This is a genomic window from Microbulbifer sp. ABF4_148 (genome assembly GCF_056158985.1).
Genome location: NZ_JBSWUI010000001.1, coordinates 7,501 through 122,843, shown reverse-complemented (window position 1 = coordinate 122,843; position 115,343 = coordinate 7,501). Strand labels below are relative to the sequence as shown.

General features: G+C 57.5%; 97 protein-coding genes and 1 tRNA gene (1 of these 98 running past the window's edge). 44 read left to right on the top strand and 54 right to left on the bottom strand.

Annotated elements, in window-relative coordinates:
* Positions 1–50: 50 nt before the first annotated feature.
* Positions 51–713 carry a DsbA family oxidoreductase gene (locus ACXAD0_RS00515; protein ID WP_475086385.1) on the top strand — a complete coding sequence of 221 codons (663 nt, stop codon included), beginning with the start codon at positions 51–53 and terminating at the stop codon, positions 711–713.
* Positions 714–801: 88 nt separating this feature from the next.
* Here ACXAD0_RS00515 and ACXAD0_RS00510 read toward each other — a convergent pair whose 3' ends face one another.
* The 7 genes from ACXAD0_RS00510 to ACXAD0_RS00480 all read right to left on the bottom strand — a co-directional run bounded on the left by ACXAD0_RS00510 (position 802) and on the right by ACXAD0_RS00480 (position 7,506).
* On the bottom strand, positions 802–1,662 hold the full coding sequence (locus ACXAD0_RS00510) for an acyl-CoA thioesterase domain-containing protein (protein WP_475086384.1): 861 nt from the start codon (positions 1,660–1,662) through the stop codon (positions 802–804).
* Complete coding sequence (locus ACXAD0_RS00505) at positions 1,659–2,000, bottom strand: helix-turn-helix domain-containing protein (protein WP_475086383.1); 342 nt, start codon at positions 1,998–2,000, stop codon at positions 1,659–1,661. The genes ACXAD0_RS00510 and ACXAD0_RS00505 overlap by 4 nt, the downstream gene beginning before the upstream one ends.
* Positions 1,997–2,974, bottom strand: a complete 978-nt coding sequence (locus ACXAD0_RS00500) for an alpha/beta hydrolase (protein ID WP_475086382.1) — start codon at positions 2,972–2,974, stop codon at positions 1,997–1,999. The genes ACXAD0_RS00505 and ACXAD0_RS00500 overlap by 4 nt, the downstream gene beginning before the upstream one ends.
* Before the next feature lie 26 nt (positions 2,975–3,000).
* Positions 3,001–4,182 (bottom strand): acetyl-CoA C-acyltransferase, encoded by a 1,182-nt coding sequence (locus ACXAD0_RS00495; protein WP_475086381.1) that lies wholly within the window; start codon positions 4,180–4,182, stop codon positions 3,001–3,003.
* A 74-nt stretch (positions 4,183–4,256) separates the two neighbouring features.
* Complete coding sequence (locus ACXAD0_RS00490) at positions 4,257–5,174, bottom strand: SDR family NAD(P)-dependent oxidoreductase (protein ID WP_475086380.1); 918 nt, start codon at positions 5,172–5,174, stop codon at positions 4,257–4,259.
* 26 nt (positions 5,175–5,200) lie between these two features.
* Positions 5,201–5,659 (bottom strand): MaoC family dehydratase, encoded by a 459-nt coding sequence (locus ACXAD0_RS00485; protein ID WP_475086378.1) that lies wholly within the window; start codon positions 5,657–5,659, stop codon positions 5,201–5,203.
* Between the two features lie 41 nt (positions 5,660–5,700).
* Complete coding sequence (locus tag ACXAD0_RS00480; RefSeq protein ID WP_475086377.1) at positions 5,701–7,506, bottom strand: acyl-CoA dehydrogenase; 1,806 nt, start codon at positions 7,504–7,506, stop codon at positions 5,701–5,703.
* 436 nt (positions 7,507–7,942) lie between these two features.
* Here ACXAD0_RS00480 and ACXAD0_RS00475 point away from each other — a divergent pair, with 436 nt between their 5' ends.
* Together ACXAD0_RS00475 and ACXAD0_RS00470 are read left to right on the top strand one after the other, a co-directional pair.
* Positions 7,943–9,574: a carboxylesterase/lipase family protein gene (locus ACXAD0_RS00475; protein WP_475086376.1), complete on the top strand. Its 1,632-nt coding sequence runs from the start codon at positions 7,943–7,945 to the stop codon at positions 9,572–9,574.
* A gap of 200 nt (positions 9,575–9,774) precedes the next feature.
* On the top strand, positions 9,775–10,629 hold the full coding sequence (locus tag ACXAD0_RS00470) for a helix-turn-helix domain-containing protein (RefSeq protein ID WP_475086375.1): 855 nt from the start codon (positions 9,775–9,777) through the stop codon (positions 10,627–10,629).
* Between the two features lie 91 nt (positions 10,630–10,720).
* Here ACXAD0_RS00470 and ACXAD0_RS00465 read toward each other — a convergent pair whose 3' ends face one another.
* The gene (locus ACXAD0_RS00465; protein ID WP_475086374.1) at positions 10,721–13,087 is read right to left on the bottom strand and encodes a TonB-dependent receptor; all 2,367 of its coding nucleotides are present in this window, start codon (positions 13,085–13,087) and stop codon (positions 10,721–10,723) included.
* 527 nt (positions 13,088–13,614) lie between these two features.
* The gene (locus ACXAD0_RS00460; protein WP_475086373.1) at positions 13,615–14,523 is read right to left on the bottom strand and encodes a LysR family transcriptional regulator; all 909 of its coding nucleotides are present in this window, start codon (positions 14,521–14,523) and stop codon (positions 13,615–13,617) included.
* Between the two features lie 98 nt (positions 14,524–14,621).
* Here ACXAD0_RS00460 and ACXAD0_RS00455 point away from each other — a divergent pair, with 98 nt between their 5' ends.
* The 13 genes from ACXAD0_RS00455 to ACXAD0_RS00395 all read left to right on the top strand — a co-directional run bounded on the left by ACXAD0_RS00455 (position 14,622) and on the right by ACXAD0_RS00395 (position 31,221).
* A complete protein-coding gene (locus tag ACXAD0_RS00455) occupies positions 14,622–15,800 on the top strand; it encodes a thiolase family protein (RefSeq protein WP_475086372.1) in 1,179 nt (392 codons plus the stop codon).
* A gap of 3 nt (positions 15,801–15,803) precedes the next feature.
* Complete coding sequence (locus ACXAD0_RS00450; protein ID WP_475086371.1) at positions 15,804–17,618, top strand: acyclic terpene utilization AtuA family protein; 1,815 nt, start codon at positions 15,804–15,806, stop codon at positions 17,616–17,618.
* The gene (locus ACXAD0_RS00445; RefSeq protein WP_475086370.1) at positions 17,615–19,237 is read left to right on the top strand and encodes an acyl-CoA carboxylase subunit beta; all 1,623 of its coding nucleotides are present in this window, start codon (positions 17,615–17,617) and stop codon (positions 19,235–19,237) included. Before ACXAD0_RS00450 ends, ACXAD0_RS00445 begins: the two co-directional genes overlap by 4 nt.
* Positions 19,238–19,250: 13 nt before the next feature.
* Positions 19,251–20,423: an acyl-CoA dehydrogenase family protein gene (locus ACXAD0_RS00440; RefSeq protein ID WP_475086369.1), complete on the top strand. Its 1,173-nt coding sequence runs from the start codon at positions 19,251–19,253 to the stop codon at positions 20,421–20,423.
* 5 nt (positions 20,424–20,428) lie between these two features.
* Positions 20,429–21,070 (top strand): glutathione S-transferase family protein, encoded by a 642-nt coding sequence (locus ACXAD0_RS00435; RefSeq protein ID WP_475086368.1) that lies wholly within the window; start codon positions 20,429–20,431, stop codon positions 21,068–21,070.
* Between the two features lie 50 nt (positions 21,071–21,120).
* Positions 21,121–21,939 (top strand): enoyl-CoA hydratase/isomerase family protein, encoded by an 819-nt coding sequence (locus tag ACXAD0_RS00430; protein ID WP_475086367.1) that lies wholly within the window; start codon positions 21,121–21,123, stop codon positions 21,937–21,939.
* A gap of 16 nt (positions 21,940–21,955) precedes the next feature.
* A complete protein-coding gene (locus ACXAD0_RS00425; protein ID WP_475086366.1) occupies positions 21,956–23,947 on the top strand; it encodes an acetyl/propionyl/methylcrotonyl-CoA carboxylase subunit alpha in 1,992 nt (663 codons plus the stop codon).
* Positions 23,948–23,990: 43 nt separating this feature from the next.
* Positions 23,991–25,958 carry an acyl-CoA synthetase gene (locus tag ACXAD0_RS00420; RefSeq protein ID WP_475086365.1) on the top strand — a complete coding sequence of 656 codons (1,968 nt, stop codon included), beginning with the start codon at positions 23,991–23,993 and terminating at the stop codon, positions 25,956–25,958.
* A gap of 80 nt (positions 25,959–26,038) precedes the next feature.
* Positions 26,039–27,493: an MFS transporter gene (locus ACXAD0_RS00415; protein ID WP_475086364.1), complete on the top strand. Its 1,455-nt coding sequence runs from the start codon at positions 26,039–26,041 to the stop codon at positions 27,491–27,493.
* Between the two features lie 2 nt (positions 27,494–27,495).
* Positions 27,496–28,260, top strand: a complete 765-nt coding sequence (locus ACXAD0_RS00410) for an SDR family oxidoreductase (RefSeq protein WP_475086363.1) — start codon at positions 27,496–27,498, stop codon at positions 28,258–28,260.
* A gap of 384 nt (positions 28,261–28,644) precedes the next feature.
* Positions 28,645–29,424, top strand: coding sequence for an SDR family NAD(P)-dependent oxidoreductase (locus tag ACXAD0_RS00405; RefSeq protein ID WP_475086362.1), 780 nt, complete (start codon positions 28,645–28,647; stop codon positions 29,422–29,424).
* A gap of 9 nt (positions 29,425–29,433) precedes the next feature.
* Positions 29,434–30,234, top strand: coding sequence for an alpha/beta fold hydrolase (locus ACXAD0_RS00400; RefSeq protein WP_475086361.1), 801 nt, complete (start codon positions 29,434–29,436; stop codon positions 30,232–30,234).
* Between the two features lie 354 nt (positions 30,235–30,588).
* The gene (locus ACXAD0_RS00395; protein ID WP_475086360.1) at positions 30,589–31,221 is read left to right on the top strand and encodes a hypothetical protein; all 633 of its coding nucleotides are present in this window, start codon (positions 30,589–30,591) and stop codon (positions 31,219–31,221) included.
* 12 nt (positions 31,222–31,233) lie between these two features.
* Here ACXAD0_RS00395 and ACXAD0_RS00390 read toward each other — a convergent pair whose 3' ends face one another.
* The 5 genes from ACXAD0_RS00390 to ACXAD0_RS00370 all read right to left on the bottom strand — a co-directional run bounded on the left by ACXAD0_RS00390 (position 31,234) and on the right by ACXAD0_RS00370 (position 38,424).
* A complete protein-coding gene (locus tag ACXAD0_RS00390) occupies positions 31,234–31,914 on the bottom strand; it encodes a Fe2+-dependent dioxygenase (protein WP_475086359.1) in 681 nt (226 codons plus the stop codon).
* Between the two features lie 15 nt (positions 31,915–31,929).
* A complete protein-coding gene (locus tag ACXAD0_RS00385) occupies positions 31,930–34,254 on the bottom strand; it encodes a TonB-dependent receptor (protein ID WP_475086358.1) in 2,325 nt (774 codons plus the stop codon).
* A 445-nt stretch (positions 34,255–34,699) separates the two neighbouring features.
* The gene (locus tag ACXAD0_RS00380; RefSeq protein ID WP_475086357.1) at positions 34,700–36,739 is read right to left on the bottom strand and encodes a TonB-dependent receptor; all 2,040 of its coding nucleotides are present in this window, start codon (positions 36,737–36,739) and stop codon (positions 34,700–34,702) included.
* A gap of 483 nt (positions 36,740–37,222) precedes the next feature.
* Positions 37,223–37,299: transfer RNA gene (locus tag ACXAD0_RS00375), tRNA-Ile, on the bottom strand.
* An 84-nt stretch (positions 37,300–37,383) separates the two neighbouring features.
* Entirely contained in the window at positions 37,384–38,424 is a 1,041-nt protein-coding gene (locus ACXAD0_RS00370) for an autotransporter outer membrane beta-barrel domain-containing protein (RefSeq protein ID WP_475086356.1), read from the bottom strand.
* A gap of 250 nt (positions 38,425–38,674) precedes the next feature.
* Here ACXAD0_RS00370 and ACXAD0_RS00365 point away from each other — a divergent pair, with 250 nt between their 5' ends.
* Positions 38,675–39,190: a DUF4136 domain-containing protein gene (locus ACXAD0_RS00365; protein ID WP_475086355.1), complete on the top strand. Its 516-nt coding sequence runs from the start codon at positions 38,675–38,677 to the stop codon at positions 39,188–39,190.
* On the opposite strand, the gene ACXAD0_RS00360 is transcribed toward ACXAD0_RS00365, so the two are convergent.
* From ACXAD0_RS00360 to rpsU, 5 genes are all read right to left on the bottom strand, one after another.
* Positions 39,187–39,576: a diacylglycerol kinase gene (locus tag ACXAD0_RS00360; protein ID WP_475090272.1), complete on the bottom strand. Its 390-nt coding sequence runs from the start codon at positions 39,574–39,576 to the stop codon at positions 39,187–39,189. The genes ACXAD0_RS00365 and ACXAD0_RS00360 overlap by 4 nt on opposite strands.
* A 145-nt stretch (positions 39,577–39,721) precedes the next feature.
* On the bottom strand, positions 39,722–41,560 hold the full coding sequence (gene rpoD / locus ACXAD0_RS00355; protein WP_475086354.1) for an RNA polymerase sigma factor RpoD: 1,839 nt from the start codon (positions 41,558–41,560) through the stop codon (positions 39,722–39,724).
* A 261-nt stretch (positions 41,561–41,821) separates the two neighbouring features.
* Positions 41,822–43,873, bottom strand: a complete 2,052-nt coding sequence (gene dnaG, locus ACXAD0_RS00350) for a DNA primase (RefSeq protein ID WP_475086353.1) — start codon at positions 43,871–43,873, stop codon at positions 41,822–41,824.
* Between the two features lie 17 nt (positions 43,874–43,890).
* Positions 43,891–44,337, bottom strand: coding sequence for a GatB/YqeY domain-containing protein (locus ACXAD0_RS00345; protein WP_475086352.1), 447 nt, complete (start codon positions 44,335–44,337; stop codon positions 43,891–43,893).
* Between the two features lie 211 nt (positions 44,338–44,548).
* Positions 44,549–44,764, bottom strand: coding sequence for a 30S ribosomal protein S21 (rpsU, locus tag ACXAD0_RS00340; RefSeq protein ID WP_475086351.1), 216 nt, complete (start codon positions 44,762–44,764; stop codon positions 44,549–44,551).
* A 281-nt stretch (positions 44,765–45,045) separates the two neighbouring features.
* Here rpsU and tsaD point away from each other — a divergent pair, with 281 nt between their 5' ends.
* The 3 genes from tsaD to folK are packed head-to-tail and all read left to right on the top strand — an operon-like array spanning position 45,046 to position 46,970.
* Positions 45,046–46,083 (top strand): tRNA (adenosine(37)-N6)-threonylcarbamoyltransferase complex transferase subunit TsaD, encoded by a 1,038-nt coding sequence (tsaD, locus tag ACXAD0_RS00335; RefSeq protein WP_475086350.1) that lies wholly within the window; start codon positions 45,046–45,048, stop codon positions 46,081–46,083.
* Complete coding sequence (gene folB / locus ACXAD0_RS00330; RefSeq protein WP_475086349.1) at positions 46,083–46,463, top strand: dihydroneopterin aldolase; 381 nt, start codon at positions 46,083–46,085, stop codon at positions 46,461–46,463. The genes tsaD and folB overlap by 1 nt, the downstream gene beginning before the upstream one ends.
* 3 nt (positions 46,464–46,466) lie before the next feature.
* The gene (folK, locus tag ACXAD0_RS00325; RefSeq protein ID WP_475086348.1) at positions 46,467–46,970 is read left to right on the top strand and encodes a 2-amino-4-hydroxy-6-hydroxymethyldihydropteridine diphosphokinase; all 504 of its coding nucleotides are present in this window, start codon (positions 46,467–46,469) and stop codon (positions 46,968–46,970) included.
* Here folK and ACXAD0_RS00320 read toward each other — a convergent pair.
* The 5 genes from ACXAD0_RS00320 to ACXAD0_RS00300 form a co-directional block, all read right to left on the bottom strand.
* The gene (locus ACXAD0_RS00320; RefSeq protein ID WP_475086347.1) at positions 46,963–48,120 is read right to left on the bottom strand and encodes a type 1 glutamine amidotransferase domain-containing protein; all 1,158 of its coding nucleotides are present in this window, start codon (positions 48,118–48,120) and stop codon (positions 46,963–46,965) included. The two genes, folK and ACXAD0_RS00320, sit on opposite strands and share 8 nt — an antisense overlap.
* A 94-nt stretch (positions 48,121–48,214) precedes the next feature.
* Entirely contained in the window at positions 48,215–49,462 is a 1,248-nt protein-coding gene (locus tag ACXAD0_RS00315; RefSeq protein WP_475086346.1) for a sensor histidine kinase, read from the bottom strand.
* Positions 49,446–50,132: a response regulator transcription factor gene (locus tag ACXAD0_RS00310; RefSeq protein WP_475086345.1), complete on the bottom strand. Its 687-nt coding sequence runs from the start codon at positions 50,130–50,132 to the stop codon at positions 49,446–49,448. The genes ACXAD0_RS00315 and ACXAD0_RS00310 overlap by 17 nt, the downstream gene beginning before the upstream one ends.
* Positions 50,133–50,295: 163 nt before the next feature.
* Positions 50,296–51,024: a pteridine reductase gene (locus tag ACXAD0_RS00305; protein WP_475086344.1), complete on the bottom strand. Its 729-nt coding sequence runs from the start codon at positions 51,022–51,024 to the stop codon at positions 50,296–50,298.
* Positions 51,017–52,252, bottom strand: coding sequence for a multifunctional CCA addition/repair protein (locus ACXAD0_RS00300; protein WP_475086343.1), 1,236 nt, complete (start codon positions 52,250–52,252; stop codon positions 51,017–51,019). The genes ACXAD0_RS00305 and ACXAD0_RS00300 overlap by 8 nt, the downstream gene beginning before the upstream one ends.
* Positions 52,253–52,768: 516 nt before the next feature.
* Between ACXAD0_RS00300 and ACXAD0_RS00295 the strand changes: the two genes are divergently transcribed.
* Entirely contained in the window at positions 52,769–53,335 is a 567-nt protein-coding gene (locus ACXAD0_RS00295; protein WP_475086342.1) for a helix-turn-helix domain-containing protein, read from the top strand.
* A 103-nt stretch (positions 53,336–53,438) separates the two neighbouring features.
* On the opposite strand, the gene ACXAD0_RS00290 is transcribed toward ACXAD0_RS00295, so the two are convergent.
* Genes ACXAD0_RS00290 through ACXAD0_RS00280 form a run of 3 tightly spaced genes read right to left on the bottom strand, consistent with a single transcriptional unit; the run spans position 53,439 to position 58,240 of the window.
* Entirely contained in the window at positions 53,439–55,019 is a 1,581-nt protein-coding gene (locus ACXAD0_RS00290; RefSeq protein ID WP_475086341.1) for a SpoVR family protein, read from the bottom strand.
* Positions 55,019–56,299, bottom strand: coding sequence for a YeaH/YhbH family protein (locus ACXAD0_RS00285; RefSeq protein WP_475086340.1), 1,281 nt, complete (start codon positions 56,297–56,299; stop codon positions 55,019–55,021). The genes ACXAD0_RS00290 and ACXAD0_RS00285 overlap by 1 nt, the downstream gene beginning before the upstream one ends.
* An 18-nt stretch (positions 56,300–56,317) precedes the next feature.
* Entirely contained in the window at positions 56,318–58,240 is a 1,923-nt protein-coding gene (locus ACXAD0_RS00280) for a PrkA family serine protein kinase (RefSeq protein WP_475086339.1), read from the bottom strand.
* 416 nt (positions 58,241–58,656) lie between these two features.
* On the opposite strand from ACXAD0_RS00280, the gene galE reads away from it, so the two are divergent.
* Together galE and ACXAD0_RS00270 are read left to right on the top strand one after the other, a co-directional pair.
* Entirely contained in the window at positions 58,657–59,697 is a 1,041-nt protein-coding gene (gene galE / locus ACXAD0_RS00275) for a UDP-glucose 4-epimerase GalE (RefSeq protein ID WP_475086338.1), read from the top strand.
* A gap of 70 nt (positions 59,698–59,767) precedes the next feature.
* Positions 59,768–60,754: a TauD/TfdA family dioxygenase gene (locus tag ACXAD0_RS00270; RefSeq protein WP_475086337.1), complete on the top strand. Its 987-nt coding sequence runs from the start codon at positions 59,768–59,770 to the stop codon at positions 60,752–60,754.
* Here the strand turns inward: ACXAD0_RS00270 and ACXAD0_RS00265 are convergent.
* The 6 genes from ACXAD0_RS00265 to ACXAD0_RS00240 all read right to left on the bottom strand — a co-directional run bounded on the left by ACXAD0_RS00265 (position 60,751) and on the right by ACXAD0_RS00240 (position 70,967).
* Entirely contained in the window at positions 60,751–63,972 is a 3,222-nt protein-coding gene (locus ACXAD0_RS00265) for a phosphopantetheine-binding protein (RefSeq protein WP_475086336.1), read from the bottom strand. The two genes, ACXAD0_RS00270 and ACXAD0_RS00265, sit on opposite strands and share 4 nt — an antisense overlap.
* A 338-nt stretch (positions 63,973–64,310) precedes the next feature.
* Positions 64,311–65,123 carry a symmetrical bis(5'-nucleosyl)-tetraphosphatase gene (locus ACXAD0_RS00260; protein WP_475086335.1) on the bottom strand — a complete coding sequence of 271 codons (813 nt, stop codon included), beginning with the start codon at positions 65,121–65,123 and terminating at the stop codon, positions 64,311–64,313.
* 15 nt (positions 65,124–65,138) lie between these two features.
* Positions 65,139–65,939: a 16S rRNA (adenine(1518)-N(6)/adenine(1519)-N(6))-dimethyltransferase RsmA gene (gene rsmA / locus ACXAD0_RS00255; protein ID WP_475086334.1), complete on the bottom strand. Its 801-nt coding sequence runs from the start codon at positions 65,937–65,939 to the stop codon at positions 65,139–65,141.
* Between the two features lie 62 nt (positions 65,940–66,001).
* Positions 66,002–67,018, bottom strand: coding sequence for a 4-hydroxythreonine-4-phosphate dehydrogenase PdxA (gene pdxA / locus ACXAD0_RS00250; protein WP_475086333.1), 1,017 nt, complete (start codon positions 67,016–67,018; stop codon positions 66,002–66,004).
* Positions 67,015–68,376 (bottom strand): peptidylprolyl isomerase, encoded by a 1,362-nt coding sequence (locus ACXAD0_RS00245; RefSeq protein WP_475086332.1) that lies wholly within the window; start codon positions 68,374–68,376, stop codon positions 67,015–67,017. The genes pdxA and ACXAD0_RS00245 overlap by 4 nt, the downstream gene beginning before the upstream one ends.
* A gap of 8 nt (positions 68,377–68,384) precedes the next feature.
* Positions 68,385–70,967 (bottom strand): LPS-assembly protein LptD, encoded by a 2,583-nt coding sequence (locus ACXAD0_RS00240; protein ID WP_475086331.1) that lies wholly within the window; start codon positions 70,965–70,967, stop codon positions 68,385–68,387.
* A gap of 291 nt (positions 70,968–71,258) precedes the next feature.
* Here ACXAD0_RS00240 and ACXAD0_RS00235 point away from each other — a divergent pair, with 291 nt between their 5' ends.
* The 8 genes from ACXAD0_RS00235 (at position 71,259) to trpC (ending at position 79,027) form a co-directional block, all read left to right on the top strand.
* Positions 71,259–72,317: an aminoglycoside phosphotransferase family protein gene (locus ACXAD0_RS00235; protein ID WP_475086330.1), complete on the top strand. Its 1,059-nt coding sequence runs from the start codon at positions 71,259–71,261 to the stop codon at positions 72,315–72,317.
* Positions 72,318–72,348: 31 nt separating this feature from the next.
* Positions 72,349–73,050, top strand: a complete 702-nt coding sequence (murU, locus tag ACXAD0_RS00230; RefSeq protein WP_475086329.1) for an N-acetylmuramate alpha-1-phosphate uridylyltransferase MurU — start codon at positions 72,349–72,351, stop codon at positions 73,048–73,050.
* A gap of 77 nt (positions 73,051–73,127) precedes the next feature.
* Entirely contained in the window at positions 73,128–73,802 is a 675-nt protein-coding gene (rpe, locus tag ACXAD0_RS00225; RefSeq protein WP_475086328.1) for a ribulose-phosphate 3-epimerase, read from the top strand.
* A 243-nt stretch (positions 73,803–74,045) separates the two neighbouring features.
* Complete coding sequence (trpE, locus tag ACXAD0_RS00220) at positions 74,046–75,569, top strand: anthranilate synthase component I (RefSeq protein ID WP_475086327.1); 1,524 nt, start codon at positions 74,046–74,048, stop codon at positions 75,567–75,569.
* Entirely contained in the window at positions 75,556–76,416 is an 861-nt protein-coding gene (locus tag ACXAD0_RS00215; RefSeq protein WP_475086326.1) for an ion transporter, read from the top strand. Before trpE ends, ACXAD0_RS00215 begins: the two co-directional genes overlap by 14 nt.
* Before the next feature lie 92 nt (positions 76,417–76,508).
* Positions 76,509–77,087, top strand: a complete 579-nt coding sequence (locus ACXAD0_RS00210; protein ID WP_475086325.1) for an aminodeoxychorismate/anthranilate synthase component II — start codon at positions 76,509–76,511, stop codon at positions 77,085–77,087.
* Between the two features lie 90 nt (positions 77,088–77,177).
* Complete coding sequence (trpD, locus tag ACXAD0_RS00205) at positions 77,178–78,227, top strand: anthranilate phosphoribosyltransferase (protein WP_475086324.1); 1,050 nt, start codon at positions 77,178–77,180, stop codon at positions 78,225–78,227.
* A complete protein-coding gene (gene trpC, locus ACXAD0_RS00200) occupies positions 78,224–79,027 on the top strand; it encodes an indole-3-glycerol phosphate synthase TrpC (RefSeq protein ID WP_475086323.1) in 804 nt (267 codons plus the stop codon). Before trpD ends, trpC begins: the two co-directional genes overlap by 4 nt.
* A 97-nt stretch (positions 79,028–79,124) precedes the next feature.
* Here trpC and crp read toward each other — a convergent pair whose 3' ends face one another.
* Positions 79,125–79,760, bottom strand: a complete 636-nt coding sequence (crp, locus tag ACXAD0_RS00195; protein WP_475086322.1) for a cAMP-activated global transcriptional regulator CRP — start codon at positions 79,758–79,760, stop codon at positions 79,125–79,127.
* A gap of 263 nt (positions 79,761–80,023) precedes the next feature.
* On the opposite strand from crp, the gene ACXAD0_RS00190 reads away from it, so the two are divergent.
* A complete protein-coding gene (locus ACXAD0_RS00190; RefSeq protein WP_475086321.1) occupies positions 80,024–80,431 on the top strand; it encodes an OsmC family protein in 408 nt (135 codons plus the stop codon).
* Between the two features lie 33 nt (positions 80,432–80,464).
* On the opposite strand, the gene coq7 is transcribed toward ACXAD0_RS00190, so the two are convergent.
* The 11 genes from coq7 to ACXAD0_RS00135 all read right to left on the bottom strand — a co-directional run bounded on the left by coq7 (position 80,465) and on the right by ACXAD0_RS00135 (position 92,635).
* Entirely contained in the window at positions 80,465–81,112 is a 648-nt protein-coding gene (gene coq7, locus ACXAD0_RS00185) for a 2-polyprenyl-3-methyl-6-methoxy-1,4-benzoquinone monooxygenase (RefSeq protein WP_475086320.1), read from the bottom strand.
* A gap of 24 nt (positions 81,113–81,136) precedes the next feature.
* Positions 81,137–82,432, bottom strand: coding sequence for a phosphoribosylamine--glycine ligase (purD, locus tag ACXAD0_RS00180; protein ID WP_475086319.1), 1,296 nt, complete (start codon positions 82,430–82,432; stop codon positions 81,137–81,139).
* A gap of 152 nt (positions 82,433–82,584) precedes the next feature.
* Positions 82,585–84,156, bottom strand: coding sequence for a bifunctional phosphoribosylaminoimidazolecarboxamide formyltransferase/IMP cyclohydrolase (gene purH / locus ACXAD0_RS00175; RefSeq protein ID WP_475086318.1), 1,572 nt, complete (start codon positions 84,154–84,156; stop codon positions 82,585–82,587).
* Between the two features lie 185 nt (positions 84,157–84,341).
* A complete protein-coding gene (gene fis / locus ACXAD0_RS00170; RefSeq protein WP_475086317.1) occupies positions 84,342–84,632 on the bottom strand; it encodes a DNA-binding transcriptional regulator Fis in 291 nt (96 codons plus the stop codon).
* Positions 84,633–84,646: 14 nt separating this feature from the next.
* Positions 84,647–85,645, bottom strand: coding sequence for a tRNA dihydrouridine synthase DusB (gene dusB / locus ACXAD0_RS00165; RefSeq protein WP_475086316.1), 999 nt, complete (start codon positions 85,643–85,645; stop codon positions 84,647–84,649).
* Positions 85,646–85,817: 172 nt separating this feature from the next.
* Entirely contained in the window at positions 85,818–87,119 is a 1,302-nt protein-coding gene (locus tag ACXAD0_RS00160) for a DUF3426 domain-containing protein (RefSeq protein WP_475086315.1), read from the bottom strand.
* A gap of 120 nt (positions 87,120–87,239) precedes the next feature.
* Complete coding sequence (gene prmA, locus ACXAD0_RS00155) at positions 87,240–88,121, bottom strand: 50S ribosomal protein L11 methyltransferase (protein WP_475086314.1); 882 nt, start codon at positions 88,119–88,121, stop codon at positions 87,240–87,242.
* 144 nt (positions 88,122–88,265) lie between these two features.
* Positions 88,266–89,606, bottom strand: coding sequence for an acetyl-CoA carboxylase biotin carboxylase subunit (gene accC, locus ACXAD0_RS00150; protein ID WP_475086313.1), 1,341 nt, complete (start codon positions 89,604–89,606; stop codon positions 88,266–88,268).
* Positions 89,607–89,622: 16 nt separating this feature from the next.
* Positions 89,623–90,096: an acetyl-CoA carboxylase biotin carboxyl carrier protein gene (accB, locus tag ACXAD0_RS00145; protein ID WP_475086312.1), complete on the bottom strand. Its 474-nt coding sequence runs from the start codon at positions 90,094–90,096 to the stop codon at positions 89,623–89,625.
* 47 nt (positions 90,097–90,143) lie between these two features.
* Positions 90,144–90,578: a type II 3-dehydroquinate dehydratase gene (aroQ, locus tag ACXAD0_RS00140; protein WP_475086311.1), complete on the bottom strand. Its 435-nt coding sequence runs from the start codon at positions 90,576–90,578 to the stop codon at positions 90,144–90,146.
* A 287-nt stretch (positions 90,579–90,865) separates the two neighbouring features.
* Positions 90,866–92,635, bottom strand: a complete 1,770-nt coding sequence (locus ACXAD0_RS00135; RefSeq protein ID WP_475086310.1) for a protein-disulfide reductase DsbD family protein — start codon at positions 92,633–92,635, stop codon at positions 90,866–90,868.
* A gap of 166 nt (positions 92,636–92,801) precedes the next feature.
* Here ACXAD0_RS00135 and ACXAD0_RS00130 point away from each other — a divergent pair, with 166 nt between their 5' ends.
* From ACXAD0_RS00130 to ACXAD0_RS00115, 4 genes are read left to right on the top strand one after another with little or no spacing between them, the layout of a single operon-like run.
* Positions 92,802–93,524, top strand: a complete 723-nt coding sequence (locus ACXAD0_RS00130; protein ID WP_475086309.1) for an N-acetylglucosaminyltransferase — start codon at positions 92,802–92,804, stop codon at positions 93,522–93,524.
* The gene (locus ACXAD0_RS00125) at positions 93,524–94,048 is read left to right on the top strand and encodes a copper chaperone PCu(A)C (protein ID WP_475086308.1); all 525 of its coding nucleotides are present in this window, start codon (positions 93,524–93,526) and stop codon (positions 94,046–94,048) included. The genes ACXAD0_RS00130 and ACXAD0_RS00125 overlap by 1 nt, the downstream gene beginning before the upstream one ends.
* A 60-nt stretch (positions 94,049–94,108) precedes the next feature.
* On the top strand, positions 94,109–94,678 hold the full coding sequence (locus tag ACXAD0_RS00120) for a YajG family lipoprotein (RefSeq protein ID WP_475086307.1): 570 nt from the start codon (positions 94,109–94,111) through the stop codon (positions 94,676–94,678).
* A 54-nt stretch (positions 94,679–94,732) separates the two neighbouring features.
* Entirely contained in the window at positions 94,733–96,535 is a 1,803-nt protein-coding gene (locus ACXAD0_RS00115; protein WP_475086306.1) for an EAL domain-containing protein, read from the top strand.
* A gap of 61 nt (positions 96,536–96,596) precedes the next feature.
* On the opposite strand, the gene ACXAD0_RS00110 is transcribed toward ACXAD0_RS00115, so the two are convergent.
* Positions 96,597–97,586, bottom strand: a complete 990-nt coding sequence (locus ACXAD0_RS00110; RefSeq protein ID WP_475086305.1) for an adenosine kinase — start codon at positions 97,584–97,586, stop codon at positions 96,597–96,599.
* Positions 97,587–97,887: 301 nt separating this feature from the next.
* Between ACXAD0_RS00110 and mrcB the strand changes: the two genes are divergently transcribed.
* The 3 genes from mrcB to ACXAD0_RS00095 all read left to right on the top strand — a co-directional run bounded on the left by mrcB (position 97,888) and on the right by ACXAD0_RS00095 (position 102,139).
* Positions 97,888–100,431, top strand: coding sequence for a penicillin-binding protein 1B (gene mrcB, locus ACXAD0_RS00105; protein WP_475086304.1), 2,544 nt, complete (start codon positions 97,888–97,890; stop codon positions 100,429–100,431).
* Between the two features lie 141 nt (positions 100,432–100,572).
* Positions 100,573–101,166: a rhomboid family intramembrane serine protease gene (locus ACXAD0_RS00100; RefSeq protein ID WP_475086303.1), complete on the top strand. Its 594-nt coding sequence runs from the start codon at positions 100,573–100,575 to the stop codon at positions 101,164–101,166.
* Between the two features lie 46 nt (positions 101,167–101,212).
* Positions 101,213–102,139 carry a DUF2167 domain-containing protein gene (locus tag ACXAD0_RS00095; RefSeq protein WP_475086302.1) on the top strand — a complete coding sequence of 309 codons (927 nt, stop codon included), beginning with the start codon at positions 101,213–101,215 and terminating at the stop codon, positions 102,137–102,139.
* Positions 102,140–102,206: 67 nt separating this feature from the next.
* Here the strand turns inward: ACXAD0_RS00095 and hemB are convergent, their stop codons facing one another.
* From hemB to ACXAD0_RS00065, 6 genes are all read right to left on the bottom strand, one after another.
* Positions 102,207–103,217: a porphobilinogen synthase gene (gene hemB / locus ACXAD0_RS00090; protein ID WP_475086301.1), complete on the bottom strand. Its 1,011-nt coding sequence runs from the start codon at positions 103,215–103,217 to the stop codon at positions 102,207–102,209.
* A 96-nt stretch (positions 103,218–103,313) separates the two neighbouring features.
* Positions 103,314–104,660 carry a serine hydrolase domain-containing protein gene (locus tag ACXAD0_RS00085; RefSeq protein WP_475086300.1) on the bottom strand — a complete coding sequence of 449 codons (1,347 nt, stop codon included), beginning with the start codon at positions 104,658–104,660 and terminating at the stop codon, positions 103,314–103,316.
* A 167-nt stretch (positions 104,661–104,827) separates the two neighbouring features.
* On the bottom strand, positions 104,828–106,111 hold the full coding sequence (gene hemL, locus ACXAD0_RS00080; RefSeq protein WP_475086299.1) for a glutamate-1-semialdehyde 2,1-aminomutase: 1,284 nt from the start codon (positions 106,109–106,111) through the stop codon (positions 104,828–104,830).
* An 84-nt stretch (positions 106,112–106,195) separates the two neighbouring features.
* A complete protein-coding gene (gene thiD / locus ACXAD0_RS00075) occupies positions 106,196–106,984 on the bottom strand; it encodes a bifunctional hydroxymethylpyrimidine kinase/phosphomethylpyrimidine kinase (RefSeq protein WP_475086298.1) in 789 nt (262 codons plus the stop codon).
* A gap of 78 nt (positions 106,985–107,062) precedes the next feature.
* Entirely contained in the window at positions 107,063–107,485 is a 423-nt protein-coding gene (gene hemJ, locus ACXAD0_RS00070; protein ID WP_475086297.1) for a protoporphyrinogen oxidase HemJ, read from the bottom strand.
* A gap of 60 nt (positions 107,486–107,545) precedes the next feature.
* On the bottom strand, positions 107,546–109,348 hold the full coding sequence (locus ACXAD0_RS00065) for a chloride channel protein (RefSeq protein WP_475086296.1): 1,803 nt from the start codon (positions 109,346–109,348) through the stop codon (positions 107,546–107,548).
* Positions 109,349–109,472: 124 nt separating this feature from the next.
* Between ACXAD0_RS00065 and argC the strand changes: the two genes are divergently transcribed.
* The 4 genes from argC (at position 109,473) to erpA (ending at position 112,376) form a co-directional block, all read left to right on the top strand.
* Positions 109,473–110,519 carry an N-acetyl-gamma-glutamyl-phosphate reductase gene (gene argC, locus ACXAD0_RS00060; protein ID WP_475086295.1) on the top strand — a complete coding sequence of 349 codons (1,047 nt, stop codon included), beginning with the start codon at positions 109,473–109,475 and terminating at the stop codon, positions 110,517–110,519.
* 55 nt (positions 110,520–110,574) lie between these two features.
* Positions 110,575–111,321 (top strand): DUF6776 family protein, encoded by a 747-nt coding sequence (locus tag ACXAD0_RS00055; protein WP_475086294.1) that lies wholly within the window; start codon positions 110,575–110,577, stop codon positions 111,319–111,321.
* 35 nt (positions 111,322–111,356) lie between these two features.
* Positions 111,357–111,800: a bactofilin family protein gene (locus tag ACXAD0_RS00050; protein ID WP_475086293.1), complete on the top strand. Its 444-nt coding sequence runs from the start codon at positions 111,357–111,359 to the stop codon at positions 111,798–111,800.
* A 222-nt stretch (positions 111,801–112,022) separates the two neighbouring features.
* Complete coding sequence (erpA, locus tag ACXAD0_RS00045; RefSeq protein WP_475086292.1) at positions 112,023–112,376, top strand: iron-sulfur cluster insertion protein ErpA; 354 nt, start codon at positions 112,023–112,025, stop codon at positions 112,374–112,376.
* 28 nt (positions 112,377–112,404) lie between these two features.
* Here erpA and ACXAD0_RS00040 read toward each other — a convergent pair whose 3' ends face one another.
* Together ACXAD0_RS00040 and ACXAD0_RS00035 are read right to left on the bottom strand one after the other, a co-directional pair.
* Positions 112,405–113,514, bottom strand: a complete 1,110-nt coding sequence (locus tag ACXAD0_RS00040; RefSeq protein ID WP_475086291.1) for an anhydro-N-acetylmuramic acid kinase — start codon at positions 113,512–113,514, stop codon at positions 112,405–112,407.
* A 23-nt stretch (positions 113,515–113,537) separates the two neighbouring features.
* Positions 113,538–114,818: a peptidoglycan DD-metalloendopeptidase family protein gene (locus tag ACXAD0_RS00035; protein ID WP_475086290.1), complete on the bottom strand. Its 1,281-nt coding sequence runs from the start codon at positions 114,816–114,818 to the stop codon at positions 113,538–113,540.
* 411 nt (positions 114,819–115,229) lie between these two features.
* On the opposite strand from ACXAD0_RS00035, the gene tyrS reads away from it, so the two are divergent.
* Positions 115,230–115,343, top strand: partial view of a tyrosine--tRNA ligase gene (tyrS, locus tag ACXAD0_RS00030; protein WP_475090270.1) — the start only. The gene runs 1,191 nt beyond the window's last position; only the first 114 of its 1,305 coding nucleotides appear in the window; the start codon lies at positions 115,230–115,232; the stop codon falls past the right edge of the window.

The window sequence follows — 115,343 nt, the reverse complement described above, 5'->3', positions numbered from 1 at the left end:
CTCCCGACACCTACCGGCACTCGGCCACACAACGAACGAAATGAGTTCAAATGAAAAAGCTGCCTATTCGCATCGACATTGTTTCTGATGTCGTCTGTCCCTGGTGTGTGATTGGTTATTATCGCTTACAGCAGGCACTGCAGCGCTTTGCCGACGCGATAGAACCGACGATCTACTGGATGCCTTTCGAGCTCAACGTGGATATGCCTGCGGAAGGGCAAAATTTGCGCGAGCATGTCGCAGAAAAGTACGGTACCCGACCGGGAGAAAGTGAGGCGGCACGCCGCAAGCTGACGGCGCTGGGCGCGGATATCGGCTTTACCTTCGATTATTTTGATGACATGCGTATGGTCAACACCTTTAACGCCCACCAGCTGCTGCACTGGGCCGCGGAAAACGACCAGCAGCATCCCCTGAGCTTGCGCCTGTTTGAGGACTTTTTCGCCAGTCGCAAGGATGTGAGTGATACCGAGGTGCTGGCGGCAGCCGCAGAAGCAGTCGGCCTGGATGGCCAGGAAGCGCGCAGGGTCCTCGCGGAGCAAACCTATGCACAAGCTGTGCGACAGCTGGAAAAGCTGGTGCTTGGTCAGGGGGTAAGAGGGGTGCCACTGTTTGTGTTCGATGGCGAGTCCGCCTTGAGTGGTGCACAGGAAGTCGCAACTTTCGAGCGGCAGCTGGCGCAAATCGTCGACAAAAATTCGGCGCCGGGATAACGCGACCCCAGCTGATGCATCGTCGAAACCTGGGAGGCAGCCCTTCCTGCGCTGGCGTGGATACAGCGCTACGCGCCCATGTCTCGCGCTAGCTGGCTAGTTGCCGGATGACGCCTTCTTGCACCATCGTCGCAATCAGAGTGCCTTCTTGATCATAAAGGTGACCTTTCACCAGACCACGGCCATTGCTGGCAGAGGGGCTTGAGATATCAAACAGTAACCAGCTGTCGAATTTGATGGGTCGGTGTAGCCATACAGAATGATCAATGGTGGCGATCTGCAATTTCCCTTTGAGGAAACTTGCACCGTGGGGCATAAGCGAGGTGGCTAGAAAGTTGTAGTCTGATGCGTAGGCGAGCAGACTGTTATGCAACTGGGGTATGTCGGGCAAGTCACCTTTGGCTTTGATCCACGCTGCAAAATTTCCCTCCCTGGGCGTGGGGTTGCCCCAGTCATAGATTGCCAGGGGCCTGAATTCGAAGCCATTCGGCGCGATGCCTTTTGCGGACGCTGCTTCTTGCCTACTATTGGCGCGACGCAAGTGTTCAGTCGGAAAGTTGTTCTCTCCCGGTTTGGGTACCTTCGGCGCTTGTGTCTGATGATCAAAGCCAGACTCTGGATACTGAAATGACGCAATTAAAATAAAGATTTCGCGTCCACCCTGTATCGCCTTCACCCTGCGCGTACTGAAGCTTTTACCGTCGCGCACATTATCGATCTGATAAATAACGGGTTTGTGTGAATCGCCGGGTAGCAAAAAGTACGAATGGAGAGAGTGGATGCGCTGTTCAGTCTTCACTGTCTTCTGAGCGGCGGCAACGGCCTGGCCGAGCACGTGGCCACCATATAGCGCTGGGAAGCCGAGATCCTGGCTTCTTCCCTTGTATAAACCTGAATCAATTTCATCGACATTGAGAATCTCTATAAGGTCGGTAAGTTCTCTACTCATGCGTATTTTCTTGGGCTGCTGTGGCTACGTCGAAAGGTCGACGGGGTTACGCCGGTTCTCTTCTTAAACGCGCGCATATAGCTGGCTGCATCCTTGTAGCCAACCTCATAGGCAATCTCTTCGATGGATAGCTCGGAGCGTGCCAGCAGGTCTTTGCCTTTTTTCTCAAAAAACAAGTTTTTCAGTTCCCGGTAAGTCGTCCCTTCATCTTTCAGTCGTCGCGTCAGTGTGGTCCTGGAAGTTTTCATGATTTTTACGATCTGATCGAGACTGACGCAGTCGAAACCATCAGCGTGTTTTCCCAATAAGTAAACTACCTGGTCCGAGTACGTCTTCATGAATGCTGCCCTGCCACATAAGCGTCATAGAACTCCGCATAGCTCGTTAGAAGAAAGCGCCATGCTTCCTGGCTAATGGTGGCTTTCGATCGAACAAGCTCAAATGCATGGAAGCACCCCTCAAAAACCTTGAAGCGTATAGTGCCGCCGGCGCGCTCGAGATTCTCCATGAATTCCACCACCTCCCAGTAAAATGGCTCGCAGGTACCAACAAAGGAAATGGTTGGCGGCAGACCCCTATAGTCTGTGCATCTGGCTGGAGCGGCGTGCTCAGGAATATCCTCACCGGCAAGGTGCAGGTCCTTCAGATACTGTGACCAGCCAATACGATTGAGCGCCGTGTCCCAGACGGGAGAGGCGATCGCTCTGTTGGGGTCCTCCGGTTGGCGGTCATCGATCATCGGATAGATCGGCATCTGGAATGCGATATCGATATCGTCCGACTCTCTCAGCTTCAGAGTAAGGGCGGCAGTGAGACCCCCGCCCGCGCTATGACCCGCGATAATGAACTTACGGTTAAGAATGCCGAGTTCCTCTGCATACCTACTGGCCCACCGCAGTGTTTGGTGGCAGTCATCAAGGGCAGCGGGATAGGGGTGGTCCCCCGCCTTTCGATAATCCGGCGCTATTACCACGCAGGACTTCTTGTGAATAAATTGGCGGATTGCCTCCGCCGATGCCTCGGGTACGCCGCCGATATAACCGCCGCCATGGAGATACAGCATGGCTGGCAATGCCGTGGCCGCCGATAGAGGTCGATAGATTCTTACTCGTATTTCACGGTCACTCTGTGCGCACGGTATATAGACTTCGTCGCAGTGCAGGTCGTCTATATCTTTACCAACTAAATTCCGTTTAGTTACCCAGTCAAATATCCTTCTAAAAAGGCGGACCTTGAACGCGGCTGTGAACGCCATCAAGCCCGCGTAGCTGGATTGTAAATCTTCGTGCAGCAATTCTTTGCGAATATCCATTGCATTACCGCCATGGCTACTTGGTCTTAAAAGACTTCAAACAGGCCGGCAGCGCCCATTCCGCCACCGACGCACATCGTCACTACCACGTATTTCACGCCGCGCCGTTTGCCCTCGAGCAGCGCATGCATGACCATTCGTGCACCGCTCATTCCATACGGATGCCCGATGGAAATCGCACCGCCATTCACATTATATTTTTCCGGGTCAATTCCAAGCTTGTCACGGCAGTAAATTGCCTGGCAGGCAAATGCTTCGTTCAGTTCCCACAAACCGATGTCATCGATCGTCAGGCCGTTCCTTTCGAGCAGTCGGGGAATCGCGAATACCGGACCGATGCCCATTTCATCGGGCTCGCATCCGGCAACCGCCAAACCGCGGTATGCACCCAGTGGTTCATGATTCCGTTGTTCCGCCAGTTTCCCGTCCATCATTAACACCGCCGCTGCACCATCGGACAGCTGGGAGGCATTGCCCGCGGTAATACAGCCACCCTCCCTGACAGGGTTGAGCGCTGCCAGATCATCGAAGGTCGTTTGAGGCCGATTGCCCTCATCGCGCGACAATGTGATTTCTTGCTTGCTGACTTCACCGGTGGCTTTGTCATGGACCGCTTTTACGGTGGTGACCGGGATAATTTCCTCATCAAACTTCCCGGCAGCCTGAGCCGCAGCGGTGCGCTGCTGGGAAACCAGGGCATACTCATCCTGAGCGCTCCGGGAAATGGCATAGCGGTTGGCAACCACCTCGGCGGTATCCAGCATGGGCATATGTATGCTCGGCGAGTTGGCCACAGCTTTCGGGTCGACCACCCGATGCAGGTTCATATGCTCATTCTGGACGAGGCTAATGGATTCGCAGCCGCCTGCAATCAGCATCGGCGAACCGTCATGGATAATCTGCTTCGCACCCGTAGCAATCGTCATCAGGCCGGAAGAGCACTGCCGGTCGATGGTCATGCCCGCCACACTGGCCGGCAGCCCGGAAGCCAGCGCAACCTGCCTGCCCAGATTCGCAAACTGTGTGCCTTGCTGGATGGAAGCCCCAAAAATACAGTCCTCAATTTCCGCTGGCTCAACCCCGGCACGCTCGACGGCCGCCTTGACAGCGAAGGAGGAGAGTGATGGTGACTCCGTATCGTTAAATGCGCCCCGATAGGCCTTGCCGATGGGTGTTCTCGCTACCGAAACAATGACAGCTTCTTTCATAGGTTTTTCCGTATCTAAAATAGATCGCCGGCTGGTGCGGCGACGGGTATCGTTAGTAAAGGGTCAGCGGTGACTCACTCAATGCCTTTGAAATAAGTGATGGCTTTTGTCAGGAACTTCTCCGTCTGTTTTGCACCAGACTGGAGGTCTTCCTGATTGGCGATGTCATTGATGGCGGCCATACTTTCAATAACCGCTTCTGGTGTTTGCTGTTCTGGAGGCAAGAATGTGCCGTCTGTCTCGAACAGGCGGGTACTGGCATAACCGCCAGCGCCAGCGCAAAGAATCAGCCGGTTGGGCGCGTCTTTATGGCACAGGGCCAGAGCACCGGCCGTTACCGACTCGGGCGTCATCAGCTTGTAAATTTCTTCCGGAATCAAGTCCTCTGTCATTCTGGTGCCAGCTGTCGGAGCGAGTGCGTTAATACGAATATCGTTTTTTGCACCTTCAATCACCAGGGTATTCATTAGTCCGAGGACAGCCATTTTGGCGGCGCCATAGTTCGATTGGCCAAAATTTCCATACATGCCGCTGGAAGAGGTGGTCATCACAATACGGCCGTAATTCTGTTCCCGCATGATGTCCCAGACTGCCTTGCAGCAATTCACGGATCCCATCAGGTGTACGTCCATCACCAGCTGGAAATCGGAGAGATCCATTTTGCCGAAAGACTTATCCCTTAGGATGCCGGCGTTATTGATCAGAATGTCGACACGTCCCCATATTTCCAGGGTTTGTCGAACCATGTCCTGTACCTCATCGTAGTTGGCAACGTTGGCGCCATGTGCAAACGCCTCGCCACCTCGTTCTTCGATCAGTTGCACGACTTGTCTGGCCGCTTCCGAAGAGGTGCCGCTACCATCCCGGGCACCGCCCAGATCGTTAACGACCACCTTGGCTCCGCGTTTTGCGAGTTCGAGTGCATGGGATCTACCCAGGCCATTCCCGGCACCGGTAACGATGGCCACCTGACCTTCAAATGAAATACTCATAGTCTTTTCTCTTTTTGATTGTTTCGTCACTTAACCATTTGCATAGTCAGCCACTCAGCCTTAAAGGCGGGTTTGTCGCCCCCCTCGATCTCGACTTCGACCGCATAGGTGATCATGAACTGCCCGGGTTTCTTTTCGACAACATCCGACACCTGCGCGTGGCAACGAATCCGTTTGTTGACATGCACCGGCGCGATAAAGCGCACCTTGTTAAACCCATAGTTGATGGCGGTGTAAATCCCTTCAATAACGACACCAAACGATTCGGCAAAGTGAGACAGCATTGAAAGGCTCAGAAAGCCATGGGCGATGGTGGAGCCGAACGGCGTTTCCGCAGCCCTTTCTGGATCCACGTGAATAAACTGGTGGTCCAGCGTGCAATCGGCGAATTGGTTGATTTGTTCCTGTGTGACGGTAAACCAAGCGGTCGTTTCCAGCTGTTCACCAACCATGGTCAACGCGCGTTCTCGGGATATAACTTTCATTCCGCGATCTCTATTCTTTTATTAACAATATATGGATCAGGCTAGAACCACTCGGCCTTCATGTCATAACTGGTGGTGTCTATCTCGGCAACGACTTTTGCCCAGTGGAATACTTCGGGGAGCTCAATTCGATAAAAGTACTGCATTGCCTGGAGCTTTCCGCGATAGAAGTGTTCATCGTCTTCGTGTGGCTCTTTTTTCAGGGCCGCTTCCGCGACGAGTCCCTGTTTCAGCCAAAGCCACGCGATAACGATATGGCCGAACATGTCCAAATACTTCACGGAGTTTGAGAAAACCGCATCGAGGTTTTGCGCTTGCGTGGCCGCCATCACGGCATCGGTGGTGGTCTTCAGGGTGGCAACGGCTTGCTCGAGCTCTTCGGCATACTGGCCGAGGTTCGCAGCCTGTTTTGCTGTTTCGGTGGTTTCTGCAATTGCGCTCAGGCAGGCTTTGTATCCAGCGAAATTATTCATGGGCACTTTTCGGCCGAGTAGATCCAGAGACTGGATCCCGGTGGTACCTTCATGAATTGGGTTTAGACGGTTATCGCGGTAGAACATCTCGACAGGGTGTTCGTCGATGTATCCATGGCCACCCAAGACCTGGATGGCGAGATAATTTGCTTTCGGCCCGTACTCCGATGGCCAGGTTTTGATGATTGGTGTCAGAAAGTCCAACAGCTCATGGGCGGCCTGCTTCTCTTCTTCGGTCTCAGCGGTGTGTTCATCATCGGAGAGTTGCGTACCTAACAGGCACAGCGCGAGGGCACCCTCAGAGTAAGCCTTTTGAGCCAGCAGCATGCGGCGGACATCCGGATGCTCGATGATGTTCACCGGCGACGCATGAGGGTCTTTTGAGGAAAGCAGGCGACCCTGTGGTCGCTCTTTGGCGTAGTCGAGAGAGTATTGGTAGCCTGCAAGAGCGGTAATCGCTGCTCCGGTCCCCACCATGATGCGTGCTTCATTCATCATGTGGAACATGTACATCAGACCTTTGTTTTCCTCGCCAACCAGATAGCCAACCGCACCGTCCTGTTCCCCAAAATTCAAGGCCGTTGATGTTTGCGCTCGGCCACCCATTTTGTGAAAAAGACCTGCCAGGGCAACTTCATTACGTGGGCCCAGAGAGCCATCGTCGTTGACAAGGTATTTCGGGACGATAAACAGCGAGATGCCTTTTACTCCCTTGGGGGCACCCTTAATACGCGCGAGAACAAGGTGGACAATGTTCTCGTTCAGCTCATGGTCGCCGCCAGAAATGAAGATCTTATTGCCGGTGATGCGGTAGAGACCGTCATTATCCTTGACTGCGGAAGTCGTCAGGTCGGCAAGGCCAGAACCCGCGCCCGGCTCCGTCATGGCCATGGTCCCGGCAAAGCGTCCTTCGCGCATGGGCACGACCCACTTCTCAATCTGCTCCGGTGAACCATACGCTTCAATCAGGTTGGCATTCGCACTGGTCAGGCTGGTATAGCCCGTCGCGACCCCACCGGCCGCGCCGATATAGGTGCCAGCGGCGCTCGCTACAATACCGGGCAGCTGCATGCCGCCACGTTCGAAGTCCGCTGTTGAGGACGCGAGCCCGGCTTCGATCATCGCATCGATCGCGGGCTTGATCTCCGGGATCATTTGGACCTTTTCGCCATCAAAGGTAGGCTGATTTTTGTCCGCCTTGTTGCGGAAGGGTAAAAAGTGTTTTTCCGCTACGGCCTTGGCCGTCTTCAATGTCGCGTCGAATGTCTCGCGGTTGTGTTCCGCGTACCGTGGGCGTCGCGTTAGCCCTTCAGCGTCAAACAGTTCATACAACATAAACTCAAGATCGCGGTCGTTCATCAGGGGTGCGGGCATGGTTTCACCTGTTTTACTTGTACGGATTGTTCTGGGATCGCCGCCGACTTCGGCAGGAGAGCCCACCTATCGATTGAGATCTATTGTCGAGCTCGGATTGACGGATGGACATGACCTGAGAGGTCAAGTTTCGGAAGACTGTCAGTGAAGTTGCCGGTGGCGGCCATTTGTGAGGGCTGAGGCCTGTCTCGATGAGGGGAGTTGGTTCCTGGAGACCTTATCCCTGACGGCCTCGACAAGAGCATTGTTGTTCACTCAAGCGTTGGGGAGTTGGGGAAAGACATTCGGGTTTCGGGGCCAGAACGCCACCAGGCTTTTGTGAGGCTAATATTTTAAAAACCCATAATTCAATGTTATGCGTACAGGATAAAAGGTATTGGACAATATAGGGTGCCTTGTTGATGATGCCCTGAGGATTAATGCGGATAAAATCACCATGCTGATTGCTCTTGGCCTTTCCATCTTGGCGTTGACACTGGGTTTATGGTTCATCTTGGGCCATAAATTGTCTGATCTGATTGGGCCGCACCGAAATCGGTTCAGCAATATCGAGACTTGGCAAAAAACCGGACCAGTCAATACAAAGCAGGGTCAGATCGTCGGACTGGAAAAATCGACAGCACAAGGCCGGGTGATGGCCTTTCTCGGTATTCGCTATGGAGAGCCACCAATCGGCGACAGGAGGTTTATGCCCCCGACGGCATCCAGTGGTTGGGAAGGCCTCTTCGAGGCCGTGCGCTTTCCGTCCTCGTCGATTCAGCCCAAAGCTGACCGTAGCACTCAAGAACCCAACATGCAGAATCAGTCAGAGGATTGTCTGTTTCTCAGTGTATACACCCCGTCCACTGAGGGCGCCGGCCGCCCTGTCCTGTTCTGGATCCATGGCGGGGCCTATATTTTTGGCACTGGAAACGGTTATCCGGGGCACGTACTCGCGGCGCAGGGTGATGTGGTCGTGGTATCGATCAACTATCGCCTTGGCCTGCTCGGGTTTTGCGATCTGTCCATGTTTGGTGAACAGTATGCAGGATCCGCAGCCAACGGTATTCGTGATCAGATCCTGGCCCTAGAGTGGGTCAGGGACAATATTTCAGACTATGGTGGAGACCCCAACAATGTCACCATTTTCGGGCAGTCTGCAGGCGGCTCATCGGTGTCATCATTGATCTGTGCCCCCGCCGCAAGTGGCCTGTTCAATAGGGCCGTAGTGCACAGTGGAATGGATATTTTCAATCCCCCCATCGACAACACTGCGGACCTGCAAAAGTATCTCAAGCTGGACAAAAAGGAATCGATACCGGACGCGCTACGGGATCTGCCGGCGGAAGAAATACTGAAAGTGCAGGCCAGGGCCGGGTATTTCTCCGGAGGCTTTGTCGATGGTGTCGTGGTGACCCGCAGTATCCGGGACACAGTGCAAGCTCAGGGAGCAGATGGCGTCCCTCTCATTATTGGGTCCAATCACGATGAGGGCACCCTGTTCAGCCTGATTACCCCGCGTATCGCCTTCAAATCAATCATTCCGGTCTTCGCCGCGCTGACAACGGGTGGGCATGATACCGATGGATATCTTGCCAGGCTCAAGCAGGATCACCCCGGTGACAGCCTGAAGCAACTGCATGACAGGGTATGGGGAGAGAGTTTCCAAAGTAGCGCTTACCTGTCTGCGGAGTGGGCGAGCAGCGCCGGGCGCGATGTCTGGATGTACCGCTTTGACGAACCGGTGCAGAAGAATCCGCTGGGCTACAAACTAGGCGCCTGCCATGCAGCCGAGATGGAGTTTACCTTCAACAATTTTGCCCGAGACGACCTGGCACAAGATGGCCTCTGGTATGACCGCTATGACGCCGACGCAATTCGCCTGGCTCAGGATTGGTCTAATACCATCATCCAGTTTGCCAGAACCGGTAACCCAAATGGTGCGGGTATGCCGGCGTGGCCGCAATACTCAAACGACCGGCAGGAATGCCTGATTGTCGAAAAGCGGCCCCACGTCGAATCTGCGGTACATCAGTTTGAAGCTGATCGGTGGAATGAATTCCGCCCGGACGCCCGTCGACCCGCCTAGTGCCTTACAGAACGACGTATTCCTGCATCAAGACTCGACCTGTCATCCACTGACGACTGGCTTCGCTCGTCTGCCATGCCGAGACAGGGAGGCCGCGTTGACTCAATTACTGATGAATCTCCAATCTGGTAGGATGAGTGTCAGGGTGAGTAATTGCGCAATTGAGATCGAGCAAGATCTTGATGAGAGGTAGTTAAAGAATGTCTGATCGTCATGATGACAACAATATCGTCAATGACCTGGCTTTTGGCCGCCTGCTGAAATTCTGGCGCGGTGTGCATGGGCTGAGTCAGGAAGAATTGGCCTTCAGAGTGGATTCCTCGCCGCGTCATATCAGTCGAATGGAAAATGGACGAGTCTATCCCAGTAAATCCATGGTCGACGGCGTGGCCAGGGAACTATCGCTGGGGGAAAGAGATACCAATCACTTGCTCATTTCAGCGGGATTCAACCCGCGTGTTAAAAAAGTCAGTTTCCACGACCCCGAAATGCGCTGGTTGCGCAAGGCCATGACGTTGAGTTTGCGCGCACTCGACCCCTACCCCGCGGTTCTGCTGGATGGTTCAAGTAATATTCTGATGGTAAACCGGGGCTGGGTCGGCTTTTTCCAGACATGTATCTCGCCGGAGAAGCTGGCGCAGGTTTCCAACCATTTTGACTTCCTGTTCAGTCGTCAGGGTGCCGGCAATATGATGAGCGGCTGGGAGGACACATTGTCGGTCATTCTGATGTCGATTCAGCAGGTCGTTCTGATGACGGGCAGCCAGGAGAATCAAGAACTTTTGGAGCGGCTAAAGGCATCGCCAAACGTACCCGCAGACTGGCAACAACGTGGTGCGAGATTGGAACCCATGGCCAGTTATCGCGTGCAAGTGGATATTGATGGAAGCCTGCGAAAATTTTTCAGCGTCAGCCAGACCGTTGGCGCTATGGGCCCCAATGCCTACGTTTCAGAGCCGCATTTGACGATCAATACGTTATATCCAGAAAAGGATGACCTGGATTTGTCTGAGCTTACCGAGGGAAATCTCGAGCATCCGCTTTTGTTCTACTGAGTTGGCAATGAAATAAAAAAGCCAGTGCGATATCGCACTGGCCTTTCGGCGTCGAGGCCTCGAGGCTTTCTGTACTGCGTTTAAACCACGCTTAGAAACTTGTGCCGACCGTAACACCAACGGTGCGTGGCATGCCTACATATCGCGACGTGGGGTTAGGGGAGTCGGTAACAAAGGATTGCCCGAAGCCGTAAGCAGTATAATAGTTTTCATCAAACAGGTTCTGAACGTAGCCGGTCACATACCAACGCTCGGTCATAAAACCTGCATTCAGGTTTACCAGTTCATAGCTAGGCAGAATTGCGGCATCATCATCGTACGGTGCTGTTGGTGCGAGCGGGATGATTGGGCTCGGCTCCACCTCCGGTTCCGTAAGCGTACGCTGGTCATCGACGTAGCGATATTCGATTCTGGCAAAAATATCGCCGCCACCCAAAGAATAGTTGTACTCCGCAAAGAAGGAGCCCGTCAGCTCAGGGGCATTGGGGAGTGCCGAACCGGCCAGGATATTTGAGTCGGCCAGCGGATCGGTGTACTCCGCTTTTTGGCTGGTGATCGCTGCCCCAAGGGTGAGATTGTCGGCGGCGAGATACATCGCTTCCAGTTCTATACCCTGGATTTCGACTTCGCCCCCGGGCGTCAGCACAATGGTCGTATTGGTGGTGGTTGGTACTGAAAGTGCAGATTGCACATCGCTCCAGTCCGTATGGAAGATCGCACCATTTAACACGAGTCGATCATTGTTCCATACGGTCCTTGCGCCCAGTTCATAACTGATCAGGTCGTCAGAAGCGTAAGTCGCGAAGCGCTCAGGGTCCAGGGTGTCGTTACCCTGTAAGTTGGTACCACCAGAGCGGAAGCCTTCTGCGGCATTGAAATAGTAGAGCTGACTGTCGTTCGGTGCCCAGCTCAATCCCAGCTTAAACAACACATCCTCATCGCGTACGCTATTGTTAGAGCTGTCAATGCCGAACATCAGTACAGAGTCGAAAACACCGTATGCCTCAGTGCTGTCGCTAAAGGTTACCTCTTCGTCAAAGTATCTGAAGCCGGCCGTTAATTCGATCGTTTCCGACAGTTCAACATTCATCTCGGCATAGGCTGCTTGCTGTTCGAACTTTTCTGCCGCGTTTCGGCCAACGGCATCCAGTCCTGAGGCCGGAGTCACTGCGCAGTCAAATGTGGCCGCAAGGAGATCGAGCATGAAGAAGTCAGGCAAATACGCATTGAGCGCTGGCAGGCCTTGGCTGTCGTAAGTGGTGCATACATCCCGGTCGCGATCTCGGTAAAACAGGCCTACCGTCCAGTCGATGAACTCATCGCCATTGGAGACCAGGCGAAGCTCCTGAGTCACCGTCTTCTCTTCATCGTACACGCCCAGCAGAGAATGTGCGGAGAGCCCCAGTGGGGCGAACAGGGGTGTCGGGTCACCGACAATCTGGGTCAGTACAAAGGGAACAAAAAACTCATCCAGTGAGAAGTTCACGCGAGTGGCATAGGTCCGCTCGCGTTCATACACCGAGCTAATGGAACTGAGTTCAGCAAAGCCAAAGTCATACTTGGCGGTCAGCGCATAAAGATCAATTTGCGACTGGTTGTACTGGTCTTCGAGCAAAGAAGTCTGATTGCGCTCAAGCCCGATGACTTCCTCAGCATAGGCATTCGAGTCTTGATCGTCATGCATTAGCAGAAGATCTAATGAAAAATCATCAGAGACTTGCCATAAAGTCGCAGCTCTCAATGACCAGTTGTCAGCGCTATTGATGGCATCTTCTTCGGTAGCGACGTTGTCGATCCAGCCTTTCTTTGCTTCCGTGCTACCGACGATGCGCGTGGCGAGCTGGCCATCAATGAGTGGAATGCTCACCGCACTGCGCACTCTATGGCCGAGGTCGGCACCTTTGGTGCCGATCAATACGGCCTCCGCTTTCGCACTGAATGCTTCAAGATCTGGCTTGTTGGTGATGAGTTTAATGGCACCGCCCATGGCGCCGTCGCCATATAAGGTGCCTTGCGGCCCTTTCAGCACTTCGACCCGATCCAGGTCGTAAAGATTGATGTCCGGTAAACCGCCTCCGCCTTGAATGGCCACATCATCCAGATACATGCCCACAGTGGAGACTGATCGTGCCAGGCCATAGGCGTCCTGGCCAATGGGGCTGACACCACGAAGACCCAGCTTGATGGAGCCGTTACCCTCACGGGTGAAGCCCACGCCGCTGATGCCGGTGATGTAATCTTCCATTGACACCTTGTTGAGAGTATCTAATTCATCGCCGGTGATGGCCGACATTGAAATAGAGACATCCTGGATGCTCTGTGCACGACGCTCAGCCGTCACGACAACTTCCTCAATGGCCGTTTGAGAATCCTGTTGTGCTTGAGCGTAAGTGGCGAGTGGCGCTGCTACCGCCAACGCCAGTAAATTTTTTGTAAATCGCTGCGTGTTTTGGCTCACTTAACCAGCCCTCATTATTGTTTTGTAGTGGCAGATTTTTTTGGCAGACAGCGATGAGCAGGAGCTCTTGTCGCTTCTGACATAGTGAGATGGTCGGTTTGGTGACCTATAAAGTCCAATACCTTTTACGGCCGAGGTATAACATTTACTAATGCTTCTACCCTGTTGTTTTGTCGGTGCTAGAAGGCAGTATCGCTGCCATAAAATTTTTCTAGTCTATTGATTCAAAACGCGTTTTCAGTTCATCGGGATTTACGCTGATCCGGTCCGTGACGATGTTTTCTTATTGGTCACGGAGGCGCCTTTCTCGACCTGTAGGGCAGACAGTTAGTGTATCGGTTTGTTTTTGCCCGCGTCCAATCTGTGCTGCCTATTGGTCTTCGGGCGTTATCCTGCGAGACGTGCGTTGGCTGATGAAGTCGGCTCACAGCTTCGCAAGCGCTGCTATTCCATAATTGAATCGTCAGTAAGAAATTAGTTGTATTCAGTCGCCCAGCAGTGTTTTGCGTATTGACCGGCCCGGGCCCTCACTCGGAGAGCATCTGTCTCAGAATTGGCGCGAGTATTTTTACCAGAGGCGAGGACGCTCTGGTCTTGGCAAAAGCCAGTACCAGGTGTTGATTCGATATCGCACGGCTGACGGGCATCATACTGAATTGCTTTCCGAGTTCTTCGAGTGTGCTCTTTACGGAAACGAGAGGGTAATACGCGTTCGTTCTATTCAGTAGCGAGAAGACCAGTGTGAAGTCGTCGGTCAGGTAAGTGGCTTTAGCCGGCGGCAGGCGCAATCGCTCATGCAGGGCTGCCAGATCACGATGCATCCAGTCACTGGTGGCCGGTAGGATCGCCGGGTAATTGAGAATATCGTCTGCGGTCATTCCAGCCTGGTGTTCAACCGGGTGGCCCTTGCGAATCATGTAGGAGAACTCAAGCGGCGCTACGTTCTCGATCGGGTTTTCTGGCCATTGCTTCATATAGGCAGTTGTACTCAGTACCACATCCAGCTCACCGGTCTCCAGTCTTGGTACGATCTCGCCGGGTCGCCCTGCCGTTGTGACGATATCAATCTCTGGGTGGTCGGCGGCAAACTCCGCCACTGCCGACGCTGCCACAGAAAGGAACGGCCCCGGCGTCACGCCCAGTCTCAGATGGCCGCGGACCTGGCCTGTGCCATGTCGGAAGTCCTGACCCAACGCCTTCAGATCCGCCAGCAGCGTCTTTGCCCGCTGTACAAATTCCTCCCCTTCATCCGTGACGGAGACGCCTCTGGCCAGGCGATGAAATAGCTGTGTACCTAAATCATCTTCCACTTCGGAGATGCAGCGGGTCAGCGCGGGCTGGGAAATAGACAGGAGTTGTGCCGCCGCAGTGAAGGATTTTTCCTCCGCGACGGCAACGACATATCTCAGTTTGCGGAAATCCAGGCGCTCTCTCATAACTTATTCTTATAGTTCGGCAAAAAAAGGTATTAGACATTATGGCAGCCTGATATGACGATGCAACCACGACGATAAGAACAAACATCCTGGTCTGTATGAATAACGACGTTGTCTTGTGTGGCGGTAAGCGCACGCCCTTCGGCGATTTTGGAGCGTCTCTCGTGGACATAGCGGGGACGGATCTCGCTGCCCATGCCGCGAAAGCGACCCTCGATAGTGCTGGGTTGGCGGCAAGCACCGTTGATCATCTCGTTTGCGGCAATGTAATCCCGGTCGATCAGGGAGGCTACTTTGCCAGTCGTCTCGTGGCCCTGAATATCGGCATGGCCGAAGACAGTTGCGCCCTGAACGTGTCCCGCGCCTGCGGGTCGGGCATCCAGGCGATTGTGTCTGCCGCGGAACAGATCATGACTGGCCACAGCAAGGTTGCGCTAGCCGGCGGCTATGAAAATACCTCTCGGGCACCCTATGTCTTGACTGATAGTCGCTGGGGAGTCAGGCGAGGTAGCAGCGAAGTGGTTGATGCCATTGATTACGCCTACCGGGATCCCTTTGACCGCGCTTTGATGGGGACGACGGCAGAAAATCTTGCAGATCAATTTGGCTATCAGCGTGAAGCGATGGATGAGTACGCGCTACTCAGCCAGCAGCGTGCCGCAAGTGCGATTGAGTCCGGCTTTCTCGCGCGTCAGATTGCACCGATCAAGGTGCAGGAGAGAAAGCGTTCCCGGTTGTTTGCGGTGGATGAGTATCCACGCGAAACGACCCTGGAAAAGTTGTCGTCACTGAAACCCGTATTTCGCGAGGGCGGCAAAGTGACGGCAGGTAATGCCAGCGGCATGACCGATGGTGCGGCATTTGTTGTGGTCGCAGATCGACAGAGTGCCGGCCAACAGGGGCTTACCCCAAAAGCCAGGCTGGTCGATTGGGATGTGATTGGAGTGCCACCACACATTATGGGGTGCGGTCCAGTTCCATCGATTGATCGCTTGTTGAAAAAGCACGGCCTCACGGTGGCAGATATTGATTATTTTGAAATCAATGAAGCCTTTGCCGTTGTGAATCTGCATGCGGAGCAGCAGTTAGGTATTCCCCGGGAGCGCACCAATCTCTACGGCGGCGGTATCTCCATCGGACATCCCCCAGGTGCGACTGGTGTCCGCATGGCACTGACCGCAATGGATCATTTGCTCGACTGTGGTGGGCGCTACGCAGTGTTGTCTCTTTGCCTGGGTGCCGGTCAAGGCATGTCGGTTCTGCTGGAGCGGGTGTAAGCCATGAACAACACCTCTGTATTTATTGGCGGCGCCAGCGGTTTCTGGGGCGACTCCGCACGAGCGACAGCGCAACTACTACAAGACGAGCGCCTGGACTTTATTGTCTACGACTATCTTGCCGAGGTGACAATGTCCTTGCTGGCAAGGGCGCGATCCAAAGACGACTCAAAAGGTTATGCACTGAGCTTCCTCACTGAGGCGATGGGGCCCAATCTGAATACCATCGCCGAACGCGGAATCAAAATTGTTTCGAATGCCGGTGGCGTCAATGCATATGCCTGCGCCGAAGCGCTGAAAGCGATTATCGCTGAGCAGGGCCTGGACCTGAAAGTCGCCTGGATCGAAGGTGATGATTTGACGGGGCAGAAGCAATCGTTTGTCGGCGTCCATGAAATGTTTAGCGGCGACGATTTTCCAGACCCAGAGTCTGTACAAAGTATTAATGCCTATCTCGGTGCCTTCCCTATTGCGCAGGCGCTAAAGCAGGGGGCCGACATCGTCATTACCGGTCGATGTGTTGACAGTGCGGTCACCCTGGGGGCGTGCATCTATCAATTTAACTGGACGGCCGAAGATCTTGACTGGCTTGCGGGTGCCTCGCTGGCGGGTCATATCCTGGAGTGCGGGGCGCAGGCTACCGGCGGTAACTTCACAGACTGGCAAGACGTTAGAGACCGTCACAATATCGGATATCCCGTCGCAGAGATCGCAAATGACGGCAGTTTCATTTGTGACAAGCCTGATGGCACCGGTGGACTGGTTTCTGTGGGCACGGTTGCAGAGCAGTTGGTGTATGAGATAGGGGATCCATCGGAATATATTTTGCCTGATGTCGTGTGTGATTTTACTGCCGTTGAGATCAAGCAATTGTCTGCCGATCGGGTACGCGTTACCGGCGCCAGGGGCAAGCCAGCACCTGAAAACTATAAAGTGAGTGCAACCTATTCCGATCAATATCGAGGTGGCACCTACCTTAGCTTCTATGGATTCGATGCGGACAAGCGGGCAACGGCGCTTGCGGATGCTGTGCTCCGCGCCTCACGCGAGGCTTTGAATTTCCTTGGGCTGCCGGACTTCAGTGAGACCTCCATTGAGTTGATCGGTGCCGGCAGCCAATTTGGCCAGTACCGGCACAGCGAGCGCTGCGACGAGCTGGCGATGAAGATCGCGGTTAAACACCCTGACCGACTCGGGGTTGGCGTCATGCTCAAGCAGTTGGCCGAGCTGGCACTGGCGACACCTCCCGGACTTTCCGGATTTGGCGGAAACAGCCCAAAAATCTCACCGGTGGTACGCCTATTTTCGCTATTGGTACCGAAGAGCCAGGTCAGCATTAAGCTGCATTTTGATGACCGCTCGATGGCATACGACGGGTCGCAGGCAGCATCCTCGCACTCTTCGTCGGTGATACCTTTAGATGCCGAGACCATTCCACGCCTCGCTTTTGAGGATTCGCCTCAGGCAAAAACCACCGTGCCTTTGATCAAGCTGGCCTGGGGCCGCAGCGGCGACAAAGGGAATAATGCGAACGTTGGTATCATTGCGCGTAGACCCGAATACCTCCCCTATATCAATGCCACATTGACCAGTGACCTCGTCGCTGCGCGATTCTCTCACTTTTTTACCGATGGCCAGGGCTGGGTCGAGAAGTTTCATCTGCCCGGCATACACGCTATCAACTTTGTCCTCCATGACGTTCTCGGTGGCGGCGGTATTGCCAGCCTTCGCAACGATCCCCAGGGCAAAGGCTATGCCCAATTGCTATTGGCTTGTCCAATTGTTGTTCCAACTGTTCTTGCCGAGAAATTGAAATGACGGTCTTTAATTCAAAAATCAATACCAACTCGGATGGTTATAAGAAGAATCGTGCCGAGATGTTGACCCTTGTCAATAAGCTACAGGAGCTGAATGGCCGCGGAGCGACGATCTCGGCAAAGCGTAAAAGTCGCTTTGACGCGCGTGGCCAGTTGCTTCCCCGGGAGCGGCTTGCGCGGCTGTTAGATCCAGGCATGCCGTTTCTGGAAATCGGCAACCTGGCCGGTTATCTGGTTGACACCAAGGATGAAGAGAAGTCGGTACCGGGAAGCACGGTTATTTCGGGAATCGGGTTCGTCAATGGCGTGCGCAGTGTCATTGTTGTGGATGACAGTGGCATTCAGGCGGGTGCGATGACCACCGCCGGAGGATTCCGTATCGCGCGTGCCGAGCAGATTGCACTGGAGCAAAAACTGCCGTTCGTACATCTGGTCGAAAGCGCGGGTGGTGATCTTGTCAACTATGCCGTGGAGGGCTTTGTCGGCGGCGGTGCACTGTTCGGTAATCTAGCAAAGTTGAGTAAAGCGGGTATTCCCGTCATCTCTATTTTGCATGGCTCGTCGACGGCCGGCGGTGCCTATATGCCCGGTCTGAGTGATTATGTGATTGCCGTCAAGAACAACGGCCGCGCTTTTCTGGCAGGGCCGCCCCTGCTCAAGGCTGCTACCGGTGAAATCGCCACGGAAGAAGAGTTAGGCGGTTCGGAAATGCATGCTACCACCTCGGGTTTGGCGGAGTATCTGGCGGAGAACGATGGTCAGGCCGTCAACATGGTGCGCGAGCTCATGCATCGTCTGGAGTGGAACAAGGACTGCCTGACCCCCAAACGTCGCGCGTTCCTGGACCCGATATACGACGCTGATGAACTGGCCGGCGTAATCCCCTGCGATTACCGCACTCCCTACGATATGCGCGAGCTGGTAGCGCGCGTGGTGGACGGGTCGAATTTCATGGACTTCAAACCGCGCTACGGTGCGGCAACGGTCTGTATACAGGCGGACATCATGGGTATGGCGTGTGGCGTAATTGGTAACAACGGCTCGATTGACCCGGATGGTGCCACCAAGACGGCACAGTTCCTCCAGCTTTGCGACCAGTCCAATGTGCCGGTCATCTTCTTGCAGAACACCACTGGCTATATCGTCGGCACCAAGTCTGAACAGGCGGGCATGATCAAGCACGGTGCAAAGATGATTCAGGCAATGACCAATCTCGATGTGCCGCGCATTACGCTGATGACCGGCGCCAGTTACGGCGCAGGCAATTACGGTATGTGCGGGCGCGGTTTTAACCCGGACTTTCTGTACACGTTTCCCAATGCCTCAACGGGTGTGATGGGGGGAGAGCAGGCTGGCAAGACGATGTCGATGGTGGCGCGTGTCAAGGCCGCCGAAAAGGACCAGCCGGTGGACGAGGAAGGCCTGGCGAAGTTCGAAGCGCATCTTGTGAACCTGTTTGACTCTCAATCCAGTGCCTTTTACACCTCCGGGCGCATGATGGACGACGGCATGATTGATCCGCGTAACACGCGTCAGACGCTGGGTTTCTTGCTGGAAACCGTAAGAGAAGCCAGGCATCGGACTGTACGTCCGAATAGCTTCGGCATAGCAAGGCTTTGAGGGAGTAATCACAGTGTCTCTGAATTTTGACAGTGCCCGTTTAAGCAACCCGTTTCTCACGTCGGAGCATGAGGAGTTCCGTACACACGTGCGGCGCTTCATCGACCGGGAAATCATGCCATTCGCGGCCGGCTGGGATGAGGCTGGCAAACTGCCTGATGACCTGTGGCTCAAAGCCGGTGAGGCGGGTTTGCTCGGGCTGGGATACCCGGAAGCCATGGGAGGGACCAGCGAAGGTATCGACTTCTGGTACAACAATATTCTCTCGGAAGAGCTGGCCCGCACTGGAGTGGGGGGTATTCAGGCAACCCTGATGGTACATGGTATCGGGCTGCCGCCCGTCGCTGCTTTTGCCCGTGATGCAGTCCGGGGTGAGGTCGTGCCCGCGGTATTGAGTGGCCAAAAGCGCATCTCGCTCGGGATCAGTGAGCCAGGTGCTGGCTCGGATGTGGCCAACTTACAAACCACCGCGCGTCGAGAAGGTGACCATTATGTCGTCAATGGATCAAAGACCTTTATTACCGGCGGTATGAATGCCAACTGGCTGTCGGCGGCGGTGCGAACTGGCGGCGAAGGTGCGGGGGGCATTTCCATGCTACTGATCCCGATGGATGCCGAGGGTGTGAGTCGTACCGCATTGGATAAAAAGCAGGGTTGGTGGTGTTCTGATACTGCGACGATCTACTTCGATAATGTCAGAGTGCCCGTCGATTATCTCATCGGAGAGGAAAACAAGGGTTTTCTGGTCATCCTCAATAACTTCAACGGAGAACGGATGGGGATGGCTGTGCAGATGGAAGCCTTCGCGCGGGTCTGCCTGGAGGAGGCTGTCGACTGGGCCCAGCAGCGTCGCACCTTCGGCAAGCGACTGGCGGACCATCAGGTGATCCGCCATAAAATTGCAGAAATGAAGCAGCGTATCAATAACTGCCAGGCGTACATTAATCACTGTACCAGGGAGCTGATAGCGGGCACGCCAAACGCCGGCGACATTGCGCTGCTGAAAGTCCAGTGCAGTCAAACCATGGAGTTCTGCGCCCGTGAAGCCATGCAGATTCTCGGCGGAATCGGATATATGCGAGAAAGTCGCGTCGAGCGCATCTACCGCGAAGTCCGTGTTCAGGCGATCGGGGGTGGCTCTGAAGAAATCATGCGTGATCTGGCGTCCCGCCAGTACGGGGTATAGCGCCAATGGCAATCAAGATTTGGCACTGTCATCGGGCGCGCTCACTCCGCGCGCTCTGGGCAATGGAGGAAATGGGCATCGAATTCGAGGTCGTATCGCTACCATTTCCTCCACGCTATTTTCAGCGCGATTACCTGGAAACGAACGTGCTAGGGACCGTTCCTTACCTGGTCGATGGCGATGTCACGTTGACCGAGTCTTGTGCGATTCCCCTGTATCTTGTCGAGCGCTATGGCAAGCATGAATTCAGTTTGCCCTCCAGTCATCCCGACTATGCAGACTTTCTGAACTGGCAGTTCCACGCAGATGCCACGCTGACCTTTCCGCAGACAGTATATATCCGCTATGTGCTGATGGAGCCAGCGGAGAGTGGTCTGGCGTTAGCCGGTGAAGGCTATCGGGACTGGTTCCTGAAACGCCTGAAGCGACTGAATATGCATTTACTCAAGCGTGACTATCTGGTGGGCGACCGCTTCACCATTGCAGACATCGACATTGCCTATGCGCTGTTGCTGGGAGAAGACCTCGGTTTCAGTAGCGACTATGAGCCCCACGTGAATGACTATTTGCAGCGGATGAAAGCACGGCCCGCATTTCAACGGGTCGTTGATATCGGGGCAGAAGAATATGCTCCAGCGCCCCACTGAATAAACAACAGCCTGAAGGCCAGAAAAAGAAAAAAATAGAGAATTCGAATATGGCGAACCTACCTGAGACATCTGAAATTCTACTCGAGCGCTGCGGCAGTGTACTGACCCTTTGGCTAAACCAGCCCCAGGCCCGCAATGCACTGAGTGAACAAATGACCAGAGAAATCCATGCGACGCTCGACGCAATACGCGATGAACGTTCCATTCGCACGCTCATCATTCGCGGCAAGGGTGGCTATTTCTGCGCCGGAGGTAATCTCAAGGACTTCAATTCTGGCCAAGCGACCACGCTCAGTGACGAAGAAATATTTACGCACATTGCCAGGGGCAATCGTACGTTCGGAGAGCTGCTGATCAAGCTGAACGAACAGCCGCAGACAGTGATTACGCTGGTCGAGGGTGCCGCTATTGGTGGGGGCTTGGGTATCGCTTGCCTGAGTGACGTATCCATTGTCACTCGCGATACCAAATTCCGGTTGAGTGAAACCAGTTTGGGAATTCCCCCCGCGCAGATATCGCCATTTGTGACCGAGCGCATTGGTCTCACCCAGGCGCGGCGCCTGATGTTAACCGGCGCCAAGTTCACTGGTGCCGAGGCAGTTGACCTGGGGCTGGCCCATATCCTCGCGGAGGATTCCGAAGACATGGAAACTATATGTCGAGAGGTGCTCGCACAGATCGCCAGTTGTGCTCCTGGTGCCAATGCGATGACCAAGAAAATTATTTTTGAATCAACACGTCGCCCAAAAAATGCCGCGCTTGATTTTGCTGCAGAAGGATTTGCAGCCTGTTTATTGAGTGAAGAGGGTAAGGAAGGTGTTACCGCGTTTGTCCAAAAACGCGAACCGGCCTGGTCGGTAGAGTGATTTCGGAGTGATAACGATGAGAAAGTTCAGCAGTATTCTGATAGCGAATCGTGGGGAAATTGCCTGCAGGGTGATTCGTAGTGCCAGGTCGCTTGGCTATCGAACCGTGGCCGTTTACTCAGAGGTAGACAAAAACGCCGTGCATGTAAAGCTGGCCGACGAAGCGGTATGTATTGGCGCAGGCCCGGTCAATGAATCCTACCTGATGGGTGACAAGATTCTTCAGGCCGCTGCTCAGACCGGTGCGCAAGCCATACACCCTGGCTACGGTTTCCTGAGTGAAAATGCGGATTTTGCCCGCGCGTGCAGTGACGTTGGTCTGACATTTATTGGCCCAAGCCCCGATGCGATCCGTCTGATGGGTAACAAGGCGGAAGCGAAGCGTCGCATGATTGACGCCGATGTCCCCTGCGTACCTGGCTATGAAGGTGAAGACCAGAGTGATGAAAAGCTGCTGGCCGAAGCACAACGCATTGCATTGCCCTTGATGGTGAAGGCCGCTGCCGGTGGTGGTGGCCGCGGCATGCGCCTGGTACATAATCGCGAGGAGTTGGCGAATACCATCCAACTCGCACGTGCTGAAGCATTGTCGGCGTTTGGTTCGGATGAGCTCATCCTGGAGCAGGCCATTATCGAGCCGCGTCATGTTGAGGTGCAGGTCTTTGCCGATGCACTGGGCAACACCATTCACCTGGGTGAACGCGACTGCTCGGTGCAGCGCCGTCACCAGAAGGTGATAGAGGAAGCACCGTGCCCGGTGATGACTGAAACGCTGCGAGAAAGAATGGGGGCTGCCGCGGTTGCGGCCGCAAAAAGCATCAATTACGAGGGTGCCGGTACCGTCGAGTTTTTGCTCGATGCGCGTGGTGCTTTCTATTTTCTCGAAATGAATACCCGGCTACAGGTCGAACATCCGGTCACCGAGCTGGTGACCGGCCTCGATCTGGTGGCATTGCAGATTCAAGTCGCGCAGGGTGAGCCTTTGGGCTTGTCACAGGACGATATCTGCCTCAGCGGTCACGCTATTGAGGTGCGTCTTTACGCAGAGGATACAGCACAGGGGTTCCTGCCCACCTCAGGCCCGATCAAACTCTGGGTCGCGCCGGAGGGGGAGGGGATACGTGTCGACGCTGGAATCGAGAGCGATCAGGATATTTCCCCCTTTTACGATCCGATGGTCGCCAAGATCATTGCTTATGGGGCCAGCCGGGATATTGCCCGTCAGCGCCTGATCAAGGCCATGCGCGCGACCCGCCTTTTCGGCACCAAGACGAATCGCGATTTCCTCATTGAATGCCTGACGAGAGACACCTTTATCGAGGGATTGGCAACCACGGCATTTATTGAACAGGAATTTTCTGCGGCGCAGCTCGCCGAGGTGACGCCGACTTTCCGGGATAGTGCCATTGCCGCCGTGATCGGCGTAGAGCTGCAGAACCAGCAGGCCTATGACCGCAGTGTGAGCGTTTCCCCCGCTTTGAAGAATTGGTCTGGTGGCACTCCGCTGTGTTCGCGCAAGCGATATCGGCATGGGGACGCGATCGCGGACCTGTTGGTACACCCACTGAGCAAAAGCCGCTACAAGGTTACTGGAGATCTTCAGTCCTGCATTGTCGAGCTACAGAAGCTCACTGACGAGTCAGCCCGTTGCTTGATTGACGATGAACGAGTCGATAGCTTCTATTTTCAGTCGGGCGATACGTTGTATACCTCCATCGATGGGGTATACGGCGCTTACCGCGATGAAATCCCGTATGACGGTGAGCAAGATCAAGGTGTCTCCGGTGGCAATATCGTGGCCCCCATGCATGGCCAGCTACTCGAGATCAGGGTGAGTCAGGGAGACCAGGTTGAGGCCGGACAAACTCTGGCAATTCTCGAGGCCATGAAAATGTTCTATGAGATCACGGCCGAGAGTCGCGGAGTGGTCACGGATGTTATGGCGCGGGCCGGAACCCAGGTCGCAGCCGATGATCTATTGATACAGATTGAAGCAGTGGCGGATTGATACGCGGCTGAGTGCACATAATAAAGATGATAGAGAATTTCTTATGTCGACCATATCAAAGCACCCAGTATGGCAGCATTTTGTCAATATCTATGATTCGGACCCAGACCGCCTGGTAACCATCCAGGATGTGGAGCAGTTGGAAAAAATTCCTCACGAAGAGCGCTTCCCCTGCAATTCTGTGTTCGAGGCATTCGATGTCGTTTGCACTGTGCGAGGTGAGGCTGTCGCTATCACATTCCTGCCCTCTGATGACTTGCTGACCGCATCACCCAGGCAGTGGACTTACAACCAGTACCGCGAGCAAGTTCTGGCTGCGGGCAATATGTTTCATGGGCTGGGCATTAAGCCCCGGGAGTCGGTGGTATTTATGTGCCCCAATATCCCAGAAATGCTGTTTGGGATATGGGGGGTACAGTTGGTGGGCATCGCGACCCCGGTGAATCCCGACTTGAAACCGAAGCAGATTGCAGCGATCAGTGTGGAGGCAGACGCGCGGGCACTGGTGACGTGGATGGACGATAACGACAGCTCCCTTGTCACCCGTGCACTGCAGGTTCAGCAAGAAAACCCGACCCTTGAACATATCGTTGTGGTCGGCAACCGAAGTGCCTTTGAACGTTATTGCGAGACGACTGGAGCACAGGACCTGCTGTTCTGGGATGACCTGATAGCTACCCACAGAGCGGATCAATCAATCAGTTTCGGTCCAGTCGACGGGGATAGTGTCTCTGCATATTTCCATACCGGTGGTACTACCGGAACCCCCAAACTCGCGCAACACCAACATCGTGCCGCGGTGCTCAACGTCTGCATGATGTCCATTACCGGGCCCGTGCCTGAGCCGGGCGAGGACTGGCCTGAATCCGTGATCCTCAGCGCGCTGCCATTGTTTCACTGTAATGCCATGTATGTATCTGTCCTGGCAACGTTGATGGGCGGAGGTCACTTGGTGCTGGCTGGCGAACGGGGCTACCGCAATGAAGCGCTTTTTGCGTATTTCTGGCATCTGATCGAAAAGTACCGGATCTCATTTTTCTCGACAGTGCCGACGGTGTACGCGGCGCTGCTGAGCTTGCTCGACGATCACAAGCATGACACCTCGAGTTTGCTGTATTGCTCGAGTGGTTCTGCGCCCATTTCCAAGAATTTGCTCAACGAATATCGTAACCGTACCGGTAGTGACATTATCGAAGGGTACGGTATGACCGAACTGACGGCGGCCGTCACCAGTCATTATTATCATGGCCCAAGACCCATTGGCACGGTGGGCATGAGGCTGGCCTACCACCAAATCCGCACAGTGATTCTTGACCAAAATGGCAAGATTGTTCGTGACTGCGAACCTGACGAAATAGGTGTGATTCTCCATAAGGGCCCAACGGTGATCACCGCCTACAAGCAGGCCTTTGCGAATGAAGGCACCTGGCCTGAGCCCGGTTGGCTAAATAGCGGTGATATGGGGCGATATGACAAGGATGGTTTTCTCTGGCTTACCGGACGGGCCAAAGATCTCATCATACGCGGTGGCCACAACATTGATCCGATGATCACGGAAGATGCTGTATCCCCCCATCCCGAGGTCGTGACCGCCGCAGCGGTCGGTAAGCCTGACAGTTATGCCGGAGAAGTACCAATCGTCTATGTGGATCTCAAGGATGGGGCAACCGTCACAGCGGACGAATTAATGGCATTCGCCAGGGAGCATTGCGCTGAACGCGCTGCCGCACCCAAGGAAGTCATTATATTGGATCAGGTACCGCTAACAGCGGTCGGTAAGGTCTTCAAGCCGGAACTGCGGAAAGATGCAATCGTCAGAACCTATCAGCAGGTCGCCTGTGAAGCGGCTACCGGGTGTCAATTTTCCGCGGAAGTTGTCGAGGATCGAAGTACAGGAATGAGTGTGAGCCTGAAGCTTATCGACAGTGATGGCCGGCCCATTGGTGCTATCAGGAGCCTGGTCGCCGACGCGCTCAATCAATTTAATTATCCATGGAAACTGTCAAGCTGACGTGATCTCTCCTGTTTTGATGATGATCGTGAAAAGCCGCCTAAGTATTCGGCAAATTTATAAAAATAAAAGGTGCGAAGATGAACGAGACCAATAAAATTCCATTACAGACCAAGCTCGCGTATGGAGTAGGGTCCGTTTCCAGTGGAGTCAAGGATACGTCCTTCAATGTATTCCTGCTGTTCTTCTATACCCAGGTTGTTGGTTTATCCGGTACGCTGGCTGGCGCCGCGATATTTACCGCGCTGATACTCGACGCACTCAGTGATCCTTTAGTGGGATACTGGTCGGATCGCTTTAAGTCCCGCTGGGGCCGGAGACACCCATTTATTTATTTCGCGGCACTGCCAATGGGGGTGTCCTTCTACTTTCTGTTCAACCCGCCGCATGGCAGCGAAGAGAGCATGCTGTTCATTTGGATGTTGACCTGGGCGGTATTGGTGCGTTTCTTTATGACGTTCTTTTCGGTCCCATCCGGGGCCTTAACCGCGGAGATGACGTCGAACTATGATGAACGTACCTCCCTGTCCAGCTTTCGCGTGTTAATGGGATGGTTTGGTGGGTTGACCCTCGCTATCGTCGCCTACTCGGTATTTTTTGCCCCCACGGAGGCTTTTGAAGACGGAAGACTGAATCCTGCGGGCTATGAAAATTTCGCGTTGATGGGGGCGGTGATGATCGTCGCCGCCATACTCATCTGTGCAGTCGGCACACATCACTTGATCCCGAAACTCAAACGCGTTTCAGAACGTTCGCACGAATCCCTTGGGTTGCGACAGGACTTCAGGAATATTCTGGGGAACAAGCCATTTCTGATATTGGTAGCGATGATCTTTGCCGCGGCTGCCGCATTTGGTTTTTCAGAAGTTATCAGCCTGTACATGTTCACCTACTTTTGGGGGCTGACCAGTAGTGAACTCGCACTGTTGGTGATGCCCGCCGCGTTCGGCACCATCCTGGCTTTCGCAATGATTCCCAAAATATCTCGCGCGTACGACAAGCGGCCTGTTGCTATGGCTGCTGTCTGTGTCTTGATGGCACTGTACCCCCTGATGATTGTATTACGGTTGCTGGGCTTGATGCCTGAGAACGGTAGCGTCGCGTTGCTGATCCTGCTGTGTGTCAATTCGGTGATCACGGTTTTTGCCGCGGTCACCATGATGACGCTATTTGTATCGATGATCGCTGACACTGTTGATCTAAACCAACTGCTGACCGGTCGACGACAGGAAGCGATTTATACCTCTGCCTACACGCTCTCCCTAAAAGCCACCTCCGGGCTCGGTGGCCTGACTGCTGGTATTGCCCTCGATATCATTCGTTTCCCAACCGAGGTCGATGTTTCCGAGATTTCTGCGGATGCTGTTTACTCACTAGGAGCGTCTGTGGCAGTCACCTTGATTTGCCTGTGGTGCCTGACCCTGATGATTTTGAAACGCTATCCTTTGACGCGTGCCGAGCATGCAAAAATTCTCGAGCAGCTCGAAGAGGGAAGTGATTTTTCAACGAGTAAGCCCACTCTTCTGGCGGAATAACCATGAAAAAAGACATTTTTAATTTGCAGGGTAAAGTTTGCTTGGTCTCCGGCGCGAGCCGCGGGATCGGGGAAGGCGTCGCCAGGTTGCTGGCGGACTATGGTGCGCACGTCATCGTTTCCAGCCGAAAGCTTGAGGGCTGTCAGCAGGTTGCGGATAGTATCGTTGCGCAAGGGAATAGCGCTGAAGCGTATCCCTGTCATGTTGGTAGCATGGAGGACATCGCGACGATATTCAGGCATATCAAGAGTGCGCACGGCAGGCTTGATATTTTGGTGAATAATGCTGCAGCCAATCCCTACTTTGGTCATATCCTCGATACCGAGCTGGCTGCCTATGACAAAACGGTCGATGTGAATATCCGGGGCTATTTCTTCATGTCGATAGAAGCGGGAAAAATAATGCGCGACCAGGGTGGCGGTGTGATCGTTAACACCGCCTCTGTGAATGGACTGCAACCAGGCCATATGCAGGGGATCTACTCGATTACCAAGGCGGCGGTGATCAATATGACCAGGGCCTTCGCCAAGGAGTGTGGGCCGCTGAATATTCGTTGTAATGCGCTGCTGCCTGGGTTAACGCAGACCAAGTTTGCCGGTGCTTTGTTCGAAGATGAAAACATCTATAAACAGGCTGTCCAGGTTATCCCTATGCAGCGTCACGCAACCGCTGATGAGATGGCGGGTAGTATCCTGTATCTGGTTTCAGACGCTGCGAGTTATACGAACGGTGAGTGCCTGGTTGTTGACGGTGGATTGACGATCTGACGAGCCAGTCTCCTTGTCTCCTCACGCTGACCATTACAAAGCTTGGTGCCATTAGGGGGGAGTCTCTCCCCGGGAACTGATCCTTGGAGTCCTGTTTTCAATGGAGTCGCTTTCGGTACTGGTGCTGCTGTTTAGCGCGAGTGGAGTGCCGCAGAGGTGGCACCTGTATGGGAATTTTTTTGAGGCATCTCTCTCTGCTTTCCCCAGCTTATGAGTGATAGCTGTCATTCGATATTGGTACCAATAGCCTGAAACCTGCGCCAAGACATGACCTGATAGGTCATGTTGATCGTCGCGTTGGTGATGAAAAATAGACCGCTAGGCTATACCAGTTGCTTCATTGGTCAGCCCCATCCATTAAATACGATCTAACGGGAGTGTCGAATGCCCAGGCTCAACCTACAGGCCACGTCTTCTATTGTTACTGGCGGTGCCTCTGGCATCGGTGAGGCCACAGCGCGTCAGTTGGCTGAAGCTGGCTCAAAAGTGGTCATCGCTGATCTCAATGCTGAGCGCGGCGAGCAAGTGGCCTCCGATATTGGTGGTGTGTTTGTAAAATGCGATGTGACAAAGCCAGAAGATGCTGATGCCGTCGTTGCCGCGGCGCTTGCGCTGGGTGTCCTGCGGGTTTGTGTTAATTCGGCGGGAGTCGGGCTGCCGAAACGTACGATTGATCGTGAAAACAACCCCATGCCGCTGGATCAGTTTGAGTTGGTCATAAGAATCAATCTTCTTGGTACCTTCAATATGCTCAGTCGCGCCGCCGCCGCGATGGCGAAGACAGCGCCGACGGACGACGATGGAAGTCGCGGCGTCATCGTCAATCTGGCTTCTTGTGCAGCCTTTGATGGTCAGATTGGGCAGGCCTCCTATTCTGCCTCGAAGGCGGGTGTAGCGGGCATGACATTGCCTGTGGCACGAGATTTGAGTGCGGTCGGTATTCGAGTGAACACGGTAGCCCCGGGGCTAATCGACACGCCGATTTATGGCTCGGGTGAACAGGCAGAGGCCTGGAAAGCGCAATTAGGTCAGTCGGTCCTGTTTCCGAAGCGACTTGGGACTGGTGAGGAGCTGGCGTTTGCTGTGATGGAGTGCGTCACCAACCCGTACCTCAATGCGGAAGTCATTCGTCTTGATGGCGGCGCCCGTCTGCCCCCGAAATAGTATGCCGCGATGCATTTGAACGATTTTCTGGTACGCGGTGAGGGAAAGCCTCTCGTTTTATTGCATAGCTCGTTATCGTCAAAAGCCCAGTGGTCAAAGCTCATTCGGCGGCTTGGCAGTGACTATCGATGTCTTGCGATTGATCTGATGGGGTATGGCAGTGCAGCGTATCCTGCTGACCCGGAAAACTTTGCCTTTCATCAGGAGGCCGAACGGGTGGAAAAGTTGGCGCGGGAGGTATTTTGTGATGCGCCCTTCCATCTTATTGGTCATTCGGTGGGTGGGGTGGTGGCTCTCGATCTCGCGCATCGTTATCCGCAGCGCGTATTGTCCCTTTCCTGCTATGAACCCGTTGCCTTTTACCTGTTGGATGACGGAAGTCCTGAGTCGCAATCGATAGCTTCAATGGCAGCCCGAATTCAGGAGGGAGTCAGTGGCGGGGGGACGCCCGAACAAGCCGTCAAAGCCTTTATGGAGGTGTGGTCTGGCCAGGGTGACTATGCGCGTCTGCCCCGCCGGATGCAGGGCTTATTGGCCCAACGCGCGCGTAAACTGGCCCTGGATTTTGACGCGAGTCACCGATCCGCTATTACTCAGGCAGACTTGATGACGTTGCGGATGCCGAAAATGCTCATTCGGGGGCGCCATAGTCCTGCTGCGTCGAAAGCGGTGATCGACGTACTGGCTGATCTGTGGCCAGATGTGCAGGTACAGGAGGTCGCTGCGGGACATATGGGGCCAGTCAGCCATGCCGATGAAGTCAATCGTCTACTGGATGACTTTTTGAGCCGGGTTTCTTCCCCTATATAGCCCGGCAGAATCGTCTCCTCCTCGTCCTCTTTCCCGTTCATGGGAAGCGCACGAAGAGTGATGGACGAGCAATTTGCGGATTTCCCCTAATCTGAGCGAATTAAATCTGGCCATTACGACATTCCGGGATTGCCGTCGTGTTGAAATCAACTAAACTCTCGAGCATTACCGAGTGCCTGCAACGCAGGGATCGGTGAGGCACGATACGCAGTATTTCGATACTGATCGGTGTCTTCCCGCTGTCGACTCTATTGAGCGGGTGATTGATACCTGATATTGCTGCTCGAATGAATGCTCGTCAGCGAGCACTAACTTCGGCGTGCGCTCGTCAATTATTTTGCTACGGAGTCATCCATGCTTTTCCGAAATAACAGCAAGAAATCTTTTGGTGTGGCCCTCGTGATGGCTGGGATGGGCATGTTGGCCATCGGCGGCTGCGGACAAGAATCTGCCAGTGCAGAGCCAGTGGATACTTTTCTGCAGCAGATCGCTGCGTATTGTGGCAAGGCGTTTGCCGGCCGTATTGTTGCCAATGAGCCGAAATCGGAGCAACCGGATCCGTTTGAAGGCAAGCCCTTGATCATGCATGTGCGCGGTTGTGAGGCGCCGGCGCGTGAGCTGAAAATACCGTTTCATGTCGGGGATGACCATTCTCGCACCTGGGTGCTTACCCGTACCGACGAAGGGCTGCGCTTAAAGCATGACCATCGTCATAAAGATGGCAGCCCTGATGCGGTGACCATGTATGGTGGCGATACCGCTGCAAAGGGGACCAGCAGCCGACAGGAGTTTCCGGTCGACGCGGAGTCGATAGCGATGTTCCAGAAAGAAGGGCTGGCGGCGTCAGTGGAGAATACCTGGGCAATGGAAATACACCCACAAAAGATGTTTGCCTACGAACTTACGCGTCCCGGTGGCCGCAAATTCCGGGTGGAGTTTGACCTGCAGAAACCAGTCGAGCTTCCGCCGGTACCCTGGGGGCACTGATCTCTCTGGCCCCTACACCTGGGAAAATTGTCGGATCAGGTTGTGATAGACGTTGTGCAGTCGGTCCAGTTCGGCGCGGTCGGCCTGTTGCTTGCTGATCAAGTGCTGGATGGTGGTGTCCAATTGATGCAACGTCTGGCGCAGGCTGGTATCCGCAATCATACTTTGCATCCAGGTGATTGCCGCAATTCGCTCGCCTTCGGTAACCGCTGTCACTTTATGTAGGCTACTGGATGGATAGACCACAGCCTGCCCGGCAGCCAGCTTCACCGATTGCTCACCAAACTCGGTTGCAATGACGAGTTCGCCGCCCTGATATTCTTCCGGTTCATTCAGGAACACCGTCATCGAAACGTCACTGCGCAGTACATCCTGGCTGTCGGGTAACCGCATAATGGCCGAGTCCACGTGATAGCCGTATTCTTCTTGCTTGCCGTAGCGATTGAAGCAGGGAGGGAATATCCGCTGCGGTAACGCAGCGGATAGGATGCCCGGTGTTTCACCGATGCGGCGCAGCAAGCGATTGGCCAGAGTCCGAATCGCCGGGTGATTGGCGTCAGCCTGGTGGTTGTTTTTTACAGTGGCTGCCATGCCCATTGCCGTATCGCGCCCATCATTCCAGGGCGATTCGGTCAGGATACTGCGGAACTCTATTACTTCTGCCGGCGACAGAACCTGTTCGATAACCACCATGCTGCTTTTTCCTGTTTAGAACTCGTAGTTGGCTGTCAGGCGAATATTGCGCGCATCACCGAGGTACATGAATGAGCCGGAGCGATAGGCGGCCGTCCAGTATTCCTCATCAGCGACGTTACCGATATTCAGCAGGAAGTTGAGTTTCTCGGCGGCGTTGTAGCTGGCGAACAAGTTAAACACCTGGTAATCCGGCACCTCGATGTAGTAGCGATTATTGTCAGCATCGTAGCTTGCTGCACTATCCGGCTGCCCGCCGTACATCTCGTCCTGATAGGTATAGTTGCCACCAATGGCCAGTTTGTCTTTGAACTGGTAGCGTAGCTGCAGGAAAACGCTGGTCTCCGCAAAGTTACTCAGAGCGAGCCCAATGTAATCCGGGTTAAACGAGTCCAGTACTTCAGACTCCATCGTTGCCGCTGAGAACTGCACGCTTAAGTTGTCGGTAATATCGCCGATCAGGCCCACCTCGATTCCCTGAATGCGATTCTCGCCGGTGTTCAGGCTGCCGAGCGTCGAGTAGCTGTCGCCGACGCTTTCCATCACGTCACCCTTGGTCATCTGGAATAGCGCTGCGGAAAACATCAGGGAGTCGTCCATCAGCATCAATTTGGTACCCAGCTCGATGTTTTCGACCGTTTCCGGATCGGCAACTGCCGCCTGGTCTGGATCGCCGCACAAACCGCCGTAACCGCAGTTTGCCCCCAGGTCAGATTCCCCTCCATTGATATTGGTTGCGGTACTGTAAGTCAGGTAAATATTATGATCTTCGCTCAGGTCGTGGACGATACCAATATGCCCGTTGTACATATCATCGGAAAACGCGTAGAGAAACTCGCCGGAACGGCCGATGGTATCGTTGCTGTAGTCGAAACTGTCCTGACGCAGCCCGAAGAAAACACTGGTGCGCTCGGTGAGTGCAACGGTGTCCATGGCATACAGTGACAATGTTTCGATGTCGTACAGCGCATCGGCGCTGCCTCGAGAATAGGCACGGTCCATGAGGCCGGGTATACCAGTTAGCGTCTCTCCGTTGGCGCCGAGGATGCAGTAGCCCTCGGAGACACCGCGCCGTCCCGCGACGAGACAGTTGCCGGCATTACCATACATGATGTCGTAAACACCATTGTCGACGGACTCGTCGCTGTACTCCAGGCCGAACACCAGCTGATGGTCGACTCCGGCGGTATTCAGATCCCAGAACAGATTGGACTGTGAGGAGAAATGCTCGACTTCCTGCCAGCCCTGGTGCGTGCTGAGCGACAATGTGAAGACTTCAGCGGCGAGCGGGTCGGTACTGTCGCGATAGGTACCGCGCACGCCGGTGGTGATATAGCCATTCTCGGTCTGGCCGTAACGGGTTGCGTTGCTGAAACGCATATGGTCATTGAATGCGTACTCGGTACGCAGCGTCAGGGTGCTGACCTCTGAATCCATAAAATCGGAATCCTGCGCATAGGCCGGAATATTTGCAATGGGCGCACGTGTTTCCTGGTTGAAGTAGCTTCCCAGGTCGGGCACATCGCCGGCCTTCAGATAGTAAGCGTCGGCAATGAAAGACAGTTTGTCAGTCGCCGCTAAAATACCGGAAACCTGGGCTCCGCTGCGCTCCCGGCTAAGGCCGTCACGATCAGGCACCGTCTCATCTGCGCTCAATGCGTTGATTCGGATACCAGCGCGCTCGTTGATCGCGAAATTACTGTCCACGGTCACACGGGAATAGTCGTCGGTACCCAGTCCGACATCGATCCGGCTGAAGTCGTACGCCGTTGAAGCCTGCTTGGTGATACTGTTGACGGCGCCTCCGGAGGAGCCGCGGCCGGCAAAGGTGGAGCTCGGGCCCTTGGTGATTTCCACACGCTCGGTGGCGAAACTTTCGCGGGTCGTCATACCCGGATCGCGCAGGCCATCAACAAACACGTCACTGCGCGCCTCGTGCCCGCGAATAATATAGCGGTCGCCAAAGGCGTTCCCGTTTTCTCCGGTGCCCAGGGTAACCCCCGCCTGTGCGGAGAGGATTTCCTTGAGGTCGGAGCTGCCGGACTCCTGAATCTGATCCTGAGTCAGAACCGTGATGGTTTGTGGCGTATCAACCAGATCAGCAACGCGCCGTGCGTCCCCGGATTTATCGAACCGATAAATGGAATGCCGAATACCATGGACCTGAATTCGTTCCAGTGTTTCATCTGACCGGGTGCGATCGCATTGGTTGTCACCCGCCTCGCATTGCGAAACCCCTGTCTCAGCGGCATGCAGTCCCCCGCTGCCAAATGCCAGCGCGGCGACCAGTGCTTGTGCGCCGAACGCGACGTAGTCCCTGTCCTGATTCTTTCTACTCATGAAAATAATTCCCTGTTGGTGGATTTTGGGCAGCAGTGCGAATGATAATAGTTTGCACTTATATTGTAAACGAGAATTATTCGCATTAGGGGCGTAGTGGTCTGGTAACGTTGAGGTGGCAATCGGAGGTGATCGGGAGTGCCGCTGTGTCGAATTGGTACGGGAGACCTGGAAAAGACTCGAAGAGGCGCCTGCAATAGTGGGCTCACTGAGGTTGGGTGGCAGGTTTTTCACCGCACTTGGTTCACCGATGCCAGTGGGCGGCGAGAACATCGGTTACTGCGGTTGTCCCCGCAATGCTCAACTGCAAGTGGGTTCTATAACGCAACCTACTGAGTGGTTCTGTGAGGACAGGATGTCTCGACTTGTTGTTCCACTCCTCGCCAGCGACCTCGTGCTGACTGTTCCCGTGATGCCACTAGCGGGGCTGATACATCCCGGCTAGTCAGAAATGGAAACGCACCGAGGCGCGTACCGAGCGCGGTTCGAATATGTGATAGTGGATATCCTCTACGCCACTGGCCGCCTCTCCAGGCATACGCGAGGCATAGAAATAGTCGATATCGTGATCGTCTGAATCCAGCAGATTGAGCAGGTCCAGCTGCAGGCGCCAGCGTTGTAATTCCCGGCCGACACGAAGATTGACCATGGCAGAGCCGTCTGACTTCACACTGCCATCTTCAATCAGGGGGTAGGGACCAAAGTGGCGCAGGTTTAGTGCTGCGAACCAACCGTCGTTACCGCGGTAGTTGACTGCCGCACTGGCCACCTGTGGTATCGCACCGGGAATGTCATTGCCAGCGAAATCTCGGTCAGAAAAGCCTGCCTTGGTGTATGCCAGTTCCACCTCGGCGTTCAGCTGTTCACTGGCGAACCAGTAGATGCCAAGTTCAGCGCCACTTCGCTCGCTGGGTCGGCTCGCTTCGGTGGTGCCGGCATCCCCAACAAACAATAATTCCGACTCGAGGTCGAGTTGCCAAAAGGCCAGGGTACTGTGCAGTTTGTCGGTCAGGTAAAGCCGCACGCCCAGTTCGCCGCCTTTTGAGTCCACCAGGGGATCAACCGGCTCAACCAGGTCGCCGCTGTTCGGATCCACCATGATGGTGGTGCCGCGGGCATCATTGGAATGCAATCCCTGTCCATAGCTTGCATAGAACTCCGTGAACGCCAGCGGTCGCCAGGCGAGGCTTGCCTTGAGCGAGCTCGCCGCGTCGGAACGCTTGCCACTGTTTTGCGGCAGCGACGCCGCCACGTCAAATTCGAAATGATCGTAGCGTAGTCCGAGATAGCTGCGCAGAGATTCTGTAAGCTGCAACTGCCAGTCAGCGTAAATTGCGAGACTGTCCTCTTGTACAGAATCCTCGCGCACCGTCGATAGTCGCGTGCGTTTGTGGGTTCGATACAGGCCTACCTGGTCGATATTGTCGAAGCGCCCCTGGATACCCAGTCGCCAGTCGCCGACTTCTCCTTGCCAACGCTGTGCCACATCAAAGCCATAAATATCGCGATCGTCGAACTGTTCGAACTGGTCCCCGTCGTCGGGATTGTCGAGGCGGTAAGTGAAGTTGGACCAGAGTTCCAATCGGTAATTCATCGCGTAAGCGCTGGACCGAAACTCGCCACCAAGCAGCGGGGCTACCCAACTGGCGGAGAGGCTACGCCGCTGCGTTTCACCACCCGGCGTTGAGTCAATAGAGCCATAGCGGCCGATTACTCCGCCCGATACCGCACGAGCGGGAATCTGATCCGGTGAATTCCATTGATTGTCATAGCGCATTGCGGTGAGACGGCCGTTACCCGCTCCCGCCTTCCCGCTCAGGCGCGCGAACAGATTCAGCTTGTTTACGTCCTCATCAATGTCACTCCATGGCCCGGCGTAGGTCTGCCATTCCGCCGCATAAAAAAACGTTTTGTTTGTATTCTCAGTGTCGAATTCGCGGGAATCCGCGATCACTCCGCGGCGCCAGCCATACTCGCCCACGCTCAGCTCTGCGATCCCCCGGGGCAGTGAATCCGCCAGTGTGAATGCCGCGGTGCCTGCTGACGAGAAGTCACCCACATCTGCATAGTAGGGACCCTTGCGATAGCGCAAGCGGCCCACAGTTTCGGGAATGACAAAGTTGAGATCGGAATATCCCTGTCCGTGCCCATGCGTCCGCATGTTCACCGGCATGCTATCGACAAAGGTGGCGAAGTCAGTACCGTGATCCAGATTAAAGCCACGCAGAAAGTACTGGTTGGCTTTGCCGCTGCCGGAATGTTGGGTTGCCACCATCCCGGGCACCATTTCCATCAGGTCACCGGTGCGTAGCAGCGGACCGGCACCGATTTCATCAGGACCGATTTCACCTTCGGACGCTGAGATTGCGGTGCCGGTCAAATCGAGGCGGCGGCCGATGACGGAAATTTCTTCGATTGAAGTTGAATGGGGAGTGACGTCGGCAGAAAGCGCTGCTGCCAGTCCCAGAGGCGTAAGCAAGGCCATATTATTATCTCGCGTGTTTGTGCGCGAACGCATTATTCGTGTGGTATGCGATCTCCGTTCTGCGATGTCTTTATGGAATGTTCAGAAGCTCCGGGTCTACGGCAAGGCGGCGATCGACTCGCAAAAAAGATAGACGAGGTATCTCAAAGCATGATGACGATGTAGTGAAAAATGGCGTTTATACGCTGTTGCAGCCGTCAAATGCCTTCGTCTGCTGACAGGTGAAAATTTTCTAGTATTGAAAATATGGGTGCGTATCCCGATAGCCTGCAGCCGGGCAGAGGTGCCTGATCCAGCGCCGAATTTATATCATTCGAGTTTATGCCTCGGTACTCAATAAGCGCCATCCCGACATTCTTATCAAGCCTACGAATACGTTTTAAAGGGGAGTGGTGGCGACGGGTGCGGAACAGGTCAGAGCGATTCGTCAGTCACTGGGTGGGTCATTGGGGTGGGCAGAGTAGGGGTTTGAGTAGCGGGAAATGGTGGGCCCTCCGGGACTTGAACCCAGGACCTGCCGATTATGAGTCGGATGCTCTAACCAACTGAGCTAAGGGCCCACACCCGCTTGCCAGAGTGGCAAGCGGGTGGAGAAAGTACCCGAATATACCCGTAAAATCAATTGGTTCTGGTCGTCCTGGGGCCTACCAGGCCCAGTTGAAACCAAGGCTGGCTCGGACCCCATTCCAGTTCAGGTTGTCCAGTGAAGTGCGGTAGCCCAGGTCAAAAAACAGCCGGTGGCGTTGCTGTTGGGCGAGCGTTGTCCCGACCCCGAATGCGATCCAGGTGGCTCCGCGGGCATTGTCCAGCTCGGTCTCGCCATCCAGGTAGAGCTCGTCATTGCCGTCCAGGGTATGCCAGAGATCTGCGTAACCGTACCAGGGGAGCTTGCCTGTCGTATCGAATGCGCGTAGCCCCGCGCGCAGGGAGAGTTCGGGAGTGACGTCGACGTCGGATACAAAGTCATTGATTGGTATCGCATTGTAATTGGTGTAGTTGGCGATGACCTGAAGCTGGGGCTGGAAAGAAATGTAGGTGGTATCAACAGGTAGGAAGCCCTTCTCCGCAGATAGGCTCAACTGCATGGCCTGACTGGAGAGGGTAAATCCGCGACGTGAATTCATGTCCGCGTCGAGGTAGCTGAACTTCACTTGTAAGTCCGTATAGCGGCTGTCATGGCGGTAGTCCGTAAAGTAACCACCAAAGTAATAGCTGCGGATCTCGTCGCTGCCGGCTCGATAAGAACTGCGCGATGGCTGTCGGCCGCGTACTTCGCCACTCGCCAGTGATGTACCGAGATACGCGCCGAGAGATTGCGTACCGCGACACGTGGGTGCGGCGTAAAAATTGCCATTCACCTGAAAATCGGTGATGGAACCATCGAACTCACTGGCGGCATCGCCCGGCCAGAACAGCTCAGCGCGGTCGCGCGATACATGAAACCAGCGACTCCCCCCTTGGGGCATGCTGCCCTGAGGCTTTCCCCGGCGTTGCTGAAAATTGCCGATTTGCTGCAGGGATATCTGCTGCGCCAGCGGTTTGATCAGTGCCAGCAGTGGCGCTTCCGCATGCAATGGGTGTTCTGTTTGCGTCTGCGCGAGCGCACCGGGAGTCGCTGAAAGAAGCATGCATGCGAGGGCAAGCGAGCGCTTTTGGTGTCGGGCCGGATACTGTCCCTGGGGCATAAATCTTCCCTGTACTGAGCGAAAGTCCTTCGGCGGTTAAAAAGTCTAGAGAGCCGTGGGGGATCGCTGCAGGGGAGAGTGCCAATTTTTGTGACTGGCGAGACCGCTGGGGGCGGGAGAGCGGTACAGCGCAGAGGTGGCGTGAAAAGTTGTCTATGCTGAGGAAAGTGTCGCTAAAAAGCTCATCTCGCCGAGTCGGGAGAGCGGGTTAGGAGAGCGGGTTACAAGGTTTCCGTGCCGGAGGTGAGCAATGCATGGAATCATTTTGGGGCTGTGGGCGTGCCTGTTGCTGGTTGGGTGCAGCGGTACCGGCGGCACCTCGTCAGATAGAACTGCGCTGGCGAGTTACCAGACCTTCGGATTTGCGCCGGTGCGCGGCGCGCGTGACAGTCGGGTGAGCTCGATGATTCGCTCGGAGGTTGCGGCGCAGATGCGGGCGCGGGGCTATCGCGAGTCGTCCAACCCGGATTTACTGGTCAGTATCTCGGTAGAGACGGAGCGGCGGGTACATGCCAAAGTGCGCTCGACCGGGTTCGCCGCCGCCCACGTGCAGATCCTGGAGAACCACTACAACGATTACGGCCGCCACTCGGAGGTAATCGACGAGTACACCGAGGGTCAGTTACACATCAACTTGCTCGATATGCGTCAGCGGCGCGTGGTCTGGTCCGGCGCTACCAGTGGTAAGGTGACGCGCAAAATGATGGCGAACCCGCAACCTGCCCTGGCCAAGGCCGTGCATCGCGCCTTCCGCCGGTTCCCTTAACCCATCCAGCGGGGCAGGAGGATGCAGCCCCAGGTGAACAGCCACATCAGTAGGGACAGGGAAACGGCGGCAGAACCGGTATCCTTGGCAATCTTCGACAGCGGGTGTTTCTCCGGACCGATACGGTCGATAGCAGCTTCGACCGCACTGTTGAGAAGCTCGACGATCATGACCAGTAGCGTGACACAGATCAGGATGGCGCGCTCGACACCCGTCTCCCCCAGCCAGAATGCAAGCGGAATCAGTACGATCGCGAGGGACACTTCCTGGCGGAAGGCGGCTTCGTTCCGCCAGGTGGCGAGTAAACCCTGCCATGAGTACTGGGTGGCATCGATGAGGCGGGCAATGCCAGTTTTTCCGGGCTTGTTGATAAATTCTTCCTGCATATCCTGCTGATATCGGCCGGTCGTACCGGTCTCCTGAGGTTGAGGTTTTTTCGGGCCTTCTGGATCGTATGGCATCTTGTCGCGAGCTTAAACCCAGTAACCAATGTGCCATAAAAAAACCCGGCTGGTGCCGGGTTTTTCTTGCTTACTCGTCGAGGAAGCTCCGCAGATGCTCAGAGCGCGACGGATGTCGCAACTTGCGCAGTGCTTTGGCTTCAATCTGACGAATACGCTCGCGGGTCACATCGAACTGCTTGCCCACTTCCTCGAGGGTGTGGTCGGTGTTCATGTCGATACCGAAGCGCATGCGCAGTACCTTGGCTTCGCGTGCCGTCAGGCCGCCGAGCACGGAGCGGGTGGCGTCGTGCAGGCCGGTCTGGGTGGCAGTGTCCACCGGGGAAGACTGGTTCTGGTCTTCGATGAAGTCGCCCAGATGGGAGTCTTCGTCGTCGCCAATCGGAGTTTCCATGGAGATGGGCTCTTTGGCGATCTTCAGTACCTTGCGCACCTTGTCTTCCGGCATGTCCATACGCTCGCCCAGCTCTTCCGGGGTGGGCTCGCGTCCCATCTCCTGAAGCATCTGGCGGCTGATACGATTGAGCTTGTTAATGGTCTCAATCATATGCACCGGAATACGGATGGTTCGGGCTTGGTCCGCAATGGAGCGGGTAATGGCCTGACGAATCCACCAGGTGGCGTAAGTCGAGAACTTGTAGCCGCGACGGTATTCAAACTTGTCGACCGCTTTCATCAGACCGATGTTGCCTTCCTGGATCAGGTCCAGGAACTGCAGGCCGCGGTTGGTGTACTTCTTGGCAATAGAAATCACCAGGCGCAGGTTGGCCTCAACCATTTCCTTCTTGGCGCGGCGAGAACGGGCCTCGCCGATGGACATGCGACGGTTGATCTCCTTGATCTGGCCCACTTCCAGGCCGGCGCGTTCCTGACACTGGGCCAGCTTGCGCTGGGCACGGATGATGTCCTCGGCCACATGACGCAGGGCATCAGAGTAATCGCGCTTCTTCTTGATGATCGCGGGGATCCATTCCTCGTTGGTCTCGTTGCCCGGGAATTCCTTGATAAAGGTCTTGCGGGGCATCTTGGCGCGGCGAATGCACAGATTCATGATCAGGCGTTCCTGGGCGCGCACGGAGTCGAGGATATCGCGGACTTCGTTGTACAGCGGGTCAAACTGGCGTGGTGCCAGTTTGAAGAAGCGGAAGACTTCACCCACGGCTTCCAGCGCAACGCCCGCTTCCTTGGAGTCACGGCCATGCTTCTTGATGGCGGCGTCTGCCTTTTTCTGGGCGGCAATCAGGGCCTTGAAACGCTCAGCGAGTTCCTCGGGGTCGATGCCGCCGGGGTTCTCTTCTTCCTCTTCCTCGTCGGAATCGTCGTCAGAATCTCCGCCTTCTTCCGCTTTGGCGGCCTGGCCAGTCTGGGCACCCGGTGGGACTTCTTCAGCCGGGTCGAGCCAGCCGGCGATCACGTCGGGGACGCGGCGCTCTTCCTTCTCGATCAGGAGGTATTCGTCGATGACGTGCTGAACCGCGCCAGGCCAGTAGGCCAGGGCCGCCATCAGCTCGCGCAGGCCTTCCTCGATGCGCTTGGCAATCGCTATCTCGCCTTCACGGGTCAGCAGTTCCACCGTGCCCATCTCGCGCATATACATGCGCACCGGGTCGGTCGTTCGGCCAACGTCGGATTCCACTGCGGCCAGAGCGGCGGCTGCTTCGGCGGCGGCTATTTCGTCGGCGGAGCTATCGCCTTCGGCCATCAACAACTCTTCGGCATCGGGTGCTTGTTCAAACACCTTGATACCCATGTCGTTGATCATGCCAATGATGTCTTCTACCTGGTCCGGGTCGGAGATGTCCTGGGGCAGGTGGTCATTTACTTCTGCATAGGTGAGATAGCCCTGTTCTTTACCACGGGCGATCAGTTCCTTGATGCGGGAAGTTTGTTGTTGGGTGTTGTCAGTCATGCACAACCCTAATTACGGGAAAATTCGGGACAAAAAAATATCGGGACAAAGACGCGGGAGTATAGCGCATTTGCCGTAGCAATAACCACTTAGGCTGTCAAGCATTGGCCCGGCTTGGCGGGTTTGCCCGGAATTTTCCGGGAGTGGGCCTGGGTGCAAAGTATAGATTGGTCTTGCCCCGATTCGGCCCGGTCTGAGGATATGGAGCTGGCCCCGGTGTTTTCAAGGGGGGAGGGTAAATTTCTTTCGCTGTCCGGGCGGTCAGCGGCGTCGCCAGTTGGCCAGCATCGCCAGCTGCTCGGGTGTCAGTTCTCCACTGCCGCTGGCGCGCAACTCATCCAGCTTGGCGCGATTTCGCTGTTTGTTCTCTGCATCGGAGAGGCGCTGCAGGCAGTCCTTGAATTCGGCCTGCGGGTCGTAAGCAACCTTTTGGCCGAGGGCCCCGGCAATCGGGTGGCTGGCGGACAGGTTGGACAGGGTTTCCAGGGACGGCTTGTCCTTGTGGGCCATCCAATAGCCAAAAAACTGGTTTTGGTTGCAGCCGGGACGCTGGTGCATCACCTCCAGTACTTCGGCGAACAGGCGCAGGTCCGCATTGTGACTGTCGCGGAATGGCGCGATGTCCTGTATCAGTTCGGCCAGCTGGGGGTGGTGGACCAGCAATGCGACCAGCATGCGCTCGGTGGGCAGCCGGTACTGGCCGCGCCGGGGCGCACCATCGTTTGCTTCCGGGAGGGGCTCTTCCTGCGCGGGCACGACATCGGTGTTATAGGAATAGTCGGGATAATCCGGCAAGTTGTCCCCGGGGAAGTCCTGCTGGGGCTCGACACTCCCGCCGAGTTGACCGTGCGCTGGCTCATCTGCAGGCATTGCCATGGTCGGGGGAGGCGCGCTCTGTGTGGGCTTGGCTTCCTTGGCGCGCTCTGCTGCGCGCGCTTGCGGCAGGGATGCCTGCGCTCCCCGGGCCTTTTCCGCGGCGATCACTTCCTGCAGGGTCTCTTTGTCGAGGCCGGTGCGGGCCGCCAGTTGCTGGAACATCAGCTGGCGGAATACGCCGTCGGGCAGTTTGTCCAGCAGGGGCGCTGCGAGCTTCGACAGTTTGGCGCGTCCGTCCATAGTCTGCAGGTTGATCCCTTCGCCCAGCAGATCAAACAGAAAGTCTTCCAGTGGGCGCGCTTGCTCGGTAATCAGCTCTTCAAAGCGTTCGCCGCCCAGCTGGCGTACCAGTGTGTCCGGGTCTTCCCCTTCGGGCAGCAACAAAAAGCGCACACTGCGGCCATCCTGCATGTGCGGCAGTGCCGACTCCAGTGCCCGGGCGGCGGCAGAGCGCCCGGCGCGGTCGCCATCGAAACAAAACACCAGTTCCGGAACGTGGCGGAAAGCGAGTTGCACATGTTCCTCACCGCAGGCGGTACCCAGGGTGGCAACGCCATAACGAATGCCAAATTGCGCCAGTGCTACGACGTCCATATAACCTTCGACCACCATCAGGCGCTCGAGGCTCCGGTTGGACTGGCGAGCCTCCCACAAGCCATAGAGTTCACGGCTCTTGTGGAAAATGGGGGTTTCCGGTGAATTCAGGTATTTGGGTTTTTCATCACCCAGTACCCGGCCGCCAAAGGCGATGGTGCGTCCACGCTGGTCGCGGATGGGGAACATAATGCGGTTGCGGAAGCGATCGTAATGATGGCGTCTGCTCTGGCGCTGCCCCTGTTGGGTGTTGCCGTCACTGTCCTGGCGGCGGATGGCGAGGCCGGCAAGCTCGAGCTGGTCAGCCTTTTCAGAGGTGTCGCCCAGCTGGTTGAGCAGGTTGTCCCAGCCCGGCGGGGCCAGGCCAATGCCAAAGTCCCGGGCAATTTCGCCCGATAGTCCACGTTGCTTCAGGTAGGCCACGGCATGACCGGCAGCGGGATGGCTGCGCAGCTGCTGGCGATAGAAGTCGGCTGTTTTTTCGGTGAGCTGGTAGAGGGATTGGCTTTCCCGTTGGCGCTTCTCCTGGCCGGGGGCCAGCTGCTCCCGCGGAACTTCCAGCCCCAAGCTGCCGGCAAGCTTTTCCACCGCCTCGGGGAAGGGCAGGCGGTCGTATTCCATCAGGAAACCGACCGCATTGCCGCTGGCGCCGCAGCCAAAACAGTAATAGAACTGCTTCTGTGGGCTTACGGTAAAAGACGGGGTTTTCTCATCGTGAAACGGGCAGCAGGCGGAGTAGTTTTTGCCGGTTTTACGCAGCTTCACCCGGCCATCAATCACCTCAACGATATCGGCCCGCGCGAGCAGGTCATCGATAAAATGCTGGGGTATCTTGCCGGCCATAACGCGAAGGCTGCCCCTTAGGCGAGCAGGGATTTAACCTGCTTGCTGACCAGGCCCATATCGGCGCGGCCCTGAACCTGGGGTTTGACCAGAGCCATGACCTTGCCCATGTCAGGCATGCCTGAGGCGCCGGTTTCCTTAATGGCGTCACCCACGATACCGGCAATTTCCGCTTCGCTCAGTTGCTCCGGCAGGAACTGCTGGATCACGGCAATTTCGGCTTTCTCAATATCGGCCAGCTCTGAGCGCCCGGCGGATTCGTATTGCGCAATGGAATCGCGACGCTGCTTGGTCATTTTGTCCAGCAGGGCGAGGATGCGGGCATCATCCAGCTCGATACGCTCGTCCACCTCAACGCGCTTGATTTCGGCATTGATCAGGCGGAGGGTCGCCAGGCGCTCTTTTTTACGCGCTTTCATGGCTTCCTTGGTGGCTTGCTGAAGAGATTCCTTGAGGGTGCTCATGGCGGTCATCCGATGTTGATAGTTGTTGTTGCCAATAGGTATTTGCCGGTGTGGCTCAAGCATAGCGCCTTCAGAAGGCGCAGAATACCACCGCGGTAAAACGCAAAACGGCGCGCGAGGTACCTCGCACGCCGTCTTTACCCGCCCGGACCTCAGTCTGGCAGTCCTCTCTGTGAAGGGTGAAGCGAGCCGCTTCCCCTAGCCGAAGCTATTAGTAGAGGCGCTGGAACTTGCGGTTTTCGCGCTGCATCTTTTTGGCGTGACGCTTAACAGCAGCGGCAGCCTTGCGCTTGCGCACGGTAGTCGGCTTCTCGTAGAACTCGCGGCGACGTACTTCAGACAGTACACCGGCTTTCTCACAGGAGCGCTTGAAGCGACGCAGGGCGATATCAAAAGGTTCGTTGTCTTTCAGTCGTACTGATGGCATTGGTTTACCTGTAATTCGTTTCTCTCGGCCATTCCGGCAGTGCTCTCGCAGTTGCTTTCCGGTGGCCGGTTCACAGCGAGGGCGCAAATTCTAAACACTTGCTGTGGGGATCGCAAGCCTGCAGCGCAGGGTTTCCTGCGACTGTTGGCGACGCGCCAGTCGCCCTGTGAAGCCCAGTGATTCTGGGGCCTGCTGACGGCCCCGCGTTAGGCAGTCGGCGATTCCCTACCCTATAGAGTATGATAGCGCCCCTTCGTGACCACCCCGAAAAGAGAGAAGCAGTGCGAGTTCTGGGTATAGAGACCTCCTGTGACGAAACTGGTGTCGCTGTTTACGACAGTAAACAGGGGCTGCTGGCCCATGCCCTGTTCAGTCAGGTCGGGTTGCATGCGGATTACGGTGGCGTCGTGCCGGAACTGGCCAGTCGCGACCATGTGCGCAAACTGTTGCCGCTGGTGCGGGATGTACTGGACCGCTCCGGGACCGACCCGAAGGCATTAGACGGTGTGGCCTATACCGCTGGCCCCGGTCTGGTCGGCGCGCTGATGGTCGGCGCCTGCGCAGGGCGCGCCATGGCTTATGGCTGGGGTGTGCCTGCGGTTGAGGTGCACCACATGGAAGGCCACTTGCTGGCGCCGATGCTGGAAGAGCAGCCGCCGGCCTTTCCTTTTGTCGCGCTGCTGGTGTCCGGCGGTCACACCCAGCTGGTGGATGTGCAGGATCTGGGGCAATACGCGTTGTTGGGAGAGTCCCTGGATGATGCCGCCGGCGAAGCGTTTGATAAGGCCGCGAAGATGCTTGATCTGGACTACCCCGGTGGCCCGCGACTGGCAGCGTTGGCAGAAAAGGGGGATGCGGGGCGCTTTCGCTTTCCGCGGCCGATGACCGATCGGCCCGGCCTCGACTTTAGCTTCTCCGGATTGAAGACCTTTACCCTGACTACCGTGCGGGAACACGCTCTCGAGGATGGCCTGCCGGATGAGCAGACCTGTGCCGATATCGCCGCTGCCTTTCAGGAGGCGGTGGTCGATACGCTGGTGATCAAGTGCCGCCGTGCCCTGAAGGCTACCGGGCGCAAGACACTGGTGATTGCCGGTGGGGTTTCCGCGAACCGCTTGTTACGAGCGCGCCTCGAGCGGCGTCTGGCGGAGGATGGCGCCAGCGTCTACTATCCGCGCCAGGAATTTTGTACCGACAATGGCGCGATGATCGCTTATGCCGGCTGCCTGCGTTTGCGCGCGGGTCAGGAAGCCGGACTGGGTGTGGATGTCAGGCCGCGCTGGCCCATTACGGAATTGACCGGGAGTCTGGGGGACTGATGGATATCGTTTATATACGCGACCTGAAGGTAAATACCATTATCGGGATCTACGACTGGGAACGTGAAGTTCGCCAGACGGTGAGTTTGGATCTGGAGATGGCATTCGATATTTCTGAGGCTGGGCGCACCGATGACATCGCGCACACCCTGAACTACAAGGCGGTGGCGAAACGGCTTATCAAGTTTATTGAAGAAAGTGAGTTTTTGTTGGTGGAGTCGATGGCAGAGGAAGTGGCGCGGATCGTGCGCGATGATTTTTCTGTGCCATGGCTGCGCCTGCGTTTGTCCAAGCCGGGAGCGGTGCGCGGTTCACGCGATGTTGGCGTGGTTATCGAGCGTGGCGAGCGCCCGGCTGCAGGCGCCGCGTCGAGGGTGTAACGAATGGCATTGGTGTACTTGAGCCTGGGTAGCAATATCGATCGCGAACAACATATTCGCGCGTGTCTTGATGCTTTGTTTGCAGATTTCGGTCCATTGCAAATCTCCCGGATTTTCGAGAGTGAAGCGGTCGGCTTCGAGGGTGAGAATTTTTACAACCTGGTGGTGGGGATTCAAACCGATCTTTCCGTCGGCCAGCTCGCCCAGCGTTTGCGTACGATTGAAGATGACAATGGCCGGGTTCGCAGCGGTCCGAAGTTCAGTGCGCGTACGCTGGATATCGATATCCTCACCTACGACGATCTGGCGGGCAGCATCGACGGGGTCGAGCTGCCACGCGCGGAAATCGTGAAGAACGCTTTTGTCCTGCAGCCACTGGCGGAGCTCTCCCCGGACCAGTTGCATCCCGTCGTCAATAAAACCTTTGCGACCCTGTGGGACGAATACGACAAGAGCCGGCAGAAACTCTGGGCGGTACCTCTCGACTGGGCGCCCCCAATTAAATAGCCATGATCCGGTCAGGTGTACTTCTGTGGCCGCCGCTCGACACCTTCTGGGCTTCCCCTCGGTTTTGTGCCTTTTCTTCCAGGCGTTTGGCATGGCGCAATAAGCGGATCATGCGAACGCTGTCAGTGGGTTTGCCCTGCATGACTGCCACCAGGCCGTGCATTGCCAGCAGTCGACGATCCAGTTTTTCTTGACGCTTTAAATAGATTTCTTCGAGTGTGGCTAGTGCCGTGTCGGTCCCGTCCTGTTTAAATGCCAGCAGGACCTCTACGGTGTTTTCTTCCGCAGTGACCTGTCGCGAAACCGGCTGATACCCCAGCTGCTCAACCACCGCATCTGCTAGCGGCCAGACAGACCAGGGGTTTTGTCCCGTCAGTATCCGATTGTCCTGTGAGACCTGCTCAAGATAGTCAGGCCCGGGTTCAAACTGGGCTCCTAGCCTGCGCAACTCATCTTCGAGCAGAAAAGGAAAGACCTCGCGTGCGTTCGGGATCAAGAGCAGTTCTTCACTATTGGTGAAACCGGTCACTTTTTTCCCCGCGACCAGTGGGGTGCCATCCGCGAGCCGGACACCGGTCAGAGCAGCGGGGCCGTGGCAGACCGCAGCAATGACGCCGCCGCGGCTGTGGATGTCGCGGATCAGGCGGTTGATGTCGGGGTTTTGCGGGAAGTCGAACATAGCACCCTTGCCGCCGACGAAGAAAACGGCGGCGTACTCTCCACTGGCCGCTTGCTCCAGCGGTAGCGAGTTACTGATCTTTTCCTGGGCGATCGGGTCATTCAGGAAGGCATAGTCAAACCCTGCCATATCATCATCATCCAGTACGGCGCGTGGTTGCCCCCCTTTGGGGCTGGTAATGTCCACTTCAAATCCATTCGTCGTAAACACGTAATACGGGCGTGCGAGTTCCGTCAGTTCGTAGCCGGTGGGCTTTCCGGTTTGTCCCATTTGTGTCGCGCTGGAGACGACTATCAGGATCTTGCCGCGGTTCTCCGGTAGCGCACGGGTGATATAAGGAATGTGGTGTGGTTCCGTGGCCTGCAGCTTTGCCTGGTCTATCGGGGGCGGCAGCAAGCTTTTGAGCCAGAACAGGGTGGTGGCAAGAAAGGCGGCGATGCCGGCGATGGTGATGCCAATGATTTTTAGCATGATCGTATCCTCTGGAATGTTACCGGGACACTGTGCAGGAGGGTGGGTGAAATGGAGGTGAAACGACGGGGCGTCTTTCCCGTTGATGGGCTCTCTATACTGCTGAAGCCGGGCGTAGTGCAAACTGATATTCGCCGTTTAGCCAGCGCAATTCGGATTCCCAGCCTAATGCAGAGAGCAATCTTCGGCAGAGATACAAGCCGTGGCCGATCCCGTCACTGTGCGCACCTTTGATCCCGCGTTCCTGCCAGGAGGACAATGCATCGGGTTCGTTCGCAGGGTTGGCAAAGACGACGGTGTGCGAGTCGGTTTCGCTGATACGCAGGGTGGGCGTTGAGGCATGCTGGATCGCATTATCCAGCAGATTGCTACAGAGCAGGCTGGCCAGGTTTCTGTTGCCGGATACTGGCAGGCGTCGAGGCAGGTCGACGGTCAAATCAATCGCCTCAAATTGATGACGACGTTCCAGCAGGGCTTCCTCGATCAGTGCACGCAGGTCGAAAGATTCTTTTTGTGTGGACTCTGCACGCGCGAGTGCGAGAAGAATCTCCACGGTTTCCGACATGCCGGAGACGCGCTGTTGAAGTTGTGTCCGCGCGCCTGCATCGAACTGACTGTTCTCCATCAGCATCAGGTCATTCTGCAGAATTGTCAGGCTGGTACGCAATTCGTGGCCTACGTCATGAGTGAATGCACTCTCCCTTTCCAGTGCCATTTTTAGCTGGTTGATGGTGTCTTGCAGCGCTCTTGCCAGATAACCGATTTCGTCGGACCGACAGGTCTCCGTGAGGCCCACGGGAGACGCCTGGAATAGCTGTTGTTGTACTTCCTGTGCGAGGGAAATGATGGGCTTGGTAGTTTTGGCGGCAATACGCGTGGCCAGGTAGAGTGCCAGTGCGATGGCGATCACTAACACCGTAAAAATCAGCGTCAGCAAGTTGCCAGATTGCCCCGATACCGTCAGCAGGCGACTGACTTCGGCGACGATGAGAGGGCCATCGCCGGTGCCCGGGCTGAGTTTGCGCAGATGATAGTGACTGCCATCGTCGGTAAAGAGCTCGCTGGCTATCGCGCGTCCCGCGATGGCTTGCTGAAATCGATCGGGGGCATCTGATTTGCTGGTGAAAACCGAGACGAAGGGGAGCCGTGGCGTGAGTGGATGCCCCTGGTCGTGTTGGCCTTGCAAGTGCTGGACCTCATCCTTAAGCAAATTGTCGATCACCTGATCCTCGATGACGTAGGCCACCATGACGCATAGGCCGGCAAATGCCAGGGATACCAGTAAGGTGAAAAGCCCGAAGGTGGTCACTGTCTCGCGACGCAGGCTACTTTTGATCGGCATTGCTGGCCTCCAGTCGATAGCCCACATTGATCAGGGTGCGCAGCATGGCTGTCGAGTAAGGCTTGTCGAGGGCTTGCCGCAGGCTGTAGATATGAGATTTGAGTGCGTCGCTATCGGGCGGCTCCTCCCCCCATATTTCACGCTCAAGCCGGGAGCGGCTGACGGCATCGGGGTAAGCGCGGCCGAGTACCGAGAGAATACGAAAGCCGATCTGGGTCAGGTTCAGCGGAGCACCGGCGCGACTGGCGGTCTGCGTACGCAGATCCAGGGATAACTCGCCGATTTCGATTGCCTGTGTGTGGAGCGACTGGCTTCTGCGGACCAGCGCCTGGCAACGCATGCTCAGTTCGCGCAAATCGAAGGGTTTGCTGAGGTAATCATCTGCCCCGGCGTCGAACCCGTGGGCCTTGTCGGCAATGGCGTCGCGGGCAGTCAGCATCAGGATAGGAAGCTGGCTTTGCGCACTTCTGCGGATCTGCTGGCAAACGTCGAGACCATCCATGTCCGGCAGGTTCAGATCCAGCAACAGCAGGTCATAGTCCTGCTGCGCGAGGAGTTGTAGCCCCAGCGTGCCGGTGTGGGCGAAATCGAGGCTCCATTGCTCGCCTTCCAGGTGTTTGGCAATCTGCTGAGCGATTGTGATGTTGTCCTCAATCAGCAGTAATTTCATTGTTGCCATGCCCCTGGAAGTTTCGGATACCGTCTCAGTACAAACCAGAGCCGCGGCCACCTGCAACGCATTTTTGCCCTGATGGGGTGAAATCGAAGTGAAATGGCCTGACCCGGTAGGAGGTAGCGTCAGGGCTTTCGAGTCGCGGTTTTTGCGCGACCGCCTAGATATTCAGATTGCGCCCGCCATCTACGGCGATCACCTGACCATTGATGTAGCCGGCATCGCTCACCAGGAAGCGCGCCGTGCGTGCAATGTCTCCCTCCACGCCGGTGCGCGCAAGCGGGATGCGGGAAAGGATGTTGGCGCGGGTAGCTGCGTCCACGTATTCCTGGTCGGGCCAGAGAATGGCACCTGGTGCAATCGCATTGACGCGGACTTCCGGTGCCAGCTCCAGCGCCAGGCTTTTGGTTAGCATCACCAGTCCAGCCTTGGCCGCACAGTAAATCGTGTGTTTCGGCATGGGGCGCTCGGCGTGAATGTCCGCCATATTGATGATGCAACCCTGCTGGTCCGCCAGATGTGGGGCAAGCGCCTGACTCAGAAAAAACGGATTCTTCAGGTTGCTGCCGATCAGCTCGTCCCAGGCCGCCTCGTCTGCCTCGCCGACCGGGGTGGGGTAGAACGCAGAGGCATTATTGACCAGGACGGCGAGATCGCCCCATTGCGCTACCGCCGATTCCGCAAGGGCGCGGCAGTTTGTCGCGGTGCCCAGCGCGCTGTGGATCGCAACCGCGGAATCCGGGCGCAGCTGGTTGAGTTCGTCCACCAGTGTTGCGGCGGCACCGGCTGAATTACGGTAATGAATGATGATTCTGTGGTCGCGATGCAGTTCGCGGGCGATGGCGCGTCCCAGGCGTGCAGATGCGCCAGTGATCAGGGCATTACGCATTGTTGTTCCCCTCTTTATGCTGTCGCTGTATGGACGCGATCGCGTCGATTCTCGCCCGGTCCAGGGCCTGCCCCAATTCCGCGCCGGCGAAGCCCTGCTCTATCAGGGGCGCTACATCGACCGCCGCAGCCGCGTCGCGCACCAGGCGCAAATAGTCCCGCTGTGGATACTGTCGATCAGCCAGACCCTCGCGGCCGCGGGCGTCCGCCTCACAGGAAGTGAGGAAGTCTTCGAAACGTTCGGGGCGGCGCAGGGCGTCGAGCGCGCGAAACATCTTCATCAGGGTTTGGGGTTTGAGCTCGAAGGCCCGGTGGCAATGCAGGTGGTATTCGCAGACACCCAGCGCCAGTGCGGTCATTTGTCGTGGCACCCGCCAGCGTTTGCAAACATCGCGGACCAGTGGCATGCCTGCTTTCTCGTGGCCTCGATGGCTGGGGAGTATCTCTTCCGGAGTCAGCCCTTTGCCGAGATCGTGGACCAGAACGGCAAAGCGCACTTCAAGCCGGGAAGGTGCGGCGCGCAGGGCCAGCAGCACATGTTCCCCGGTATCCACTTCGGGATGGTGTAAGGGCGGTTGCGGAACGCCAAATAGCGTGTCCACTTCGGGTAGCAGAATCGCCAGTGCGCCCGCCTCCCTGAGTACCCGTATGAAAATATCGGGGTCTGGCTCAGTCAGTGCCCGGCTGATTTCCTTCCAGACACGTTCTGCTACCAGATGCTGCACTTCTCCCGCGTCCACCATTGCACGCATCAGTGTCATGGTTTCGGGGGCGACGGAAAAGCCGAGGTGATGATAGCGCGCCGCAAAACGGGCCACGCGAAGAATGCGCAGGGGGTCTTCCGCAAATGCGGGTGAGACGTGCCGGAGCAAGCGTGACGCCAGGTCCTGCTGCCCCCCATAGGGGTCGATCACCTGGCCACTGTCATCGAGGGCCATGGCATTGATCGTGAGATCGCGGCGTAACAAATCTTCTTCGAGGGAGACCGTGGGCGCCGCATGCACGGTGAAACCACCGTAGCCGTGGCCACTCTTGCGCTCGGTGCGGGCGAGGGCGTATTCCTCTCCGGTATCCGGGTGAAGAAATACCGGGAAGTCCTTGCCGACGGGGGTATAGCCCTCGGCGCGCATTGCGTCTTCACTGCCGCCAACGACCACCCAGTCGCGCTCATGGACGGGACGGCCAAGCAGTTGGTCGCGAACGGCGCCGCCTACCAGATAGGTCTTCACATTCTGTTCCTGCTTGAACAAAGTCGGGCGTGGGGAGCGGTATGCCGGTATGCGCTGTGCACTGCCATCAATCCATGTGCTGCGGCGACGCGAGAGGCGACGGACTTCGGGTTGGGGTGAGCTTTTGGAAGATAAAAAAAAGGCCCCGAAATTACAAGGGGGCCCAGGTCTTAGGGTATTCGCGCTGGCGGCAATGACCGCCTTACAAAGACTGATGTTCGAGAGGTGGATTTAAGCGCCACATGCGTCGAACTTGGTGACTATTCTATTTTACCTGTCAGAACTGTCAACCATCGCATTCAGAATTTTGTTGAGGGATTTCGTCGCTCACTCGTCACATATCTATAAGGCCGAGTTTCGGGCTGAAAAATTGCTTTTGAGCAGAACAAAAGTCGCGAAAAGACGGCTGTTTGCAGTACATAACCGCGCCAATCTGTTATTTTTAGCCGGCTTGGAGCTTTACGCTCCCTTGGCCGCTTCCAGTGGGCCGCAGCCGATGTTTGGGGAAATAATAAGATGAATGATTTACAAGTACTCACAACGGGAGAGGCCGCCAAATACTGCGGCGTGAACTTCCGCACAGTGATCCGCTGGATTGAAAGAGGGCAGCTCAAGGCCTACAAGCTGCCTGGCCGGGGGGATCATCGCATTTGCGTGGAGGACTTTGTCGAGTTCCTGCGTGAGAATGCGATGCCGATTCCTGCCGAACTGGCCGGCGCAAGTCGCAAGGTGCTGATTCTGGCCGCAAGCCGGGAACTGGTGGTTTCTGGTCGGGAGGCGCTGCAACACGCCGGTTGCGAAGTGGAAGTCGCCGGTGACGCCTTCTCTGCCGGCACCATGGTTGCCAGTAGCAAGCCGGCGCTCTTGATCCTGGATGCCAATCTTGACGGAGCGCAAGCCTTTCAGATTCTGGATCATCTGCGTGCGCGGAGTGAGTTTGCGAGTATGCGGATTCTGCTGATCACGCCGGCGGGTGAAACTGCGCCACAGCGTTGGCTCGATGCGGGTGCGGATGCCTTGCTGAGCGGTGCGGCTGAAGCGGGTGAGTTGTCAGCCAAGACGCGTTTGTTACTGGATACCTGATACGAGGCCCGCGAGGGCCTCTTCCCGTCGTTATTCCATCCGCCCGTGGCCTGCCACGGGCTCTGTATTTCCCCGGCCTGGGGGTGTTCCTGTCGCGCTCCCGTTAAATAGGTTTGGGAATGAGAAGGTGTTCATCGTCCTTCTCGGTGCGATCCCTGCCTGCTTCGGGGCAGTGGTAGCTGCAGGTGATCTCGTCCTCGTTGAGGCTGTGGAGGTGGACATCAAAACCCCATAGGCGGTGCAGGTGCCGCAGAACCTCCTTGGTGTCCTTACCCAGTGGGCGCCTGCGGTGTTGTGTGTGGTGCAGGGTCAGTGAGCGATCGCCCCGGGTATCGACGGAATAGACCTGAATATTGGGCTCCCGATTACCCAGATTGTACTGCCCTGCCAGGTTTGCCCGTAGCTGGCTGTACCCATCCTCATCGTGAATGGCGTTGACCACGATTTCGCTCTCGCGGTCGTCGTCACTGATGCAAAACAGTTTCATATCCCGCATCACCTTGGGCGAGAGGAACTGCAGGATGAAACTCTCATCCTTGAAATCGCGCATGGCGAACTGCAGTGTCTCTTTCCAGTCGCTCCCTGCAATATCGGGAAACCAGTGTCGGTCTTCCTGAGTCGGGTTTTCACAGATTCGGCGCAAGTCGGAAAACATATTGAATCCGAGCGCATAGGGGTTGATGCCGCTGTAATACGGGGTGTCGTAGGATGGCTGGAAGATGACATTGGTGTGGCTCTGCAGGAACTCCAGCATAAATCCTTCTGTCACCCGGCCGCGACGGTGCAGTTCAGTGAGCAGTGTGTAGTGCCAAAAGGTCGCCCAGCCCTCATTCATGACCTGTGTTTGTCGCTGGGGGTAAAAATACTGGGCGAGCTTGCGCACAATACGCACAAGTTCACGTTGCCAGTTTTCCAGCAAGGGGGCGTTCTTCTCGACAAAGTAGAGCAGGTTTTCCTGCGGTTCCTCCGGGAAGCGACGTTGATTCTGCTCACCCTGCTCTTCGCCGAGCTTAGGAATAGTGCGCCAGAGATCGTTGAGTTGACGTTGCCGGTACTCTTCACGCTCCTTTTGCCGGCGCTCTTCCTCGACGGCGGAAATCGGATAGGGTCGCTTGTAACGGTCAACCCCATAGTTCATCAGCGCATGGCATGAATCCAGTATCGCCTCAACCTCGTCGACCCCGTGCCGCTCCTCACACTTGGCGATGTAATTCTTGGCAAAAAGCAGGTAGTCAATAATGCTGCTGGCATCGGTCCAGGTACGGAACAGGTAATTTCCCTTGAAAAATGAATTGTGTCCGTAACAGGCGTGGGCGATCACCAGGGCTTGCATCGTCATGGTGTTTTCTTCCATGAGGTAAGCGATGCAAGGGTTACTGTTGATGACAATTTCATAGGCAAGGCCCATCAGGCCGCGCTGGTAATTGTTCTCGACGTTGATGAATTGCTTGCCGAACGACCAATGATTGTAGCCAACGGGCATGCCGACTGAGGAGTAAGCGTCCATCATCTGCTCGGAGCAGATAATCTCAATCTGGTTCGGATAGGTGTCGAGGCCAAACTCTTCGGCGATCGCACCGATTTCCCGGTCATACTCCTGCACCAGTTCGAAAGTCCACTCCGAGGTCGTGGAGATCGGGTCGGCAGAATGAGCACCCGGGGCAGAAGTGAATTTATCAAACATCAGTTAGCGACCTTCTGGGTGAAGAGCTGTCGAAATACCGGATAAATATCCTGAACATCGACGATTTGCTCCATCGCAAAATAATCAGGGAAAACGGTCTTTACGCTTTCATATTCTTCCCATAGCGCCTGGTGATCACGTGGTGTGATTTCCACATAGGAGTAGTACTGGACGTGCGGCATGATGTCGTCGATAAGAATCTTGTGACAGGTGCTCGAATCATCATTCCAGTTGTCGCCATCAGACGCCTGGGCACCATAGATATTCCACTCGCTCGCCGGATAGCGTTCCTGCATCACCTTGCGCATGAGCTTCAGTGCACTGGAGACGATTGTCCCGCCGGTTTCCCGGGAATAGAAAAACTCTTCTTCATCCACTTCCTTGGCACTGGTGTGGTGACGGATGAAGACGACTTCGGTGTATTCATAGCTGCGCTTGAGGAAGAGATACAGCAGCAAGAAAAACCGCTTCGCCATGTCCTTGGTGGCCTGGTTCATGGATCCGGAGACATCCATCAGGCAAAACATGACCGCCTTGGACTGTGGCCGTGGCTGACGCACCAGCAAATTGTATTTGAGGTCAAAGTCATCGAGATAGGGGACGCGCTCGATACGGCTGCGCAGTTCGGCAATCTCTGCCTGTAGTCTCTCGAGCAGGCGCTGGTCGCGGAGTGCGGTTTCCTTGCGCTCTTCCTGCTCCAGCTCTTTCTCGAGGCGCTTTAAATTGCGACGCTTGCCGCTGGTGAGCGCGATACGCCTGGCATTCGCGGCACGGAGTGAGCGCACCACGTTGAGGCGACCGGGGGTGCCTTCATTGCTGATCCCCGCACGAACCATATTGAAGGCTTCATTACCGGCCAGCCGACGTTTCAGCATGTTCGGGAGTTGCAGCCCCTCGAACATAAAGTCGAGGAACTCTTCCTGTGAGATCTGGAAGACGAAATCCTCGACGCCCTCACCGCTGTCGCTCGCAGCACCCCCGCCGCCACCGGAACCGGACTGCTGTCCCTGGCGGGGAATGCGGTCCCCGGTGGTGAACTCCTTGTTGCCTGGCAGCACTGCATCGACATGACCGCCAGGACCATGGGTGAAAACGGGCTCGCTGATATCCCGGGTAGGGATACTGATTTGCTCGCCCTTTTCCATGTCGGTGATCGAGCGACTATTCATCGCCTCGCCCACCGCCTTCTTGATGTGGGCTTTATAACGACGCAGGAACCGCTGTCGATTGACCGTGCTCTTGTTCTTACCGTTCAGGCGTCGGTCGATGATATAACTCATGGCTCGACCTCACTGTCGTCACTGTGACTTCCGTACCCGCAAATACCATTCGGAGAGCAGGCGCACCTGTTTCTCGGTATAGCCCCGCTCTACCATGCGCTCGACAAAGTCGGCATGCTTCTTCTTGTCGTCTGCGGAAGCCTTGGTGTTGAACGAGATTACTGGCAGCAGGTCCTCGGTATTCGAGAACATTTTCTTCTCGATGACCGCGCGGAGTTTTTCATAGGAGCGCCAATCGGGGTTCTTGCCCTGGTTGTTGGCGCGGGCCCGCAGCACAAAGTTGACGATTTCATTGCGGAAATCTTTCGGATTGGAAATGCCAGCCGGCTTTTCAGTTTTTTCCAGTTCCTCATTCAGGGCGCTACGGTCGAGGATCTCACCGGTTTCCGGATCGCGATATTCCTGGTCCTGAATCCAGAAGTCCGCATAGGTTACGTAGCGATCAAAGAGGTTCTGACCATATTCAGCGTAGGACTCGAGATACGCTGTCTGGATTTCCTTGCCAATAAACTCCACGTAACGCGGTGCGAGGTACTCTTTGATAAATCCGAGATACTTTTCCTGTTGCTCGGGCGGGAACTGCTCCTGCTCGATTTGCTGCTCGAGGACATACAGCAGGTGCACCGGGTTGGCGGCTACTTCCGTTGCGTCGAAGTTGAATACTTTCGAGAGAATCTTGAAGGCGAAACGCGTGGATAGCCCGTTCATGCCCTCATCGACACCGGCGTTGTCACGATATTCCTGAATAGTTTTCGCCTTGGGGTCCGTGTCTTTCAGGTTCTCCCCGTCATAGATGCGCATCTTGGAATAGACGTTGGAATTCTCTGGTCCCTTGATCCGGGAGAGGACGGAGAATTGCGCCAGCATGCGCAGGGTGTCGGGCGCGCAGGGTGCCTTCGACAGGGAGCTGTTTTCCAGCAGCTTCTGGTAAATATTGATCTCTTCCTGAACGCGCACGCAGTAAGGCACTTTGACGATGTAGATCCGGTCGAGGAATGCCTCGTTATTCCGGTTGTTGCGGAATGACTGCCATTCTGACTCGTTGGAATGGGCGAGAATGGTCCCGTTGAAGGGGATTGCGCCGAGACCCTCTGTGCTGTTGTAGTTCCCTTCCTGGGTGGCGGTGAGCAGTGGATGGAGCACCTTGATGGGCGCCTTGAACATCTCCACAAACTCCATCAGCCCCTGGTTTGCGCGGCAGAGGCTACCCGAGAAGCTGTAGGCATCCGGGTCGTTCTGCGGAAAGTCCTCCAGTTGACGGATGTCGACTTTGCCGACCAGCGCGGAGATATCCTGGTTGTTCTCATCGCCGGGCTCTGTCTTGGCGATGGCAACCTGATCCAGTATGGACGGACGAATCTTCACGACGCGGAACTTGCTGATATCACCTTCATATTCGTGCAGGCGTTTTACCGCCCAGGGCGACATGATCGTATTGACATAGCGCCGCGCAATTCCATAGTCCTCCTCGAGAATCTGGCCGTCTTCGTCTGGAGAGAACAGGCTCAGGGGGGACTCAAAAACTGGTGAGCCTTTGATGGCGTAAATTGGTACTTGTTCCATCAAAGCCTTCAATCGCTCCGCCAGCGAGGACTTGCCGCCGCCCACCGGGCCGAGTAGGTACAAGATCTGCTTCTTCTCTTCGAGGCCCTGAGCTGCATGGCGGAAGAAAGAGACAATCTGCTCAATGGCCTCTTCCATGCCATAGAATTCGCTGAACGCTTTGTAGCGCTTGATCACTTTGTTGGAAAATATGCGCGATAGCCGGGGGTCGCGGGAGGTGTCTACCAGCTCGGCCTCACCGATGGCCATCAACATGCGTTCCGCTGGTGATGCGTAGACACTTGGATCTGCCTTGCAGAGCTCGAGGTAGTCCTGAATGCTCAGTTCCTCGTCCTGAATGGCCTCATAGCGTTCGAGATAATGATTGAATATCGTCATGTTGCACAACTCCCTGTCGCGTGCGGCTACGCCTGTGCTTCTCGCCTGTTCCGGGGGCGTCACGTCTGACAGGGGTGCTGCCAAGAGCGGAGATGCCGGCGGGTTGCAAGTAGATATCTACGCCAAATTGAGGCGGCTATATGCTGGAAGAAGCTAGAGCGCTCAAAGTCCTGGACACTATCTTTATTTCCACGGGCGACAAATGCCGGTCGCCGGTCGCTTATCGGATAAAATTGGTATCCGCATTTCCATCATAGCCAGCTCTTAATCGCCCCGACGTGAGGGGAGCAAATACAGGTTGAAATACACGGCAGTTTTGCGATCTACTAGGCCGAAATTGGGCGGGTGGCTCGCTGCGACAGGCGGTGAGATTGACGTCGTAAATTAGAAGCTAAAACTAGGAGTCGGGTGAAAGGATGGCAGTTCTTGTTACCGGTGGAGCGGGATATATTGGTAGTCATACCTGTGTCGAGTTGGTTCATGCTGGGTTCGAGCCGGTTGTAGTAGACAATCTCGATAACAGCAGTGAACAGGCGTTGCAGCGTGTCGAGTCAATTGTTGGCAAGTCAATCCCCTTTCATCGTGCAGACATCAATGATCTTGAAGGGATGCGAGAAATATTCTCGCAGTATTCGATTGAAGCGGTAATTCATTTTGCTGGCTTAAAGGCTGTAGGTGAGTCTGTTTCCCAGCCTTTGCGTTACTATCAGAATAACGTTGCGGGCACTTTGGCCCTGTGTCAGGTGATGCAGGAGTTCCATGTAAATAATTTGATATTCAGCTCTTCGGCCACGGTGTATGGCGATCCGCAAAGTGTCCCGATTTTGGAAAGTTTTCCGACTGGCGCAACTAACCCCTATGGTGCCAGCAAATTGATGGTTGAGAATGTTTTGCAGGATCTATGCGCTGCACCGGATGCGCCATGGCGAATAAATCTATTGCGCTACTTTAATCCCATTGGTGCGCATTCCAGTGGAACTATAGGAGAAGACCCTCAGGGAATCCCAAATAACTTGCTCCCTTATGTGGCCCAGGTTGCTGTCGGTCGGCTCCCGGCCCTGAGGGTGTTCGGTGACGACTATCCGACACCCGATGGAACCGGTGTGAGGGATTATATCCACGTGGTGGATTTGGCCCGTGGCCATATTGCGGCGTTGCGAAAATTGTTTAATAACGAAGTAAAGTCGGGGTGTTACACCTACAACCTTGGGACGGGAAATGGCAGCTCCGTATTGGAGATTGTCCGCGCGTTTGAGCGTGCCAGCGGTCGGGAAATTCCTTATGAAATCGTTGCAAGGCGCGCGGGGGATATTGCTGAATGTTATGCCGATCCATCACTGGCGCGTGAAGAGCTCAACTGGCAGGCAGAATATGGTCTCGACAAGATGGTCGAGGATACCTGGCGCTGGCAGTCAAACAATCCCAATGGCTTTGAAACTGAGGATAGAGACGTATAACTGAGGAGTGCGGGGTAGAGTGGCGCCTGCTCACGACACCCCGATTTGAATCATAACAAGGAGAAGACCTATGGACGGGGGGATCGAATTTTCTAAACTGGGCACCAGCCATTTTCCACTGGTGATCACCCATCAGGATCCACAGTTTGACATTTATCGCTGGGCCGCTGAGAACCAGGCAAGAATCCGTGCACTGTTGAGCGATCACGGTGCCATCCTGTTTAGAGGGTTCTCGGTGGACGGAATTGATGACTTTGAGCGGTTGGCGGCTGCGACGACGAACAGTGATTGGGTTCCCTATCTTGAGGCGACTTCACCACGCGACCATGTGAAAAGCCGAACGTCGACTTCTACCCGGTATCAAAGCGATCGGACGATCTTTTTCCATAATGAAAAGTCCTACGCCGGAGAGTGGCCCTTTAATCTTTTCTTCTACTGCGATGTGCCGGCAGCGTCGGGCGGGGAAACCCCCTTGGCCGATTGCCGTCAGTTATATCGGGACATACCAGCGGACATCCGTGAAAAATTTGAACGCAAGAAACTGATGTATGTACGTCGCTTCAGTAACAATATGGGGATTCCCTGGAAGGAAGCCTTCAATGTTGAAACGCGTGAGGAGCTCGAGGCGTATTGCCGACAAAACTATATTGAGGGATTGGAGTGGAATGAAGACGGTACGCCAACCTTAAGGTATGTCCGCAATACCTCACTGGTACACCCGTTGACCGGTGAAAAGGTCTGGTTTAACCACGGGACGTTTTTCAACGTGCACTCGCTCGAACCTGAGTTAAAAGAGTTTTTTCTCGAGACTGTGGGTCAGGAAGGGCTTCCGTACAATACCTACTACGGAGACGGCGAGGAAATCGAAGAAGAGGTCATTATGGTGTTGCGCTACCTCTACGAGAAAAATGCCTCCTCATTCCCATGGCAGAAACGAGACGTTATCTTGATTGATAATATGCTCCTCTCCCATGGCCGCCGGCCTTTCGAAGGAGAGAGGAACATACTGGTCACTATGACGGGGCGCATCGACTACGCGGATGTCACTTCCTTTTAACCCGCCACCTGAGGCTGGAGCAGACTCTGCTCCGGCCGCACCTGCTGCCCACCAAAGTACACGGTATAAAGGCGATATCCGAAATACAGCGACAAGGTGAAGTATCCGGTCAGCATGATCGCCAGCCCGCCGGGGATACCGAGGTGCCCGATTAGCTCGGCCGTCGGCCTGACGAGTTCGTGCCCAATAAACAGGGGGAATGCGAGGATGCCTACGATCGAGATGACGCGGATAGACACTGTTGCAACCGGATGCATAGCCTGATCACTGCCGCGCAGTACATGGTAGAGCATTGTGGTGCCGATCAGGATCAGTCCCAGATAAAGGGGCCACGTCCAGGCGTACATGCCTTTCGGCCATACCGTCCACAAATGGGTCTCATTGGTCTCGATCGAGATAATGACGGCCAGAACAACCAACAAAATGCCGGTCAGGGTAAAGCCGCTCAGTGAAGCGTTACGCTCAATCGTTTCCTTCAGCCAGCCTCCTGCTGCTGCCCCCAACAGCACGCCAGCGGTCATTTCAAAATAATTATATTTTGCCGTCATCAGGAGTACCGCCATTTGTCCGAGCGCGTTGTCGGAGGGCGGTATCTGCAGTGCAGCGATGGTCAGGTGTACAAGATAGAGCAGTGCGGCGGCGCACAGGCAGGCAAAGCTGAACGACCGGAAAATGCTCAGCAGCCTGAGCCACAGTGGAATGGTCAGTACTGCAAAGAAGTAGTAGAAAATGACCGAGTAGTAGGAGTTGACCACATTGATCCCGGTGACTTGTCCATGGGTAACCAAAGTGTCGGCAACGTAGACAGCAGCGAGCAAGCTCATTCCAACGAAGAGCAGTAGCAAATTACGTACCGACAGTCGATCAACGGAGGAGCGGTTTTTCTGGAATCGCGGCAGCAGGAAAAAGCCCATGCCTGCCCCGAAGATCATCGCAAAACCCGGGGTGCCGGAGCTGTAGAGTGGGGCCAGGTAGCGGTTCCACTCGCCTGCTGCCGCTGGCAAGCGCGCGATCACGCCCGGCATCCAGTGCGCTGCGATATTCAGTAGTACCAGCAGGCCGCGCATGGTATTGAGAGCGAGACTGGCCGATGCCATCGGCGTTCTCTGGTCACCCGGTGGCAATTGAGCAGCCGCGGAACCTTTGGCCTTTCCGGCAGGTGTGGTCGAAGTGGTTTGCGGGTTTTCACCCAGTGCGATGATCTGTCGAATGGTGAAGCCTTCAAAAATTTTTCGACAGGTCTCCTTTGGCAGCCCCGTCGATTGCATTCTCATGGTCACGCGGATGGCCGAAAGGGAATCCCCTCCCAGATCAAAAAAACTGTCATCGATGCTGACATCATCGATGCCGAGAATCTCGCTCCAGATGGCGACGAGCGACTCTGCGGTTGCGTTCCCTAAGGTACCCTGCGTCTGCTGCGGACGTTGTATTGTTTTGCTGTCCGGGTGTACACGCTCGACAATCTGCGCGATGGAAAGACCCTCAAAAATTTGTCGGCAAATTGTCTTTGGAACGCCGGCCTTTTCCATGCGCATGGCAACGCGAATCGCTGACAGGGAATCGCCGCCGAGATCGAAGAAGCTGTCGTCTGGCTTGATGCCCTCAATCTTGAGAATGTCCTGCCAGATAGAGACGAGGGCATCGGTCAACTCATGTGCGTCATCGGAATTACTGGATACTTCCCCCGCCGAGTGAGAATCTTGCTGCGTTGCGCTGAAGCTCGCAATGATCTGCGCAATGCTGTGACCTTCAAAAATGCGTCTGCAGGCGGCCTTGGGAACGCCCGCTTTTTCCATTCTCATGACCACACGAATTGCCGATAACGAGTCCCCACCGAGATCAAAGAAGCTATCTTCTGGTGACACCGGCTTTACTTGCAGGATGTCCTCCCAGATGGCGATCAAGCGGTCGGCATGAATCTCCGGAGTCTCGCTGTTTGAGGCCGGTGACGCCGCGTCCTGTGGTATGTTCTTTTCGGTCGTCGGTTGATGGCTGGTCAGTGTGACCAGCTTGCTGCGCTGGATCTTGCCCGTATGGGTGATGGGCAGCGTATCGAGGCGATAAATGGGTGTCTTTCCATTTGGGCGCAGGCCCTGCAGCATCAACTGTACCCGCATCGCTTTTTGCAGATCGGAGTCGGATGTTACGCAGTCTTTTGGTACTGCAACCGCGGGTTGTTCGCCGAGGTCGTTGTGCGGGTGTCGAAAGACCGCAATGGATCCCACCGCCAGGGCATCTGAGATCGCCCGTTCCAGTTTATCGGGTGAGAGCTTTATACCCCCGCAATTGATGATGTCATCCAGGCGGCCATCAAAGTGGAGTAGCCCGTCTTGAATGTGACCTTTGTCCGACGTCCGCAGCCATCCGTTCTCACCGGGTAAGCCGACGAGCTTGCCTTCCCTGAGAAAACCGCTGGCAAGGTGTGGTCCACGGATTTCAATGGCGCCGGTGGCACCAATACGGACTTCGACACCGCCTTGCGCACGTCCTACAGACTCCAGCTGCTCAGGCGTCGCTTGATCGATTCGGAGGAACGTGGACCGGGAGGCTTCAGAAAGGCCATAGTGCTGCAGTATGCGGGCGTTGGGAAAGATCGAGCGCAGCTGACGTTTTTCGTCGGCGCTCATAAACTGACTGCCGATTTCAATCCAGCGGACCTGCTTGCCCACATCGGCCATCGAATCCGGCGCTTCCAGGATTAATCGCCACAGGGATGGAACGGCAGAGATCGCATTGATATCGCCGTTCGATAACATTTCCTGAATTTCGATTGGGTTGAAGCCATGCTGCGGCAAATAGAAATTGCCGCCTGCGGATGAAACCGCGCGACAGCGGCCAAAGCCGAATGAGTAATTGACCGGAACACCAATATACTCGCGGATGCTCGCGTCGATTTCCATGTGCTCGATGAGGCGCTGCGTCGTATCGGCCAGCGCTGCATGGGAAATGGCGACGGCTTTGGCTTCACCCTCTGTCCCGGAGGTGAACAGCACCTGGGCGATGGTGTTCGATGGACTGGGCTGATATGCCGGCCCCTGATACCAGCCATACTCATCCCCGACGTCCAGCTGGGACTCCAGTTGCAGGCCAAAGCGTTGGTCCGGGGCTCGTCCATTATTCAGGCTGACGAAAGACCCGCCACGATTTAAGGTCGAAAATGCGCTGGAAACGTAAGCGAGGGAATTAACTGACGTGATGCCAGTTGCCTTTTCAATCATTGGACTGCCCTGTCGTGATCGTCAATAGCGCTTGGGAGTTGCGCGGTGCGAATAGATAAAAACCGGGCTCAGTACGATAGGCGGAGTGGGATGAGAAGGGTGGTGCGGTACAACGGCAACCGAGGTAGATCAATTCTTCTTCCGTGATGCACCAGTGAGATCACTGGTAGCGTGGCAAATCGAACGACTTTGCCATTTCCCCCTGGCGAATTGGCGCCAATTTCTTTTTTTTGGGGTGGCGGCTAGCTGCTTCCTTCAATTCACCGCACACACTGGGGGATAGTTTCCCTGAAAAAGTGTTCTACGCCAAGTCTCAGTCAGTGAAAACTTGGAATTCGCTAGCCTGCCGCATCGACACAGAAAAATTGCTCGTCCGAGAGGCGCATCGCAGTCAGGTAGCCACCCCACACGCAACCCGTATCCAGGGCGTAGACATTTTCGGTATCGGCACGCCCTTCGAGCGCGGCCCAGTGCCCGAAGATGATCTTGTCTTTGCGTGTCTTGCGTTCAGGAAAGCTGAACCACGGGCGGTAGTCGTGGTGCGCGGCAGCGGGGCCGCGTTTCGTTACCAGATCCAGGGTGCCGTCCGCTTTGCAAAAGCGCATTCGGGTAAAGTAGTTGGTGATGGAGCGCAGTCGCTCGATACCCAGCAGGTGGTCATCCCAGCAATGGGGTTCATTGCCATACATGCCATAGAAGTAGGCTTTGGCCATCGCGTCATCAGAGAGTGCCTTGTGCACTTCCCGGCCGAGCTCCATCGCCTTGGTGATACTCCAAATGGGCGGGATGCCCGCATGCACCATGGTGAAGCCCTTCTTATGTACCACTAGCGGGAGACTCTGCAGCCAGGAGAGCAATTTGTCCGCATCTGGCGCTCGGAGTATTTTGGCGAGGTCGTGCTCGCGATCGCTCAGCTTCTTTGCCCCGTGCGCGAGTGCCAGTAAGTGCAGGTCGTGGTTGCCGAGCACCGCCGTGACCTGACTGCGATGTTCATACAGAAAGCGAAGGGTGCCGAGGCTGTCCGGTCCGCGGTGCACCATATCGCCAGCCAGCCAGAGCTTGTCACGGTCGTGGCGGAAGTGCACTTTTTTCAGCAGGCGCTGTAGTGGTTCGAGGCAGCCCTGAATATCGCCGATGGCATAGGTGGCCAATGTTGTTTCCCGTCGTTAGCTCGCTTGCTTCGCGCAGTAGTTTGCCAGTTCGACGAACTCTTTCACACTCAGGGTTTCCGGGCGACGTCCGGCATCGATGGGCAGTCCTTCGGTTTCGAGATCGGGGAAAAGAGGCTTGAGCGCGTTGCGCAAGGTCTTGCGCCGCTGTTGGAAAGCGACATTCACGATCCGCTCGAGAAGCTGCTCATCGGCGGCCGGATGCGGCGGCTGAGCATGGGGCACCAGGCGTACAATGGCCGAATCGACTTTGGGTGCCGGACGGAATGACTGAGGCGGGACCGGGAACAGGCCCTGCACGCGGCAGTGATACTGAACCATCACACTCAGGCGTCCATAGGATTTGTTTCCCGGTGTGGCGCCCAGCCGGTCAACGACTTCTTTTTGCAGCATGAAATGCATGTCCTGCACCAGACCGCGAAAGCTGAGTAAGTGAAACAGCAATGGCGTGGAAATGTTATAGGGCAAATTACCTACGATCCGCAGAGGATGCGCCTGGTCTGCCAGGCTGCTGAAATCAAACTTGAGCGCGTCCTGCTCAATGATTCGAAACTCGGGATATTCGCGGAACTTGAATTCCAGCATGGGAATCAGGTCGCGGTCGAGTTCGACGGCTACCAGGGAGGGGCAGCGCTGCAGCAGCAGTGCGGTGATCGCGCCCTGACCGGGACCGATCTCGACAAGACGGTCGGTTTCCTTGGGGCCAATGGCGCGCACAATACGCTCGATAATGTTCTCATCTACTAGGAAGTTCTGGCCGAATCGTTTACGCGCCTTGTGCTGGAAAAAGTTATCCATAAATCTCTGATCATTCAGTCATGTGCCCCGGAGACCGGTCGGTTCTCCAGGTGCCCGGGGAGTTAGTGATTGTGCCGTAAGCGGGCGAGCTGCACCGCCTGGGCGACCGCTGCACGCAGACTGCCGCCGTCGGCTTCATAGCGCGCGGCAATATTCAGGGCAGTGCCGTGGTCCACGGATGTGCGAATAAAGGGTAGGCCAAGCGTAATATTCACGGCATGGCCGAAACCGTGGAATTTTAACACCGGCAGCCCCTGGTCGTGATACATCGCCAGTACGGCGTCGCATCGCGCGAGTTGCGGGGGGGTGAACAGGGTGTCGGCGGGGAGTGGCCCCAGTAGTTGAATACCTTCCCCGCGCAGTCGCTCCAGGGACGGTATGATGACGTCGATTTCCTCTCTGCCGAGATGCCCGCCCTCACCGGCATGGGGATTCAGCCCGCAGACGCCAATGCGCGGTTCGGGCAAGTGAAACTGATCTCTCAGGCTGGCGGCGAGGATGCGCGTAACCTGCTCGAGGCGCTCGGGGGTGATTTGCTCACTCACATCCTTCAGTGGCAAGTGGGTTGTTACCAGCGCCACGCGGAGCTCACCAGCAGCCAGCATCATCACCACCCGCTCAGCGCCACCAATCTCGGCGAACAATTCCGTGTGTCCACTGAATGGAATGCCCGCTTCATTGATGATGCCCTTGTGCACGGGGCCAGTGACGACAGCATCGAATGCCTTACTGAGGCAGCCGTTGGCCGCCGTACGCAGGGTTTCGAGGACATAGCTGGCATTGCGCACGTCGAGGACGCCGGGGCTGGACGGGGCCGCGGCGCTCACCGGATCGATAAACAGGCTGTTTGGCGGCGTATCCCCGGCAGCGGCCTTGCCGTCGAAAGGGAGCAGTTTCAGCGGCAGTCCCATTGCGTGCGCGGTGCGCTCGAGCAATTCAGGATCGGCAATGGCAACGAGTTGTGCCGGGGTATGCTGGCCATGGCGGCCGGCGGGACTTTCCAGGCAGGCGAGCCGCACGGCCAGTTCAGGACCGATGCCGGACGGCTCTCCGGGAGTCAGGGCGATGCGCGGGATCATTGTGGAGAGGGCGTCCCTTCGCTCTCTCCTTCGCTTTCCTCATCTTCAAATTTCAGTTTGATATCCACATACGCCTGGTCGCGAATCTCGCGGCGCCAGTTCTGCAGCTCTTCTTCATAGCGGCGGTTGCGCAGGAGGTTCGACGCCTGATTGCGGATATATTGATCGGTCATGTCCTGGTTGCGTCGTCCATCAACCCGGAGGATGTGCCAGCCAAATTGAGAGCGGAAGGGCATGCTGATTTCGCCCACCGGCGTATTGTTCATCGCCTGGGTAAACTCCGGGACAAACTGTCCAGGCATGGACCAGCCGAGGTCACCACCCGACAGCATGGTGCCGATGTCTTCGGAGTTTTCGCGGGCGAGCTCGCCAAAATCTGCCCCGTCTTCTACCTGCTTGCGCAGTTCGATGAGCAAGTTGTAGGCGGCGTCGTCATCCCGGATCTCAGAGGTCTTCACCAGGATATGGCGCACTTTGGTCTGTTCGACAACCTGTTCCGTGGAGCCGCGCTGGGCGTGAATCTTGAGCAAGTGGAAACCTGCGTCACTGCGGAACGGGTCGGTGACGTCCCCGACCTTCAGGTTTTCCAGTGCATCGGCAAACAGGGTCGGCAGTTCGACGGTCTTGCGCCAGCCCAAGTCGCCACCGGTCAGTGCATTTTGTCCCGCTGAGTTTGCGATCGCGAGCTGTCGAAAGTTGGCCCCGTCCCTTACTTGCTGAGCGAGTCCGCGCGCTTTCTCCCGGGCACTGGTGACATCTTCTGCAGGGGCGCTCGAGCTGACAGGGATCAAGATATGACCCAACTCATACTGTGGGGATTTCCAGAATTCGCCCTCTTTGGAGCGCAGGAAATTATCGATATCCTGATCGGTAATCTGAATGCGGCGATTGACGCTGCCCTGTTCGACGCGACGAATCAATAGCTCCTGGCGAATCTGCTGACGGAAGGCTTTCTCCGTGAGCCCGTCTGCTGTCAGGCGTTCGCGGAATTGTTCTGGGCTCACCCCGCTGTTCTGCTGTACCCGTGCGATGGCCTGGTCCAGTTCCGCGTCAGAAACAGTAACCCCGGCGCGGGCGGCCATTTGTAGCTGCAGACGCTCGATAATGAGCTGCTCCAGCACCTGGCGTCGCAGCACGTCCAGGGGAGGAGCCTGCACCTGTTGCTCGCGAATCTGGTTGGTAATGGTATTCAAGCGTTGCTGGAGTTCGCTGGCCATTACGACGTCATCGTCGACCACAGCGACAACCCGGTCAAGAGCCTGAACCTGGGCCTGGGCTGCACCGGAGAGCAGGGCGCAATTGACCAGCAGGGTGGCAAGTAATTTGCCGAAGGCTTGGGTGTAGGGGGTATTACTCATTATTTTCTTCACTGTTTCAGCAATTCTCTCTGATCAAAGTTGGGGACGCCCTGGCTCAGCATGCGGGTGACCGTGCTGCCAAGTCCGGCGAGCCCCTTGAGCTGGAAGTCGAGGTAGATACCCTCGTCAAACTCCAGTTCCTCAGGGGTGACCACGTCCGCAAGGCGGTTGTCCAGTGTGCGCCGCCAGGCAATTCGGGCCCGGTAGCAACAGCTGTCATATTCGACGCCAGCGAGGTACTCCAGTTCCCGCTTAAAGGTTATATCGTAGTTTGCCCTTGCCATCAGGGAGAAGGAACTGTTGATTGGGTAGACCAACGAGGCGTCGGCTTGCTTGATGCTGCCCTGGATTAGGTTGTCATTGATGTCGAAGATCTCGTCGCGACGCAGGTATCGATAGCTGAGGTTGAACAGGCGCAGGTCTTCATCCAGGTAGCGCAGGGTGAAGTTACCGCGGTTCAGCTCTCCTTCATCGTCGTCATAGATCAGTTCACTGCTGAGGCGCAGGGACTGGATCGGGCGACTCTCGATTCGAGCGGCAAACTCGGAGCGGGGCGCTTCTTCGACGATGCCCGTCAGGGATTCCCGGTCGTTCCCATAAAATATCTGGCCGCCGCTGGCGGCAAACAGGTCGCGACCACTCACCGGATCCACAATCCGGGTGGTCAGGCCGAGCGCGACACGGTCCGCGTCGTCAATACGGTCGTTCCCGGTAAAGCGGGTATCCCGGAACAGCTGATCATAACTGAACGTGAAGAGCGAGGTGTCGAATAGCAGATTGTTGCCGCCATCACGGGGGCTTTCACTGACATTGAAAAAGTCGCTTTGATCCGCATTGGAACTGGCCAGTGCAAACAGACGGGGTTCCAGTGTTTGTGTGAACTGCCTGCCCCAGGCCGATGCATCGCGTTCAAAAAATAGCCCGCCGTCAAAGGTGAACTGGGCTGCACTGGCTTCGGGAGAATCCGAGGCCTCGGGGCGCAGGAATGTGTCGTCCAGCTGATAGCTCAGGTAGCGTGCTGCGATACCGGGCTTGGCATAGCCCCATAACCACTGCTTGTCCCAATTGAGTTCGTAGTCGATACGCGCGCGCGACCCGTTCACAAAGTTACGGGTCTGCTCTGTGATGCTGGTGACATCGCCAACATCGGCAATAAAGCGAATTGTCTGGGTTTCGTCGTGGTCCCAGCCGGTCAATTCATGCTGCAGGTCCAGTTGCCAGTCGTCCCAGCGATAGGAGCCGTCGATATCCATGCGGGGCAGCTGGCTATAGGTGTCAAAGCGGTCTTTCACCAGTTGCTGGTATTCCTGGCCGCGCAGGGTCGCCTTCCAGTTTTCATTGAACAGGCTTGCGGAAACTCGCTGGCTCAGCGCGGTTTCTGCCGATACCGCGAGGTTGGCGGTGTCCAGATCGCGGAAGTAGTCGGCATCGCTCACCCTGGTATAGCTGATATTGGTATTCCAGAATTCGCCGTTACCCCCCTGCTGTGCGAGGTCCAGCAGCCAGCGATCCTCTCCTTTGCCGGGCAATACCAGATCCTCGGGAAAGCCCTCGTCGATCAGTCGGCGGGCGTCTTCGTCGTCGCCGCCCTTGTCGTTGCCAAGGCCCGCCAGCCGCACTTCGGTACTGAACAGGGTGCTCAAATGACGGATTTCAGCTTCCGCTCCGGTACCGCGGTACTGGATATAGCGCGGCACGATCGTGGCGTCGAGCTGCGGGGCAATATTCCAGTAGTAGGGAATGGCAATGTCCCAGCCATTTTCCTCGCTATTACTGATACTCGGGAACAGCAGCCCAGACAGGCGTTCGCTGCCTACCGGGAAGCGCAGGTAAGGGAAATAGAACACCGGCACCTCGAGAATTTCGAGGCGTACATTACGGGCAACCCCCTGGCGTTCAACGTTATCGATGCGGATTTCGCCGCCACTCATTCTCCATACCACGTGGCCCGGTTCGCAGCGGGTGTAGTTTCCATCGAGGAGGGTCAGTTCCCCGCTACTCTCTCGGGAAGCGTAATCTGCGCTACCGTGAACATACTGGTCGTGAATGACGTAAGTCGCATCTTCGATCTCGGCGGCCTGGCTGTCGGTTTGGACTTCAGCCGCTTTGCCCCGCACGAGCAGGTTGGGCTCGCGTATCTCAATGGCGCCGCGCAGGAAGGCCGAGCTCTCGGCCCGGTTGACCTCGACCTGATCCGCGAACAGTTGTCGGTAGCCCTGGGTAATCTGCACATTGCCGCTCAGGCGTGCCGTACCGTCGTTGAGCCACTCGGAAGCGTCGGCAGTTGCGCGCAGAGGCGCACTTTCTGGTGTCAGCAGTGCGTCGGCATAGTACGCCGGGGGCGCGATAAAGGCGCCGGTACAGACGGGAGGCAATGCCGCTTGCTGTTCGGGCGATAGCGCCTCGCGCGGCAGCCAGTCGAGAAAAAGGTACGGATTGGTGTTCTCGAGGGCGGTATTTTCATCGCCCATTTCAGTGGCCGAGAGCGGACCCGCGGCAATGAGGCCTGCCGTGCCAATTGCAAGGGCACATGGGCGGGATATACGGGCGATGGTCCAGGCCAGGCGGTGCAACCGGGAAGCTTCCAGCATCAGGTGATTCGTTCCGACTATCTTTAGAGTCTCTCGAGTGTCTCTCGTCGGTCAGGGACTGTCGCCGAGGGGCTCTCTATCAGAAGGCGCACCCATTCCGGGGCGCACGAGACGCGCAGGTGCTCAGGGCATGCGCGTAAAAATCAGCGGTCGATTCTACTGCAATGTATCGCTGGATGACACACAAAGCGCGAGACGAAGCCCTGTGATCAGAAAATGTGGCCCGTGTGCTGGACGGAGCACAAGGCCCCGTTACAATGCGGCGCTTGGATATTGGAGTAGTAACGGCGAATGAGTCAGCCTTCGACAGTCGAATCTGGTGGCACCGACGTGCGGCGTGAAGCCCTGCGCCGTTGGGTAGCGCGCGCCCTGGAGGCCGATGACGATCTGTCGCTGGTGCCCCTGTCCGGTGACGCGGGTTTTCGCCGATATTTCCGCACGTTGACGACACCCAGCATGATTGCGGTCGATTCTCCGGTAGAGCGTACAAATCCCGCACGTTTTGTCGCGCTGGCAGACTGCCTGCGGCGCCATGGCATTCATACGCCGATGATCAGTGCGGCAGATACCGGCCACGGATTCCTGCTGTTGGAAGATCTGGGTGATCGTATTTTGCTCAATGAGCTGCAGGCGGAGAGTGTCGAGGGCCTTTACGGCGAGATGCTGACCGAATTGCTGTGTTTGCAGCAGATTCCCTACCAGGAGTCATTGTTTCCGCCCTACAGCCGCGAGTTGATGCTGACCGAGATGCGTATTCTGCCCGAGTGGCTGGCGGAGAAACTGCTCGGGTACAGTTTGAGCGAAGCAGAAGAGCGCATGCTCGGTGATACCTTCTCCCTACTGCTCGACAGTGCCGCGGCGCAGCCTCAGGTGCTCGTGCATCGCGACTATCACAGCCGAAATTTGATGGTGCTGGAAGGTGAGCGCCCGGGTGTGGTGGATTTTCAGGATGCAGTATGGGGGCCGGTGACCTATGACCTCGCCTCACTGTTGCGCGACTGTTACGTGCGCTGGCCGCGCGAACAGGTGGAGCGCTGGGCGCTCTGCTATGCCGATGCCGCGCGGGATGCGGGCATCCTCCCCGATGTACCTGCCGAAACCTTCCTGCGCTGGTTCGACTGGATGGGATTGCAGCGACATATCAAGGTCCTCGGCATTTTCCCGAGGCTGTTTCTGCGTGACGGCAAGTCGGGTTACCTGCCGGACTTGCCGCTGGTTATTCGCTATGCTCTCGAAGTCGCCGACGCATATTCCGAGCTACGGCCTTTCTCCGACTGGTTCCGCCGCACGCTGTTACCGCTGGCTGAACAACAGGACTGGTATCGCGACTACCGTACTGCCGGCGCGTAGTGCAGCAGTTTGAGACACGACAGAACGCTTGATGACTGAAATTCACTCTTCCAACATTCCCACCGCGATGGTACTTGCCGCAGGTTTCGGGCGGCGTATGCGTCCGCTCACTGATGACCTGCCCAAGCCAATGCTGTCACTCATGGGCAAGCCGTTAATCGAGCATGCGCTGGAGCGACTGGTGCGCATCGGTGTGCGTCGCGTGGTGATCAATACCAGCTACCTCGGTGAGAAAATTCGCGCGCATCTCGGGGATGGTGAGCGCTGGGGCATCGAGATTATCTACTCGGACGAAAGTGAGCCGTTGGAAACGGCGGGCGGCATTATCAAGGCCATGCCGCACCTGGGCAGTGCGCCCTTTCTGGTCGTCAACGGTGATGTCTGGTGCGACTTTGACTTGTCGCAGTGGTTACATCGGCCGCTACCGGACGACTGTCCGGGAAGGCTGCTCATGGTGCCGAACCCGCCGCACAACCCCGAGGGGGACTTCGGGATCGCCAATGGGCTGTTGTCAGGTACTGCCACACCGCGTTTCACGTTCTCCGGGATCAGCTGGTTGCGCCCGGAGATTCTGCTGGGCTACCCCAAGCGCCGGGATCGATTCGGACTGGGAGAGGTGTTCGCCTACAACGAGGATCGCATGCAGGCGGAGCTCTATCGCGGCGACTGGTGCGACGTAGGTACCCCAGAGCGGCTGGAGCGCCTCGAAGCTCGCCTGTCGGCACAAGAATAACGCCTCGAGGGACGGCGCCAGATCGTACCCGATACAATACCGAACCATTGATACACACCAATTCCGGGGAATCTCAGATGACCAAGCAAGCGGACTTCAAAATTGCACCTTCCATTCTCTCTGCCAACTTTGCCCGGCTGGGGGAGGAAGTGGATGCCGTGTTGGCCGCCGGGGCAGACTGGGTGCATTTCGATGTGATGGACAATCACTATGTGCCAAATCTGACGATCGGGCCGATGGTGTGCAAAGCCCTGCGCCAGCACGGCGTCACCGCCCCGATTGACGTACACCTGATGGTGGAGCCGGTGGATGACATGATCCGCATGTTTGCGGATGCAGGTGCGACCTACATTACTTTCCACCCGGAGGCCTCCCGGCATGTCGATCGCTCACTGCAGCTGATTCGCAGCCTGGGCTGCAAAGCGGGCCTGGTGTTGAATCCGGCCACTGGCCTCGAGTCGGCGCGTTATGTCATGGACAAGCTGGACATGCTGTTGCTGATGTCGGTGAACCCCGGATTCGGGGGGCAGAAATTTATCCCGGCCACCCTGGACAAGCTGCGCGAGGCGCGTCAGCTGATTGATGCCTCCGGCCAGGATATCCGCCTGGAGATTGACGGTGGAGTCACGCGGGACAATATCGCCGAAATTGCCGCTGCGGGTGCCGACACCTTTGTCGCCGGTTCGGCGATCTTCAATGCCGACGACTACGCCGAGGTCATCCGCGCGATGCGCGCATCCCTGGCCGGTTAATTGGCTGACGCGTCGGTCGCGGGTCTTGCCCGCCCGCGGCCGGGTTTGTAAACTTGCGTGCTCGCAATACGAGGCAAAGCCGTGATCCGTATCCCCCCGCACATCAACAGCTGGCGATGGCGCCACTGACCCGCTAGACCCGCACACGACAGCGCCGGGTCGCCCTGCCTGGCTGGCGGAACCTGCAGTACCCGCCGCCCGACGATACCGAAACCCATCAGTTCGTACAGAGTCGGAGTCATTATGACCCCCAGTGAATACACCCAGCTTGCGTCCGCCGGATACAACCGTATACCGCTGGTCCGCCGTGTGCTGGCAGATATCGAAACCCCCCTGTCCACCTATCTGAAGCTGGCCGCGGGCAAGTACAGCTACCTGTTCGAATCCGTGCAGGGGGGAGAGAAGTGGGGGCGCTATTCAATCATTGGCTTGCCTGCGCGCACGCTATTGCAGGTCCGCGATCATCAGGTGACGGTGGAGCGGGATGGCGAGGTGCTGGAGTCGCACGAGGTTGCCGACCCGCTGGCTTTTGTCGAATCCTTCAAAGAGCGTTACCGGGTGCCGGAACTGCCCAATTTGCCGCGTTTCAATGGCGGCCTGGTGGGATATTTTGGTTACGACTGTGTGCGCTATATCGAGCCGCGCCTCGCCAAGTCTGCGCCCGAGGATACGCTGGGCAATCCCGATATCCTGCTGATGGTCAGCGATGAGCTGGTGGTGTTCGACAATCTGGCCGGGACCGTCAGCTTCATTGTCCATGCCAACCCGGAAGTAGAGGGCGACTATGAGCGCGCGGTGCACCGCCTGGATGAGCTGGTCGCGCAGCTCGCACAGCCGCTACCGGAAGATATTCCGCCGCTGGACCTCGATGGCCAGGGGCTCGATGAGGCCGCTTTCCGGTCCCATTTCGGCGAAGAGGCCTTCAAGGCCGGTGTCGGCAAGGTAAAGGAGTACATTCTTGCCGGCGATGTGATGCAGGTGGTGCCGTCTCAGAGACTGTCGGCGCCTTTCGCCGCTCCGCCGCTCAATCTTTACCGCGCCCTGCGCAGCCTCAATCCTTCCCCGTACATGTATTTCCTCGATCTGGGAGATCATCAGGTGGTGGGTTCCAGTCCGGAAATTTTGGTACATCTCGAAGACGGCGATATGACAGTGCGTCCGCTCGCGGGTACCCGCAAGCGGGGTGCTACGGATGAGGAAGATGCAGCGCTGGAACAGGAGCTGCTGGTGGATCCCAAGGAGATCGCCGAGCACCTGATGCTGATTGACCTGGGTCGCAATGACGTGGGGCGGGTCTCCCAGACCGGGAGTGTTCGGGTGACGGAACGCTTTGTGGTCGAACGTTATTCCCACGTGATGCATATCACTTCCAACGTGACGGGTCGGCTCAGGCCTGAGCTGACGGCCATTGATGCGCTGCGTGCGGCGCTGCCGGCAGGCACCCTTTCCGGTGCTCCAAAAATCCGTGCGATGGAAATTATCGACGAGCTGGAGCCGGAAAAGCGCGGTATCTATGGCGGTGCCGTGGGCTATCTGGCCTGGAACGGCAACATGGATACTGCGATTGCAATCCGTACCGCCGTGATCAAGCAGGGGCACCTGTATATTCAGGCCGGTGCCGGATTGGTGGCAGATTCGGTGCCGCAATCCGAGTGGGATGAAACCATGAACAAGGCGCGCGCGTTGTTTCGCGCCGCCGCAATTGCCACCGGAAGTCACGCCGGGGCGAGCGATGATGCAGAGGTATTGGATCATGAACGAAGTTAGCGCGCCCGCTCGCGGCGGGTTTGCCGAGCTGTGCCAGCGCCTGGCGGCGGCCCCCCAATTCAACCAGATCATTATTGCCCTGATCATGCTGAACGGTGTGGTGGTGGGCCTGGAAACATCAAGGTGGGTGAGTAGTCACTACGGTACACTGCTGGCGGGGATCAACCAATTTATCCTTGGCGCCTTCATTGTCGAGGCACTGGTAAAAATCGCGGCCCAGGGCGCGCGTCCTTGGCGTTACTTCGCCAGCGGCTGGAATTGCTTCGACTTCAGTATCATTGTGCTCAGCCTGATTCCCGCGGCGGGCCCACTGGCCACCCTGGCTCGCCTGGTGCGCGTGCTGCGGGTGTTGCGGTTGGTGTCGGCCTTCCCGGAACTGCGTCTGCTGGTGGACACCTTGCTGCGCAGCCTGCCCAGCATGTTCCACATCGCCCTGTTGATGGGAATTATCTTCTATATCTACGGAGTGGCCGGTTATTTTCTGTTTTCGGAAATTGACCCAACCCACTGGCGTACGCTGCCCATTGCCCTGTTGAGCCTGTTTCGGATTGTCACTTTCGAAGATTGGACCGACATCATGTACACGGCGATGGATGCCATGCCGTATGCATGGATCTACTTCGTCAGTTTCGTGGTGATGGGCGCCTTTGTGATGATTAACCTGTTTATCGGTGTGGTGCTGAACAATCTCGAGGAGGCCAAGTTGCGTCGCCTCGACGAGTTGCGCCTGCCGCCAAGCCATAACGAAGTGCTGCGCGAGCTGCGCGCCACCCAGGATGCCCTGGCGCGGCTGCACAAACGCCTTGAAGAGCAGGAAACCGTGTCAGTGACCTCGCAGCGTCCCTGAAGAACGAGCAGCGCTTGCCGGGGTGCGCGCCCCCGGTGAGCAGGATGGATAGTGCTATGATGCGCGCACCAACGAGACCTTTGGTGGCTTGCATGCTTTTGATGATCGACAACTATGACTCCTTCACCTGGAATGTCGTGCAGTATCTGCAGGAGCTTGGTGAAGAGGTCGTGGTTAAGCGTAATGATGAGATCGCAGTAGAAGATATCGACGCACTGGAGCCGGAGCGTATTGTCATCTCCCCCGGCCCCTGCACGCCCAATGAGGCGGGCATCTCTGTTGAGACGATCCGCACCTATGCCGGCAAGGTGCCGATTCTGGGTATTTGCCTGGGGCACCAGAGTATTGGCCAGGTCTTCGGTGGCAAGGTCGTGCGGGCGGGGCAGGTGATGCATGGCAAGACCTCGCCAATCGTGCACAACAACCTGGGGGTGTTTCATAACCTTTCCAATCCACTGGAGGCAACCCGCTACCACTCGTTGGTGGTCGAAAAGGGCAGTCTGCCGGATTGTCTTGAAGTGACGGCCTGGACGGAAACGGAAGACGGCGAGATCGATGAAATCATGGGGTTGCGTCATCGCGAGCTGGCCGTTGAGGGGGTGCAATTCCATCCGGAATCCATCCTTACCCAGCACGGACACGATATGCTGAGGAATTTCTTGGACAGCTGAGCATTGCTTGGCGCTATGACCTGAAGCCTGTACTCGACATCGACAATGACAATGACATCGGTTGCGGGCAACCAACGGGGGGAATAAGACATGGATATCAAGCAGGCGATTGCCCAGCTGGTAGAGGGAGTACACCTCAGCCAGGCGGAAATGCGTGCAGTCATGGGACAGATCATGCACGGCGAGGCCGACGATGCTCAGATAGGTGCATTGCTGGTGGCCCTGCGGATGCGTGGTGAGAATGTAGATGAAATCACCGGTGCCGTAGAAGTGATGCGTGAGCTGGCAACCCCGATCGACGTCGACCGGGAGCACCTGGTGGATATCGTTGGTACCGGGGGTGACGGCGCGAATCTGTTCAATGTGTCCAGCGCTTCCGCTTTTGTTGCTGCGGCCGCTGGAGCCCGCGTGGCCAAGCATGGCAATCGCTCCGTGTCTTCCAGTAGTGGCGCGGCGGACCTGCTCGAGCGCGCTGGCATTTATTTACCGCTGGCGCCGGAACAGGTCGCTCGCTGCGTGGACAATATCGGTGTTGGCTTTATCTTTGCCCCGAGTTATCACAGCGCCATGCGCCATGCCATCGGCCCGCGCCGGGCGCTGGGTATGCGCACCATCTTCAACCTGCTCGGTCCGCTGACCAATCCGGCCGGTGTGGAGCGCCAGGTCATCGGCGTGTTTGACCGCAGCTACTGTCGGATGCTGGCAGAGGTACTGCAGCGACTGGGCGCCGAGCATATTCTTGTTGTGCACAGTGACGATGGTCTCGATGAGGTGAGCCTTGCCTCGGATACCTACGCCGTAGAGCTGAGAGGCGGCGAACTCACAGAGAAAATCCTGCGGCCCGAGGACTTTGGAATTTCTCGCCAGAGTCTCGATGGCCTGTGTGTCAGTGGCTCGGAAGAGTCTCTCGCATTGATTCAGGATGCGCTTGGCAAGCGTGTCACGCCCGCCGCACAGAAAGCCGCTGACATTATTGCCCTGAATGCGGGGATGGCCATTTATGTGAGCGGTGTAGCGGATACTGCGGAGCAAGGGGTGGCAATGGCACAGGACGCCATTGAAAGTGGCCTGGCCGGAGAAAAAATGAAAGATTTGGCGGCGTTCACCAGTGCGTTTCGCCCGGAGGACGTCGAGCAATGAGTAGTAGCAGTACCCCAACCATCCTCAAGAAGATTGTTGAGCGAAAGTGGGAAGAAGTTGCCGAGCGCAAGGCGCAGGTGAGTGAATCGGACATCCGCACACGGGCAGAATCCACTCCTGCCTGCCGAGGGTTTGTGCGTGCCATCGAGCAGAAAATTGCCGGTGGCGAGACTGCCGTGATCGCAGAGATCAAAAAGGCATCTCCGAGCAAGGGGGTCATCCGTCCGGATTTTATTCCTGCGGAGATCGCCACCAGTTATGAAAAAGGCGGGGCTGCCTGCCTGTCGGTGCTGACCGATGTAGATTTTTTTCAGGGTGCCGATGAATACCTGCAACAGGCCCGCAATGCCGTGCGTTTGCCGGTTTTACGGAAAGACTTCACTGTCGACCCCTATCAGATCTACGAAGCCCGCGCGATCGGCGCGGACTGTATCCTGCTGATCGCAGCGTGTCTCGATGACGCACAGCTGGCTGACCTGAATGCGCTGGCCCAGGAGATCGGTCTGGATGTGCTGATTGAGGTGCACAATCGCGCTGAACTGGAGCGGGTCCTGCCGCTCCCCAACCGTCTGGTGGGTATCAACAACCGTAACCTGCATACCTTTGACGTACAGCTCGAGACGACTTTCCAGTTGCTGGATATGATCCCGGATGATCGTATCGTGGTCACCGAAAGCGGTATCCACACGACGGACGACGTGGCCGCAATGCGCGGGCATGATGTGAATGCCTTCCTGGTAGGAGAGGCCTTTATGCGTGAAACGGATCCGGGCCGCAGGTTGCTGGAGATGTTCAACTGAGGGCGAACTTTGCCCTGCAGCGTGCACCTGGGTCGAAGCCAAAATAAAAAGCCGGGCATTTGCCCGGCTTTTTTGTGGTTGGCTCGTGCCTGTTGGGTCAGCGCGTACCGAACACCACCATGGTCTTACCCTTGACTGAGACCAGCCCCTGCTCTTCCAGGGTCTTTAGTACCCGCCCTACCATTTCACGGGAGCAGCCCACGATACGGCCAATTTCCTGGCGGGTAATCTTGATCTGCATGCCTTCCGGATGGGTCATGGCATCGGGCTCATTGCACAGGTCGAGCAGGGTGCGTGCAACACGACCGGTCACGTCCAGGAACGCCAGGTCGCCCACTTTACGGGTGGTGTTGCGCAGGCGCGCTGCCATCTGGGTCGACAGGGCAAACAGGAACTCCGGGTGCTGACGGGTCAGCTCCTGGAATTTGGTGTAGGAGATCTCCGCAACTTCACATTCGGTTTTGGTGCGGACCCAGGCGCTGCGGGTGTCCTGGTCGAACAGCCCCATTTCACCAAAGAAATCGCCGTCATTCAGGTAGGCGACGATCATCTCGCGGCCCTCATCATCCTCGATCAGGACAGTTACGGAACCCCGCATGATGAAGTAGAGGGATTCGCAGCGATCACCAGCGTAAATGATGGTGCTTTTGGCGGGGTAGCGCCGCCGGTGGCAATGGGCCAGAAAGTCTTCGATATTGCTGATAGACATGGGATCCTCGGTAGCAACCGTCACGGGTTAACTCCTCATTGGTTGAATGTGCCCTGAAAACCACCCAGCCGGAGCGCTGAATTCCACCGGATTATGGCGTTTATTACGCGCTGCCGACAGGGGCAGGGCACAGGAAAGCCGCGCAGTGTGACCTGCGCCACTTTCTCCCTGTGAAGTCCCCTTATATCGCGTAGGGATTTGGCTGGCAACCGGCGCAGCCCCGGCAGTTTTGGTGTTGGCCGACTGTGGTAAGCTTGCCGCCCCGAAAAATGTCGAAGGAGTAGGCCATGCAGGCGAAAGTAAGCTGGGTTGACGGTGTCACCTTTGTAGGTGAGGCCGGTAGCGGTAACTCGGTGGTGATGGAAGGTGGCGAGAAGAACAATGGTATTCGCCCCATGGAAATGATGCTGCTGGGCGCGGGCGGCTGCGCCTCCTACGACGTCGTCACGATTCTGCAGAAAGCCCGCCAGAAGGTCGTATCGTGCGTGTGCGAACTCAAAGCCGAGCGCCCGGATGCCACGCCGGCACCGTTTACTCGCATTGAAATGACGTTCGTGGTCACCGGACAGGGTGTGAAGGAAGCGCAGGTGGCGCGTGCCGTGGAGCTGTCAGCCGATAAGTACTGCTCGGCATCCATCATGCTGCGCAACGGCGGTGTGGAGATTGTCCATAACTACCGCATCGAAGAAATCTAAACCCGATTGCACCGGGGCGTGCTACCGGATCCCTTAAACCCGGTAGCTCGCGGATGTCATCAGGCGTGACACGAGGGTCATGAGGCCCTTGACCGGTCGTGGGAAACGGGCACCCCCGGCCTCCAGAGCCGCGTGTTGATGCTCTTCTTCATCCACACGCATCTGTTCCACCACCGCACGACTTTTCTCATCCTGTGGTGGCAGCCGCTCCAGATGGCTCTCCAGGTGTTTGCACACCTGTTCTTCTGTTGCCGCGACAAAGCCCAGGCTGACTTTGTCACTCACTTTGCCCGCTGCTGCACCGATACCGAAACTCAACCCATACCAGATCGGGTTGAGCAGGCTGGGGCGGCTGTCCAGCTCTTGCAGGCGCTGCTCGCACCAGGCGAGATGATCAATCTCCTCTTCCGCGGCTTTTTCCATCTCGCCACGAACCTTTGGCAGGCGCGCTGTCAGGGCCTGCCCCTGATAGAGCGCCTGGGCGCAGACTTCACCTGAATGGTTGACCCGCATCAGGCCCGCGGCATGGCGGCGTTCTGTGTCCGACATCGGCGCCTCGTCCACCACTTTGGCGGGTGAGGGACGAGCGTGACTGGGCGCACCCGGGCTCAGGGTGCGCAGTGCGCGGTCGGCCTGAAGCAACAGGCGGTCCAGTCCGGTCAGGTGTCGTTTTGCAGTCATGCCACGGGGTTTCCTGGTTCGTGATCAGTTGGTCTCGCCGCGTTCCCGGGCAACGGCGCGGTAGCCGATGTCCTTGCGGTAAAATACGCCTTCCCAGTATATGGCCTTGGCCGCTTCATAGGCATTGGCCTGTGCGTCCGCGACGGTATCCCCCAGCGCGGTGGCACACAGTACGCGGCCGCCGCTGGTCACGACGCGCTCTCCGTCCAGTGCGGTACCCGCGTGGAAAACCTTGGCGTCGTCACTGTCGGCACGGTCCAGACCACTAATCGCGTCCCCTTTGCGGTAACTGCCCGGGTAGCCACCAGCTGCAAGCACCACGCCAAGCGCCGGGCGAGTATCCCATTCGGCCTCGACCTGATCGAGGCGCTTCTCGATCGCCGCCTGGCACAGTGCAACCAGGTCGGACTTGAGGCGCATCATGATGGGCTGAGTTTCCGGGTCGCCGAAGCGGCAGTTGTATTCGATCACTTTGGGTGTGCCGTCCGCATCGATCATCAGGCCCGCGTAAAGGAAGCCGGTGTAGGGGGTCCCCTCGGACGCGAGACCGCGCACGGTCGGCTCGATCACTTCGGCCATGATGCGCTGATAAACCGTATCGGTCACAACCGGTGCCGGCGAGTAGGCACCCATGCCGCCGGTATTCGGGCCGGTATCGCCGTCGCCGACACGCTTGTGATCCTGGCTGGTCGCCATCGGCAGGATGTGCTCGCCGTCGACCATGACGATAAAGCTGGCTTCCTCACCGGCGAGGAATTCTTCGATGACCACCCGGCAGCCGGCCTCGCCAAAGGCGTTGCCCGACAGCATGTCGCGTACGGCCAGCTCGGCCTGCTCTTCGGTTTCCGCAACGATTACACCCTTGCCTGCCGCGAGGCCGTCGGCCTTAACGACGATGGGCGCGCCTTGTTCGCGGATATAGGCGACTGCGGGTTCTACCTCGGTGAAGTTGCGATAGGCCGCGGTAGGAATCTGATGGCGTTCGAGAAAGTCCTTGGTAAAGGCCTTGGAGCCTTCCAGTTGGGCCGCCGCCTGACTCGGGCCAAAAATGGCGAGGCCGCGGCTGTTGAAGAAATCTACGATGCCGTCGACCAGGGGTGCCTCAGGGCCAACGATGGTGAGCTCAACACCATTCTCTTCGGCGAATTCCGCCAGTGCAGAAAAGTTATCGATGCCAATCGCGAGGTTTTGCAGCTTCGGCTCACGCGCGGTGCCGGCATTGCCCGGTGCAACGAAGACAGTGTCGACGGCGGGGTTTTGCGCTGCCTTCCAGGCCAGGGCGTGCTCTCGCCCACCAGCGCCAATTACCAAAATATTCATCCTTTCCCCCTTGTTCAGACCGGTCCAATTCAGTTGAGCCGGTATTCTAGCGTGGATTGTGCCCCAGTTTGTGTCCGTCTGTGCGGCAGGGCAGGAGCGCGCCGGCGGCGGCCCGCAAACAGGGCCGGCCGGCGCTGACAGGCAGGTGCCGATTAGTGGCGGAAGTGGCGCATACCGGTAAAGACCATGGCCATGCCGTGCTCGTCCGCGGCGGCAATGACTTCTTCGTCGCGGATTGAGCCACCCGGCTGGATCACACAGCTAACGCCCACTGCGGCGGCGTTGTCGATCCCGTCGCGGAATGGGAAGAAGGCATCGGACGCCATCACAGAACCTTTGACCTCCAGGCCCGCATGCTCAGCCTTGATCGCGGCAATGCGCGCGGAATTCACACGGCTCATCTGGCCGGCGCCCACACCGATAGTACGGCCATCTTTGCCGTATACGATCGCGTTGGACTTGACGAACTTGGCCACCTTCCAGGTGAACAGCAGGTCGCGAATTTCTTCTTCGGTAGGCTGGCGCTGGCTGACGATCTTCAGGTCAGCCGCGGTGATGACGCCGTCATCGCGATCCTGTACCAGCAGGCCACCGGTCACACGCTTGTAATCCAGTGCCGGTACGCGCTGGGCGCTCCACTGTCCACAGGCCAGCAGGCGTACATTCTTTTTCTCGGCGACCGCGGTGCGGGCTTCGGCAGAAATGCTCGGGGCGATAATCACCTCGACGAACTGGCGCTCCACAATGGCTTTGGCGGTTTCGCCATCCAGTTCGCGGTTAAAAGCGATGATGCCGCCAAACGCGGATTCGGTATCGGTCTCAAATGCCAAATCATAGGCCTTGCGGATGTCCGCGGCCACGGCAACACCACAGGGGTTGGCATGCTTGACGATCACACAGGCCGGTTCATCAAAGGCTTTCACGCACTCAAGCGCGGCATCGGTATCGGCGATGTTGTTGTAGGACAGCTCTTTGCCCTGCAGCTGCTCGGCGGTGGCAATACAGGCTTCGGCCGGATTGGCCTCTGCGTAGAACGCTGACTGCTGGTGCGGGTTCTCACCGTAGCGCAGGTCCATCTTTTTAATGAACTGGCTGTTGAACGTGCGCGGAAACTGCTGCTTTTCACCCTCTTTGATCGCACCGAGGTAGTTGGCGATCGCACCGTCATAGCCCGCGGTGTGCTCAAAAGCCTTTACCGCCAGATCGAAGCGGGTTGCGTGGCTGAGCTGGCTATCCGCGCTCTGCATCTCGGCAATGATGCTGCCGTAATCGCTGGCGTTCACGACGATGGCGACGTCTTTGTGGTTTTTCGCCGCTGCACGGACCATGGTCGGGCCACCGATATCGATGTTCTCAATGGCATCGGGCAGGGTGCAGTCGGGTTTGGCGACGGTTTGGGCGAACGGATAGAGATTGACCACGACCATATCGATGGGCTGGATGCCGTGTTCACTCATGACTGTGTCATCGGTGCCGCGACGGCCGAGGATGCCACCGTGGACTTTCGGGTGCAGGGTCTTTACCCGGCCGTCCATCATTTCCGGGTGGCCGGTATAGTCAGAGACCTCCACCACCGGAATACCGGCTTCCTTAAGCTGGCGGTGAGTGCCGCCGGTTGAAAGGATTTCTACGCCCATGCCGGAGAGCTCCCGGGCGAATTCCACGATTCCGGTCTTGTCCGAAACGCTGATCAGCGCGCGGCGAATCGCAACCTTGTCAGTCATAGTGTTTGAGTCCGTTGGTTTCTCGAAATAAATCCAGTATTGCAGGGCAGGGGGTAGGGAAGGGAAAGGCCCGGGCCTGATTCAGCCCTCGCCGGTGCATTCCCTGCCTCCAGCAAATAGCGAGGGGGGATGAGTCGCCTCATCCCCCCTCGCTCGTATTCGGCTCGCGTTGCCGGATTGGCAGCTTAGAGCAGCCCGTAACGCTTCAGTTTCTTGCGCAGGGTCCCGCGGTTAAGGCCCAGCAATTGAGCGGCGCGGGTCTGGTTGTGGCGGGTGTACTTCATGACCACTTCCAGCATAGGCGCTTCGATCTCAGATAGCACCATATCGTAGACATCGGTAACCATCTGGCCGTCGAGGTGACGGAAATAGTTCTCCATGGCGTTCTCAACGGCATCCCGCAGCGATTGTTGTTGCGGCTGCTGCAGCTGAGTTTGTCCCCCAGTGGATGCCTCTTCAACCGATGCATCCTTCATAAGTGATTCGTTGTTCATGCCGCTTTTGCCCCTCTAGTTATTCGGCGTTCAAACCAGGTTTGAACACTGGCATGTTGTGCTTCTGCGCTCTCAAGCTTGAGGAAGGTCTTGCGAAAAGAATCGCTGTCATCCAGCGTTTTCAGGTACCAGCTCACGTGTTTGCGAGCGATACGGACCCCCATCAATTCACCGTAGAAACGGTGTAATTCGCCCAAATGGGCGAGCAAAATATCCCTGACTTCTTCCGTTGATGGTTCGGGCAGCCGCTCGCCAGTAGCGAGGTAGTGGGCAATCTCCCGAAAAATCCATGGTCTTCCCTGTGCTGCGCGGCCGATCATGACTGCTGCAGCGCCGGTGTAGTCGAGCACTTCGCGCGCCCGTTCTGCACCGGTTATATCCCCATTGGCAAAAACCGGTATTCCAACATTGGAAACGATTTCCGCAATGGTATCGAATTCGGCTTGGCCGTGGTACCCACAGGCACGGGTTCGACCGTGAACGGCCAGTGCAGAAATGCCGATATCTTCTGCCATCCTGGCCACTTTGACGCCATTGCGAGAGTCCGGGCACCATCCTGTGCGGATCTTCAGGGTCACCGGCACATCGACCGAGGCGACCACCGCCTGGAGGATGTCGGCCACCAGGGGCTCATCGCGCAGCAGCGCCGAGCCAGCAGCCTTCTTGCAGACTTTCTTGGCCGGGCAGCCCATGTTGATATCGATGATTTGCGCACCGCGCCGCACATTCTCGCGCGCCGCGTCCGCCATCATCTCCGGGTCCCCTCCCGCGATCTGCACGGAGATCGGGCCAGCCTCGCCGGTGTGGTCGAGACGGAAACGCGACTTGCGGCTATTCCACAGCCGGGTGTCGGAGGTCACCATTTCGGACACAACCAGCCCCGCCCCGAGTTCACGGCACAGCTGTCGGAAGGGGCGATCCGTTACACCTGCCATGGGCGCCAGGATTACCGGGTTGCCGATAATGTAAGGGCCGATAGCTAGGTCACTGGGCAAGAGGCACTCCGCAGGATTGGGCGTCAAAAGAGCGGGTAATAATAGCGGTTGGTCGGGCCTTGGAAAAGCGAAAAAGCACTCAATTTGGTCGTCGCATGTGCGTTTAGGTCGCAGAATGCACAGGTTTTGACGTATAGGGCGCCATTTGCAGCCCTCATCATGTCCTTGGTGCTTATTCTGCGATACGCAACTCGTAGTTCACTGCCTCACTGCCGGGATCGACTATCTCGATGGCGATATGCACCGGACTGCCGCTGGGCATCTCACGGCTGCCCGCCAGCTCGCCCTGCAGGTACTCACTGGGTAAAAAGCGCCGGCTTGCCACATTCCGGTCTTTCAGATCGCTGAAACTGAGCGTGAGCTCCGGGAATTCCTGAGCGAAGGGTGCGGTGTTGAGCAGCACGGCGTCCACCAGCAGCGCACCACGGACCTGGGGATGGCTGCGCACCACCAGATTGGAGGTGCGAATGGCGGCAGCATCGCGCAGCTCGGGCAGTTCGCAGCCCAGGTGTGGACAGGCAAGCGCATACAGATCACGCCATGGCTGGCGCTTGCTCAGCGTATCGAAGCGGAAGTACGCCGTTTGGGCTGCGAGCCCGGCAATCAGCAGCAGGACCAGCAGTAACCACAGCCAGCCCGGTATCCGTCGGCTCACCTCGGGTTGCCAGCTCATCTGGACCGGTGCCGGCTCAATCGCCGAAATCAGCCGCGCGCCCTCTGGAATCAGCGGCGGCTCGCCGGCTGGCAGGGGGGCATCAGTGTCCTCTGAGGCGATCCTGCCGGTCCCCTCCCGATAGCGCTCGGGAAGTTCCCGGTAGGCGGTGGTCGGTTCTGGCTTTGGCTCGTCGATGAAGTCGTGGATAGGGGTGTCATCACCGATCTCGTCCGCCCAGGGATTTTCCTCGGTGGAAAACGGCGCTGGTACATCCTGGTGGGGCGCGGGCAGGTCTTCGTCGTCATCCTCGGACAGCTCCTGCCATTGGGTCTCGCCAAAGGCATCGCCAATCAGGCCGGCGGGTTCATCCGTGGGCGGTGGAGTGGCGGCGTCCGCTGCAGGCCGGTGTGTTTCTGGCGCTGTGTCACCGTCACCCAGATCCATATCGTCATGGATCAGGAAGTCATCGTCGTCCGCCATGTCGTGATCGAGCGGTAACGCGGGCGCATCTTCTGCGGTCTGAGAGGCTTCGATCGGCGTGGGCTCGTCCTCTGGCTCGAACGGGTCCTCGTTGACCGCTGTGTCTGTCGCACGGGCGGTCTCGACCTCCTCATCGCCAGTGGCCGCTACGTCGTCGACGGTCATCTCGGCTGCCGCGGCGTCTTCCTCAAAGTCATGCCCGAAAACGATATTTTCATCGGCGCGGAAGACCTGCAGGCAGGAGCCGCAGCGAACCGCACCGCGGGCGGCGCGTAACTGCTCTTCGCTGACGTGAAATGAGGTGCTGCAGTGTGGGCAGCGGGTTACCAATTGCGACATGCTGAATTGACGGAAATAACGTTGGGCGACAAGTTTAGGCGCCGAAGCTCCCTCTGAGCAAGGGGCCTCTGATGCCTTTGTGAGTGGTTACTCGCGTTGCGGGCTCTGGCCTCGCTACCTTCAGGTGCGGCGCGTGCCGCTGATGCGCACCCAGTCCTCCTGAATGGCGTCTTCGTCGAAGTCGATCCACTGGCCATAGGCCGTGCGCACGGCTTGGGCCTGCGAGGCGAGAATCCCGGACAGGCAGATACGCCCGCCCGGTTTGGTCAGTCCCACCAGGGTGGGGGCCAGCTCCACCAGCGGACCGGCAAGGATATTGGCGAGCATGACATCGACGCTTTCCTGAGGCAGTTGCTCAGGTAAGTAGACCGGGAAGCGTTCCGGATCGAGGTGGTTGCGCGCCGCATTATCCCGGCTTGCAGTCAACGCCTGAGGATCAATATCTGTGCCCATGGCCCGCTCGGCACCCAGCAGCAGGGCCGCGATGCCCAGGATGCCCGAGCCGCAGCCAAAGTCGATGATGCTCTTTTCCGCCAGGGGCTCCGCTGCGAGCCACTGCATACACAAAAAGGTAGTGGGGTGCGTGCCGGTGCCGAACGCGAGGCCCGGATCTAGGATCAGGTTGACGGCATTCGGCTCGGGAGGCTCACACCAGCTCGGGCAAATCCACAGCCCTTCGCCGCACTTAATCGGCTTGTAGTTGCTCATCCACTCCCGCTCCCAGTCCTTGTCTTCCAGTTGTTCCCAGCGAGCGTTGGGGAGGAGTTCACAGAGGTGCGAGGCGGCCTTGGCTTCGGCAACCGCGGTATCCACTTCGGCATCGAACAGGCCGGTGACCCGGGTCTGGTCCCACAGGGGGACTTCTCCGAGTCCGGGCTCGAGGATGGGCTGATCTGCATTGTCCTGCAGCGTGACTGAAACCGCGCCCGCAAACAGCAGGGCTTCCTCGATCTTCTCGGCCTGGTCACGGCTGGTGTCGACCCGCAGTTGAAGCCATGGCATGGCGCTTACCTCGGAAATGGCGTGGTTGAATGGGCGGCTAAGGTACGGTGGAGCGGGCGGCAGGGCAAGCGTGGGATTGCGCCCCAGGCAGGATTCCCGCGCCTCCCGGTGTCAGAAGGCGCGGGTCAGAGTGTCTGCCAGGACTTAGAGTCCCAGCTTTTTCTCCAGATAGTGGATATTGACGCAGCCCTCGGCAAAGGCACTGTCACGCACCAGCTCTTCCTGCAGCGGAATGTTGGTACGAATGCCATCGACCACCAATTCCGACAGGGCCACACGCATCCGCGCCAACGCTTCCTCGCGAGTTTCCGCGTGGGTGATCACCTTGGCGATCATGGAGTCGTAGTTGGGTGGCACGGAATAGCCGGAGTACAGGTGGGAGTCCACCCGCACGCCCAGGCCGCCAGGCGCATGGTAGTTGTTTACCTTGCCCGGGCACGGGAAGAAGGTCTTCGGATCTTCGGCGTTAATCCGGCACTCGAAAGCGTGACCTCGAATCTTGATATCTTCCTGCTTAAGGGACAGTTTTTCGCCGGCACAAACCCGGATCTGCTCCTTGATCAGGTCGACCCCAGTCACCATCTCCGTAACGGGATGCTCTACCTGAATCCGGGTGTTCATCTCGATGAAGTAGAAGCGCTCGTCCTCATAGAGGAATTCGAAAGTCCCGGCTCCGCGATAACCGATATCGATACAGGCCTGTACACAGGATTCCTGTACTTCGCGGCGCACCTTGTCGGGAATACCCGGAGCGGGCGCTTCCTCGAGCACCTTCTGATGGCGGCGCTGCAGGGAGCAATCGCGATCGCCCAGGTGAATCGCACTGCCTTGTCCATCGGACATGACCTGGATTTCCACGTGACGCGGATTCTGCAGGAATTTTTCCATGTAGACGGTGCCGTCGCCGAATGCTGCCTTGGCTTCGGACTGGGTCACCGCGATGGAATTGAGCAGTGCCGCTTCGGTGTGGACGACGCGCATACCGCGACCGCCGCCGCCCGCTGCGGCTTTGATAATCACCGGATAACCGATGTTGCGCGCGATCTCCAGGCAGCGCTCGCCGTTGGCGGGCAGTGGCCCGTCGGAGCCCGGAACGGTGGGCACGCCCGCCTTCTTCATGGCCGCAATCGCCGATACCTTATCGCCCATCAGGCGAATCACGTCGGGATCGGGGCCAATAAAGGTGAAACCGCTCTTCTGCACCTGCTCGGCGAAGTCGGCGTTTTCTGCCAGGAAGCCATAGCCGGGATGTACCGCAATCGCATCGGTGATCTCCATCGCTGAGATCAGTGATGGAATATTCAGGTAGCTTTGCGGAGATGGGTTGGGGCCGATACATACGGCCTCATCGGCGAGCCGCACGTGCTTAAGGTCACGATCCACAAGGGAATGCACGGCCACGGTGGAGATGCCCATCTCCTTACAGGCGCGCAGGATTCGCAGCGCAATCTCGCCACGGTTGGCGATCAGTATTTTATCAAACATGATGGCTTAACCTCGCTCAGACGATGGTCACGAGCGGCTGGTCAAACTCCACCGGCTGGCCGTCTTCCACCAGAATGCTCTCGATGGTGCCGGACTTGTCGGCCTCGATCTGGTTCATCATCTTCATCGCTTCAACAATACAAACGACGTCACCGGCCTTGACCTGCTGGCCCACTTTGACGAACGCATCGGCGCCGGGGCTAGGGGCGGCATAGTAGGTGCCCACCATGGGGGATTTCACCGCGTGGCCACTCACCGCGGCCGCCGGCGCGGCTTCTTCGCTGGCCGGAGCCGGTGCCGCCGGGGCGGCAGGAGCCGGTGCAGCAGCGGCGACCGGAGCTGCCATGGGGGCCACCATAGGTGGAGCCTGGACCATGCCGCTGACGCCGCGGCTGATGCGCACGGATTCTTCCCCTTCCTTAATTTCCAGCTCGCCGATATCCGATTCTTCGAGCAGTTCAATCAGTTTTTTAATCTTGCGGATATCCATAATTTTCACTCACAGGCAGTATTGGTTTGCCGCCAAAATAGCGGGGTTTATAGATTTGCCAGGGCTGCTTGCAGCCCCAACTGGTAACTTTGTGCGCCGAAACCGCATACCACCCCGGTGGCGATATCGCTCAGGTAAGAGTGGTGACGGAACGGTTCACGGGAATGCGGGTTGGACAGGTGCACTTCAATAAATGGGATGGCGACCGCCGCCATTGCGTCACGCAGCGCCACACTGGTGTGGGTATAGGCGGCAGGGTTGATCACGATACAGGCCACTCCCTCTTCGCGCGCCGCGTGAATCCGGTCAATCAGTCCGGATTCGCTGTTGCTCTGGAAAGTGTCCAGCTGGTGCCCGGCGTCCTCGCACAGCGCGCGCGCAGCGGCATCGATCTCTGCCAGCGTGGTCGCGCCATACACCTCGGGTTCACGGGTGCCGAGCAGGTTCAGGTTGGGGCCGTGGAGCAAAAGCAGTCGTGCCATAGCAATCTCTGAAGAAAAAACGCAATCCGGTCACAAAATGAAGCGAAGTTGCGGCGATGTGCGGCTAAAACCACGCTTCAGGGTCATTTTGGTTATTTTTTGGAAAGTTTGCCGTAAAAGTGACCCACTGTCCATTCACTGAGAGAGAGTTTATTGGAATTGGGCGCAGATCGCCGATGTTCACGCAGCATTTAACGCAGAAATGCGTACTGCTTGGCGTTTTTGCCCCGGCTGATGGCTAAAAAGGGAGGGTGGCGGCCGAAGGCCGCCAGAATTGGTACGGACGCTCAGGATGTGGCGTCCGAAGCCTGCTGAAGTTGTTCGAGCAAGAGATCGGTGGTGAGAATCTGGGGCAGCACGACGGCTTCGCCTCCGTCCGCCGGATAGACCAGGTACAGAGGAACACTGGTGCGCCCATAGCGCGCCAGCAGTTCACTGATCTGCGGGTCCTGATTGGTCCAGTCGCCTTTCAGTGCAATGACGTCCAGAGATTCGATGGCGTCGCTGACCGCATCGCTGGAGAGCACGACTTTCTCATTGGCGAGGCAGGTAATACACCACGCAGCGGTCATATTAATCAGGACCGGGCGCCCTTCCGCGCGCGCTTCGCGCAAGTTTTCCGGCGTGTAGGGCTGCCAATAGTCAGAGACCTGGACTTGCCCATCGGTGGGCAGCTTCGGCAGCAAAGCCAGGGCCAGAGCTGCCGCCAGCAGTGAGATGCTGCCACGTCCCCAGCGCCACTGGGGTCGCGGCCATAGCCACAGGGCAAAAGCGATGGCCACGGCGCCTGCCAGCACCAGGGCGACGCCATCGGCGCCACTCTGCCGTCCGAGTACCCACAGCAGCCAGACCGCAGTCAGGTACATGGGGAAAGCGAGAAACTGCTTCAGCTTGTCCATCCACGGACCGGGTTTCGGCAGGCGCTCGACCAGCCCCGGGATATAAGTCAGGATCAGGAACGGTGCTGCCATGCCGGCACCCAGCGCAGCGAACACTGACAGGGCGACCGCAGTCGATTGCGTTACGGCGAAACCGAGCGCAGAGCCCATCAGCGGAGCCGTGCACGGGCTGGCCACAACGGTTGCCAGCGCGCCCGTGGCGAGAGATCCCCGCAGCCCCTGCTGGCTGCTCAGATTACTGCCCAGCCCCATCAGTTTGCTGCCGAACTCTGTCACACCGGACAGACCGAGTCCCATGGCAAAAAACAGGTAGGCCAGTCCGGCCACCAGCACAGGCGATTGCAGCTGGAAGCCCCAGCCCACTGCTTCTCCGCTGGCGCGCAGCGCCAACATGACCGCAGCGATGGCGACGAAGCTGGCTACCACACCGGCGGAGTAGGCCCAGCCATGGGCGTGACGTTGATGGTCACCGTGAACCGACTGGGTGATCGCCAGTAATTTGATCGACAGTACCGGAAATACACAGGGCATCAGGTTGAGGATCAGGCCGCCGACAAAAGCCAGCAGCAGTGCGAGGGGTAGGGTCAGGTCGCTGCTTGCTGTGCTATCGCTGATGTTTGCCGGAGTGCCGCTGCCGGGGGGATTGCCGGGATCCGCCGGTGTTGCGGTGCCAGCCACCAGATTCAGGTCAAAATGCCTGACCTGCGGCGGATAACAGAGGCCTGCGTCAGCGCAGCCCTGAAAATGCACTTCCAATCGCGCGGAGTCGCCATCCAAAGGCAGGTTCACCTCCAGCTGCTGACGGTAAATTTCGGTGTCTTTCTCGAAATACTCGTCCCAGATCACCGGTCCTTTGGGCAGGTTCAGCGCTACCGGCTGTTTGTCACCGCCCTGAACCTGATATACCGCCAATTTTTCCCGATAGAGGTAGTAATCCTCGGCGATCTCAAAAAAGATACTCGGTCCCTGGGCGGAGAACAGGAAGTCCTGCCGATACGCCTCATCGACGGGCAAAAACTCGTCCTGTACCGTAAGGGTGGAGCTCGCGTCGAAGAGCGTTCCCTGGGACTGGGACGTCGCCGGCACGGCACTTGCGAGCATCAGCAGGCAGCCAATGGCGAGGAAAACTTGTCGGAAGCTGGTGGTCATCACACTCATCGCAGTCAAATTTCTTTATAGTCGGCCTAGATTAAGACCATACGGATGAACAGCGGTTCATCGTCATCTGGATACGTCCAGACCCGCCGATGGATTGAATGGCCGGCGCCGGGGCAGTATAACGGTGGTCTTGGCACAAAAAAACAACAGCACGGGAGAGTGTTAAGTGGCGGTAATCTGGCGAAGTGGGGCGACACTGGCACTGCTTGCAGGGCTAATCGTGGCTGGATGCAGCTCCACACCTCCCGCACCTCCCGTTCAGGCCCCGACCGTGCCGCCGCGTGCAGACGGGCCGAGCAAAGAGCAGATTCGCCAGCGCGCGATCGCGTATTTCCTGCAAAGAGCGGAAGCCGCTCAGCAACAGGGGTTTCTGACCCAGCCGGCCGGTGGTAGCGCCTATGATCACTATCTGCGCGTGCTGCAGCTGGATCCCGATAACCGTCTCGCCACCTCGGGCATACAGTCGCTAGTCATCGATTTTGTCGATCGTGCGAGAAGTGCGCTGCGCCGTCGCTCGTTCGGTGAAGTCAATGGATACCTGTCGCGCGCTGAAGACATTGCCCCGAACAATCCTCTGGTCCGCGAAGTGCGTGAGCAATTGGTCCGCGAACGGGCCCGCAGTAAGGTGGCGCTGCCGTCGGGAGAGGCCATTGTGTTGCCCGCAGGTGAATTGGCCAGCCGTTCAGACGCCATGAAGGCCCAGCTCAAGATGCTCGCCGAGCGTATCCGTCGCGAAAGCCTGCGCGTCATTATTGTCGCGCGCAATGATGCCGAGGGGCGGTGGATCTATCAGCAGTTACGTGAGGCGGTCCCGGGGTACCGGGTTCGCGGTGACATCCGCCTGGCGGCCAAGCCGCAGGTGATACTTCAGTCTTCGGGGGGAGCATAATGGCACGCAACCACATTACGGCATGGGTAAGGGGCTGGACGCGGTTAGTCACGCTGGGGCTGGCGCTGGCGACGCTGTCAGTACAGGCGTTTGATCCTGTGAAGCGCGATGATCTCACCGTTACTGGAGAAGTCCGTGAGGCCCCGCCAGGAGCGCCAGCGACCGCAGGCTACCTGACCTTGCAAAACGATGGCCCGTCGTCCCTCTGGCTGGAGCGGGTAGAGGCGATCGATAGTGACGGTGCACGCGTCGAGCTGCATACAACGGAGCAGCAGGATGGCATCAGTCGCATGCGGCCGCTCACCAAACTGGAGCTGCCGGTAGGGGAAACCGTGGCGATGCAACCCGGTGGCATTCACCTGATGATTTGGGGCGTACAAGTGGCGGCTGGCGAGCAGCTGCGCCTGCGCTTGCACTTCAGTGACGGTGGTCAGCTGGCGTTGGTGGTACCGGTGCGCAAGCTGGGTGGGCAGAAAAAGGTGGACGATGACGACAGTCATCACCATCATCACATGCATCATTGAACAGACGGTGTTGCGTTTCCATATCAAAGCAATGTTCGAGAATCTGGAGGAAGACAAAAAATGAAGCGACTGCTGGCCGTATTATGTGTTGGTTTGATTTCCGCTTGCGCACACAGCCCCGTGCAGATACGACTGCAACCGCAAGTTCAGGTGCAGCCAGACACGCTGGGCTCCGGATATAGCGTCAGTGTCCGCGGTGAAAATCGCCTGCCGGGCGGGTCACTGGGCTCTCTCGGGGGAATTTATGCGGATTCCGCCAATGTTACCCTGGCCACCAGTGTTGAGCAGGCGCTGGGAGAAGCGGTTGCCCGTGGATTTGAATCCTGGTCGTTTCGCCCCGTCGATGGTGCGGGCGATGTTCAGGTGGTCGCGAGCTTGACCCAGCTGAGTTACGACAGCCCCAACTCTCTGGTAACGACCAAAGTCGATTCTTCTGCGACGGTGCAGCTGGTGATTCGCGTTGGGCGCGCCACCTACACCGGCAACTACAGTTCCAGCGGCAGCGACCGCAACCTGATAAAACCTGCCAAGGAAGAAGTCGAATCTCGCGTGAACGGACTGCTCAGTGCAGCGCTGCAGCGCGCTTTCGCTGACGAACAACTGAAAAGCTTTTTGCGCGCGAATCTGTAAAACGATGGTAGTCCTGTGAGCCATGTGCAGTGCGTAATCGGAGTGGATTGAGTCTTGGCAGAGTTTGATCCCAAATCCGTAGTGCCGATTGGAACGCTCGGCAGCGAGACCGCCGGGTGCGTGGATGGGCGACGCATTGACGAGCGTGCTGCTGTACTTGCCCTGGATGCGGTTGCTGACGGCGTGCTGGTGGCCGATGCCAGCGGGCAGCTGACCTTCAGCAACCCGGTGGCACGACAGCTATTCGATAAGGCGTCGGCGCAAGAAGGCGGCACTGACGTCAATGTATTGTTGCCGCTGACCAGTCGCGACGGTGATCTGCTGCCCCCACTGTTGCCGCCGACTGCGAACAGCGAGCTTCCCGCGTCGTGGGAAGTCTCGGGCTTCCTGCCTGCCCTCGATGGGGGCGAACGGCGGGAGATCTCTGTGGTGGTGACCTTGTTACGGGAGGGGGCGCAGGTTTCCGGTTATGTCCTGGTCCTGCGGGAAACCTCTGCGGCGCGACGAATCTCGTCCCGCCTCAGCTGGCAAAGTGCCCACGACAGTCTGACAGGTCTTGCCAATCGCCAGTCTTTCGAGTCCGAGCTGCAACAGTTGCTGCTGCATTGCGCTGAGCGCAATGATCATCATGTGTTGCTGTATGTGGACGTCTATCAGTTTAAGGTCATCAACGACACGCTCGGCTATGCCGCGGGCGATCAGTTGTTGGTGGAGCTGGTGCAGACACTCGCGGTACAGCTGGCGGAGGGTGACCTGTTCGCCAGGGTGGGCAGCGATGAGTTTGCGATTCTATTGCGCGATTGCACCATTGAGGAGGCGCGTAGGGTTGTGTTGCGCCTGCGCGAGGCGGTGCTGGGCTTTTCTTTTCAATGGCAGGATGATGATCGTCGTGTTGCGGTGTCCATTGGCGCGGTCACTGTCGATCGGCATGCCGCGTCTTCGAGCCAGTTGATGGCTGCCGCCAATGACGCCTGTTGCGCCGCGCGCGACGAGGGGCGCAACCGGGTCAAACTGTTTAATGACTCCCGCCGCATCGTGGAAAAGCGCCGGCAGACGACTTGGGTGGCCGAAATTCATGCCGCATTGCGTGAAGACCGCATGCTGTTGTATCGCCAGCCGGTCGTTGGGTTGGGGGAGCAGGCGCCGGCTGTTGCCAGTGCGCCCACCGAGGCGGATTACCATGTCCATCACTATGAAGTGCTGGTGCGTATGCGCGGGCGCGATGGCGATGTGATTTCCCCGGGGCTCTTCCTGCCGGCAGCTGAGCGTTACGGTCTGATTGAAGATATTGATCGCTGGGTAATTCGTCACGTGTTTGCCTATATGGCACAAGAGCAGGCGCTCGGCCTCACCAATCGCTATGCGATTAATATTTCCGGGCTCAGTCTCGGCGACGATACCTTTGGCGACTACGTTTTGGGTGAACTGGTTGAGGCTGGAGTGGCGCCATCGCTGGTGCAGTTTGAAATTACGGAAACAACCGCGATCGAGAACCTTGAGCGTGCCCTTATCTTTATTCACAAGTTGCGCGCAGCGGGATGCAGTTTCGCGCTAGATGATTTCGGGCGCGGAGTGTCCTCGCTGGCCTATTTGCGTCAGTTACCGGTGGAATATCTCAAAATCGATGGCAGCTTTGTGCGCAATATGCTCAATGATGAAATCGACAGCGCAATGGTCAGTACCATCGATCACCTGGCCAAACGCATGGGGATCAGTACCATTGCGGAATATGTTGAAACCCCTGAGCTGATGCAAAAACTTGCCGTGATGGGGGTGGATTACGCCCAGGGATACGGGATTGCGGCAGCCAGCAGTTTTCCCGAACTCGCCGAACCTTCTCGCGAAGCCCCGCGATAAACCATCCGAAAGGGTGGGCCCGTCATGAGTGCGAGCCCGGTCTTTCAGCGGCCTTCCAATCTCAATCGAGCAGCGCGCGATATTGTTCTGCCCGCAGCCGCGGACCGTACTGGCTCACGACCTGAGCAGCCGCGCGACAAGCGAGTGTGCCCGCTTCCGCGAATGCCAGCCCCCGGTTAATGGCATAAAGGAACGCCCCGGCGAAAGTGTCCCCTGCGCCGTTACTGTCGATCGCGTGGACCTCGGGCGCTTCCACACGGTGCAGTGTATTGCCATCCCATAGCAAGGCGCCTTCAGCGCCCAACGTCACTGCAAAACTGCGACATACGTTCTGTAGTGCCAGAGTGGCAGACTCGATATCTGTGCAGCCGGTGAATCCCAGCGCTTCATCGTGGTTGCAAAACAGCAGGTCGACGCCGTCGCCGATCATTTCCTGGAGGCCCCCATGGAACAGTTGAACCATTGCGGGGTCCGAGAGACTGATAGCGGTTTTCACGCCGTGCAACTCTGCTTCATGCCGCAGGGCAATGGCAGCATCGCGACCGGTTTCGGAGGAAACCAGATAGCCTTCGATGTACGCCCAGCGGGCGTCTTTCAGTGCTTCGGTGTCCAGTTCCGTCCGTGACAAGTGTTCGCTGATGCCAAGAAAGGTATTCATGCTGCGTTCGGCGTCCGGGGTGATCAGTACCAGACATTTTCCGGTGGTACCATGCTCGGCCTGGCGCAGGGTTGCGGGGTAAGCAACGCCGGCGGCTTCGAGGTCTGAACGATAGAAATCCCCGTTGGGATCGGCTGCAACTTTGCAGGAATAAAACGCATTGAGGCCCAGATAGCTGGCGGCAATGACGGTATTTGCGGCGGAGCCTCCGCAGGCGCGTTTGGCGGTGACGAGGTGGTCTCCCAGTGCGCTCACCAATTGCTGCTGACGTTGGTCATCCACCAGGGTCATCACGCCTTTATCGATGCCCAACTGCTGCAGGTCATCATCGGAGACTTCGATTTCGGTATCGAGCAGCGCAGCGCCGATGCCATAAAGGTCGTATTTAGCCATGGGGAATCCTGAGTCAAATTGGGTGCCGCATTATGGCGATGGGCACTGGGTTTGCCCAGTCCCCTGAGCGGCGCGCGCCTGCGCGCGTAGACTGGCGCGTCAAACAGATTGAAGGTCAAATTTGACTTGCGCTTGGGTCACTTTATAAAGGTGCCTCATGCGGCGCCTTCCGGCGTGGTTTTCTCCTGCACGAAAACCCCTGCTTCTATAGTAGGGAGATGGATTCGGTAACACTGTTCTTATGGCATCAAAATCGCGGCGAACCAACAAAAGCAGACGCACTGCATCGAGGCCGGGGCGATTGCGTCGATGGATAGTCCGGCTGGGCTTGCTTGGCCTGGTGGGGCTGCTGGTGCTTGCCGGATATATGGTGTACCTCGACGTCCAGCTTCGCGAGCGTCTCGATAGCCGTCAATATCAATTGCCGGCGCGGGTGTATGCGCGCCCGCTTATTTTGCGCGAAGGCATGGCGATGCGGCCGGATGAGTTGATGGCGGAATTTGACGCGCTCAACTATCGCGAGCGAACGCCGCTCACAGAGCCGGGCCAGTGGACCCGGGAGGGCATGGAATATCGGATTTGGCGGCGTGAGTTCAAGCATGCGGATGGGCAGGAGCCAGCCGCAGTGTTGGTCTTCCGTTTGCGCAACGACGAAATATCCGCAATGCGCGATGAGTCCGGTACGCCCCTCGAGAGCTTTAGACTGGATGCCGCCGCGATTGGCACACTCCTCGGCGGTGGCGATGATCGCAACCCGGTCCGCTTTGCCGATATTCCCCCGCTGCTGGCCAACGCGTTAATTGCGGTAGAAGACCAGGATTTTCTGCAGCATTTTGGTGTATCTCCCCGCGGCATTGTCCGTGCCATGGTGGCCAACTTTCAGGCCGGTGAAGTGGTGCAGGGCGGCTCCACCATCACCCAGCAGCTGGTCAAGAATATTTTCTTTGACCACAAGCCGAGCCTGTGGCGCAAATTCAATGAGGCGTTGATGGCGATCCTGATGGAGATCCATTACGAGAAGCCGTACATCCTGCAGGAATATATCAACGAAGTCTGGCTCGGCCAGCAAGGCAGCCGCGCAATTTATGGTTTTGGCCTCGCCTCTGAATTTTATTTCCAGAAGCCGCTGGATACTCTCGAGCCCCATGAAGTAGCGCTACTGGTGGGGCTGGCAAAAGGGGCGTCTTATTACAATCCCTGGCGTCACCCCAAGCGTGCCCTGGAGCGGCGCAATACGGTGCTGCAGGTGATGTATGAACAGGGCCTGATCACCGAGGCGCAGTGGCAAAACTACAAGGCCCGGCCCCTCGATGTGGCCAGTGCCGCGGCGTCGGCACAAAATCCTTATCCCGCCTTCACCGAGCGTTTGCTCGAAGAGCTGCGCCCCTATTACTCGTACGAGGAATTGCGTACGGCGGGGCTGCGCATCTACACCACACTGGCCCCTTCGATTCAGAAACTGGCGGAAGACGCGGTCAGCAATGGAGCGGAAAAGCTGGAGACGGATCGGGGAATCCAGGCCAATTCACTGCAAGCGGCGACTGTCGTACTCGACAATGTCAGCGGTAATGTGCTCGCGATGGTCGGTGACCGTCGTCCCCATTACCCGGGCTTTAACCGGGCGCTGGAAGCGCGCCGCCAGGTAGGGTCTCTGATCAAGCCTGCGGTTTTCCTCACTGCGCTGGAGCGTCCCTTTGACTACAACCTTGCCACCTTGATCGAAGACGCGCCCATTCGTGTCGAGAGTGATATTGGCGAGGTGTGGATGCCGCAGAATTTTGGCAAGCGCAGTCATGGTCCTACACCGCTGTATCTTGCCCTGGCGAAGTCGTATAACCAGGCGACCGCACGGCTGGGCCTGGATCTCGGGCTGCCGAGTGTGACGCAGACCATTCGCCGTCTCGGGGTGCAGGCGGATTTGCCGCAGGTACCGTCGATGTTGTTGGGCACGGCCGAGCTGACGCCGTTCGAAGTGGCGGGAATGTACCAGACGTTGGCGAATGGTGGCGAGAATGTTCAGTTACGCACCCTGTTGGCGGTGGCTAATGCCAATGGCGAACAGGTACAACGGTTCCGACGGCGTTCCAATCGCGGTGTGGATGCGGTGCCGGTATTCCTGTTGCGCTACTCCCTTGAGCAGGCGATTCGAGAGGGGACGGGACGCAGCGCTGCCGCCAAGTTGCCGGGTAGCGTCGCCTTTGCGGGAAAAACAGGGACGACCAACGACTATCGGGATAGCTGGTTTGCCGGGTACTCCCCGGACCTCACGGCAGTGGTGTGGCTCGGTCGCGACGACAATGCGCGCACCAGTCTGACGGGGGCCACCGGCGCATTGACGATTTGGACGGAGATCATGCGCAAATTACCCCATCGCCACGGGCGCATCGAGGCACCGCGGGGGGTGGAATATCGTGTGGTGGATAGTCGCGGTCGCTATATGGATCCGGAGCGCTGCCGCGGAGGACGGGAGATGCCATTCTCGTTCGAGACGGAATTACGGCCTTCGCCAGATTGTGCCGGCCGCGAGCGCTGGCGCTGGTTCCGCGATCTGTTTGATGGGGACCGAGACCGGGACCGCTCCCAGCCCCAGGAAATGACGCCGGGGTGGGGCATAGATCCCGCCGAACAGCGGCGCGAGCAGGAGCAGCGTGAACGCGAGCGTCAATTCCAGGAGCAGCTTCGGCAGGATGATTCCGGTCAGTTGACGCCGGGATGGGAACGCGAGCCATTGCAGTTGCCACGCAGTGAGGAAGAGCGGCTTCAACAGGAGCGGCAATTACAAACCCCTGCACCGGTCGAAGAAGCGGAGCCTTTCCCGCCCGATGAAGAGGATCAGTGGCCGTAGCGCCGCACAAATCACCAGCCCGTGATGGGGTCTTCATCATGCCGGGCCGTAGGGCGTGTAATGGCATGTAATCGGTTGGCCGGGCCGGAAAACGGCATGTGGGTGTAGCATTGCGCCAACCACTGCCGTAACGGTCCTGATTTGAACCTGCTTTCCCTTTCCGCGACCTCGATTATTCTGCTGGTGACGACGTCGGTCAGTCTCGCTGCGCTCTATCTGTCCCCGAGAATTCTTGAGCTTTGCGCTTTTCAGCCTTATAGCGTTTGGCGGGGTGAGAATCGGGATTCGATATTTCTCGCCGGATTCGTACATGCAAATTTATGGCATCTGTTGCTCAACATGTGGTGTCTGTGGGTGTTTGGTGCGGCACTGGAGCAAAGAATCGGCAGCACCTACTTTGTTGTACTCTATTCCGCTGCAATATTGGCTAGTCACTTGCCCACGCTGCTCAAAGAACGGGAGAACGCGCAATATGCCAGTGTCGGCGCTTCGGGCGCGATCTCTGCCGTGATCTTTGCGTATATCGTTTATTTCCCGACGTCTGAACTGTTTTTCCTGTTTCTTCCAATTCCGCTGCAGGCCTGGATCTTTGGTGTCCTGTACCTGATGTATAGCGTCTATGCGAGCCGCGATGTGTCGAGTCGGATTAACCACGATGCGCACTTTTGGGGTGCGGTAACCGGGCTGGTGTTTGTTTTGATCACCGATCCTGTCGCCTGGGCGAAGCTGTTGTGAGGGCAATGCCCCGCTAATCGACTGAGTAAAATAAAAAGGGGGACCTATGAATCTCAAGTCATTTTTCACCGCGGCCACACTGGCCGTTTCCATGCTGCCAGTGCTGCTCAATGCACAGGCACTGCCCGAGCCTGACACCGCCGAGGGCACGGAACAGCTTTCGCAAGAGGAACAATATCTTGCGTGGGCCCGCGCAACCTGGGAGGCAATGGAGCCCAAAACCGGGGCGATTGACCTGCCCGGCGAAGTAGCGAGCCTGCAGGTGCCGGACGGGTTCTATTACCTGGATCCTACGGAGAGCAAAATCGTACTGGAGCAAATATGGGGCAACCCCGAACAGGAAGAATTGACGCTGGGTATGTTATTTCCCGCGGGTGTGACGCCGTTTGATGACGAGTCCTGGGGCGTCACCATCGAATACAGTGCAGAGGGATATATCCGCGATGATGATGCCGCGGAAATTGATTATTCCGAGCTGCTGACGGAAATGCAGCGGGACACCCGGGCGGAAAGTGAGTATCGCATCGAGCACGGTTATGAAGCGATTCGCCTTGTCGGTTGGGCTGAACCGCCTTTCTATGACATGGAACAGAAGAAGCTGTACTGGGCGAAAGAAATTGCGTTTGGCGAGATGGAAACCAACACCCTGAACTACAACATTCGGGTTCTCGGCCGGAAGGGTGTGCTGGTACTCAACTTTATTGCCGGCATGGAGCAACTGGAGGATATCAGGAGCAACCGGGACACGGTGCTCGGTATGGCCAGCTTCAACGAGGGTTATCGTTACGAAGAATTCGATCCTGAGATCGACAAGGTGGCGGCCTACGGTCTGGGCGCTTTGGTGACCGGTAAAGTGCTGGCAAAAACCGGCGTACTCGCCGCGCTGCTGATGCTCCTGAAAAAATTCTGGATCGTGATTCCGCTGGCAATCGGTGGGCTGATCCGCGTTTTCCGCGGTAAAGGGAAAAGCTAACCATTGATTCAGCGGACAGCGAGCTGAAGGGGTGGGCAGCTCGCCGTCGGTGTCAGCATGGATAGGGTCAGGCGTTGATGAGCCTGGCCGCTTCCTCTGCAAAGTACGTCAGGATGCCATCGGCCCCTGCACGCTTGAACGCCAGCAGGGATTCCAGAATCACGGCGTCGCGGTTCAGCCAGCCATTGGCGAATGCCGCACAGTGCATCGCATACTCGCCGCTGACCTGATAAGCGAAGGTCGGCACCTGTAACTCATCCTTTACCCGTCTCACCACGTCCAGATAGGGCATGCCGGGTTTTACCATGATCATGTCCGCACCCTCTGCGAGGTCCAGCGCGCACTCGTGCAATGCTTCGTCGGTGTTGGCCGGATCCATCTGGTAGCTCGCCTTGCTGCCCCCCTTCAAATTACCCGCTGATCCGACGGCGTCACGAAACGGGCCGTAGTAGGCGGAGGCATATTTAGCGGCGTAGGACATGATCATGGTGTTGTGGTGCCCGTCCCTTTCGAGTGCCGCTCGAATAGCGCCAATACGACCATCCATCATGTCGGAAGGGGCGACCACGTCTGCGCCGGCGTCCGCGTGTGACAGCGCCTGTTGAACCAGTACCTCGACGGTTTCATCGTTGACGATGTAGCCGTCCTCGTTCATCAGGCCGTCCTGGCCATGGCTGGTAAAGGGATCGAGCGCAACGTCGGTGATCACCCCGAGTTCAGGCGCCGCGTCTTTCAGGGCGCGCACCGCGCGTTGGGCCAGGCCATTGGGATCGAAGGCCGCACGTGCATCGTCACTTTTGGCCGAGGGATCCACGACCGGAAAGAGCGCCACTGCGGGAATACCCAGATCCACCAATGCGCGAGCCTTTTTTGCCAGGAGGTCGACACTGAGTCTTTCCACCCCGGGCATCGATGCGACCTGCTGGGTGTCGCCTTGCCCCTCTATCACGAACAGGGGCAGGATCAGGTCGTCTGTGGATAGCTGATGTTCGCGTACCAGACGACGGGAGAAGTTTTGCGCGCGAAGACGGCGCAGGCGGGTGTGTGGGTAGGCGCCTCGCTGCAGGCTGGTGCTCATGGTGTGCCTCTCTCGACAGCAGGATGGACCCGGCAAAGGCCGGGCGTGCTGGCGGCAATCATACCATCGACTGCCACCAGTGCTGACATCGGGGGATCAAGCGTCCGGCAGCAATTGTGCGAAGTTGGCTCCGGTAGGGTAGGCGTCCTTGGACCAGCCGAGGCGCACGATCACGGTATTGGTGGACGGTGACATCATGACAACCTGCTTGCGGTTGCCCAGCATAAAGTAACTGTCTGCCGGCAACTCCGGATAGCGCAGTTCTTCGCCCCCGTTGTTGAGCCAGAACTGGTAGCCGTAACGCGGATCATTGTCGCTGTCGTTGGGTGCGATCGCGCGGGCGACCCACTCGGCCGGCAACAGCTGTTCACCAGCGACGACGCCGTTATCGAGCATCAACTGGCCAAGTCTCGCCCAGTCGCGGCCTGTTGCAAAAATATAAGAACTGCCCACGAATACCCCGGCAGGGTCCACTTCGAGGACGCTGTCAGCCATGCCCAACGGTGCGAACAGCTCGCGATGAATAAAGTTGACGCTGTCCTGCGCGGTGCCACCCACCTTGTCATGGATCCAGCGTGCAATCAGGTTGGTCGTGCCTGAGGAGTATGAGAAATAGCTACCGGGTTCGGCTCCGGCAGGGCTCGCCAATGCCACATCCGAGGCGCTGTGCTCGGTGAACAGCATGCGCGTGGAGTCACTACCAGGTGCATAGGTTTCGTCGAACTGGAGACCTGATGCCATCTGCAGCAGGTCTGGCATGCGGATATCGCGACGGGCGTCGTCGCCCCAGGCCGAGAAGACGGGCTCGTCCGCCGGCGAATGCCCCAGTGCTTCAAGACGTCCCTGCAGCATGGCGGTGAGGCTCTTGCCCATCGACCAGCCGAGTAGTTTGGTCTCGGCGTTGAACCCGTCACCGTAAGCCTCTGCCACCAGGTGACCATCCTGAATAACCACCAGTGCACGAGTCTGCAGGCCGGCGGCATTGTCAGCGGCGAGGATGGCCTCCGCGCGTTGCTGCAGTTCCGTATCCAGCGCATTGTCGCCATTGCCCGCGGGCCATGCAGCGTCCCGCTCAGCCATTGCCGGCACATGCACCTGGTCGAGCGCCGAGGTATCGCCGATGTCCAAAGTGCAGCCGAGGCCCGGACGGTAGCTGGCGGAAGTTGTCGCCATGCCAAACAGGCTGGCGGTCACCCGCTGGGCCTGGTCGTCATACTCGAGCGACAGCTTGCGGTTGACCTCAGAGTAAGAGGCGATGTCTTCGATAATCAGGTCTTTGTCGAAGCCGGACACAAAGTACGCGGAACAGGCCAGCTTGGCGCCGATGCCGGTCGCGACTTTCACGGCGTCATCAATTTTGAAAATCGAAAACCCGAGCAGTTTGGGGGTGGCGACCGCAAGTACGACAAAGGTCAGCACCAGGGCGGCAAGGAACTTCTTCATTGGGTATCTCTCCTGCAAGGGAGCCGGATTCTGATGCCGGGGGTTATTGTTATGGCTGTCTGGTCAATAAATGATCGCAGTCAGGAGCTGGCATCTTACCTGCTCCCGATGACGATTTCCCGTCGATTGCGGTCAGCATTCGACGGGATTAGGGGGCAAAAGCGGGGTCAGTCGAGGTTGGCGAGCACTTTTTCTGCCGCGGCGATGGTGTGGTCGATATCGGCATCAGAGTGGGCCGCCGACATAAAGCCCGCTTCGTAGGAGGCCGGGGCAAGGTACACACCCTCATCCAGCATACCGTGGAAGAAGCGGTTGAAGCGGTCATTGTTACAGGACATGACCTGCTGGTAATTGGTGACCTGCTGGGCTTCGGTAAAGAAAAAGCCGAACATGCTGCCGACGGTGTTGGCAGCCAGGGGAATCCCGGCCTTGTCTGCGGCGGCCAGTACCCCGCTGACCAGACGCTCGGTTTTGGCGGTCAGCTGCTCATAAAACCCAGACTGCTGCACCAGCTGCAGGGTTTTCAGGCCCGCCGCCATACCGAGGGGGTTACCAGACAGCGTACCCGCCTGGTAAATCGGACCCAGGGGTGCGATTTGTTCCATGACCTCACGACGACCACCGAATGCACCGACCGGCATGCCACCGCCGACTACTTTGCCCAGGCAGGTGATATCTGCGCGTACGCCATAGTGCCCCTGGGCGCCGGTCAGCGAGACGCGAAAGCCTGTCATGACTTCGTCGATAATCAGCAGGGCACCGGATTCGTCGCAGACTTCCCGCAGCGTCTCCAGAAAACCGGGTACCGGAGGCACGCAATTCATATTGCCTGCGACCGGCTCGACGATAATGCAGGCCACCTGATCGCCAATCTGGGCGAAACACTCGCGCACGGCATCGGCATCGTTGTAGCTGAGGGTAATGGTGTGATCTGCCAGGGCAGCGGGGACGCCGGGCGAAGACGGAACACCCATCGTCAGTGCTCCGGAACCGGCTTTAACCAGCAGTGAGTCAGAGTGGCCGTGATAGCAACCTTCGAATTTCACGATCTTGTCGCGTCCGGTAAAGCCCCGCGCGAGGCGGATCGCGCTCATGGTCGCTTCGGTGCCGGAATTCACAAAACGCACCAGATCCATACCTGGCCACACCCGGCAAACTTCTTCGGCCAGTTCTGTCTCCAGTTCGGTCGGGGCGCCGAAGCTCAGGCCGGACTGGGCTTGTTCGACGACCGCCTGCATGACTTCCGGGTGGGCGTGCCCCAATACCATCGGCCCCCAGGACTGGACATAATCCACGTAGCGCTTGCCGTCGGCGTCAAACAGGTAAGCGCCCTCGGCGCGATCGATAAACACCGGCGTGCCGCCCACGGTGCGAAATGCGCGTACCGGCGAGTTTACTCCGCCGGGAATGACTTGCTGGGCTTCGGCAAACAGTTGTTCAGATTTACTCATGCTGGACGTGGACCTGTGTGGTGTAACTGAAATGTGCGCGTATTATCGCGGCGCGGGCTGGTCGCGGCAAATACTGCGGACAGTTCAGTCTTTGGTCCAGAACAGGCGGTTGGGTACCGGGCGTCCCATGCCCAGGCGGCGGCTGTCGGCGATGGCGCTCCAGGTAAACTGCTGGCTGCGGCCCACCGCCTCGAGAATGGTGAGTCCATGGGCGATATGGCAGGCAATGGCCGTGGCGAGGGTGCCGCAGACGCCATAGGCGGCAGGCTGCAGGCGATCGAAGTGGAACTGGCGCATCAGGCCGCGCTCGTTATACAGGCGATTCTCGAGCTGTTGCCCCTCGACGGGCACACCGGTAAGGAGTAGGTAGCTGCAACCACTTTCCAGAAGCTCCTGCGCCTGCGCGTCGAGTACATCTGCCTCAACGGCCATAGCGCGGGCCTCGCGCCGGTTCGGGCAGACCATGGTCGCGAAGGGCAGTAGCAGTGAAGTCATGGCCTCCCACAAAGGAGGTGCCAGCAGGCTCTGTTTGTCCGCCAGTGTTGCGTCGGGATCGATGACCACGGGGATATCAGGGTAATCCCGCAATACGCTGTGCACCGCGCGTACATTTTCCACGGAACCGAGGTAGCCAACTTTGATGGCAGCCACCGGTATGTCTTCCAGAACCGCGCGGGCCTGTTCGATCAGGAGGCTGTCATCCACCGGCGCGACACCCTGAAGTTCGCCGGTGTCGCAGACACTGATCGCCGACACGGCAGAGGTGCAGTGGCAGCCGAGGCTGACCGCGGTTTCAGTATCCGCGGTGATCCCGGCGCTGCCGCTGGGATCGTGATGGGTGATGGTCAGAATGACGGGTTGACGATTATCCATGGCATTCCTGCCCGCAGGCCACTGGCTGTAGGCATAATTCTAGTTGTTATCGATACCGCATCCCGAGAGAAAACGTGCCTAAAATGGCTTCACCACCGCGAGGATCACAACGGCGATCAGCACCAGCACAGGGATCTCGTTAAATACGCGGAAATAGCGGCTGCTCTTGGAGACCGTGCCATTGGTAAACTGGCGAACATAAGCGCCGCACATATGGTGGTAGCCGATCAACAGCACGACCAGGAAGAGTTTGGCGTGCATCCAGCCTGCGGTTTTGTAGTAGCCCCAGTTCATATGCAGCAGCCAGGCGCCAAACACCAGGGTCGCAATCATCGATGGCATGCCAATTCCGCGGTACAGGCGCCGCTCCATAATGCAAAACCGATCGCGGCTGACAACATCGGTGGCATCCTTGTGGTAGACAAACAGGCGCGGCAAGTAAAACAGCACGGCGAACCAGCAGACCATGGAAATGATGTGAAAAGCTTTGACCCAGAGCATGCTTCTTCCTTATTAGTGTGTTGATTCGGGAGCACCAGAGTGATGACCTGGCGCGTATCCCTATTTTCTATAAAAGTTGTCGATGTCCGCTGGCAGGATAATACCCGCCGCATCCTTGTCCAGCCCCCCGGCGTGGCCGCGGACCACACAAAGGGCCCCGGCGCTGTGTTTTTCCAATATATGTTGGGCTTCCAGCAGCGTCGCGCGCCAGTTTACGACCGCCAGCTCAAGGCGTTCGCCCGGCAGTCGTTTGAGTTCGATCAGCGGTGCCTCTTCGGTTTCACTGTGCTCGCGCTCTTCTATTAGCGTCTCTTCGTTCTTGAGCAGGAACCCGGCCAGGTCCGCCGCGCGCAACAGTAGCGGTACCTTCTCGCGCTCGATCAGGATCCAGACCGGGTGGCGGCTGAGGATCTGGCGTGCCCGCTCCAGCGAGATCGATTCAGGCGCCACAACAAAGCCTCGTTCCATTACGCTCGCGACCCCTGTGCGGTTCAACATTTGTTGGCGCCAGCTCGGGGTGCCGCTCTTGTCGAATGCCCGTAATGTCTCCTGGAATATGCCGCCGGTGCCGAAAAAGTAGCGGGTAACGAGGCAGGCGACAACGATCATCATCATGCCGGGAAACAGCACGTTGGGGTTGTAGGTCAGCTCCAGTATGGCGAGCAGCGCGGCGAGGGGTGCATCGAGCAGCGCCGCCATCATGGCGGCCATGCCGACCATCGCATAAAAACCCGGGCTGGCCGCCTCCTCCCCCAGCCATAGATTCGCCAGGCCGCCCGCGAGTCCACCCATACAGGCGCCCAGGAACAGGCTGGGGCCGATGACCCCACCGGGAATACCGAGCCCGGTTGCCACGGCAGTCACTGCCGCCTTGGCCAGTACGATGACCAGCAAACTGCCGACCGCCAGTTGGCCCAGCATCGCCAGTTCCACCGTGTCATAGCCGGTCCCCAGGATTTGCGGGACCCAGATGGCCAGTGCACCGGTGAGCAGGCCCGCAGCGAGGAAGCGCAATACGGCAGGGCGCCGCTGCAGAAGCGCCAGGCGACGGTGTACCTGAATAAAGACTGCTGCCAGTACGCCAATGGCCAGGGCGCAGAGAAACAGCGCGGGCAACTCTGCGAGGGAATTCAAATGGATTGCCGGAACATTGAAGACCGGCTCGCGACCAAAGCTCAACTGGGTAATCACACTGCCCGTTACGGCCGCCAGAATCACCGGGAGAAAGCCCGCCACGGTGTATTCGAGCATGACCACTTCCATGGCGAACACGACGCCGGCCAGTGGTGTATTGAAGGAGGCGGCAATGGCCGCCGCAACGCCGCACCCGAGCAGATTGCGTGCCGAATTGTTGGGTAGTCCCAGGCGTCGCGCCACCCAGCTTCCACTGGCGGCACCCAGGTGTACGGTTGGGCCCTCCCGGCCAACCGACTGGCCGCTGATCAACGCCACCGACCCGGCCACGAATTGCAGGATGGCATTGGGCATGGGCATCCGCGCCTGGTGGTTGTGCAGGCGATCCAGCACGTGCACTACGCCGACGGTTCTGCGCTCGCCACGGACCAGATGCACGATGCCGGCCAGCACCAGGGCACCAACGACCGGTACGCCGAACCGCCATTCCGCCGGCAGCATTTCATAGCGTTCAGGCAGCGGCAGGAAGAGGCCGGTGGGGATTTCACTGGCTAAGCGAAAAGCGACGGTAACCAGCCCGGCGCAGATGCCGGTCAGAAATGCCATTGCGAGAAGAGGGCCTAGGGCATCCGCCGAGGCCAGTTGCAGGCGCAGGCGCTCGAGTCCCCGTTCCAGCATGGGCCAGCGGGAAAGCGACTGTTTGATGGCGCGGCGGGAGAGCTTGAACACCGAACTTCCTTGTTGTGCGATGGCTTATGGTAGAGTGCTTGCCGCATTATACAGACCGGAAGCCGCATGGGGTTTGTGCGGCGCAGGTGCGACTAACGAGGTTGGGAACAGGGGAGTTGAGGAAGTGATCAGGGCAGCCATTGTCGGTGGAACCGGCTATACCGGGGTGGAATTGTTACGGTTGTTGGCGGGGCACCCGCAAGTTGAAGTCACGGCGGTGACTTCCCGGGCCCTGTCCGGTACCCCGGTGGCGGAGCTGTTCCCGAGTTTGCGCGGGCACTACGATCTGAAATTCTGTGCGCCGGACGTTGATGAGTTGGCGCGCTGCGACGTGGTGTTTTTCGCAACGCCCCACGGTGTGGCGCAAGCGCAGGTGCCGGAGCTGGTGTCGCGCGGAGTGCGCGTTATTGATCTGTCGGCCGACTTCCGCCTGCAGGACATCCCGGTCTGGGAGCAATGGTATGGACAGGCACATGCGGCGCCGGAGCTCGCCCAGCGTGCGGTGTATGGTCTGCCAGAAGTGAACCGTGAGCAAATTGCCGGCGCCCAGTTGGTGGCCTGCCCCGGATGCTACCCGACCGCAACTCAGCTGGGCTGGATCCCGCTGTTGGAAGCCGGACTGGTGGATCCGCGCCAGCTGATTGCCAATGCGGCCAGTGGTGCCAGCGGGGCTGGGCGTCAGGGTAAGACTGATATGATTCTCGCGGAGAATACCGACAATTTCCGCGCATACGGTGCGGCCGGGCATCGCCACCTGCCCGAGATTGAGCAGGGGCTGGCACAGGTCCAGCCCGCCGGCAGTGCGGCTCCGCAGGTGACCTTCGTCCCGCACCTGCTGCCGATGATTCGCGGCATCCACGCCACCCTGTATGCACGCGCCCTGACCGACGTCAACGGGGACGAGTTGCAGGCCCTGTTCGAGCAGCGCTACGCGAGCGAACCGTTTGTCGACGTATTGCCCGCAGGCAGCCATCCCCAGACCCGCTCTGTGCGGGGCACCAATGTCTGCCGTATCGCCGTGCTGCGTCCCCAGAATCGGGATACCGTGGTGGTTCTGTCGGTCATCGATAACCTCGCCAAGGGGGCCTCGGCCCAGGCTGTGCAGAATCTCAACATCATGTTTGGCTTAAATGAGACGCTGGCACTGGAGAGCCCGGCGCTGCTGCCTTAGAATCATTGGCCTCGAATTCAACCAAAGCAGTATCCAGAGTCAGTCAGTAGATCCTATGGCCCGCAAGAAAGTAAAAGGTACACGCCAGTACCAGATGAAGGTGGTTCCCCACCGGCCGTATTCGCGTGCGGTTGCGGCCCTTGGGGGTGCAGCATTGCTGGCCGTCTCGACGGGTATTTCCTACTACGCCGGGCAACACAATCTGCGCGTCGGCCTGGATCAGCAGACGCTGGCCTATGAGGCGACCTTGCGCAATCTGGAGCGGATTGAGCGGGAAAACGAAGATCTGCGCCAGCGTGTGGCCACCGCCGAGCAATCTCTGGCGATTGGTGAGCAGGCGGCTGAGAATGTCCGTGCAGATCTGGTTGCGCGCGATAAGCGCATTGCCGAGTTGCAGCAGGATATCTCGTTCTACCGTGGCCTGATGGCGCCGCAAGATGGCTCGGACGGCGTTTCAATTGCCCGATTCAGCCTGTCCGAAACCGACATCCGTGGGCGTTACCATTACAAACTGCTTGTCCAGCAGTCGGCGACCGGTCACAAGCTGGTGACGGGGAATGCGACGATTACCGTGGTCGGACAGGAGCAGGGGGAGCCGAAAAGCTATGCCCTCAGTGACTTATCTGCCCAGGTCGAAAAAGAAAAGATCCCGTTGCGCTTCAAGTATTTCCAGAACATTGACGGCGAGCTACAGTTGCCGGAGGGGTTTGAGCCCGAAGGTGTCGAAATGACGCTGAAATCCAGTGCGCGCAAGGGATTCAATATTGAGCAGCGCTACGGTTGGCTGGTTCAGAAAAGCTAACCGCCATCGCTGCCCGCAAGAGGTTCTTAAGCATCATGTTTAGAAAAGAAGAGAAGATCAAAACTATGGCCAGCTCGGGAAATAACAACACCACACTGATTGCCAAGCAGACCGAGGTTACCGGTGACCTGAATTTCAGCGGCAACCTGGTGGTTGAGGGCACGGTAAAAGGCAATATCAAGGCGCATAGCGACAGTGATGCGCGCCTGCAGATTGTGGACGGTGGCAAGGTCGAGGGCGAGATTCGCGTCCCGCATGTGGTCATCAATGGTGGTGTTAAGGGTGACGTCTTCGCAGCTCGTCACCTCGAGCTGTCGTCCAAGGCGATGGTTGAAGGCAACGTGCACTACAAGCTGATTGAGATGGTTAAAGGCGCACAGGTCAACGGTGCCTTGATGTCCAACCTGGACATGGACAGCACCAGTGAGCCGCGCATGCTGGAGTTTTCTGACGACGTTTCCGAGGAGGAAGCGAAGTAACCTCGGCCGCTGGCTGACGCTGGCGTCGGTTCCGTCAGGTGCCGACGCCCCGAGAGAGGCTGTCCCTGGGATGGCCTTTTTTATGCCTGCGAATCGGCGTTGCGGCCGGCAATACTTGACTGAATTGATGGGTTTTTGCAAGATGGCCGCATTCCGGGGCCGTGCAGTATACTTTCCATGCTGATCCGCCGCGAAAGGCCCGCCACTGACCGAGATCTCTGTATGTCTGAAGCCGTATCATTTTCTCCCGAGCCCATTGTGGTCACCGAAAGCGCCGTGGCCAAGGTAAAGAGCCTGCTGGAGGATGAGGGGAATCCGGAGCTGAAATTGCGCGTGTTTGTGACCGGAGGGGGCTGTTCCGGCTTCCAGTACGGTTTCACCTTCGACGAACTGGTCGCCGAAGACGATGCGGTGGTGGAGAAAGATGGAATTCAGGTGCTCGTGGATGCGATGAGCTATCCGTATCTGGTAGGCGCCAGTGTCGATTATGAAGAGGGCCTGTCAGGTTCGCGTTTCGTGGTGCAGAACCCGAATGCTTCGTCCACCTGCGGTTGCGGGTCTTCGTTCTCCATTTGAGGCCCTGCGCCTCGCGCTCTGCCCGGCGTCAGGCCGGGTAGATCCCCCCAAGTACGGTTTTCTGCGAGGCTCCGGTCACGTCCGGGCAATTGCCTGCGGCGCCGTTCATCGTCTGGCGTGCCAGCCACGCAAATCCCGCGGCCTCCAGCCAGTCTGCATCGATACCGTATTTGCCCGTATCGGCGATTTGCCAGTTGGGTAAAAGCCTTTCCATGCGCGTGAGCAGGTCGGCATTTCGTGCACCGCCACCGCAAACCAGTAGTTCGCCGCTCGTCGAGAAGGCCGCAACCGCGTCGGCAATGGTCTTTGCGGTAACCTGAGACAGGGTCGCCTGTACGTCTTCCGGCCTGATCTCGAGGCCCAGAAGGGCGGCTTCCAGCCACTGCCCGTTGAAGGTCTCGCGCCCGGTACTCTTTGGCGCCGGCAGGGAAAAGTAAGACTCGGCGAGCAGGCGCTCCAGCAGCGCGGGAATGATTTCTCCTCCAGCAGCCCAGGCACCGTCGCGATCGAAAGGTTGGTCGAGCTTCCGACGTACCCAGTAATCCAGCACCGCGTTGCCGGGCCCCGTGTCGTAGCCCGCGACCCGTCCATCGGCGGCCAGTTCGGTGATATTTGCCATGCCACCAATATTCACCACGGCCCGGTCCCTGTCGCTGGCGAAAACGGCCTGATGGAAGGCGGGCATCAGTGGAGCGCCCTGACCACCGAGCGCCATGTCCCGTCGACGAAAATCGGCGATGGTGGTGATGCCGGTCAGGCAGGCAATGGTATTGGGGTCGCCCAGCTGCAGGGAAAAGGGTTGGGCGATAGTGCCCGGTGGGCGATGACGGACGGTTTGGCCGTGGCTGCCGATCGCGGTGATGGCGCTGGCAGGGATGTCGGTCTTGTCGAGTAGTGCCAGTGTTGCCTCGGCAAATAACTGGCCGAGCTGACAGTCCAGTTGGCCTGCCCGATCGAGCTCGGTGGGTCCTGGCGAACACAGGGCCAGGATGGCATCGCGAATTGCCGCGGGGATATCGTGGCCGTGACTGGCAACGGTGACAGGAGTGGCGGATGCCTCCCCGCTGAAGTCCATCAGCACGGCGTCGATACTATCGACGCTCGTGCCCGACATCAGGCCGATGTAAAGGTCCGCCATGGGCTGACTGCTTCTTCTGCTAATTAATTGACGCTGGGATTATCCGCGGGACTATCGCTTTGCGCCAGTGCAGGCTGTCCATAGTTTTCCAGCTTCGCCAGTATCGGCTGCGTCTGGGAGCGGAACCGGGCCATCTCGGGTTTTGGCACGGACTTCGCCTTGGGTAGCTTGCGCACAATGGTTGCCGGGTTGCGGTTCACACCGTCCACCAGGAATTCATAGTGCAGGTGGGGGCCGGTTGCATAGCCGGTTGAGCCGACGGTGCCAATCACCTGGCGCTGCTTGACGCGCTGGCCGCGGCGCACCTTGCGCTTGTGCAGGTGCAGGTAGCGGGTCACGTAGCGTTCACCGTGCTGGATGAAGACATAGTTGCCATTGGCCTTGGTGTAGCCAGCCTTGATTACACGGCCATCGCCGGCGGAGTATACCGGGGTGCCGCGGGGGGCTGCGTAATCCGTGCCGTTATGCGGGCGCCGGGTCTTGAAGATCGGGTGCAGGCGGCGCGGGTTAAAATGGGAACTGATACGACCAATATCCACCGGCGTGCGTATAAACGCCTTGCGCATACTTCTCCCGTCCGGGGTGTAGTAATTGGCATCGCCATTGCTGTCGACGTAGCGCACCGCGCTGAAGGTCTTGCCCTGGTTGACGAAGGTCACTGCCTGGATGGGGCCATTGTCGACCTTTTCTCCGTCGAGGAATTTTTCTTCAAAGATGACGTTAAAGCGGTCGCCTTTTCTAATGTCGAGGGCAAAGTCGATATCGGAGCTGAAGACGTCCGCCATCTCCATGATCAGGCTCTGGCTGAGGCCGGCCTCACTACCCGCTACAAACAGTGAACTGTCGATCGTCGCTTCGCGATAGGCGGTGTAACTGTCGGCCTGCCGCTGATGCAGTGCGTACAGGTACTCACCGCCATCGCCGCGCTTGAACTCCACCCGGTTCAGGCGATCACGGTGCAGTTCCAGGCTGCGCAGCGAACCGTCACTCTCCAGGTTGAAAGTCAGCTTTTCGCCGGGGGCGAGTCGCGCGAGCTCTTTCGCTTCCTTGCCGCTGCCCAGCAACTGGTACATCTCTCCGATATTCACCTGCGCCCGGGCGAAGAGGTCGGACAGTGTGTCCCCTTTTCCGACTGTCAGGGTTTTACTGTTCGCGGCTTCAGGCTCTGCGGCACCAGCTTCACCCGCGGCAAGGATTTCTGCGCTGGAGAGGTTGACGGGCAGGGCGTGCCGTTTCGCCTCGACTTCGGGAGGAGAAACAAAAAGGGCCAGGGCCAGGGCAAAGCTGGCGGCTCCTGCTGCCACAGCGTGCGTACGCGGGAAATGCTGGCGGACGGCGCTGAGGACGCGCGTTTGCGCGGTTTTACGATGATTTTGCATGGTCTTTAAAAGGCGGCGCTACTGGTACGATCTTGTGGGTTCTTGGGAAATGACAGTTGTCCCCGTGAGGGGTCTGTCAGATCGGGTTGCCTAAAAAACGAACACCAAGAATCTTTTATATCAGAATTTAAGGGGTGATTCACGCCGTAATTGACAGGAATGTCCATTGCTAAGTTCCCTCTTTCGCGACTTCCGTACTGCTTGATCCCTATTCGGCCTGCGCCGGGGCCATCCGTGGCTGCTTGTATTTACCGCAATATTCGGTAATGTTGCAGCCCGCTTCGCCGCCGTCCGGCGGCAAACATTACCTTTGCATCTATGAAGAGAGGGCAGACCATGGCCGGGGTCGATACGACACTGCTAAAAGACCTGGACCGTCGCGGCTTGATTAACCAAGCCACAGGAGACGGCGAATTGACTGAACACCTGGCGCAGTCTCGTACCCTCTAT

What these genes read in the sequence shown, in the direction of transcription:
- ACXAD0_RS00515 (WP_475086385.1), top strand. Translation starts at nt 51, where the DNA reads ATGAAAAAGCTGCCTATTCGCATCGACATTGTTTCTGATGTCGTCTGT.
- ACXAD0_RS00510 (WP_475086384.1), bottom strand. Translation starts at nt 1,662, where the DNA reads ATGAGTAGAGAACTTACCGACCTTATAGAGATTCTCAATGTCGATGAA.
- ACXAD0_RS00505 (WP_475086383.1), bottom strand. Translation starts at nt 2,000, where the DNA reads ATGAAGACGTACTCGGACCAGGTAGTTTACTTATTGGGAAAACACGCT.
- ACXAD0_RS00500 (WP_475086382.1), bottom strand. Translation starts at nt 2,974, where the DNA reads ATGGATATTCGCAAAGAATTGCTGCACGAAGATTTACAATCCAGCTAC.
- ACXAD0_RS00495 (WP_475086381.1), bottom strand. Translation starts at nt 4,182, where the DNA reads ATGAAAGAAGCTGTCATTGTTTCGGTAGCGAGAACACCCATCGGCAAG.
- ACXAD0_RS00490 (WP_475086380.1), bottom strand. Translation starts at nt 5,174, where the DNA reads ATGAGTATTTCATTTGAAGGTCAGGTGGCCATCGTTACCGGTGCCGGG.
- ACXAD0_RS00485 (WP_475086378.1), bottom strand. Translation starts at nt 5,659, where the DNA reads ATGAAAGTTATATCCCGAGAACGCGCGTTGACCATGGTTGGTGAACAG.
- ACXAD0_RS00480 (WP_475086377.1), bottom strand. Translation starts at nt 7,506, where the DNA reads ATGCCCGCACCCCTGATGAACGACCGCGATCTTGAGTTTATGTTGTAT.
- ACXAD0_RS00475 (WP_475086376.1), top strand. Translation starts at nt 7,943, where the DNA reads ATGCTGATTGCTCTTGGCCTTTCCATCTTGGCGTTGACACTGGGTTTA.
- ACXAD0_RS00470 (WP_475086375.1), top strand. Translation starts at nt 9,775, where the DNA reads ATGTCTGATCGTCATGATGACAACAATATCGTCAATGACCTGGCTTTT.
- ACXAD0_RS00460 (WP_475086373.1), bottom strand. Translation starts at nt 14,523, where the DNA reads ATGAGAGAGCGCCTGGATTTCCGCAAACTGAGATATGTCGTTGCCGTC.
- ACXAD0_RS00455 (WP_475086372.1), top strand. Translation starts at nt 14,622, where the DNA reads ATGAATAACGACGTTGTCTTGTGTGGCGGTAAGCGCACGCCCTTCGGC.
- ACXAD0_RS00450 (WP_475086371.1), top strand. Translation starts at nt 15,804, where the DNA reads ATGAACAACACCTCTGTATTTATTGGCGGCGCCAGCGGTTTCTGGGGC.
- ACXAD0_RS00445 (WP_475086370.1), top strand. Translation starts at nt 17,615, where the DNA reads ATGACGGTCTTTAATTCAAAAATCAATACCAACTCGGATGGTTATAAG.
- ACXAD0_RS00435 (WP_475086368.1), top strand. Translation starts at nt 20,429, where the DNA reads ATGGCAATCAAGATTTGGCACTGTCATCGGGCGCGCTCACTCCGCGCG.
- ACXAD0_RS00430 (WP_475086367.1), top strand. Translation starts at nt 21,121, where the DNA reads ATGGCGAACCTACCTGAGACATCTGAAATTCTACTCGAGCGCTGCGGC.
- ACXAD0_RS00425 (WP_475086366.1), top strand. Translation starts at nt 21,956, where the DNA reads ATGAGAAAGTTCAGCAGTATTCTGATAGCGAATCGTGGGGAAATTGCC.
- ACXAD0_RS00420 (WP_475086365.1), top strand. Translation starts at nt 23,991, where the DNA reads ATGTCGACCATATCAAAGCACCCAGTATGGCAGCATTTTGTCAATATC.
- ACXAD0_RS00415 (WP_475086364.1), top strand. Translation starts at nt 26,039, where the DNA reads ATGAACGAGACCAATAAAATTCCATTACAGACCAAGCTCGCGTATGGA.
- ACXAD0_RS00410 (WP_475086363.1), top strand. Translation starts at nt 27,496, where the DNA reads ATGAAAAAAGACATTTTTAATTTGCAGGGTAAAGTTTGCTTGGTCTCC.
- ACXAD0_RS00405 (WP_475086362.1), top strand. Translation starts at nt 28,645, where the DNA reads ATGCCCAGGCTCAACCTACAGGCCACGTCTTCTATTGTTACTGGCGGT.
- ACXAD0_RS00400 (WP_475086361.1), top strand. Translation starts at nt 29,434, where the DNA reads ATGCATTTGAACGATTTTCTGGTACGCGGTGAGGGAAAGCCTCTCGTT.
- ACXAD0_RS00395 (WP_475086360.1), top strand. Translation starts at nt 30,589, where the DNA reads ATGCTTTTCCGAAATAACAGCAAGAAATCTTTTGGTGTGGCCCTCGTG.
- ACXAD0_RS00390 (WP_475086359.1), bottom strand. Translation starts at nt 31,914, where the DNA reads ATGGTGGTTATCGAACAGGTTCTGTCGCCGGCAGAAGTAATAGAGTTC.
- ACXAD0_RS00385 (WP_475086358.1), bottom strand. Translation starts at nt 34,254, where the DNA reads ATGAGTAGAAAGAATCAGGACAGGGACTACGTCGCGTTCGGCGCACAA.
- ACXAD0_RS00380 (WP_475086357.1), bottom strand. Translation starts at nt 36,739, where the DNA reads ATGGCCTTGCTTACGCCTCTGGGACTGGCAGCAGCGCTTTCTGCCGAC.
- ACXAD0_RS00370 (WP_475086356.1), bottom strand. Translation starts at nt 38,424, where the DNA reads ATGCCCCAGGGACAGTATCCGGCCCGACACCAAAAGCGCTCGCTTGCC.
- ACXAD0_RS00365 (WP_475086355.1), top strand. Translation starts at nt 38,675, where the DNA reads ATGCATGGAATCATTTTGGGGCTGTGGGCGTGCCTGTTGCTGGTTGGG.
- ACXAD0_RS00360 (WP_475090272.1), bottom strand. Translation starts at nt 39,576, where the DNA reads ATGCAGGAAGAATTTATCAACAAGCCCGGAAAAACTGGCATTGCCCGC.
- rpoD (WP_475086354.1), bottom strand. Translation starts at nt 41,560, where the DNA reads ATGACTGACAACACCCAACAACAAACTTCCCGCATCAAGGAACTGATC.
- dnaG (WP_475086353.1), bottom strand. Translation starts at nt 43,873, where the DNA reads ATGGCCGGCAAGATACCCCAGCATTTTATCGATGACCTGCTCGCGCGG.
- ACXAD0_RS00345 (WP_475086352.1), bottom strand. Translation starts at nt 44,337, where the DNA reads ATGAGCACCCTCAAGGAATCTCTTCAGCAAGCCACCAAGGAAGCCATG.
- rpsU (WP_475086351.1), bottom strand. Translation starts at nt 44,764, where the DNA reads ATGCCATCAGTACGACTGAAAGACAACGAACCTTTTGATATCGCCCTG.
- folB (WP_475086349.1), top strand. Translation starts at nt 46,083, where the DNA reads ATGGATATCGTTTATATACGCGACCTGAAGGTAAATACCATTATCGGG.
- folK (WP_475086348.1), top strand. Translation starts at nt 46,467, where the DNA reads ATGGCATTGGTGTACTTGAGCCTGGGTAGCAATATCGATCGCGAACAA.
- ACXAD0_RS00320 (WP_475086347.1), bottom strand. Translation starts at nt 48,120, where the DNA reads ATGCTAAAAATCATTGGCATCACCATCGCCGGCATCGCCGCCTTTCTT.
- ACXAD0_RS00315 (WP_475086346.1), bottom strand. Translation starts at nt 49,462, where the DNA reads ATGCCGATCAAAAGTAGCCTGCGTCGCGAGACAGTGACCACCTTCGGG.
- ACXAD0_RS00310 (WP_475086345.1), bottom strand. Translation starts at nt 50,132, where the DNA reads ATGAAATTACTGCTGATTGAGGACAACATCACAATCGCTCAGCAGATT.
- ACXAD0_RS00305 (WP_475086344.1), bottom strand. Translation starts at nt 51,024, where the DNA reads ATGCGTAATGCCCTGATCACTGGCGCATCTGCACGCCTGGGACGCGCC.
- ACXAD0_RS00295 (WP_475086342.1), top strand. Translation starts at nt 52,769, where the DNA reads ATGAATGATTTACAAGTACTCACAACGGGAGAGGCCGCCAAATACTGC.
- ACXAD0_RS00290 (WP_475086341.1), bottom strand. Translation starts at nt 55,019, where the DNA reads ATGTTTGATAAATTCACTTCTGCCCCGGGTGCTCATTCTGCCGACCCG.
- ACXAD0_RS00285 (WP_475086340.1), bottom strand. Translation starts at nt 56,299, where the DNA reads ATGAGTTATATCATCGACCGACGCCTGAACGGTAAGAACAAGAGCACG.
- ACXAD0_RS00280 (WP_475086339.1), bottom strand. Translation starts at nt 58,240, where the DNA reads ATGACGATATTCAATCATTATCTCGAACGCTATGAGGCCATTCAGGAC.
- galE (WP_475086338.1), top strand. Translation starts at nt 58,657, where the DNA reads ATGGCAGTTCTTGTTACCGGTGGAGCGGGATATATTGGTAGTCATACC.
- ACXAD0_RS00270 (WP_475086337.1), top strand. Translation starts at nt 59,768, where the DNA reads ATGGACGGGGGGATCGAATTTTCTAAACTGGGCACCAGCCATTTTCCA.
- ACXAD0_RS00265 (WP_475086336.1), bottom strand. Translation starts at nt 63,972, where the DNA reads ATGATTGAAAAGGCAACTGGCATCACGTCAGTTAATTCCCTCGCTTAC.
- rsmA (WP_475086334.1), bottom strand. Translation starts at nt 65,939, where the DNA reads ATGGATAACTTTTTCCAGCACAAGGCGCGTAAACGATTCGGCCAGAAC.
- pdxA (WP_475086333.1), bottom strand. Translation starts at nt 67,018, where the DNA reads ATGATCCCGCGCATCGCCCTGACTCCCGGAGAGCCGTCCGGCATCGGT.
- ACXAD0_RS00245 (WP_475086332.1), bottom strand. Translation starts at nt 68,376, where the DNA reads ATGAGTAATACCCCCTACACCCAAGCCTTCGGCAAATTACTTGCCACC.
- ACXAD0_RS00240 (WP_475086331.1), bottom strand. Translation starts at nt 70,967, where the DNA reads ATGCTGGAAGCTTCCCGGTTGCACCGCCTGGCCTGGACCATCGCCCGT.
- ACXAD0_RS00235 (WP_475086330.1), top strand. Translation starts at nt 71,259, where the DNA reads ATGAGTCAGCCTTCGACAGTCGAATCTGGTGGCACCGACGTGCGGCGT.
- murU (WP_475086329.1), top strand. Translation starts at nt 72,349, where the DNA reads ATGACTGAAATTCACTCTTCCAACATTCCCACCGCGATGGTACTTGCC.
- rpe (WP_475086328.1), top strand. Translation starts at nt 73,128, where the DNA reads ATGACCAAGCAAGCGGACTTCAAAATTGCACCTTCCATTCTCTCTGCC.
- trpE (WP_475086327.1), top strand. Translation starts at nt 74,046, where the DNA reads ATGACCCCCAGTGAATACACCCAGCTTGCGTCCGCCGGATACAACCGT.
- ACXAD0_RS00215 (WP_475086326.1), top strand. Translation starts at nt 75,556, where the DNA reads ATGAACGAAGTTAGCGCGCCCGCTCGCGGCGGGTTTGCCGAGCTGTGC.
- ACXAD0_RS00210 (WP_475086325.1), top strand. Translation starts at nt 76,509, where the DNA reads ATGCTTTTGATGATCGACAACTATGACTCCTTCACCTGGAATGTCGTG.
- trpD (WP_475086324.1), top strand. Translation starts at nt 77,178, where the DNA reads ATGGATATCAAGCAGGCGATTGCCCAGCTGGTAGAGGGAGTACACCTC.
- trpC (WP_475086323.1), top strand. Translation starts at nt 78,224, where the DNA reads ATGAGTAGTAGCAGTACCCCAACCATCCTCAAGAAGATTGTTGAGCGA.
- ACXAD0_RS00190 (WP_475086321.1), top strand. Translation starts at nt 80,024, where the DNA reads ATGCAGGCGAAAGTAAGCTGGGTTGACGGTGTCACCTTTGTAGGTGAG.
- coq7 (WP_475086320.1), bottom strand. Translation starts at nt 81,112, where the DNA reads ATGACTGCAAAACGACACCTGACCGGACTGGACCGCCTGTTGCTTCAG.
- purD (WP_475086319.1), bottom strand. Translation starts at nt 82,432, where the DNA reads ATGAATATTTTGGTAATTGGCGCTGGTGGGCGAGAGCACGCCCTGGCC.
- purH (WP_475086318.1), bottom strand. Translation starts at nt 84,156, where the DNA reads ATGACTGACAAGGTTGCGATTCGCCGCGCGCTGATCAGCGTTTCGGAC.
- fis (WP_475086317.1), bottom strand. Translation starts at nt 84,632, where the DNA reads ATGAAGGATGCATCGGTTGAAGAGGCATCCACTGGGGGACAAACTCAG.
- ACXAD0_RS00160 (WP_475086315.1), bottom strand. Translation starts at nt 87,119, where the DNA reads ATGTCGCAATTGGTAACCCGCTGCCCACACTGCAGCACCTCATTTCAC.
- prmA (WP_475086314.1), bottom strand. Translation starts at nt 88,121, where the DNA reads ATGCCATGGCTTCAACTGCGGGTCGACACCAGCCGTGACCAGGCCGAG.
- accC (WP_475086313.1), bottom strand. Translation starts at nt 89,606, where the DNA reads ATGTTTGATAAAATACTGATCGCCAACCGTGGCGAGATTGCGCTGCGA.
- accB (WP_475086312.1), bottom strand. Translation starts at nt 90,096, where the DNA reads ATGGATATCCGCAAGATTAAAAAACTGATTGAACTGCTCGAAGAATCG.
- aroQ (WP_475086311.1), bottom strand. Translation starts at nt 90,578, where the DNA reads ATGGCACGACTGCTTTTGCTCCACGGCCCCAACCTGAACCTGCTCGGC.
- ACXAD0_RS00135 (WP_475086310.1), bottom strand. Translation starts at nt 92,635, where the DNA reads ATGAGTGTGATGACCACCAGCTTCCGACAAGTTTTCCTCGCCATTGGC.
- ACXAD0_RS00125 (WP_475086308.1), top strand. Translation starts at nt 93,524, where the DNA reads ATGGCACGCAACCACATTACGGCATGGGTAAGGGGCTGGACGCGGTTA.
- ACXAD0_RS00120 (WP_475086307.1), top strand. Translation starts at nt 94,109, where the DNA reads ATGAAGCGACTGCTGGCCGTATTATGTGTTGGTTTGATTTCCGCTTGC.
- ACXAD0_RS00110 (WP_475086305.1), bottom strand. Translation starts at nt 97,586, where the DNA reads ATGGCTAAATACGACCTTTATGGCATCGGCGCTGCGCTGCTCGATACC.
- ACXAD0_RS00095 (WP_475086302.1), top strand. Translation starts at nt 101,213, where the DNA reads ATGAATCTCAAGTCATTTTTCACCGCGGCCACACTGGCCGTTTCCATG.
- hemB (WP_475086301.1), bottom strand. Translation starts at nt 103,217, where the DNA reads ATGAGCACCAGCCTGCAGCGAGGCGCCTACCCACACACCCGCCTGCGC.
- ACXAD0_RS00085 (WP_475086300.1), bottom strand. Translation starts at nt 104,660, where the DNA reads ATGAAGAAGTTCCTTGCCGCCCTGGTGCTGACCTTTGTCGTACTTGCG.
- hemL (WP_475086299.1), bottom strand. Translation starts at nt 106,111, where the DNA reads ATGAGTAAATCTGAACAACTGTTTGCCGAAGCCCAGCAAGTCATTCCC.
- thiD (WP_475086298.1), bottom strand. Translation starts at nt 106,984, where the DNA reads ATGGATAATCGTCAACCCGTCATTCTGACCATCACCCATCACGATCCC.
- hemJ (WP_475086297.1), bottom strand. Translation starts at nt 107,485, where the DNA reads ATGCTCTGGGTCAAAGCTTTTCACATCATTTCCATGGTCTGCTGGTTC.
- ACXAD0_RS00055 (WP_475086294.1), top strand. Translation starts at nt 110,575, where the DNA reads ATGGCCCGCAAGAAAGTAAAAGGTACACGCCAGTACCAGATGAAGGTG.
- ACXAD0_RS00050 (WP_475086293.1), top strand. Translation starts at nt 111,357, where the DNA reads ATGTTTAGAAAAGAAGAGAAGATCAAAACTATGGCCAGCTCGGGAAAT.
- erpA (WP_475086292.1), top strand. Translation starts at nt 112,023, where the DNA reads ATGTCTGAAGCCGTATCATTTTCTCCCGAGCCCATTGTGGTCACCGAA.
- ACXAD0_RS00040 (WP_475086291.1), bottom strand. Translation starts at nt 113,514, where the DNA reads ATGGCGGACCTTTACATCGGCCTGATGTCGGGCACGAGCGTCGATAGT.